We start from the raw sequence: 111,669 nt of genomic DNA on the forward strand, positions 1-111,669 counted from the left end.
ATCAGGAACTTGGAGAAGGAGAAGAAGCCGAGGACGATCGCGTCCGGCTTCACCTCCCATCTCTTCTTGGTCGCGACAGTCTCGGCGATGCCGGCCAGATATGCTGCGATGTCGACGTCGTCCTCGTCGCCAAAATCTTCGATCTTGAGGCCGAACTCCTCGTTGAGCTTGGCCTGGAGCGAGAGATTGGGCGAGGGCGGCTCCGAGCGTGACACGAGATGGAAGCGCTCGGCTGCGCTGCTGCGCTCGAGACGCACCGGCAGCAGGACGAGCGGCGCGAAGCGTTCGGTGTCCGATTTGTCGTCCTCGAACCATTTGAGCAGTCCGAAGGCGAGGTAGAGGATGTTGACGCCCTGTTCCTCTTCCAGCGTGCGCGCGTCGTACCAGATGTCGAGCAGGCGCTTCTGCAACGCTTCTGACGATAAGCGGGTCTGGAGCCTTGTGTCGGCTGGGCGGGCTTGCGTCTCCGATTCGTTGTCGGCCTGCTTGCCGTCGACGGCCGGTGCGTTGGGCGGGGGAAGTGGCAGCGCCGGGGCCGATGCGGTTTCCTCCTCCGCAGAGGCTTGAACCTTGCTCGGAGAAAAGGTGAAGCGCTTGCCCTCCCCGAGCAGCTCGAACAGCGTTGCGGAGCGTGCGCCGACGATGTCGATGGTGCGGGTGGTCTTGGTCTTCAGCGGAATGTGCACGAGCCGGTTGCGCGTGCCCAGATCGAGCAGCGCGCGCCGGTCCGCCAGCAATCGGTCTCGTACGGATGTTCCTGCCACCTGCAATCCTCCTGCGACTCGAGGATTGCAACCCGACGTGACCGCGGTCAAGCATCGCGGCTAGGCAGCTGCCTTGTGCCTTGCGAGTTCCGCCTTGTAGAGCTCGAACTCCTCGCTGATTGCGCGTGCGATGGAGGGGCGCGCGCGCAGACGCTCGTAGTAGGCTTTCACGGCTGGCCATTTGGCGAGCTCGATCGGCGGGGTGGCCATCGTCCAGTTGATCACGGTGACGAGATAGGCATCGGCGACGGTGAAATGGTCGAGCAGAAACTCGCGGTCATCAAGATGATTGTCGAGATAGTCGAGCCGCGAGAGGTTCTTTTTCAGCACATGAGATTTCATCTCGTCGGGGGCGGTTCTGTCGAGGATCGGGATGAACAGCCCCTTGTGCAGCTCTGTGCCGATGAAGCACAGCCATTGATGCAGCCGGCTGCGGTCCATGCCGGGGTCGGTCCCGAGCTTCGCGTCGGGGAAGCGGTCGGCGACATATTGGAGGATCGCTGCGTTCTCGGTGAGCAACTCGCCGTCGTCGGTGCGGAGCGTCGGGACGAGGCCGAGCGGGTTGACGGTGCGGAAATCCGAGCCGTCGTTGCGGACGATCTTCGTCTTCGGATCGACCTCGAGATAATTTGCCGATGCGCCGGCTTCATAGAGCGCGATGCGCGTGGCGAGCGAGCAGGCGAGTGGTGAGAAATACAGGTCCATTGGACGTCTCCCTGGGGCTCCCGGCGGAGCGTTGATTGATTTTTATACTGTCTTGCATAATATGGTGCAGGTCAAGGAATTTAGTGCGAAATGGTACAAAAAAAGAAAGGGCCGCCCCAGGGCGATCCTGCAACTGGAAAAGACGTGGCGGCTGCGGAGCCGAAGCGGCGCGGGCGGCCGCGGGCCTATGAGCCGGAGGTCGCGCTCGGCAAGGCGCTCGATCTGTTCCGGACGACCGGGTTCGCGGCAACCTCGCTTGACGACCTGAGCGCGGCCACGGGCATGAACCGGCCGAGCCTTTACGGCGCGTTCGGCGACAAGCGCGAGCTCTATATCAAGAGCTACCAGCGCTACCGCGACAATGCGCGTGCCCTGATGGGCGACATCTTCCGCAACGACTGGCCGGTGCGGCGGCAGCTCGAGCAGATCTTCGCCTCGGCGCTCGACATCTATCTGTCCGGCGAAGAGGGACCGCGCGGCTGTTTCACGGTGATGACGGCCGGCTCGGAGGCTGTCGCCGATCCAGATATCCGCGCCATGGTGCAGAATGCATTGACGGAGCTCGACAAGGCGTTTGCGCATTGCTTCCGGCGCGCCAAGGAGAAGGGCGAGCTTCCCGATGGCGCCGATCCCGTCGTCCTGGCGCAACTGGCGTCGGCGACGATCCACTCGATCGCGGTGCGCGCCCGGGCGCGGGTGCCGCGGAAGGAGCTGGAGGCGATCGTCGCCGGTGCGATCGACGTGATGCTGGGCGGCAAGTAGCGTCTCAGTATCCTCTCGTGCGATCGACCAGGTTGCGCAGCGGACCGCCGGCCTCGAACGTTCCGATCTGCTCGCCCACATAGCGCGAGATCGCGTCGGCGTCGGTGTCGGCGGCATTGTGCGGCGTGAGCACCACCTTCGGATGGGTCCAGAACGGGCTGTCGGCCGGCAGCGGCTCCTGGCCGAACACATCGAGCGACACGGCGCCGAGCGTGCCGTCGTCGAGGCAGGCGAGAATGTCAGCCTCGTTCTGGAGGCCGCCGCGGCCGGCGTTGATCATGATCGGTGCGCCGAGCGGCGACGTGCGCCGGAGACCAGCGAACATCTTGCGATCGAGGATGCCGCGCGTGTCGGGCGTCAACGGCAGCAGCGACACCAGGATGTCGGTCCGCGCCAGGAAGGCGTCGAGTTGCGCCGCGCCGTGGAAGGTCTCTATGCCTGGGACGCGCTTCTCGCTGCGGCTCCAGCCGGCGACCTGGAATCCGATGCGCTTGAGCACCTCGGCGGCGTCGATCCCCAGCGTGCCCAGCCCGACTATGCCGACATTGATCGCAGCTGCCGGCCATTGATATTTCGGCGCCCAGCGCTTCACCCGCTGCGACTCGCGCAGATACAGCTCCTGGCGATGGTGCATCAGCACGTGCAGCACGACCCATTCGGTCATCCGCTGCGTGAGATCGTCGACCGCGACGCGCACCAGCGGCACGCTCGGCAGGGTCTTGTCGGCCATCAGCGCGTCGACGCCGGCGCCGAGATTGAAGATCACGCGCAGGTTCGGGAAGCCGGCGAGCTCGCCGGGGACCGGCTTCCAGACCGCCGCATAGTGCACGCTGGCCGGATCGAGGCCCGCATCCGGCAGCAGCACGACCGGACGATCGCTGCAGACATCGTTGAAGCGCGCCTTCCAGCGCTGCGGCGACCAATTGTCGGTGCCGCCATGGATCAGGAGCGCCAGCGCGCCTTTGGTCATTGCAGGGTCCTCTGAGCTTGCGTGATCTGCTCCACATACCAGATCGCGCGGACAGGCCAATCTCCGGGCATCAACACGGAGACATCGTCATGCGCAAACTGCTTCTCGCCACCGCCCTGGTCATCGCTTCCGCCGCCGCGGCCCAGGCCCAGACCATCGACGTCGGCTCGATCCTGTCGGCCAACGGCATCTCCATCGGCAAGGGTGGCGGTCAGCCGCAGGCCGGTGGCGCGGGTCTGGCACAGAGCGCCGGCCAGCAGGGGGGCCAGAGCGCCGCCGGACAAGGACAGGGGCAAGCGCAGGGACAAGGCCAAGGACAGGGCCAAGGACAGGGCCAGTTGCAGCGACAAGCCGGCCGGGCCAAGCAGCCGCGCGAAAGCGCCCAGGAGACGCGGGCGCGCAACATCGCCGCCAAATACGGCATCTCCTGGTAGGCGTGCCGTTCCTATCGGCGGAACCCGCGAAAATTGTTCGCGGGCCTGTCGGCTCCGGGCATACTCCGCCGTCTTGAAGATGAAGGGAGAGGCCTGCCGATGCTGTATGCGCTGCTTTGTTATCACGATGAGGATGTCGTCTGCGCCTGGAGCAAGGACCAGGACGCTGCCGTCATGGCCAAGCTCGCGGTGATCCAGGAGCGGCTCACCAAGCAGGGCCGGCTTGGACCGGTGGCGCGGCTGTTGCCGACGACGGCTGCGACGACCTTGCGCAAGGAGGATCCGCCGCTGGTGCTCGATGGTCCCTATGCCGAGACCAAGGAGCAACTGCTCGGCTTCTACATCGTCGACTGCGCCAATCTCGACGAGGCGCTCGACGTCGCGCGCGAGCTCGGCGAGGCCAATCCCGGCGGCTCCTACGAGATCCGTCCCGTCGGCACCTTCAGGCCGGGGGGAGCGCTGGCATGAGCGATGCGGCCTGGATCGATGCGGCCCTGACATCAGCACGCCCCCAGGCCGTCGGCGCATTGCTGCGCTACTTTCGCGACCTCGACACCGCGGAGGAGGCGTTCCAGAACGCCTGCCTGCGCGCGCTCAAGAGCTGGCCGCAGAACGGCCCGCCGCGCGATCCCGCGGCGTGGCTGATCATGGTCGGCCGCAATGCCGCGATCGACGATGTCAGGCGCACCCGGCGCGAGCAGCCGCTGCCGGAGGACGAAGCCATCTCCGATCTCGGCGATGCCGAGAGCGCGATCGCCGACCGGCTCGACGGCTCGCATTATCGCGACGACATCCTGCGGCTGCTGTTCATCTGCTGCCACAAGGAGCTCCCCGCGACGCAGCAGATCGCGCTGGCGCTGCGCGTCGTGTCCGGCCTGACGGTCAAGCAGATCGCCCGCGCCTTCCTGGTCAGCGAGGCGGCCATGGAGCAGCGCATCACCCGCGCCAAGGCGCGGGTCGCACAGGCTGACGTGCCGTTCGAGACGCCGGGCGCGGTCGAGCGCTCGGAGCGGCTGCTCGCCGTCGCCGCGATGATCTATCTGATCTTCAACGAGGGCTATTCCGCCAGCGGCGAGACCGCCGCGCTGCGCCAGCCGCTCTCCGAGGAGGCGATCCGGCTGGCGCGGCTCCTGCTGCGGCTGTTTCCAGGCGAGCCGGAGATCATGGGGCTGACGGCCTTGCTGCTGCTCCAGCACGCCCGCAGCGCGGCGCGCTTCGATGCCGAAGGCTTGCCGATCCTGCTCGACGATCAGGACCGCACGCTGTGGAATCAGCCGCTGATCGCCGAGGGCCTGGCGCTGATCGACAAGGCGATGCGGCATCGGCGCAGCGGCCCGTACCAGATCCAGGCGGCGATCGCGGCGCTGCATGCGCGCGCCGCCAGGCCCGAGGAGACCGATTGGACCCAGATCGACCTGTTGTATGGCGCGCTCGAAGTGGTGCAGCCGTCGCCGGTGGTGACGCTCAACAGGGCCGTCGCGGTCTCCAAGGTACGCGGCGCCCAGGCCGCGCTCGACCTGATCGCGCCGCTCGAAGGGCGCCTTGCGAACTATTTCTATTTCTTCGGCGTGCGCGGCGCGCTGTTGATGCAGCTCGGGCGCAATGACGAGGCGCGGACGGCGTTCGATCGCGCCATCGCGCTGGCGCACAGCTCGGCCGAGGCGGCCCATATCCGCATGCAGCTCGACCGCTTGATGCGCGACGGCGCAACTGCGCAGGCCAGAGCAGGGCAATGACCCCGGGCTGAGATAGGAGCGAAAATTGTCTGCCTTCGTGTCGGCGGAGCGAGGCCTCCGGCGTCCTTGGAGCAGCATCATCGGGAGGAGCTTGGAATGTCGACGATCACCTTGGACCAGCCGGTCTCGCGCGCCGAAGTGTGGGGCGGCCGCATGAGCGGGCTGGTGATCGCGTTCCTGCTGTTCGACGGCGCGATCAAGCTCGTCCCGCTCGATGTCGTGACCCAGACGATGGATCAGATGGGCTATGGCGGCAGCGACGGCATGGCCCGCGCGCTCGGGCTGATCACGCTGTTCTGCACATTGCTCTATGCGCTGCCGGCGACCTCGCTGCTCGGCGCGATCCTGCTCACCGGCTATCTCGGCGGCGCCATCGCCTCGCATGTTCGCATCGGCAGTCCGCTGTTCAGCCACGTGCTGTTCGGACTCTATCTCGGGCTGATGGTGTGGGGCGGATTGTGGCTGCGTGACCGCCGGCTGCGCGCGCTGCTGCCGCTGCGCTGACGCATTACCTTTCCAACCACGGAGGATGACATGATCTGTCCCTATCTCACCTTCAACGGCGATTGCGAGCAGGCCCTCAAGCTCTATGGCGAGGTGCTCGGCGCCAAGGTCGACATGATGATGCGCTATGGCGAGGCGCCGCCGGAGATGCCGTGCGCGCCGGAGCACAAGGACCGGATCATGCACGTCCGCTTCTCGATCGCGGGCGATGTCGTGATGGCCTCGGATTCGCCGCCGGAATACTACCACGGCAAGCCGAACGGCATCTCGGTCTCGCTTCAGATCGCGGATCCGGCCGAGGCCGAGCGCAAGTTCAATGCACTGCTCGAGGGCGGTGCGATCACCATGCCGTTCGGCAAGACGTTCTGGTCGAAAGGGTTCGGCATGGGCGTCGACCGCTTCGGCATTCCGTGGATGATCAACTCCCCGGCTGACGGCTACGAGGCGTGAGGCCGCTAGCGGCACGAAGGGTACATCGCCTTCAGATCGCGCCCGCGCAGCAGCAGCAGCCGCGACGTCAGTCCGCCGCGGCGCTCGATCCAGTTGCGCACCGGCGCGGGATAGGTCTGCAGCACCAGCTTCGAGGCCTCGGGCTCGGCATAGATGCGGCCGCGCCGGTCGACCGAGCGCGCGGCGTGGAAGCCGAGCGCGGCGCGCCGCGTCACGCAGATGCGCTCCTCGGGCACGACGCTGAGCACCAATGTGCAGGCGGACAGGCACGGGCCGTCGATCACGACGCGCTCGCCGGAGGCGCGCACCTTCTCGAACAAGGTGAGGAACGGCCCGACCTCGCCGCCGGGCGAGGAGATGATGCGGACATCGGCGCGCGCCAGCATCGTCGCGATGCCCCAGAGCACCACCGCGAGCAGCAAGGTCAGGATGATGCGCACCCGGCTCGGCATCCTCGTCCTCATGCGTTCCTGCGTTGACCTCGCAAGGTGGGGAGTCCAATTCCGGCCGCGTCGAAGCCGCCGTCAACGGCGAGCACCTGGCCCGTGATGTAGCTGGATCGGTCCGAGCTCAGGAAGAAGATGGCTTCCGCCAACTCCTCTTCAAGTCCGTAGCGGTTGAGCGGAATCGCGTCGTGATAGTCGGCGCGGATCTCCGGCGTGTGCACCGCCTTGGCCATCGCCGTCTCGACCGGACCCGGCGCCACGGCGTTGACGCGGATGCCGGCGGAGGCGAGCTCGACGGCAAGCTGCTTGGTGAGATGCGCCAGCGCCGCCTTGCTGGTGCCGTAGGCCGAGCGCAACGTCGAGGCGCGCACCGCCGAGATCGACGTGATGTTGACGATCGCGCCGCCATGCTCGCGCATCAGCGGCACGGCCGCGCGGGTGCACAGGAACGGTCCGGTGAGATTGACGTCGAGGATGCGCTGCCAGTCGGTCTCGCTGGTCTCCATGATCGGCGCGAAGCGTGCGACGCCGGCATTGTTCACCAATGCATCGAGGCGACCGAACGTCTTTGCAATGCGCTCCAGCGCATCGGCGACCATTGCCGCATCCGACACGTCGCAATGCAACGCCAGCGTTTGCGCTGGCGATTTGAGCGCGACGGTGGCGTCGTCGAGCAGCTTGCTCTCGATGTCGAGCAGGGCGACGCGCCAGCCCTCGATCAGGAATCGTTTGGCAGTCGCAAGCCCGATGCCGCGCGCGGCGCCCGTGATCAGGGCGACCTTGTCGCTCGGCGTCGTCCTCGGTGAATCCGTCACGGCCATCGCCTCCTTCGGCCGGCGGCCCGGCTCTTGCTCGTTGTGGGTCCTAGCACGCGCTGCGCAGAGCAGCTGTGAAGGCCGTCACAATCGTCAGTGTGCGTTAAATCCAACTTATGGAATGCCGACAGCGCAGCGAAGTTCGCGAGCGTTGTCAAACAGCCAAGGGTAGTAACTGCGGCATCAGTTCGCGTTCTCGCAGCGCCGAAGCGCCCGAGTCGTGCTGGTATCTGTGTCCCTCACCATCGGAGGGCGCAGGGAAGACCGGGAGCTCGCCGCCCCCATGGCCCCCGTGCGGAAGAGATGCACGGGGCAGGAACCACAGGTTCGGCTGGGACATCCCGGCCTTCCCTGCACGATGGGCTCACGGCTTATACGTGCTCTCCCCGGGGACCGGCTGTCTTGCCCCCGTTTTGGCCACAATGCGCACACGCATCGGACACGACATCAGCGTCGGGATGCCAGGACCACACGATTTCGCCGTACGCGCCGCGTTGTTCGTCTGCGTGTCTACTTCTGAGCATGATCTCGTCAGAAAGCTGTGGCGCAATGTGCGTCAACGCTCTCCGGTTCCGAATCATGCTCCACGCTGCAACATCGACGCGTCCACCGCATCCCGCTCCCCACGTTCGTGACGACCGCGAAACGTCCCTCTCGATCGGGAACAGGACGTGGCTAAGAGAGCATGAATTCTGAAAAAAAGAAAGAAGAATTTGTTAACGGGAAGGACTGGACAAGGGTGATCGGCTTGAAAGTCTTCACGAAACAAGTTTCCTGGCGCAGCGGGATCGATGGCGCGCCAAAGCTTCCAAGGGCGCAATCCGCGTCGGCGGCGAGCATCTCTCCCCGGGTGATTTGCCCGTCGGGTCGTGTGCGCGGGGTTCTCTCTTGGACGAGCCCCGAGCTGGTAGCGTAAAGTCAGAGTCTCGGTAGAATCGATATGCGCGGTCACGTCATCAGCCAGCGAATCACATCCCTGTCGTGCAGCACGGAGCAGCCGGTGCGTCGGCCTGCCGGCGTGCTGCGCGCGCGCCGCGCGTTGCTGCTGTCCTGCGTCGTCGCAGGTCTGACGGCGACGGGTGCCGCCTTCGCGGCGGACGGTCCGGCCGTGAAACCGGCTGCGACGGAGCAGGCCGCGCAAGCGCCCCAGCAGCAAAAGACAGAGCCCTTGAAAACCGAGCCGCAGAAGGCGGACGCCAAGGCTGAAGCGCAAAAGACGGAGTCCCAGAAGGCAGAACCGGAGACGGTGGGACGTCCGGCGGAAGCCCAGGCGCCCGCGCCCAAGGTCGTCGTCCCCTCGACCGAGCCTGCGAAGCCGGTGGCAGCCGAGCGCAAGCCCGACACGAACAAGGCCGAGACGAAGACGGCGTCCCGCGACACCAAGGACGGCAAGAACCTCACCGTCCCGCAACGGATGCTGCCGCCTGACGTGGCGCAGATGATCGGGCGCAAGATCTGGCTCAACGAGGCCGGTGGCCGGCGCGACGCGATCACCTCATGGAATGCGGGCGAGGAATTCGCCTCGCTAGGTATTGGACACTTCATCTGGTATCCGACCACCGCGAAGCCGCCTTATGAAGAAGGCTTCCCCGGGCTGGTCGCGTTCCTGCGCAAGGGCAAGACGCCGTTGCCGGCGTGGCTCGACAAGAATCCGATCCCGGCCTGTCCGTGGACCAGCCGGGCCGACTTCAAGCGCAATTTCAATTCGCCGCAGATGAAGCAGCTGCGCCAGTTCCTGCTCGACACGATGGCTGAGCAGACCCAGTTCCTGGTCGCGCGCGCGCAGGGCGCCATGGACAAGATCCTCGCCAACACGCCTGACGGAGCCGAGCGCGAGCACATCGTCGCGCAATATTCGCGCGTCGTGCGGGCATCGGAGGATCTGTATCCGCTGATCGACTACATCAACTTCAAGGGCGAAGGCACCAACCCTTCCGAGACCGCGGTCGACAAGGAGACCGGGCAGCGCCAGGGCTGGGGCCTGAAGCAGGTGCTGCTCAAGATGAACGGCACGACGACCGAGCCGAAGGCGGTGCTCGCCGAATATTCCGATGCGGTGCAGGTCGTGCTGCAGCAGCGCGTCCGCAATCTGCCGTCCAACCGTGTCTGGGAAGCGGGCTGGCTGCGCCGCGCGGAGACGTATCGCCGGCCGATCGCGCAGCTCGATCAGGCCCCCGAACGCGCGCCGCGCAAGTCGTCGCGCTACCGCGCGGACAATTCGGCGTTTTGATCGGTGCGCGATGGCAGCGCGATATTCGCGCCGTCTACAAAGTACAGTTAGCTTCGGCCCGCCGCGGCCTTCTTGTCGGCGACCACCTTCTGGTAGGCCGCCTGCAGGCGCTCGCCGACGCTCGCTCCCGCCTTCCTGCGCTTCTTCACGCCGAGATGGATCTCGCGCAGCTCATCCATGAACTCGGCCCACATCTTCGGACCGCCCTCCATCAGCAGCCGGGCGCGGATGCCGAGCTCCTCTGACACCGGCAGATATTTGTAACCCCAGCCGGCCATCTGCGCGAGAATCGGCATGAGCTCGATGCCCTGCTCGGTCAGCGAATAGATGCCCTTCTGCTTGTGGCTCGGATCGTCCTCGCGGCTGATGATGCCGGCGGCGAGCAATGTCTTCAGCCGGTCGGCGAGGATGTTCGAGGAGATGCCTTCCTGCGAGCCGGCGAGCAGCTCGCGATAATGCCGGCGATTGCCGAACATCAGGTCGCGGATGATCAAGAGGCTCCATTTGTCGCCGACCACTTCGAGCGTGAGGTTGATCGGGCAGCCGGAGCGCTGAGGGTCGGACATCGAGATCTCGTGGGCGGGGTCGCAAACAAACTGCTTGCAATATTGCATCGGTCTCGGCATCCTCCAACTGCTTGCAAAATGAAAGCAGTTCGGGAGGTGGCCGGTGGCGAGGCTGATGATGTGGAACATGATGACGCTCGACGGCATGGTCGCGGGCGCGAACGGCGACATCTCCTGGCATGAGGACGTCTGGGGGCCCGAGCTGGAGCAGTTCTCCGAGACGCAGCTGCAGGAGGCGGGCGGACTGGTGTTCGGACGTGTGACCTACGATCTCATGGCGGGCTACTGGCCGGCGCAGCGGGGCGTGATCGCCGAGTTCATGAACGCGATCCCGAAATATGTCGCCTCGCGCAAGCTGTCGGATCTCGCATGGCCGAACGCGCATCTGCTGGGCCATCAGCCTGCGGCCGAGATCGAAAGGCTCAAGAAGGACAGCGCGAAGGATCTGTTCCTGTTCGGCAGCGCGGATTTCGCTGCGACGCTAACGGCGCATGACCTGATCGACGAATACCGGATCGCGATCAATCCGCGCGTGCTCGGCAGCGGCGCGCCGCTGTTCAAGCCGGGCCAGGCGATGAAGCTGCGGCTGATCGACAGCCGCGCGTTGTCCACGGGTGTTGTCATCGTGCGTTATGGGCTGGTGCGGGATGCGTGAGCGTACGTCATGGCTCGCGCGGTCCTACTGAGGACGCAATGTGATTGAGATGCGATCCTTGTGCGGCATGCGCTGTGCACTTTTCGCCTGCGGCAGGGCTATCTCAGATGCAGAGGTTTTCGCGGCGAACGATCCGCAAGTTAGTTACTCCGTCATGCCCGGGCTTGTCCCGCCTGCGCGGCCGAAGCCGCTTCGGCGCGGCGAAGGCCCGGGCATCCACGTGGTTCTCAGCAAGCCGGACGACGTGGATGGCCGGGACAGGCCCGGCCATGACGATGCGGAGAGAGACGAGCACAAAACAGCGATCGCCATACGCGATAGCCTGCGGCTTGCCGGAGAGGTCGGATTGCATCGCGAGATGTAATCCGTGTGAGGACGCAGGTCTCGCCGCGAACACCACCCGTGCGGCCGCCCCTCTCCCCGTGAAGGACGGGGAGAGGGAGCGCACCGTTCGTGCCGCAGGGAGGCGAGGTCTAACTTATTAGGAGCAAACGAATGTCTCTCACCCTCTATTATCATCCGCTGTCGTCGTTCTGCTGGAAGGTGCTGAGCGCGCTGTATGAGAACGACACTCCGTTCACGCCGAAGGTGATCAACATGGGTGATGCAGACGATCGTGCCGCGTTTCTGAAGCTGTGGCCGGTCGGCAAGTTTCCGGTGCTGCGCGACGAGCAGCGGCAGCGCACGATCCCGGAGTCGAGCATCATCATCGAGTATCTCGACCAGCACTTTTCGGGGACGACGCGCTTTATTCCGGACGAGCCGGATCTTGGCTTGCGGACACGGTTGCGCGATCGTTTTCTCGATCTCTATCTGCACATGCCGACGCAGACCATCGTGTTCGACCGGCTGCGGCCGAGCGATGCGCGCGATCCCCTGGGCGTCGCCGAGGCGAGGGCGCGGCTTCGGACGTCCTACGCGATGCTGGAGGCGGAGCTGCCGTCAGCGGGCTGGGCGATGGGCGAGCGCTTCACGCTGGCGGATTGTGCCGCCGTGCCGGCGTTGTTCTATGCCGAGAAGGTGGAGCCGTTCGGAGGCGAGCTGAGTGTCGTGCCGGCCTATCTCGAACGCCTCAAGGCGCGACCCTCCGTCGCGCGCGTCCTCGCCGAGGCCGAGCCCTATTTCCACATGTTCCCGCGGGAGCCCGGCTGAGCGCGGCATCCCACGAAAATAATTGCACGGCCGCTGTCGGCGCGCCTGATTGCCGACCGTCTTTGATGAAGAGCGCAGGGGAGACCTGCCGCAGCATCAGGGAGAGTGTGATCATGCGTTTCATGGTGATCGTGAAAGCAACGCAGGACTCGGAGGCGGGCATGCTGCCGACCCGTGAAGAATTTGCCGAGATGGGCCGGTTCAACGAGGGACTGATCAAGGCCGGCATGATGGAAACGGGGGAGGGTCTGCATCCGACCGCCAGGGGCGCGCGGATCGATTTTTCCGGCGGCGAGCCTCGCGTGGCGCACGGCCCGTTCAAGTACACCGGCGACCTCGTCGGAGGCTACTGGATTATCAAGGCGGATTCGCTCGATCAGGTCATCGCCGCCATGACGCGCGCGCCGTTCCCGAGCGGCCAGCTGGAGATACGGCGGATCTACGCGGCGGAGGATTTCGGCGAGGCGCTCGCGCCTGAACTGCGCGCGCAGGAAGATCGGCTGCATGCGCTGGCGGCGAACGGCTGACGCATTGCGCAATCGGACGAGGAGCAGACGCGATGCGATTCATGATGCTGATGATCCCGCTCGGCTATGAGAATGCGCCGCCGGACGTGCAGCTCGATCCCGAGCGGGTCGCGGCGATGATGCGCTACAACCAGGCGCTCAAGGAGGCCGGCGTGCTGATCACGCTGGAGGGGCTGCATCCACCGTCGACGGGAGCGCGGGTCTCATTCCCCGGCGGCAAGCCTGTCGTGACGGATGGTCCGTTCGCCGAGGCGAAGGAGGTGCTCGGCGGCTTCTGGATGATCGAGGTCGGCTCGCGCGAGGAGGCGATCGCCTGGGCCAAGCGATGCCCGGCGTCCGACAACGAGATCATCGAGATCCGCCAGGTTCAGGAGATGACGGATTTTTCCGAGGAGGTGCAGCAGGCGCTGTCCGGCTTCGCCGAGCTGCCGCATGCCGGCCGTGCCTGATCCATTCGTTTCAACAGGGAGGGAAGTGCAATGAGCGACAATAGCAACACCTATCTCGCCGTGTTTCTTGGCAGCAAGATGAGCCCCGCCTGGAAGGAATGGGACGCGCTGCCGGAGGCCGAGCGCAATGCGAGGGGACGGCAGGGCATGACGGCGTGGCAAGGCTGGGTCGAGCAGCACAAGGCTGCGATCGTCGCGCTGGGCGGGCCGCTCGGCAAGACCAAGCGGGTCGACAAAGGCGGGATCAACGACATCGCCAACGAGATGGGCGCGTTCACGGTGGTCCGCGCCGCCTCGCACGAGGATGCGGCAAAGATGTTCGAGGGCCATCCGCATTTCGCGATCTTCCCCGGCGAGCGGGTCGAGATCATGCCGGTGCTGCCGATTCCAGGCGGTTAGCGCCCGCACAATTGCGCGTTGCCGAATCCCGCATCTTGCGACAAGCCCCGCTGCCACCCTCCCCTGGAGGGGGAGGGGCGGCTCGGATCCGCGTAGCGGAGGCGAGCCGGGGTGGGGTGACAGACGATCGGCATACTCGACGCCGAGGTTCTGCGGGTCACCTTCTGCTGGCATCCGTGAACTCCACGCTGACCTCGCCCGGGGCTCACCCCACCCCGATCGCCCGCTGCGCGGGCGATCGACCCTCCCCCTCCAGGGGAGGGCGGCGGCTGTGCCTGGCGGTCGAACGCCCAAAAGTCTCTGGTGTCTTTCCTCCCGGCTCATGTAAAAGCCCTTCACATGAGCTGGCGCAAGGAGCAGCGCCGCGCCGAGCGCGGCTATCATCACGGCAACCTCAAGGAGGCGCTGCTGCAGGCGGCGCTCGACCTGATCGCGCAAAAAGGAGCCGCGGGCTTCACCTTCGCCGATGCGGCGCGGATGGCGGGCGTCAGCCCGGCCGCGCCGTATCGCCATTTCCGTGATCGGGATGAGCTGCTGTCGAGCATCGCGCAGCGCGGCTTCGAGCAGTTCGAGTCTCGGCTGTCGGCCGCCTGGGATGATGGCCGCCCCGACACGGTCACGGCGTTCGAGCGCGTCGGCAAGGCCTATCTCGCTTTCGCCCGCGAGGAGCCGGCGTTCTACTCGGCGATGTTCGAATCCGGCGTGCCGGCGGATTCGACGCCGGGTCTGCTCGCGGCGGGCGACAGCGCGTTCGGCGTGATCCGTGCCGCCGCCGAGCGGTTGGCGGCGCTCGCGCCACCCGGCGTGCCCCGACCGCCGGCGATGATGATGGCGCTGCACATCTGGTCGATGGCCCACGGCATCGCTTCGCTGTTCGCGCGGGGCGACGCCGCCCGGCGCAAGCTGCCGATGTCGCCGGAGGAGCTCTTGGAAGCCGAGGTGCTGATTTATCTGCGCGGGCTCGGTTTCAGCACCGATCGCCAGACCGCCGCCAAGCCCGAGCCCCCGCCGCTGCCGGATGACGACAAGCCGGCGGGCCCGTGGGGCCGGGCGAAATAAGGTTCAACGACAGAGCGAAAATATTCCGGGCGGCGCGTCAGGTGGCCGCCTTGACAAAATCACGGGTTGAGCTAGCTATGTAAATGTTATTTACATTCACACGGCATGGCGCCGCGAATGGAGAGGGAGATGGCCTACACCGCAGATGTCAATCGATGGCGCGGTTCGGAGGAGGAGCGCAGGTACCGGCCCCATATGATGGAGTCGCCCTGGCATCCCGGCTGGATCGCGGTGACCGTGCTCGGCTTCATCATCTGGTGGCCGATCGGACTTGCCCTTCTCTTTTTCACACTCGGGAGCAGAAAGATGGCGTGCTGGAACGGCGGGGATCGCTGGTCGAACAAGATGGAGCGGATGCAGTGGAAGATGGACCGCATGCGCGACAAGATGGAGCGCCGCGGCTTCGGCTTTGGCTTCTCCGCGCCGTCGTCGAGCGGCAACCGTGCCTTCGATGAGTACCGCATGGAGACGCTGCGCCGGCTCGAGGAAGAGCAGCAGGAGTTCCGCGACTTCCTGACCCGGCTGCGTCACGCCAAGGACAAGGAAGAGTTCGACGCCTTCATGGCGCAGCACAAGCCGCGTCCGGCCACGCCGCCGAACGACCAGCCCCAGAGCTGATCACCTAAGCGCTGATCACTGAAGCACTGATCGACCGATCCTGACGCCGCAGGGCTTTCAGCCCCCGCCCTGACGGCACGAGACGCCCGCCCGCGGTCCCGCTGGCGGGCGTCTTGCGTTCCGGGATACCGCTGGGCTGCGGCAGCTCGCCGCTGCCGTTCGCCGGCCGAATGCCTGCGGAACTCGCAAGGGCCTGATCACAAAGGCTCTATCTGGCTGTCCTGGCTCGCCCTTTGACCTCCGCAAAACTCCGCGGTAACCCCGCCTTAACCCCGGAGGGGGTTTGGTTAAGGGGCGCTTACGGGCGCCGAGCCCTTGTTTTGACACGTTGGCAGAGGAAGCAGGCCACATATGGCTTCGGCGGGCCTCTTAAAGCGATCAGTTCAGGGCTTTCTTGCGTAGGCGCTTCGCGCCGCGACGGCATCCGGCGTGGAACGGCGGATGCATGGTCCCGGGTGTCCCGGGCTGTTGGTTGAGAGGATACTGCGGATGGAAGGCGACTTCTCCCTGATCGCGCTGTTCTGGCAGGCGCATTGGGTCGTGAAGGGCGTGATGCTCGGCCTCATCACCTGCTCGGTCTGGGTGTGGGCGATCGCGATCGACAAGCTGTTCCTCTATTCCCGGACGCGCCGCTCGATGGACCGGTTCGAGCAGGCGTTCTGGTCAGGCGAGTCGATCGAGGAGCTCTATCGGGTGCTCTCCGCCAAGCCGACGCAGTCGATGGCGGCCTGCTTCGTCGCCGCAATGCGCGAGTGGAAGCGGTCGTTCGAGGGCCATGCGCGGTCGTTCGCGGGCCTGCAGATGCGCATTGAAAAAGTGATGAACGTCTCGATCGCGCGCGAGGTCGAGCGGCTCGAACGCCGGCTCCTCGTGCTCGCCACGGTCGGTTCCGCCGGCCCCTTCGTCGGCCTGTTCGGCACCGTCTGGGGCATCATGACGAGCTTCCAGGCCATCGCCGGCTCCAAGAACACCTCGCTCGCGGTGGTCGCGCCGGGTATCGCGGAGGCGCTGTTCGCGACCGCCATCGGCCTGATCGCGGCCATTCCGGCGACGATTTTCTACAACAAGTTCTCCTCGGAGGTGAACCGGCAGGCGCAGCGCCTGGAGGGCTTCGCAGATGAATTTTCCGCCATCCTGTCCCGTCAGATCGACGAGCGGGGATGAGGGCGGGTATAATGGCGGCCGGATCGTGAGTATCGCAGCATGGGCATGAGCATGGGCAGCGCGTCCGGCGGCGGTGGTCGTCGCGGTCGGCGCAAGGCACCGGTGATGGCGGAGATCAACGTCACGCCGATGGTCGACGTCATGCTGGTGCTGCTGATCATCTTCATGGTCGCAGCGCCCCTGCTCACCGTGAACATCCAGGTCGATTTGCCGCAGGCGCAGGGCGGCTCGGCCTCGACGGCCGACGCCAAGCCGCCGCTCGAGGTGACCGTGAAGAAGACCGGCGGCGGCTGCGCCTCCAAGGTCGACGTGTACATCGGAGACTCGCCGATCGGCATCAATGAGCTCGGTCCGAAGATCAAGGCGATGAAGGAGGCGGCCGCCAGCGGTGGCGGCGATAACGTCGTCAAGATCCGCGGCGATCGCGATGCCTGCTACTCCGACATGATGAAGGTGCTCGGCATGGCGCGTGACGCCGGCTACCGCGCCAGTATCGTCGTGCTGCCGGAACAGGGCTCATGACGGCAAGGGACCTCATCCAGTTCGTTCGGACGCGCAAGGGCACGGTTCTCTCCGTGGCCTTGCACGTGCTCGTGCTGGGATGGGGTCTGTTCAGCTTCTCCGCGCGCTCGATGGTGGCGCCGCCGGAGGATCTGGTGCCAGTCGACGTGATCTCCGAGGACAACACCTCGAAGGCCAAGGCCGGCTCGCTCAGCGGCAAGAAGGAATCGCAGAAGCTGCTCGCCGACAAGATCGGCGAGAAGAAGCCGACCGAGGACATCGTCGGCAAGGTCGACACCAAGCAGGTCACCGAGACCGACGCCGCGCCCGAGCCGAAGCCCAAGCCGGAGAAGCCGGTCGAGAAGAAGCCCGATCCGCCGAAGCCGGTCGAGAAGCAGCCGGATACGCCGAAGCCTGTCGCCGAGAAGAAGCCGGATCCGCCGAAGCCTCTGCCTGCCGAAAAGCCGAAGCCGGAGGAGAAGAAGCCCGATCCGTTCAATCCGGACCAGATCGCGAGCGTGCTCAACAAGGAAAAGGCCAAGCAGCCGCCGAAGCCGCAGCCGGCGCCCGCCGCGCCGCCGGAGCCGCCGAAGCACAAGAGCGAGCGCAAGTTCGACGCCGAGAAGATGGCGAGCCTGATCAATCAGAAGGACCCGACGCGGCAGGCCGTGACGGGGGCCGAGCTGAACGCCAACGCAGCGCTGGGCGCCGCGCAGGGCACGGCCGAGGCCAACGTGGCGAGTTGGCAGAACGCCTTCCAGCAGGCGGTCGGCCGTTGTTTCAATCTGCCCTACACCGGCGTGGATGAAGACAAGATCGAGGTCGATATCGATATCCAGCTGCGCCCCGATGGATCGCTGGCCGCCGTGCCGGCGGTCGTCGGAACACGCGGACCGTCGCGGGTCAGCGTGTCGATGGCGGAAAACGCCAAGCGCGCGGTCGAAAATTGCGCGCCCTATTCGTTCCTGCCGAAGAACCGGTACAATGAGTGGAAGCTCGTGCCGACGACTTTCAACCTCAAAATGATGAATTCCATGCGAGGCCGAACTTGACGACACCTCCGAAGCGCACGACCGGATTTTTTTCGCGGCGCGAGCTGCTGCTGACCGGAGGCGCCGCGATGGCGGCGCTGGGGGCTGGTCCTGCGCTGGCACAACAGCAGGGCGGCCGTATCGTGATCTTGCCGAGCGGCGAGTTCAAGCCGATCCCCATCGCGATTCCGCCGTTCGTGCCGGGCGGCGCCGGCGACGCCGATGTCGGCAACGGCATCGCGCAGGTGATCACCAACAACCTGAAGCGCAGCGGACTGTTCATTCCGGTCGACCCCGCGGCGTTTCCCGAGCGCATCAGCAATTTCGACGTGCTGCCGCAATTCGCGAGCTGGAGGCCGCTCGATCTGCGCGGTCTCGTCACCGGCCGCGCCACGCGTCAATCCGACGGCCGGCTGAAAGTGGAGTTTCGGTTGTGGGATCCGACCTCGGGCCAGCAACTCGCCGGCAATGCATTTCTGACGGCGCCGGAATATTGGCGGCGCATCGCGCACATCATCTCCGATCAGATCTACACGCAGATGACCGGCGAGAAGGGCTATTTCGACAGCCGTGTGGTGTTCGTCGACGAAAGCGGGCCGTCGGAGCGACGCGTCAAGCGGCTGGCGCTGATGGATCAGGACGGCGCCAATGTGCGCTATCTCACCCGCGGCGCCGACCTCGTGCTCACGCCGCGGTTCTCGCCGTCGAGCCAGGAAATCACCTATATGGAGTTCGGACAGGGCGACCCCAGGGTCTATCTGTTCAACATCGAGACCGGCCAGCGCGAGATCGTCGGCAACTTTCCCGGTATGTCGTTCTCGCCGCGCTTCTCGCCGGATGGCCAGCGCATCATCCTCAGCCTTCAGCAGGGCGGCAACTCCAATCTGTTCGTGATGGATCTGCGCTCGCGCACCACCACGCGGCTCACCGACACGCCGGCGATCGACACCTCGCCGTGCTACTCGCCGGACGGCAGCCAGATCTGCTTCGAGTCTGATCGCGGCGGCAAGCCGCAGATCTACGTGATGTCGGCCAATGGCGGCAACGCGCAGCGCATCTCGTTTGGCGAGGGCAGCTACTCGACGCCGGTGTGGTCGCCGCGCGGCGACTACATCGCCTTCACCAAGCAGGGCGGCGGCCAGTTCGCGATCGGCATCATGAAGACCGACGGCTCGGGCGAGCGCATCCTCACCTCGGGCTTCCACAACGAAGGCCCAACGTTTGCGCCGAACGGCCGCGTGCTGATGTTCTTCCGCGATCCCGGCGGCACCGCCGGCCCGTCGCTGTATTCGATCGACGTCTCCGGCCGCTTCGAGCAGAAGGTTCCGACGCCGGGCTTCGCGTCGGACCCGGCCTGGTCGCCGTTATTGTCGTAACGGCGGCGGCCTCGGCGCGGCTCGCTCGCGCCGTAGTGGACGTCATTTTTTGAGTCGCGCGATGCGTGTTGTCGGCGAAATTAGAACCATTCGTTGCAGGAGCCCGGTAGTGTTTGCCTAGTTCGCTGAATTCGCGGTGGTTTTCCTGCATTCCTGCGCTGCGGCAACGCTTCGCTAACGACGTTCGCTCAGAAAGACTTCACTTGCGAACGGTAATGTTGCGCACCGAACAGGACGTGTGCGCACGAATGCAGCTTGCCAGTCAGAACCGAGACGACGATCGAAAGTTGTCGCCCGCTATCCAGGCGGCTCTCGTCGACTCTCTCTTCCAGGATCCCGGCCCGATGTTCGCCGGCGCACTGTGCGCCGCCGTCGCCGCCGTCATGACCGCCGTCAAGAGCGGCGATGTCAATTTGTGGCCGTGCGCGGTGATGCTGATCGTGGCCGGCGGGCTCCGCTCGCTCGACATGCGCTATTATCGGCACCTCTGCGATAGCGGTCGGCTGACGACCGAAGCGGTCGCGCGCTGGGAGATCCGCTATCAGATCGGCGCGATGCTGTATGCGCTCGTGCTCGGCATCTGGTGCGTCGTTGCCGTCGTCGACAACGACGATGCCGTCGTGCACCTGATCGCGATCTCGGTCACGCTCTGCTACATGTCGGCGGGCGCGGGCCGGACCTACGGCCGTCCCTGGATCTTCCATGTCCAGATCCTGCTCGCTTGCGGACCGCTGGCGCTGGCGCTCGCGCTGCACGGCAGTCCTTACTACATGGGGATGGCCGCGTTCTGCGTGCTGTTCTTCATGTCGCTGAAGCACATCTCGACGAACCTGCAGCGGATCTTCGTCCAGGCTTTCGTGGCGCGCGAGGGCGAGGCTGCGCTCGCCAAGCAGTTCGACACCGCGCTCAACAACATGCCACACGGCCTGTGCATGTTCCGCCCGGACGGGCGGCTCGCCGTGATGAACCATCGCTTCGGCGAGATGATGGGCCTGCCGGACGACGTCCTGCAACGCGGCGCGAAGGCGGCCGACATCATCAATGCCTGTGTCATCTCAGGTGCGATCTCGGCCTCGAGCGGCCGGATGATCCTGTCCGAGATCGAGCACACCAAGACGCACAGCCTCATCACCAGCGATCCCGACGTCGTGCGCGACCGCTCGCTGTCCTGGACCTTCCAGCCGATGGCCGATGGCGGCGCCGTGGTCCTGCTCGAGGACATCACCGAGCGTCAGCACGCCGAGGCCAGGATTTCGCATCTCGCCCGCTATGACGAGCTGACGACCTTGCCGAACCGCGTCAGCTTCCGCGACGAGATCGAGCGTCTGCTCAAGATTCCGCAACGCCATGGCGAGTTGTCGGCGCTGCTGTTCGTCGACCTCGACCGCTTCAAGCAGGTCAATGACACGCTGGGCCACCCGTGCGGCGACCAGCTGCTCTGCGCGGTCTCCGAGCGGCTGCGCGACATGCTGCGCCCGGAGGATTTCGTCGCCCGCTTCGGCGGCGACGAATTCGTCGTCTACCAGCGCAACATCCGCTCCAACGACGATGCCGCCATCCTGGCGCGCCGCATCGTCGATCAGCTCAGCGAGCGCTACAAGATCGACAACCATCTGGTCGAGATTGGCGCCAGCGTCGGCATCGCCATGACCGCGCCTGGGATCAGCGCCGACACGCTGCTCAAGAACGCCGACATGGCGCTGTATCGTGCCAAGGCCGAGGGCAGGGGCACCTTCTGCTTCTTCCGCGACGAGCTCGCCCAGACCGTGGAAGCGCGTCGTATCCTCGAGCTCGACCTGCGCAAGGCGCTGGCGAACGAGGAGTTCGAGCTGTTCTATCAGCCGCTGGTCAATCTGAAGTCCGGCAAGATCTCGACCTGCGAGGCGCTGCTGCGCTGGAATCATCCGGTGCGCGGCACGGTCTCTCCCGTCGACATCATTCCGGTCGCCGAGGATATGGGCCTGATCGTCGATCTCGGCCGCTGGATCCTGCGCAAGGCCTGCCTGGAATGCATGAAGTGGCCGGAGGCGGTGAGCGTCGCGGTCAACTTCTCGCCGCAGCAGTTTCATCAGCGCGACGTGCTGAGCGAGGTTCGCTACGCGCTCGAGGTGTCGGGCCTGCCGCCGCACCGCCTGGAAATCGAGATCACCGAATCCTCGCTGTTGCGCAACACGCAGCTGACCCACGACGTGCTGTCGCAGCTTCATATGCTCGGCGTGCGCATCTCGCTGGACGATTTCGGTACCGGCTATTCCAGCCTGAGCTACCTGCACAATTTCCCGCTGGAGAAGGTCAAGATCGACCGCTCCTTCCTGGAAGGCATCGACAGCGACCGGCCGCTGACCCTGCTGCGCGGCGTCGCCCGGCTGTCGGCCGATCTCGGCATGTCCGTGGTGGTCGAGGGCATCGAGACCAACGAGCAGCTCGAGCTGATCAGCGTCGACGGCACCGTGACCGAGGCGCAGGGCTATCTGTTCAGCCGGCCCGTGCCGGCCGTGCGCATTCGCCAGCTCCTGAATGCCTCGCATGGCCGCCGGACGGCCGAGGAGCCGATGGCCGCCATCGTCGCCACGCGCTCGATCGCCTGATCAGTGCTCTGATCTGCTCGCATGGCTTGGGTCATAGCCATGCGATACAACCGTACGTCGTGCCAGGAACGGGCAGGCCGCGTGTATACCACGCGCTTTCGTTTCGAATTGGTACGTAGTTGAGCCGAAGCGATCCTTCGCAGCCTGACAACTCCCTGTGTAAGCCACGGTTGTGGCACCGGGATTCTACGTGCCGTTAACTGTGTACCGCCGAAAGCTTTGCTTCCCTGTTAACGCGCTGTTAATCTCAATCCTGCTCGTAAGGGTTGTGTGAAAAGGGGTTGCGAATGAAGTCGGCGGCTAGAGTGACTGCCGTTGCCGAACAGAAGTCGGATGCGCTGGAGAACGTGGACTATCGGCTGGCTCTGACCGCTGAAGACAAGGATGAGATCTATCGCCTGCGCTATCGCGCCTATCTGCGCGAAGGGGCCATCCTCCCATCGGCCAGCGAACGCGTCACCGATGAATATGACGATCTGCCCAACAGCTTCATCTTCGGTGTCTATGTGAATGGCGAGCTGTACAGCTCGATCCGCATCAGCGTGCTGAATTCGCAATGGCGCAAGTCATTGTCGGCGGACATGTTCGCGGATCTGCTGCATCCCGAGCTCGACCGCGGCAAGGTCATCGTCGACCCCACGCGCTTCGTCGCCGACCACGAGAAGGCGCGTCTGTTTCCGGCGCTGCCCTATGTGACCGTCCGTCTCGGCTATGTCGCCTGCGCCCATTTCAATGCCGACATCGGTCTTGCCAATGTCAGGCCCGAGCACCGCGCGTTCTACAAGAAGGTGTTCCTGCAGGAACCCTGGGGCGAGCCGCGGCTGTATTCCGGACTGACCAAGCCGGTCGGCCTGGTCGCCGCGCACTATCCGTCGATCCGCGATCGCGTGTTCCAGCGTTTCCCGTTCATGCGTTCCAGCGCCTTCGAGCGCCGCATGCTGTTCGTCCGGCCGTCACCCGACGCCTTCACTGATTCGTTCAGCATTCCCCAGGTCGCCAAAGCGGGCTGATCGCCCACACCGTTTCAAGCGTCTCCGGCCGTTCGGCCGGCGCTTGCTGTGGCGTTGCCGCAAAAATCAGCGAAAAAGCGCCCTGCTGCAGGCCGTGGGCCGCTTGCCTTCACCCTGGCGCCACATTTACAACCCATTAACCATCGCGGTCGCTTTTTCGGGTTTCGTTAGCATTTGACGGGGTTCGGCAAGACCCCATCAAGGTTGACGGAACGTTCGCTTAACTATCGCCCTGTAGACCGGATGGCAGTCTAAGAACGTGAGCGTGGAGGCTCCCGGAATGAAATATCAGATGCGTATCCTCCAGGGATTGAAGTTGGCTGCCGTGTTCGCGGTCGCGCTGTCGATGGGCGCCTGCGCCAACAAGAATCTCACCGGCGCCGATGGGGCAATGGCCAGCGCTGCAACTCCGGGCAGCCAGCAGGACTTCGTGGTGAACGTCGGCGATCGCGTGTTCTTCGAGAGCGACCAGACCGATCTCACCCCGCAGGCGATCGCGACCCTCGAGAAGCAGGCGCAGTGGCTGCAGAGCTATCCGCGCTACAGCTTCACGATCGAAGGCCATGCCGACGAGCGTGGCACCCGCGAGTACAACATCGCCCTCGGCGCGCGCCGTGCGCAGTCCGTGCGTAACTTCCTGGTGTCGCGCGGCATCGATCAGGGCCGCATGCGCACGATCTCCTACGGCAAGGAACGGCCGGTCGCGGTGTGTAACGACATCTCGTGCTGGTCGCAGAACCGCCGCGCGGTCACGGTGCTGAACGCCAGTTCATAAAGCTGAACGAATAGCTCGTTCATGAAGCCGGCGTCGATCATCGACGCCGGCTTCATGTTTTTGTCTTCGCTTGAACGTCATTTGTCTCTATTGCGGTTCTGACGTAGAGCCACGCTCGCAGGGCTATTATTTCCAACCTCTCGCCGATCCGGTCGTCAGGGCAGCATGTCATTCATGTTTCTTTCCAGGAGCGCCGCCGCAGGTCTCGCGGCGCTCGTCGTTGTCTCGTGCCAGATGTTGTCGTCCCAGGCATTCGCTCAGGTCGACGACGATCCGGAGATCCGGATCCAGCGGCTGGAAAATCAGCTGCGCCAGCTCACCGGGCAGAACGAGGAGCTGCAATATCGCAACCGCCAGCTCGAGGAGCGGCTGCGGCAGATGCAGAGCGGGGCGCAGCCGGCAGCCGCCCCCGCGGCCCAGCCGAGCGCGGCCGTCCCGCCGCCAACGCAGCTTTCCCCCGGTTACGGGCAGCAGGCCCAGCCGGCCTATGGCCAGCCGCAACCCGCGCAGCAGCAGGCCTATCCGCAGCAACAGCCTGCCTATCAGCCGCAGCAGCCGACTTATGCGCAGCCGCCGGTCGCCGCCCCTGCGCCGATTGCGCAGGACCAGCCTGCGCCGGGCGCGGGCGGGCGGCGGCGCGGTGATGCGTTCGACCCGAACCAGAACCCCACTGCGCCGGGCGCCCCGCAGGCACTGGGCGGCGGCCAGCTGCCGATGCAGCCGGGCGGTCAGCCGCCCCGTCCCGCCGCCGATCCGGCGACGCTCGCCAACTCCGGCGGTGGCCGCTATCCGCAAGGTGCGCCCGCCGCTGCTCCCGGTGCCGGTGGGCTTACGACGGCGCCGCCGACCCAGACGCCGCGCGACGAGTATGATCTCGGCATCGGCTACATCCAGCGCCGTGATTACGCCCTCGCCGAGCAGACGATGCGCAACTTCGCGCAGAAATATCCGAACGATCCGATGGTCGGCGATGCGCAATACTGGCTGGGCGAGAGCCTGTATCTGCGCCAGCAATATCGCGATGCCGCCGAGATCTTTCTCGCCGTGACGACCAAGTACACAAAGTCGTCGAAGGCGCCCGATGCGCTGCTGCGCCTCGGCCAGTCGCTCGCGGCGCTGAAGGAGAAGGAGGCCGCCTGCGCCGCCTTTGGCGAGGTCACGCGCAAATATCCCAAGGCATCGGCCGGGGTGAAGGCGACGGTCGACCGCGAGCAGAAGCGGGTCAAGTGCTGAGCCCAGCCTCGCGCTCGATCGGATGAACCGATCCTGAGCTCCGGCGTCGCTCACGCCGGAGTTTGTTGTTCCACTGTCTCCCGCGTAAGGTCCGTCGTCATGGCAGCCGACGCGACCATGCAGGACAAGGCTTCAGGGCAGGGGGATCCGATCTCCGTCCTCGAGGCCGAGCGCCTGTTCGCGCCGCTTGCGGCCGCGCCCGCGCTGGTGCTGGCTGTCTCCGGTGGTCCGGATTCGATGGCGTTGATGTGGCTGGCGGCGCGCTGGCGCGCAGCGCTCGCAAATGGTCCTCGTCTCGTCGCGGTCACCATCGATCACGGTCTGCGGCCCGAGGCCGGACGCGAGGCGCGCATGGTCAAGGCGGTCGCGCGCCACCTCGGGCTGCCTCACCGGACGTTGCGCTGGACCGACGACAAGCCCGCGACCGGCCTACCAGAGGCGGCGCGCCTGGCGCGCTATCGTCTGCTGGCCCGCGCCGCGGGGCAGGCCGGCGCCAGCCACGTCGTCACTGCCCACACCCGCGACGATCAGGCCGAGACCGTGCTGATGCGGCTGTTGCGCGGCAGCGGCCTCGCCGGGCTCGCGGCCATGGCGGCGATCAGCGAGCGCGCGGGGCTGCTGCTGGCGCGGCCGCTGCTGGACGTGCCCAAGCTGCGCCTGGTCGCGACGCTTCGATCCGAGGGACTCGATTTTGCCGATGATCCGACCAACCGTGATCCGGCCTATACGCGGCCGCGTCTGCGCGCGCTGATGCCGGCTCTGGCCGCCGAGGGCGGCGATGCGAAGACGCTGGCGACACTGGCGGGGCGGCTCGGACGCGCCAATGCGGCCATCGAGCTGATGGTGGACGGCGCGGAGAAGTACCTCGCGCTGCACGCAGCAGCAGGCGGTGCGGAGGCGGCCCGGGAGCGCGGCCAAGCCTTCGAGCCGCGCGCCTTTGTCGCACTCCCGGCGGAAATCAAGCTGAGGCTGTTGATGCGCGCCATCAACCGCATTGGAACCGAAGGGCCCGTGGAACTCGGCAAGGCCGAAGCGTTGCTCGATCGGCTGGACCGGACTCTTGCGGGGATCGCAGATGGTGGTAGGTCTGGGCCGGAAAGGCTAAAACAAACCCTGGCTGGTGCACTGGTAAGCATGACCAGCAAGGCCATCCGCATTACGCCCGCGCCGCCTCGGCGATCGCGTCGGACTTGAGGCGGACCACGCCTTCGCTGACCCTTAACCACCTGCGTCGGCGGCGCTTTCCCGCGCCATTTTTTGAGCGGGAATCGGGCTAGGATGCGTTAAATAGTCCTGTCTGGTTCCCTTGGCATTGGTGCGAGTGGTACCTAGATTACGAAACGGTCGACCGGGGGATACCCTCGTGGCTACCCAGGGATGAGTCCGAGGACGAACGGCCGCGATCCGCGCGACCACGAAGGAAAATCGATGAACGCCAATCTGCGCAATTTCGCCCTTTGGGTCATTATTGTCCTATTGCTGTTGGCGCTGTTCACACTCTTCCAAAATCCTGGGCAACGCGCCTCGTCGCAAGACATCAACTTCTCGCAGCTGCTGACCGAAGTCGATCAGGGCAATGTGCGCGACGTCGTGATCCAGGGACCGGAGATCCACGGCACCTTCAAGAACGGCTCGTCGTTCCAGACCTACGCGCCGAGCGATCCGAACCTCGTGAAGCGGCTGTATGACGCCAAGGTGAACATCCAGGCCAAGCCGCCGGGCGACAACGTGCCGTGGTTCGTGTCGCTGCTCGTCTCCTGGCTCCCCTTCATCGCGCTGATCGGCGTCTGGATCTTCCTGTCGCGGCAGATGCAGGGCGGCGCCGGCAAGGCGATGGGCTTCGGCAAGTCGCGTGCGAAGATGCTGACGGAAGCGCATGGCCGCGTGACCTTCGAGGACGTCGCCGGCGTCGACGAGGCCAAGCAGGACCTGCAGGAGATCGTCGAATTCCTCCGCGACCCCGGCAAATTCCAGCGCCTCGGCGGCCGCATCCCGCGCGGCGTGCTGCTGGTCGGCCCTCCCGGTACCGGCAAGACGCTGATCGCGCGCGCGGTGGCCGGCGAAGCCAATGTGCCGTTCTTCACCATCTCCGGTTCTGACTTCGTCGAGATGTTCGTCGGCGTCGGCGCCAGCCGCGTCCGCGACATGTTCGAGCAGGCCAAGAAGAACGCGCCCTGCATCATCTTCATCGACGAAATCGACGCCGTCGGTCGCCACCGTGGCGCCGGTCTCGGCGGCGGCAATGACGAGCGCGAGCAGACCCTCAACCAGCTGCTGGTCGAGATGGACGGCTTCGAGGCCAATGAGGGCGTGATCCTGATCGCCGCCACCAACCGGCCCGACGTGCTCGATCCGGCCCTGATGCGTCCCGGCCGCTTCGACCGTCAGGTCGTCGTGTCCAACCCGGACATCATGGGTCGCGAGCAGATCCTCAAGGTCCATGTCCGCAAGGTGCCGCTGGCGCCGGACGTCAACCTCAAGACCATCGCCCGCGGCACGCCCGGCTTCTCGGGCGCCGACCTGATGAACCTCGTCAACGAAGCCGCGCTGACCGCCGCCCGCCGCAACAAGCGGATGGTGACGCAGGCCGAGTTCGAGGAGGCCAAGGACAAGGTGCTGATGGGCGCCGAGCGCCGCTCGATGGTGATGACCGAGGAAGAGAAGATGCTGACCGCCTATCACGAGGCGGGCCATGCGATCGTCGGCCTCAACGTCCCGAGCCACGACCCGATCCACAAGGCGACCATCATTCCGCGCGGCCGCGCGCTCGGCATGGTGCAGTCGCTGCCTGAGGCCGACCGTCACTCGCACACCCGCGAATGGTGCGTGTCGAAGCTCGCGATGATGTTCGGCGGCCGCGAGGCCGAGGTGCAGAAGTTCGGGCCTGAGAAGGTCACCAACGGCGCCACCGGCGACATCCAGCAGGCCACCAATCTGGCACGTGCGATGGTGATGGAATGGGGCATGTCCGACAAGCTCGGCCGCGTCCGCTACCAGAGCAATGAGCAGGAGGTGTTCCTGGGTCACTCGGTGGCGCGCTCGACCAACATCTCGGACGACACCGCCCGCCTGATCGACTCGGAAATCCGCGGCCTGATCGAGGCCGGCGAGCAGGAGGCGCGCCGCATCATCACCGAGAAGCGCGACGACTGGGAGGCGATTGCCCAGGCGCTGCTCGAATACGAGACGCTGACCGGCGAGGAGATCCTCGACCTGCTCAAGGGCAAGAAGCCGAACCGCGAGTCCGCGATCGAGCCGTCGACGCCGCGTGCCTCGGCCGTGCCGCCGGCCGGCAAGCCGCGGCCGCGGCCCGATCCGGATCCCGGCCTGGAGCCGCAGCCCCAGGCGTAAGGACGGAGCAGGGGATCATCCCCTGCGCAAGACGGTCAAGACAGAACGAAACGAAAGGCCCGGCTTCGCAGCCGGGCTTTTTTGTTCTGTGTCGTCATCCGTCGATGGCCGGGATCGACAATGACCTCAAGGCTTGTCGAACCAGGCCTTCCATTGCGGAACGGCCGTGGCAAACGTGCCGCGATGTGTGGTCGGCCCGGTCGAGACCGCCTCGACCTTAGGATTGCCGGCGCCGATCGCCTGCTGATAGGTCATCGCCAGCCGGCCGAGCCCGGTCGAAATCGCCTCGTCGGTCTCGCCATAGTAGTTGCGGACCGGGGTCTTGATGATCCAGCGATAGGCCTGCGTGTGCGCGACGAGCCGGCCATAGGCCGACGCCGCGAAATACTGCGCATCGAAATAGTCCGGCTTGAGCAGCTTGTGCAGGTCGGTCGGAACGTCGGCGACGTTGAAGGGCTCGCGCTCATAGGCTTTGCGGGCGACGTCGTAATAGCTGTCGCTGATCACCGAGCGTGCCAGGCCCGGGACCGCGTAGTAGTTCTCGAAGGCGAAGGCCGAGAGGATGAACAGCGAGTTGACCCAGGCGGCGTCGTTCTTGCGCGGGAAGCTCAGGAAGCCGTTGAGCGCGACGAACACGTCGACCGGCGCGCTCGCGGTGGCCGCAGCCGCGACCGGCACGCCGGCGCTTTCGAGCTTCTCGAGAAACGCCATCGTCACGAAGCCGCCCTGCGACCAGCCGGCGATGGACAGCCGGGTGGAGGTCAGATGCAGGTCGTTGAGCACGGCGCGGCTCGCGATCAGCATGTCGTAGGTGGCCTGCTGGTGGCTTGCCTTGACCATGTAGCCCTCCGGCTCGGTCGAGATGCCCATGCCGAAATAGTCGGCGCCGATCAGCAGCTGGCCCTGGCCTGCGAACTGCGCGATCATCAGCTGCGTCTCCGGCGATTGCTCCGGGGATGACGGCACCTCCTGCTTTCCGTAGACCGTGCCGTGCTGATAGGACACCAGCGGCAGGCTGGTCTCGCTGATCTCGGGCACGACCAGCAGGCCCGAGGCGCGGATCGGCTTGTTGCCGCGCTCGGGGATCACGGACGCGTAGGTGATGCGATAGAGCCTGACGGCGTTGACGGCCGGTGTGTAGCTCACGGTGATGCCGGCGAATTTCGGCGTGTCGACGGTCAGGATCTTGTTGAGCCGGTCGACGTCCCAGCGCGCCAGGAATTCATAGGAGACGTCGGAGGTCACGCGCACCGTGCCCTTGTCCTGGGCGCGGCCTGCCGCCGGCCAGATCAGGCAGAGCGCAAGGGCGATGATGAATCGGATGGTCGACATGAGAACTCCTGCGGGGCGCCTGCCAGTTGCATCGGAGTTCCTTGCTACAGAGCGCGCGTAAATAATCAGTACGGCCGGCGCCGAAAGCCTGCGGCGGGCGCGCTTAAGCCTTCTTCAAGCCTCGCCGCATATGCCTGGGTCAGGAGTGCGCCCGTGCCGGCGCGGGCGAGGTTTCCCATGGCCGACAATCTCATGGCCGACAAGTCTGTTGCCGCGATCCCGTCGCAACGCCCCAGCGTTCCGGCAAGCCTGTTCGTCGTGTGCTTCGCGCTCGCTTGCATCAACGCCGCGTTCTTTCCCGCTGGGCTGTTATCCGGCATCTGGATCTGGGGCGCCGACGGTCTCGGCATCCCGACCGACTTCGTCAATGTCTGGGCCGCGGGCAAGCTGGTGCTTCAGGGCCATCCGGCATTGGCGTGGGACTGGGATGTGCAGCGCCAGCTCGAGCTCGATCTGTTGAAGCAGGATTTCCCGGGCTATTTCGCCTGGCACTATCCGCCGCCGTTCCTGTTCGTCGCCGCGTTCCTCGCGCAGTTTCCCTACATCACGGGCTTTGCCGGTTGGGTCTATGCGAGCTTCATTCCGTTCGCGCTCGCCATGCGCGCCATCGTCGGCCGCGGCTTCGGCCTGCTGCTCGCCGCCGGCTTCCCGGCGCTGTTCTCGAATGCGCTGGTTGGCCAGAACGGATGCCTCACGGCAGCCCTGGTCGGCGGCACGCTGTATTGGCTGCCGGTGCGCCCTGTGCTGGCCGGAATTTGCCTGGGGCTTCTGACCTACAAGCCGCAGTACGGGCTGCTCTTTCCGGTCGTGCTGATCGCCACCCAGCGCTGGACGGCGGTCGTCTCTGCCACTGTCACTGCGCTGGTGCTCGCCGTGGCGTCGCTTGTGGCGTTCGGTCTCGACAGCTGGCAGGCCTTCTTCCATTGGCTGCCGATGTTCTCGCAGGCGTTCCTGACCGAGGGCAAGGCGACCTGGTGGAAGCTGCAGAGCCTGTTCTCGCTGGTGCGCTATTTCGGCGGCTCGGAAGCGCTCGGCTGGACCTTCCAATGGGTCCTGACGGCGGCGGTCGCGGTGGTGCTGGTGACGCTGTGGCGCAGCCGGGTGCGTTATTCGCTGAAGGCGGCGGCCCTGGCGATCGGGCTGCTGCTGACCACGCCCTATCTGTTCATGTACGACATGATGGTGCAGGCGATTGCCGTGGCCTGGCTGGTGCGGATTGGCCTGCATGACGGCTTCCGGCGCTATGAGCTGCCGGCGTTCGGCTGCATCGCGGCGCTGCAGATCACCTTCATGCTGACCGGCATTCCGCTCGGTCTCGCGGCCAATCTCCTGGTCGGCGGCCTTGTGCTGGCCCGCGCCGGATCATGGTGGCGGCGGCAGCCGGTGAGCTCGCAGACGGCGCTCGCAGCGGCCTGACATCCGCGCAGGGCTGCCGAGCCGTGATTCCGCTTGTCTTCTTTCCTGAACAGGTGTTCAGTTCTTTCAGCGATTTGCGAGGGTCACCCTCCAAAAACACTGAACCAGCGTTCGCCGGGCGTTTCCTGGACGGACGTGTCCGGGACGAGAAGCGCCATGGTCTATCGGCGAACCCATCAGGTCGTAAAACGGCTGGCGGCCCGCCGCAGCGCGATTCTGGCCGCCGCGCGTGAAGCCGCAGCCGAAGGCGGCATGTCCGCCGTCCAGATCGCGCCCGTCGCGGTGCGGGCCAATGTCGCGGCCGGAACCGTGTACCGCTATTTCCCATCCAAGGCGGACCTGATTTCCGAGTTGATCGCCGAGGTGTCGCGAGACGAGCTGACGGCGGTCCGCCGCGCCGCCGATGCCGCGCCCGGCCCGTCCTCGGCGCTCGCGGCCGCGGTCTCCACAGTCGCCGTCCATGTGCTGTCGCAGCGCAAGCTCGCCTGGGGCATCCTGGCCGAGCCGGTCGATGTCGACGTCACGGCGTCGCGCATCGCCAGCCGCCGCGAGATCGTCGGCGAGATCGCCTCCCGCATCGACGCCGCCGTGCGCGCCGGCCACCTTCCGGCGCAGGACACCCAGCTCGCGGCCACCGCGCTGCTCGGCGCATTGCACGAGGCCCTGGTCGGGCCGCTGGCCACCGACACGCTCGACGATCCCGCCAAGCTGCGTGACACCGTCCAGGCCGTCACCCTGCTGGCGCTGCGCGCGGTCGGCGTGATGGATGCCCGCGCCCGCGGCCTGGTGGTGCAGGCGGTGCTGCCGGTGAAGAGCCTGGTCGGCGCCTGAGCCGGGCCAGCGGGCATCCACTTAAGCAAGGATTCATGCCTCGCCGCCATGGTCGGGGGCGGCGCCGGACGGCCGCCGCTCGCAGGTCCCCAGCGTTTCCTCAACCGATGTCCACTGCACGCACACATCCGGCCACGTGGTTCGTGATCGCCGGATCGGCGATGGCCGGCGCACTCTATGCCTATGTCGCCGGCGAGGACATCAACTGGGACTGGCAGAACTATCACGACTACGGCGCCTTCGCGCTCGTGCATGGCCGCTTCGACGTCGATGTCGCGCCTGGGGGCTTTCAGACCTTCCTCAATCCCCTGGTCTATTTGCTGCCCTATGTGCTTCGCCACAGCCTGTCCGCGCCTTGGTGGGGACTGGCCCTCGGTGCGCTCCACGGGCTCAACCTTGCGCTGATCTGGTGGGTGACGCGGGTGCTGCTCGGGCGCGCAGCCGATGCTTTCACGATCACCGCGGCCGTGCTCATCGCAGCGCTCAGCCCCATGGCCTTGTCCGAAGTCGGCACCAGCTTTGCGGACATCCTGACCGCGATCCCAATTCTGATCGGGGTCGCGCTGATCTTCCGCGACGACGAGGATGGCGGCCGGCGCTTTTTCATCGCTGGCCTGCTGATGGGCGCCGCCACCGGACTGAAGCTGACCAACGCCGTTTTCCTGGTCGGCGCCGGCGTTTCGCTGCTGCTGGTCGCGCGGCCGCTGCTCGCGCTGACAGCATTCGGTGCCGGCAGCGCGCTCGCTGGAATCGTGACGGCAGGGCCCTGGGCGCTGAAGATGGCGCGCGAGTTCGGCAGCCCGCTCTATCCGTTCTACAACACGATCTTCCGCTCGCCCGAGGCGCCGCTGGGCTCGATTGCCGACACGCGCTTCTTGCCGCAAGGTCTGCTCGACGCGCTCGCTTACCCCTTCTACTGGCTGGTCGGAGTGCATCCCTCGTCGGAATCGCCGTTCCGCGATCCGCGCTTTGCGGTGGTCATCGTGCTGCTGATCGCGCTGGTGGTCACCGCGCTCTGGCAGAAGCGTGAGGTGCTGACGCTGCGTGACCGGCGCCTCATCATCCTGTTCTGCGTCAGCTATGTCCTGTGGATGCTGGCCTTCTCGATTCAGCGTTATCTGATCCCGCTCGAGCTGCTCGCGGCGCCGCTGATCGTGCTGTTGCTCGTGCGTCTGATCGATGCCTGGCGCGAGCAGGCCGCCCCGGAGAGGCCGTCACGGAGCGTCCAGGTGGTGGTACTGATTGCAGCGGCCGCTGTCGCGCTCGGCTCGCAGCCGAGCGACTGGGGACGCAGGCCGTGGTCCGATCCGTATCGGCCGCAACTTGCGCAGGCGTTGCAGCAGCCGGCCACGTTCCTGATGCTGCAAAAGCCGTTCGGCTATCTCGCTGCGCTGCTGCCGGAAGGCTCGCGCTTTTATCAGCTGGCGGAGATCGTCGTTCCGATCGTTCCCGGCGGAGTGCTGGATCGCCGCGTTCGCAGCGGACTGTCCGATCCGCTGCCCGGTGGGATCTGGGCGCTGTACTTTGCCAACAGCCGGCCGGACTACCAGCCGCGCCTCGAACTGCTTGCCGATTACGATCTCAGGATCGATGAGACGCGCCCTTGCGAGCACCTCTGGGCGCCTGACAAAGTCGAGGTCATGGCCTGTCCGGTCGTGCGGGGGGCGATCTCTGCTGCATCGACGGCCGGCCTGAAGCCGGCCAGCCGCGCCGACTGATCAGCTCACAGATGGGCCTCGCTCGACGGCCCGACATAGGCGATGCGCACCATGTTGGTGGTGCCGGGCGTGCCGAGCGGCACGCCGGCGACGACGATGACGCGCTGGCCGGCGCGCACGAAGCCGTCACGGAACGCGATCGAGCCGGCGCGCTCCACCATGTCGTCCTGGTCGCGGGCATCCTCCGCGACGACGCAATGCACGCCCCACACGACCGACAGTCGGCGGCCCGTCGCGAGGTTGGGGGTGATTGCGACCACCGGCGGCTTGGCCCGCTCGCGCGCGACGCGCACCGCCGTCGAACCCGACGAGGTCCAGCAGATGATGGCGGGCAGATCGAGATTTTCGGCGATACGCCGCGCGGCTTCCGCGATCGCATCACCAGCGGTCGATTCCGGTTCGGGGCGCTGGGCCGCGATCACCGAGCGATAGACGGTGTCGCGTTCCACCTCCTCGCCGATCCGGTTCATGGTCGCGACTGCCTCGACCGGGAATTTGCCGGCGGCCGATTCGGCCGACAGCATGATCGCATCGGCGCCCTCGTAGACCGCGGTGGCAACGTCCGAGACTTCGGCGCGTGTCGGCACCGGCGACTGGATCATCGATTCCAGCATCTGCGTCGCGACCACCACCGGCTTGCCGGCACGACGCGCGAGCCGCGTCATCTGCTTCTGCAGGCCGGGGACGCGCTCCAGCGGCAGCTCGACGCCCAGATCGCCGCGCGCCACCATCAGGGCGTCGGAGACGTCGACGATGTCGTTGAGCCGCTCGATCGCCTGCGGCTTCTCGATCTTGGACATCACGGCGGCGCGGCCGCGGATGATCTTCTTGGCCTCCAGCACGTCATCGGCGCGCTGCACGAAAGACAGTGCGATCCAGTCGATGCCGATGTTCAGGGCCGCTTCGAGGTCAGCGCGGTCCTTCGGCGTCATCGCCGAGACCGGCAGGTCGGTGTCGGGCAGGCTGACGCCCTTGCGATCGGACATCTTGCCGCCAATCACGACGCGGGTGACGGCGCGGGTGGGAGAGGTCTCCTCCGCGATCAGCCGCACCTTGCCGTCGTCGAGCAGCAGGGCGTGGCCGGGCTGCAGGGCGGCCAGGATTTCCGGATGCGGCAGGTACACGCGAGTCGTGTCGCCCGGAGTCTTGTCGGAATCGAGTACGAAGCTCTGGCCGTTGTTCAGCTGGACCGGGCCTTCCGCGAATGTACCGAGCCGCAGCTTCGGACCCTGCAGGTCGACCAGGATGCCGATGGGACGGCCATAGCTCGCTTCGACGCTGCGGATCGTGGCCACCAGCTCCCGCAGCTTGTCGTGCGGGGTGTGGCTCATGTTGATCCGGAAGATGTCGGCGCCGGCCTCGAACAGCTTGCGAATCATCGCGCTGTCCGACGAAGCGGGGCCGAGCGTGGCGAGGATCTTGATGCGGCGCAGCCGTCTCATGGCTTGGGCGCTTGCCCCGAGGGCAGGCCGGATCCGGCAGGCGGCGCCGCCTGCGGGCCGTTGGGCAGACCCGGCATGTTGCCTCCTGGACCGAGGGTGCCCGGGATGCCCGGCACGCGCTGCTGTGCCGGCTGCTCATTGGCTTCGGTCAGCTGCACCGTCCAGGCACGCTGGTCGCCGGTGTCGACCTCGAAGAAGCCGGTGCGATCGAAGCCGCGGGCCAGGCAGTTGTCGGTGCCCTTGATGGTGAACTCCTTGTCGCGGGAGCACATGAAGGCCTGTCCCGACCACTCGCCGCCGCGGTCATAGTCCAGCGCATAGATGTAGTAATAGCGCGCGACCAGCGTGCCCTTGAGCAGGGTTTCGCAGCTGCGAGAGGAAACGTTCCACCAGCCCTCGGTGGTCCAGCCCTCCGCGTCCTTGTAGCCGAGGGCGATCCCGACCCGGCTGGAGGTGTTGTTGCAGAGCCGGAAATCGGCCGCCGCCGGGCTCGCTGACAGACAGAGCGCGACAAGCCCGAGCAGCGAAAGCAGTCCGAAACCGGGGCGGCGGGGAATGCGATGCACGATGGCGGATATTTTGGGGATCATTGCGCGACGCTATATCAATCGATGCACGATGTCGCGTGACTTGGCCGCGGCTGTCAACGGCGAGGCGATCGGCGCGAGGGCGGATCCGATCAAGCTCCTGAAGCCGCCTGACGGTGCTGCGATATGGCCAAACCAGCGACGTAGCCGCATGATATAGCAGATCTCCGTCGCGGCGCGGAACATGGAACGAAAGAGACGATCATGGACAGCACCACCCGAACCGAACTCGAAGCGGCTGCCTTCCGCAGGCTGATCGAACATCTCCGAAGCCGAACCGACGTTCAGAACATCGATCTGATGAATCTGGCGGGGTTCTGCCGAAACTGCCTGTCCAATTGGCTGAAGGACGCCGCCGACGCAAAGGGCGCCGCGATGACCAAGGACGAGAGCCGCGAGGCCGTCTACGGCATGCCCTATGACGAGTGGAAGGCGAAGTATCAGCGCGAGGCCAGTGCCGAGCAGCTCGAGACGATGAAGAAGGTGCATCCGGGCCATTGAGCCCGGCGGCCGCAGGCTCGCACCATCCGCGAATCGTATGGCTGTCCGGCCAGCGTGGAAAACGCAAGCCGCGTGGCCGATGTTGTTGCTCGGTGGCCGGCCGGCCCCAACAAGATGTGGGCGCATCTGTGGATGAGGCTGATGTCGCCTTGACGCAGGGCCCGCCAGATTTGAGGGTCGCGGCGAACACGCGGCGCTCTGACGGCGCCCTCATTGGACACACGAGTTCCACTCAGGAGTAACAGATGGCCACCTCCGCCGCCGCGAAGGACGACGACTCGCCCGCGACCCGCTTCGCCGTAGATCAGCTCAAGTCGATCATCGAGCGCATCGAGCGGCTGGAGGAGGAGAAGAAGGCGATCTCCGAGGACATCAAGGACGTCTATGCCGAGAGCAAGGGCAACGGCTTCGACGTCAAGGCCCTGCGTACGATCATCCGGCTGCGCAAGCAGGACCCGAACGAGCGTGAGGAAGAAGAGAGCATTCTCGAGACCTACATGCAGGCGCTCGGCATGATCTGAGCGCTCGCCGCGCTCACATCGTTACAACGTCGAAAATGCCTCGCGACTCAGTCAGCGCGGGGCATTTTAGCGTGGGGAATTTTGCACGGGCCTTCGATCGACGGTCAGCGCAAAGCTGCGGCGCGCATCGTGAAGGATTTGGTCTCGAGCTTGATGATCGCCGGCCCGCTGAACTGGTCATAGCTCAGTCCCGGGATCGGCTCGGCGGCGAAGGTCATCGCCAGCGTCGTCTGCGGCTTGACGAAATAGCTGCGCATGACCGTCAGATCGAGGTCGCCCATTTTCGTGACCGACATCGACGACGATGCGCTCGGCGTCAGCATGATCGCCCGCATCCATGTGGAATCCGGACCCTTGGCGGCCGACACCCGCGTGGCCATCGTGATCAGGGCGTCCGAGTTCTGAGCCGCCTTTGCGTTGGACTCAGGGGCAGGGGCGGCAGATCGCGTGGCCGCCGGACGGGAGTTGCGCACCGGAATCGGCGTGGTGGCGGCATTGCTGCGATCCGGCGGAGTCGGCGGAGCGAAGGCCATGGCCTGCATCAGGCTCGCATTTTGCGGCTGGTCGATCGCCGACAGCGCCCGGCGCGCGGTGATCGCGGCAACCTGCTCGGGCGTCGCCTGCTTCGGTGTGCTCGGGTTCTCACCCCAGAAGCCGCGGGCATTGATGATATCGGCGACACTCTTCGGCGCGCCGTCCCGGTCGCCGCCATTGATCGCACTGGTGGTCTCGGATTTTGTCTCCGGCTTTGCTGCCGGCTGCTGGACCGCCTGCGCATCCGCGGAGGCGAGCTGAAGGGCATTGGCAATCTTGCCGCGGGCCGTCGCCGGCTTGCTGTCCGCCGAGCGGTCGGCGTTGCGGCTGTCCTTGTCAGCCGTCTTCTCGACGGCCTTGGCGCTGAGCGCGGCGGTCTGGACCGGCTTGGCGTCGGCCTTGCTGTCGCTCTCGCCGGATTCTTCGTCATCCTCGCTCGGACGGCCGCGGAACAGGCGTGCCAGCAGGTTCGATCCGCCGGACGAGGCATCATCGCCGGAGCCGCGCTTCTCGATCTCGGCCTTGGCCAGCTCATAGCCCTTCAGCGGCACGCCATTGGTCGGAACGTGGACGGTCTTGCCGTCGGGGAAGACGCGGGCGAGCTGGTCGGCGGTCATGCGCGGCCAGTGGCGGATGTTGCCGGTGTCGAGATGGACGAAGGGCGAGCCGGAGGTCGGATAGAAGCCGACGCCGCCGCGCTGCAGGCGCAGGCCGGCGTAGCGGATCTGCTCCAGCGGCACGCCCGGGATATAGAAATCCATCGCATGGCCGAGCATGTGCTGGCTGTGCCGGGCCACACCGGTATGGGCCGAGCGGCGGCGCAGCATCGAGTTCGTGGCAGGCGAGCGGTACGACGAGATGATCTGGATCGGCTGCTTGCCGTCGACGTCGCGATAGACTTCCCAGAGAATGTCGAACAGGCGGCGGTCCATGACCGTCTGGTCCTGGGTGCGCCAGTCCCGCAGGAAATAGTTGAGCTTCTTCAGCGCGTCCTCGTCGTAACGGCCTTCGCGCTTGAAGGTGACGGTCAGGTCTTCGCCGGAGTGGGTGTGGTGGAAGGAGAGGGTGCGGGTGTCGTTGAGGGCCTCGGCGTCACGGATGGCGCCCGCTCCCAGCAGGAGGAGCAACGACGCGAGGCCGGTGCGGCAGACGGCGTTCCATGCCGTTCTCGGCAGTGAACGCGATTGGCGCGCGAAAACAGACAGCAAGATGCAGCCCACCCCGTCGACGAGCGTTTACTCGAATACCCTCTTGCGGCCCGTCCGGCGGAAGAGAGAGGAAACGCTTACCTAAGGCGGGATGGTTAAGGGATACTCACCGGCCCGCCCCCCCAATTACCCTTAACATATACTCTTGAGTGTGGCGAAAAAGAGCCATCGAATCGTGGTTGATCATTGTGGTTAACCTAAAGCAAAGGCCCCGCCGGACGGCGAGGCCTTTGATCTCAAATCGGAATTTGATTCGGCGCTGAGGGCGCCGATCAGCGCGTGAACACCCGGCGGGACGGACGCCCGACAGGGACGGGCGGGGTCGGCTGTCCACCGCCGCCGAACAGGCGCTCGAAGAAGTTCGGGCCTGAGGAGCCGGAGGAGAAGCTGTTGTCGCTGACGTTCACGGCGTTCGGGAGCGGGCCCTTCGGACGCGAATAGTTCGGCTGGGCGTGGGCGACGACGTTCTCGAGATCCTTGCCGCGGCTGTTCTTGAGGATCGCGATCATCGCCGCGTCGCGGCCGTAGATGTCCTTGCGGAATTGCAGCTTGCCGGCATCGTCGACGAAGGCGGTCTGGTAGGTGATGTTGACCGGGATCGGCGTCGGGAATTTCAGGTCGATCTCGCTGCGGCCGTACATGCTGCGGATGCGCTCGGGCGTGTAGCGCTCGTTCGGCATGGTGATGTTGAGCAGCACCGAGGCGTACTGATCCGGATACTGCACGCGCATGCAGCCATGGCTGAAAGCGCGCTCGTCACGGGCGAACAGGTTCTTGTCCGGCGTGTCGTGCTGATAGACCAGGAACTTGTTCGGGAAGTTGAAGCGGATGCGGCCGAGCGCATTGGCCTCACCCGGCGGCTGCGAGATGTGGATCGAGCCGTCGCGGGCGCGCTCCAGCTTCAGGCCCATGCGGTCGAGGACCGTCGGATCCTGCTGCAGCGCCGGCAGATACTCGTTGTAGATGATCGACGGCGGCACGTTCCAGGTCGGGTTGACCGTGATGAACTTCATCGTCTCGCTGAGCAGCGGCGTGGCGTGCTGGCCCGGCTTGCCGGTCACGACGCGGGTGGTCCACACCTGCGCCCCGTTCTGCATCACCTTCAGCGTGTAGTCGGGGATGTTGAGGATGACGTAGGCATTGCCGATCGCCGGCGCGCCGAGCTCGCGGGGCAGCCAGCGCCAGCGCTCCATGTTGACGAGGACCGTATCGATCTGCTTGTCGCGCTTCGGCGTATTGAGCGCCTTGACGGTGCGGTCGTCGAGCACGCCGGTCGGCTTGAGGTCGACGCTCTCCTGGAATTTGCGCACCGCGGCCGCGACCTTCGCGTCGTAGCGGATGTCGTCGGCATTCTCGGTCAGGCCGAGCTTGGCGCGCAGCTTCGGCACGCGCGGGTCGGACATCTGCGCCTCGGCCTCCGGCGCGTTCTTGCCGCGCGCGGGGGTGTATTTCAGCGGCTCGCCGTCGTCGATTATCACAGGCGCGCCGTCGCTGACGCCGCGCAGCTCGGCGAGCTTGGCTTTCAGAAGCTTGAAGAGCTTGTGCGGCGGGTTGTAGCTCTCCAGTGCCGCCGAGGCGTCCTTCGCGCCGGTGACGTTGGCCAGCACCTCGTTCGGATCGATCGGATGCTCGGGATACTGGATGTCGGCCGAGACCTGCGACCAGTGCATGCGGCCGCTCTGCGCCTGCCGCGCATAGTCCATCATGCTCTCGGTGAGTTTGAGGTCGGCCTCGGCCAGCGCGTCCGGCGCGGAGCCTGCTGCGGCAAAGTCCGGCACCGGATAGTCGGCGGGGTTGAGGCCGTCGGACGCCGCATCCTTCAGGCGCGCGATCACGCCCTTGGCGGCGGCCGTCAGGTTGCCGCTCTGGGTCCAGATCGGCGCGTAGTCACGGCTGGTGTAGAACTTCTCGACGGCGGCGCGCTCGGCCTTGCGGTCGAAATATTTCGTGGCCTTGGTCGCGACCAGGTCGCGCAGCCGGTCGGCCACCGGCTGGTCGGCTGCAGGAACGGTGCTGGCGGCCTTGACCGGTTCAGGCGCGGCTGCGGTGGCAGGGGCTGCGGCGGGCGGCGGTGCGGCAACGGTCTTTGCAGGATCGGCTTTGGCGGGATCGGCTGCAGGCGCGGTGGCGGCTTCAACCGGCTTCGTCGTCGGCTCCTGCGCCTTGGATTGAGGTGAGACCGTCGCGGTCGTGTCGGGCTTGAAATCGCTGGCGGTCGGCGGCGGCACGTTGGCGGGCTCGGGGAGCGGGACCGCTGCATCGATGGCCAGCTCGGCAGCACTGCGAGGCGCATCGCCCTGGGCGAGGGCCGAGGTCGCGGACACCGCGAGGAAGGTTGCCGCGACAGCCATCAGCACGCGGTCATATCCGCCACGGGTGGTCACACAATCTCGCATCGTCAATCCCTCGGATGATCTGTCCCGCCAGGAACAGGGTCGGTAACAAGGTCGATCTCTGCCCAACAGTTCCGGGTCGAGCACCGCTCGTGAGAATGGGTCACGCCTGCACGCAATGATTCACGCCCAAACGATACTCAAGCCCCATTTCTGCGGCCAGCGCCACACGGGACAACTCACGACAAACTGACTCTTGGGAAACCCCGGCCAAACCGATCGTGCGTTTGTGCCACGCGTTATTTCCTTTGTCTGTCACCGCAAGGCAACGGTTCAGATGTTCCAGTGTTGCGCAGGGTTGCGGCGTTTTTCGGACGGCTGCGGATCATCCGAGCGGCGGTGACTCCGTCGCTGGTGTCTCACCATTGGCCTCGTCCAGCTTGCGATAGAGCGTCGAGCGTCCGATTTTGAGACGCCGCGCCACCTCCGACATCTGGCCGCGGTAATGGGCAATCGCGAAGCGGATGATCTCGTGCTCCATCTCCTCGAGCGGGCGGACCTCGCCGGCCGCTGTCAGCATGGCCAGGCTGCCATGTGAGGGCAGCGGCGCAATGGGTACTTCACTACCCGGCACCATGGCCGGCAGCGCGGCATGAGCGGGGCGCTCCACCATCAGCGCCGGTGCCGGCTCGATCGGCGGTGCGTGAGTCGGGATCAGCGGGAAGTCGGCGACGCCGAGCTGGTCGGTCTCGCTCATGACGACAGCGCGATAGACCGCGTTTTCGAGCTGGCGAATGTTGCCGGGCCAGTCGAGCTTGGTCAGGTAGGCCACCGCATCACCGCTGATGCCTGACACCGGGCGATTCTCCTCGGCCGCGAAGCGCGCCAGGAAATGCCGCAGCAGATGCGGAATGTCCTCGCGCCGCGCGCGCAACGGCGGGATCGTCAGCGGCAGCACGTGCAGGCGGTAGAACAGATCCTCGCGGAAGTGGCCTTCCTTGACGCGATCGAGCAGGCGGCGATTGGTCGCCGAGATGATGCGGACGTCGACCTTGACCGGCTTGCGGCCGCCGACCGCCTCGACGGCACCCTCCTGCAAGGCGCGCAGGAGCTTCACCTGCGCGGTCAGCGGCAGCTCCGAAACCTCGTCGAGGAACAGCGTGCCGCCATGGGCCTCGACGAACTTGCCGGTGTGACGCTCCGTCGCGCCGGTGAATGCGCCCTTCTCGTGGCCGAACAGGATCGACTCCACGAGATTGTCCGGAATCGCGCCGCAATTGACCGCAACGAACGGCTTGGTCTTGCGCTCGCTGGTGCCATGGATGGCGCGCGCGAACAGCTCCTTGCCGACGCCTGATTCGCCCTCGATCAGCACGGGAATCGATGAGGCAGCGGCCTTCTCGGCGATGCGCAGGATCGGCGCCATCGCTTCCGCGCGGGTGATGATGTCGGTGAAGGTCAGCCGACCCTCGCGGCTGTGCCGGATGCGCTGCAATTCGCCCTTCAGCGCCGAGGTGTTCAGCGCATTGCGCAGCGACACCTGCAGTCGCTCGATGCCCACGGGCTTGACGACGAAATCCTGTGCGCCGGCGCGCATCGCGGAGACGACGTTGTCGATGCCGCCATGCGCGGTCTGCACGATCACCGGAATCGAGATTCCCGCCTCGCGCATCTTCGAGAGCACACCCATGCCGTCCAGGCCGGGCATCACGAGGTCGAGCACGATGGCGTCGATGGGACCGGCGTCGGGATTGGTCAGCTTTTCGATCACGGCGTCGCCGGTCTCGACGACGACCGCCTCGTAGCCGCATTTCTGCACCATGTTCTCCACCAGCCGGCGCTGGACCGGATCATCATCGGCAATCAAAATGCTGGCAGCCATGGCTTTCCTTGCACGCTACGACTATCTGTCTCGAATCGGGGCACTCTCGCCGACGCCGATTAACGCAACCTTAAACCTCGCTGATCGGGATAAACGTTCGAACAACAGGTTACCCATCCGATGACCTCGCGCGCCTCTTCTGCCCTTCGCAAGCCGACCAAAGCTTCTCCTCCCTCCAAAGCCGCCAAGGCCAAGCTGGCGAACAAGCCGGCCAAGAAAGCGGCGGCCAAAACCTCGAAGCCCGCCGCCAAGTCCGTGCGTGGCGCTGCGGCCAGATCGTCTGCCAAGCCGGCGAAGAAGACGCTCGCGGCCAAGACGGGAATCGGGGCGCTGCCCGAATGGAATCTCGGCGATCTCTATATGGGCATCGACGCGCCGGAGATCGCTCACGATCTCGCGAAGATGGATGCCGAATGCGTCGCGTTTGAGACCGACTACAAGGGCAAGCTCGCCGAGCATGTCGCACGCGAAGATGGCGGCGAATGGCTCGCAGAAGCGGTGCGGCGTTACGAGGCGATCGACGATCTCGCGGGACGGCTCGGCTCGTTCGCGGGTCTCGCTCATGCCGGCGACAGCGTCGACCCCGCGATCTCCAAATTCTACGGCGACATTTCGGAGCGGCTGACGGCTGCCTCGACGCACCTGCTGTTCTTCCCGCTCGAGCTCAACCGCATCGACGACGCGGTGATCGCACGCGCGATGGAGACGCCTGCGCTCGGCCACTACCGCCCCTGGATCGAGGACCTGCGCAAGGACAAGCCGTATCAGCTCGAGGATCGGGTCGAACAGCTGTTCCACGAGAAGGCGCAGACCGGCTATTCCGCCTGGAACCGACTGTTCGACCAGACCATCGCCGGCCTGCGCTTCCAGGTCGGGGGCAAGGAGCTCGCGATCGAGCCGACCTTGAACTTCCTTCAGGATCGCGACGGCGCCAAGCGCAAGGCGGCCGCCGAGGCGCTGGCCAAGACCTTCAAGGCGAATGAGCGCACCTTCGCGCTGATCACCAATACGCTCGCGAAGGACAAGGACATCTCCGACCGCTGGCGCGGCTTCCAGGATGTCGCGGACTCCCGCCATCTCAACAACCGCGTCGAGCGCGAGGTTGTCGACGCGCTGGTCGCCTCGGTGCGATCAGCCTATCCAAAGCTGTCGCATCGCTACTATCAGCTCAAGGCGCGCTGGTTCAAAAAGAAGAAGCTCGCGCATTGGGACCGCAACGCGCCGCTGCCCTTCGCCGCCAATGCCACCATCGCCTGGCCGGAGGCCAAGAACATGGTGCTGACGGCCTATCGCGGCTTCTCGCCCGAAATGGCCGACATCGCGCAGCGCTTCTTCGACGACAGCTGGATCGATGCGCCGGTGCGTCCGGGCAAGGCGCCGGGCGCGTTCTCGCATCCGACCACGCCGTCGGCGCATCCCTATGTGCTGATGAACTACCAGGGCAAGCCGCGCGACGTGATGACGCTGGCGCATGAGCTTGGCCACGGCGTGCACCAGGTGCTGGCGGCGAAGAACGGCGCGCTGATGGCGCCGACGCCGCTGACGCTCGCCGAGACCGCGAGCGTGTTCGGCGAGATGCTCACCTTCAAGCGGCTGCTGTCGGAGACCCGCGACGCCAAGCAGCGCCAGGCGCTGCTCGCCGGCAAGGTCGAGGACATGATCAACACGGTGGTGCGGCAGATCGCGTTCTATTCGTTCGAGCGCGCGGTTCATACCGAGCGCAAGAACGGCGAGCTCACCGCCGAGCGGCTCGGCCAGCTCTGGCTGTCGGTGCAGACCGAGAGTCTCGGCGAGGCGATCGAGATCAAGCCGGGCTACGAGAACTTCTGGATGTACATCCCGCACTTCATCCATTCGCCGTTCTACGTCTACGCCTATGCGTTCGGCGACTGCCTCGTGAACTCCCTGTACGCCGTCTACGAGCACGCGGCCGACGGCTTCGCCGAGCGCTATCTCGCGATGCTCGCGGCAGGCGGCACCAAGCACTATTCCGAGCTGCTCAAGCCGTTCGGCCTTGACGCCAAGGATCCCAAATTCTGGGACGGCGGCCTGTCGGTCATTGCCGGCATGATCGACGAGCTGGAGGCGATGGGGTAGGGGTGTAAAACATTTGTTGAACGGAACGAAAGGGCGCGTTATACAACTGTATAACGTGCCCTTTTTCGGAGTGGTCCTCCCATGAAAATCGAAATCAAGAAGATCGGTAATTCCGACGGTCTGCTGCTGCCGCGCGAGCTGATGCAGCGGCTTGATCTCAAGCGCGGCCAGCAATTGCACATCGTCGAGTTGCCCGGCGGCGGGTTCCAGGCGCTGCCCTACGATCCGGATTTCGAGCGGACGATGGAGATCGCTGACGAGCTCATGGACGAGTATCGCGACACCCTCGCCGCGCTCGCCAAATGAGCGAGCAGCAAGAGCCGCTGTGGATCACCTACGAGCAGGCCATCGCGATCCACGCCCGGCAGTTGCGCCGTTTCGGTGGCGCGCCGGGACTGCGCGACCAAGGCATGCTGCGATCGGCGCTGGAGCGGCCGATCAACAAATGGAGCTATGAGCAGGCGACGCTGCCCGAGCTTGCCGCGGCCTATGCGTTCGGACTGGCCAAGAACCACGCCTTCGTGGACGGCAACAAGCGCATCGCCTTCATGGCTATGATGACGTTTCTGCGCAGAAACGAAGTCGCGTTCGCGCCGGACCCGGCCCAGGCCACCGCCGTGATCCTCGCCCTCGCAGCCGGCGAGGTCAGCGAGGCCAGCGTGACGCGATGGGTTCGCGACAATTGGCCGGGCCAATAGGTCGATTGGAAAAGCCGATTAGCCCGATCGGAAAAACCGATAAAACTCTCTGGCATACCTGCCGTTGCCCTTGCATCGGCTTTGGGGTATGCGACCTTAACAAAGCAATGTTCTCTGGGGGACCCCGATGGCAAACCATGGCGAGATCGCCTACTCGACGGCTGACGGCAACGACTACGCTGCCCATGAGGCCACGTATGAGGGCTTCATCAAGCTGGTGAAGTACGGCACGATCAGCGTCGCTCTGATCGTCATCTTGATGGCTATTTTCCTCGTTTAATGTCGCACTGGGCCCGCCGGCACCCCGCCGGCGGGCCTTCAGCTGACTGCCGCAGCCGATGGCTGACCCAGGCGTCGTGCTGAAGCCATGGACGTCCCGCCCTTTTAAGCTCGCGCGCGCATCCGCGCCGGAGGCCTCATGAAGATTGCCGTCGCCAAGGAAATCGACCCGTTGGAGCCGCGGGTCGCGGCCTCTCCCGACACGGTGAAGAAGTTCAAGGCGTTGGGTGCCGAGATCGTTGTCGAGCCCGGCGCCGGCATCAAGTCCGGCCTGCCGGATTCGGAGTTCACGGCGGCGGGTGCCACGGTGAGTGCCGATGCGCTGAAGGACGCCGACATCATCATCAAGGTGAAGCGGCCGGAAGCCTCCGAGCTCGTAAACTACCGGCGCGGCGCCTTGGTGTTCGCGATCATGGATCCCTATGGCAATGACGCCGCGCTGAAGGCGATGGCCGATGCCGGCATCGCGTCCTTCGCGATGGAGCTGATGCCGCGGATCACGCGCGCCCAGGTCATGGACGTGCTGTCGAGCCAGGCCAACCTCGCCGGCTACCGCGCCGTGATCGAGGGCGCCGAGGCCTTCGGCCGCGCGTTCCCGATGATGATGACCGCCGCCGGCACCGTGCCGGCAACGAAGGTGTTCGTGATGGGCGTCGGCGTCGCCGGCCTGCAGGCGATCGCGACCGCGCGCCGCCTTGGCGCGATCGTTTCCGCGACCGACGTGCGCCCCGCCACCAAAGAGCAGGTGGAGAGCTTGGGCGCCAAGTTCCTGGCCGTCGAGGACGAAGAGTTCAAGAACGCTCAGACCGCCGGTGGCTACGCCAAGGAGATGTCCAAGGAGTACCAGGCGAAGCAGGCGGCGCTGACGGCGGAACACATCAAGAAGCAGGACGTCATCATCACGACCGCGCTGATCCCCGGCCGTCCGGCGCCGCGCCTCGTCACCATGGAGATGGTGAAGTCGATGCGTCCGGGCTCCGTGCTGGTCGACCTCGCGGTCGAACGCGGCGGCAACGTCGAAGGCGTCAAGCTCGGCGAGACCGTCGAGATCGACGGCGTCAAGATCATCGGCTTCCCGAACCTCGCCGGCCGCGTGGCAGCCTCGGCTTCGGGACTGTACGCCCGCAACCTGTTCTCCTTCATCGAGACGATGATCGACAAGAAGGAGAAGACGCTGGCGGTGAACTGGGACGACGAGCTGGTCAAGGCCACGGCTTTGACAAAGGACGGCGCCATCATCCACCCGAATTTTCAGCCCAAGGCGTAGTTGAAGGCCTGAGGAGCAAAGCCATGGAACATGTCGTCCAAGCCGTCGATCCCTTCGTCTTCCGGCTCTCGATCTTCGTCCTCGCCGTCTTCGTCGGTTACTTCGTGGTGTGGTCCGTGACCCCGGCGCTGCATACGCCGCTGATGTCGGTGACCAACGCGATCTCCTCGGTGATCGTGGTCGGCGCGCTGCTCGCGGTCGGCGTGTCCATGGTGTCGAGCGGCAGCGGTCTGGCACGGGCCTTCGGCTTCATCGCGCTGATCTTCGCCTGCGTGAACATCTTTGGCGGCTTCCTCGTCACCCAGCGCATGCTGGCGATGTACAAGAAGAAGTCCAAGTAACAACGCCGCACAACAACGCCGCGCGACGCGGGATGACAGGCACAACGGGGCATCTGCAATGAACGCCAATCTGTCGGCACTCCTCTATCTCGTGGCGGGTGTGCTGTTCATCCTGTCGCTGCGCGGGCTGTCGAGCCCGGCCACCAGCCGCCAGGGCAATCTGTTCGGCATGGTCGGCATGGCGATCGCCGTCGTCACGACGCTCGCCAGCCATCCGCCCGCGGATGTGTTGGCCTGGATCCTGGTGATCCTCGGCGTCGCGATCGGTGGCGGCATTGGCGCGGTCATCGCCCGCCGCGTGCCGATGACGGCGATGCCCGAGCTCGTCGCTGCCTTCCACTCGCTGGTCGGCATGGCCGCGGTGCTGGTCGCCGCCGGCGCGTTCTTCGCGCCCGAGGCGTTCGACATCGGCACGCCCGGCAACATCCATCCGCAGAGCCTGATCGAGATGTCGCTCGGCGTCGCCATCGGCGCGCTGACCTTCACCGGCTCCGTCATCGCCTTCCTCAAGCTGTCGGGTCGGATGAGCGGCGCGCCCATCATGCTGCCCGCGCGCCACGTCATCAACATCGCGCTCGCCGTCGCGCTGGTGTTCTTCGTCGTGCGCCTGGTGCTGACCGGCGGCGGCTTCGACTTCTTCATGGTCACGATCCTGGCGCTGGCCCTCGGCGTGCTCATGATCATCCCGATCGGCGGCGCCGACATGCCGGTCGTGATCTCGATGCTGAACTCCTATTCCGGCTGGGCCGCTGCCGGCATCGGCTTCACGCTCGGCAACTCCGCGCTGATCATCACCGGCGCGCTGGTCGGCTCATCAGGCGCGATCTTGTCCTACATCATGTGCCACGCGATGAACCGGTCCTTCATCTCGGTCATCCTCGGCGGCTTCGGCGGCGAGACCGCCTCGGCGGGAGCCGCGACCGGCGAGCAGAAGCCGGCCAAGCTCGGCTCGGCTGATGACGCGGCCTTCATCATGAAGAACGCCTCCAAGGTCATCATCGTGCCCGGCTACGGCATGGCGGTGGCCCAGGCGCAGCACGCCCTGCGTGAGATGGCCGACACCTTGAAGAAGGAAGGCGTCGAGGTGAAGTACGCGATTCACCCGGTCGCAGGCCGCATGCCGGGCCACATGAACGTGCTGCTCGCCGAGGCCAACGTGCCCTATGACGAGGTGTTCGAGCTCGAGGACATCAACTCGGAATTCGCGCAGGCCGACGTGGCCTTCGTGATCGGCGCCAACGACGTCACCAACCCGGCGGCTGAAGAAGACAAGACCTCGCCGATCTACGGCATGCCTGTGCTGCAGGTGTGGAAGGCCGGCACCGTGATGTTCATCAAGCGCTCGCTCGCGTCGGGCTACGCCGGCATCGACAATCCGCTGTTCTATCGCGACAACACGATGATGCTGCTCGGCGACGCCAAGAAGATGACCGAGAACATCGTCAAGGCGATGTAGTTGTTGCCGTCAGGAGCCATGACGATCCTGAAATGGCTCCTGATCGTCGTCGTGGCCATCTACGCCACCGTGCTGGCGGTGCTGTTCGTGCGCCAGCGCGCCATGCTGTTTCCGATCCCTCCCGTCGGCCGCATCGCGCCCGCTGCTGCAGGTTTCCCGCAAGCTGAAGAGCACGTGCTGACCTCGGCCGACGGCGAGAAGGTCATCATCTGGCATGTGCCGGCGCAGCCCGGCCGCAAGGTCGTGCTGTATTTTCCCGGCAATGGTGATTTCCTGGCTGGCGTGGTCTCGCGCTTCAAGGCGCTGACTGCCGATGGGACGGGCCTCGTCGCGCTGTCCTATCGCGGCTATGCGGGCTCAACCGGAAGCCCGAGTGAGACCGGCCTGCTACAGGATGCCGCAGCCGCCTATGCATTCACGCGCGAGCGCTATAATCCGGAGCGTATCGTCGTCTGGGGCTTTTCACTCGGCAGTGGCGTGGCCACCGCGATCGCCGCGGAGCATCCGATCGCCAAGCTGATCCTGGAAGCGCCCTATACGTCGACGGTCGATGTCGCGTCCGAGATGCTGAAGGTGGTTCCGGTCAGTCTGCTGATGCGTGACAGCTTCCATTCCGATCGGCGCATCGCCAAGGTGCATGTGCCGCTGCTGATTATGCATGGCGCAAAGGATCCGGCGATTTCGATCCGGTTCGGGGAACGATTGTTCGAGCTTGCGCATGACCCCAAGCGCTTCGTACGGTTTCCCGACGGCGGTCATAACGATCTGGATTTGTTTGGTGCGACCAATACGGCCAAGAGCTTCATCGACGATCCATAGTTCCGTTCATGGGCGGCCCGCCCTGCTCGTCGCGGCTTCGGTCTTCGCATGCATCCCGGGGCAGGCGCAGGCTGCGGAAGGCTTGAACGGCGCTGCGATGACCTGGCCGTTTGCGCTGCCGTTCGCGGGATTGCTGCTGTCGATTGCGCTCGGTCCGCTGCTGTTCGCCACGTTCTGGCATCACCACTACGGAAAAATCGCTGCGGCTTGGGCGCTGATGACGCTGGCGGCGCTGACCTGGCAGGCCGGCCTCGGTGCGGCATTCGCGTCCTTCGTGCACGCGCTGCTCGCCGAATATCTCAGCTTCATCGTTCTGCTGTTCGCGCTCTATACGGTGGCCGGCGGCATTCTCGTGAGCGGCGACATCAGAGGCACGCCGGCGACCAACACGGCCATTCTCGCGCTTGGCACGATCATCGCGAGCATCGTCGGCACCACGGGTGCTGCAATGATCCTGGTTCGCCCGCTCATCCGCGCCAATCTGCCGCGGCCCCACAACGTCCATGTGCTGATCTTCTTCATCATGCTCGCCGCCAATGTCGGTGGCGCACTGAGCCCGCTCGGCGATCCGCCGCTGTTCGTCGGCTTCCTGCGCGGCGTCGATTTCTTCTGGACTACGCGAAACATCTGGCTGCAGACCGCGATCGTCGCCGGCCTGCTTTTGATGATCTTTGCTGCGATCGACACGTGGCGTTTCCGTCAGGAGAAGCCGGCCTCGGACAGGGCTGGCACGAAGGAGCCCGTCCGTGTCCGCGGGCTCGTCAACGTCGTCCTGATTGCCGCCATCGTGGGCAACACGCTGGTCTCGGCGACCTGGAAGCCCGGCATCTCCTTCGATATCGTCGGCACGCATCTCGAGCTCCAAAACCTCGTCCGCGATGCCATCCTGCTGGGGATCGCGGGCCTCTCGCTCTGGCTGACGCCGGACGAGCACCGCGAGGCCAATGGCTTCAATTGGGAGCCGATCCGCGAGGTCGCCAAGTTGTTCGCCGCAATCTTCACGGCGATCATTCCGGTCATCGCCATGCTGAATGCCGGACACAACGGATCGTTCGGCTGGCTCCTCAACGCGGTAACGACGCCGTCCGGCGCGCCGCGCGAGGTCGCCTATTTCTGGTTCACCGGACTGATGTCGGCCTTCCTCGACAACGCCCCCACTTACCTGCTGTTCTTCGAGCTCGCTGGCGGCGACCCCAAGGTGCTGATGGGCCAGCTCTCGGGAACGCTGGCCGCGATCTCCATGGGCGCCGTCTACATGGGCGCGCTGACCTATATCGGCAATGCGCCAAACTTCATGGTGGCGGCGATTGCCAATGAGCGCGGCATCCAGATGCCGAGCTTCTTCGGCTACATGCTGCGCGCTGCCGCCGTCCTGATCCCGCTCTTCCTGTTGCTGACGGTGCTGCCGATCCATCCGCTGCTCAGCCAGAACTGATGACCATCGACGCGCCATCGCGCATAGTCCGCGACAGGATCGAGGAGCGCGAATCATGAGTGTGCAGGGCGCGACGCCGGCCTCATCGGTGATCTTTCCCGGATTGGCGGTGGCGCTGGTCATCGCCGTCGCGCTGACCCATTACGATTTCACGCCCTCGGCAGCCGGCCTCGTGTTCGCCGCGGTGCTTCTGATCATCCTGTTCGGCACGGTGTTCGCAGCCGTGCATCACGCCGAGGTCATTGCTCATGAGATCGGCGAGCCGTTCGGAACGCTGCTCCTGACACTGGCGGTCACGATCATTGAAGTGGCCTTGATCGCAACCATCATGCTGGGCGACAAGTCCGCGCCTGCGCTGGCGCGCGACACCGTTTTTGCCGTCGTGATGATCGTCTGCAATGGGCTGGTCGGCATCTGCGTCTTCATCGGCGGCCTGCGCTATCGCGAGCAGGATGTCCTCGTCTCTGGCGCCAATCTGTATCTCAGCGTTCTGTTCACGATGGCCACCATCACGCTGGTGCTGCCGAACTACACGCTGACCGCGCCAGGCCCGGTGTATTCGGCCGCGCAGCTCGCCTTCGTCAGCATCGTGACGATCCTGCTCTACGCGGTGTTCCTGTACACGCAGACCACGCGCCACCGGGATTATTTCGTCGGCAGCTCGACCGGATTCACCGACGACGACCGCCGGCTTCCACGGAGCAAGCTCATGCTCAGCATCGGGCTGCTGCTGCTGGCGCTGGTTGCAGTCGTGCTGCTCGCCAAGAAGTTTTCGCTTGTGGTCGATGCCGGCGTTGCGGCCACCGGTTCGCCACCCGCCGTCGCCGGCGTGCTGGTGGCCTTGTTGATCCTGTTGCCGGAGAGCGTCGCGGCGATCTCGGCCGCCCGCGCCAATGATCTGCAGAAGAGCATCAACCTTGCCCTCGGCTCTTCGCTCGCCACCATCGGTCTGACGATCCCTGCCGTGGCCGTCGCCGCCTATGCGCTCGATAAGCAGCTCGTGCTCGGCCTGGACGCCCAGGGCATGGTGCTGCTGGTCCTGACCTTCGTCCTGAGCATGCTGACCTTCGGCACCGGCAGGACGAACATCCTGTTCGGGCTGGTGCACATGGTCGTGTTCGCGATATTCCTGTTCCTGCTCTTCGTGCCCTGATTCAGAGAGATCCCCATGCTCAACGCCCAGTCCGATGTCCAGGTCGATACGCCCGAGGTCCGCGTCACCGAGTGGCGGCTGGCGCCGGGCAGCGCGACGGGACGCCACGTCCACGGGATGGATTACGTGATCGTGCCGGTGACCGCGGGGGAGATGACGATCGTGGCGCCGTCGGGTGAGCGCTCGAAGGCGCAGCTCGCGGTCGGGAAATCCTATTTCCGCAAAGCCGGCGTCGAACACGATGTGCTGAACGAGACCGGTTCCGAGATCGTTTTCCTCGAGGTTGAGCTCAAGCCCTAACCATTTGTTTACCGGCATGCCGCTGATTGTGGTATCTTAAGCCAGTGATCCGGAAAGCTGCGGTGGCGTCCGAACGGTCTCGGATTGCAGCTCGGCTCCGGTCTCAAAGGCTTTCAGGAAAACGACTTTTCGCGGTTCGTCCGTGCGCGCCTTGCGTGGATACGGGCTGCGGAGAGTGGGGAATGGTCCCTTAATTGTGCCTCAAAGTTCCCGCAAATACCGCGCGGGAGTGGTCAGCATGCTGAAATATCTCACGAAGTTTGCTCTGGAGATCATCCCGTCGGTGCTCGCCACCATCATCGGGGCCTACATCGTCAACCACTACATCAATACCAAGCCCGACGCGCCGCCTTCGACCGTGGCCTCCGTGGCGTCGGCTGCCTATGCCAAGCTGACCGGCTCCAAGGCAGATGCGCACAAGGGCGAGGTGCCCAAATCGGCTGATAGCAAGTCTGCTGATGGCGCAAAGCCCGATGCCAAGCCGGCCGAGACCTCCGCCGCGCTGTCCACTGCTCCTGTGCCGGGGATCGAGGCGAAGGGCGTGTCCGAGAAGTCGCTGACGGACAAGGCCGCCGAGAAGGCGGTCGAGGTGAAGCCCACGGAGACGGCGAGCCTTCCGGCCGAGACGCCGGCTGCTCGCCATACGACATCGCCGCGCGAGAAGCTGATTGCACGGGGCACGCCTGCCGAGACGCCGGCCGCCCAGCCTGAGGAGCGTCGCGACGCGGCTGATCTCGCGCGTGCTGCGATCGAGCGGCTGCGGGCGAGCGAGGGCGCTGGAAAGGGATCGACTGACAAGGCAACGGCCGAGAAGCCGTCCAACGATGCGGCCCGTGAGACGCCGCGCGTCGTCACGGCTGTGCCCCAGCTGTCGCCGGTCCGTCCGCTGCCGCCGCCTGTGACTGTCTCGGCTCCGCCGGTCGAGCAGGGCTTCGTCATGCCGTCGGCGCCGAACCCGGCTTACACGGGATCGGTGCAGGCCGACGGTCGGCCCACGCCTCCAGCGGAGATTCCGGCACAGCAGCTGCGCCCGCTCGATCTGCGTGCGGAGAAGGATCCGTCGATCAAGGACCAGATGTCGACCGTGGCGCAGGACATGATGTCCGCGGCCAAATCGGTGTTCCACTCGGTGCTGCCGAAGTAATCGGCAGCATCCATCCGTAAGCTGATCCGCGAAGCGGTAGACCGGCAAGTCTACCGCTTTTTCTTTGGCCGCCGGCTCCGCGAAGAGCCGGGCGCACCGCGGCTGCCGGACCACCGATGCCAGCCGTGCCGCAGAGAAACGGGGGCCCACAAACAAAAACGCGAGCCCATGGCCCGCGCTTTCGAATTCAGCAGATGATTATACGTATCAGCGCGGCGCGCCGGGGCGGGCGCCTGCACCCGGACCACGGCCAGCGCCACGGTCACCACCGGCGCCAGCGCCGAACACCGGCTTCGGCTTCATCGGCAGCAGGCCTTCGCGCTGCAGCTTCTTGCGGGCCAGCTTGCGCGCGCGGCGCACGGCTTCGGCCTTCTCGCGGGCTTTCTTCTCAGAGGGCTTCTCGTAATGGCCGCGGAGCTTCATCTCGCGGAAAATGCCCTCGCGCTGCATCTTCTTCTTGAGCGCCTTGAGCGCTTGATCGACATTGTTATCGCGAACGAGAACCTGCACGCGGCATCCTCTTTCTCAGTCTATCGGTTTGAAATCTGGTGAAGCCAGGGCTGGCAAATGGCCGCGCCCTTAACCTTGAGCGCGCCCATGTATCAGAGGAGTCCCCTGCTGTCCACCCGCTGGCGGGCTCATGACCGCAAGTTTAACGCGCCGGAGGCGGTTTATTTCAGCCCTGCCGCGGCGGCAGCGGCGAGACCTGGGTGACGTGCCCCATCTTGCGGCCCGGGCGAGCAGCCCCCTTGCCATACAGGTGCACGGTGGCGCCGGGAACCGTCAGCCATTGCTCGTAGGTATCGATCTCATCGCCGATCAGGTTGGTCATCGTGACGTGACCGTGGCGCAGCGGCTTGCCCAGGGACCAGCCGGCAATCGCCCGGATATGCTGCTCGAACTGGGAGATCGAGGCGCCATCGAGGGTCCAATGGCCGGAATTATGCACCCGGGGCGCGATTTCGTTGACCAGCACGCCCGGATTAGGGCCGCTGGTGACGACGAACATCTCGACGGCGAGCACGCCGACATAATCCAGCGCCGTGGCGATCCGGCTGGCGATGTCCCGGGCCTCATCGGCGAGCGCATCGGGAATGCTGGCCGGGGCGCGGGAAACCTTCAGGATGTGGTCGCGGTGCTCGTTCTCCGTCACATCGAAGCACTCGACCTGGCCATCGGCGGCGCGCGCCGCGACGACCGAGATCTCGCGCTCGAACGGCACGAAAGCCTCCAGAATCGCCGATTTGGTGCCGAGCTCGGCCCAGATCCGCTCGAGGTCGTCGCCTTGGCGAATCTTGACCTGGCCCTTGCCGTCATAGCCGAACCGCCGGGTCTTCAGCACGGCCGGCAGGCCCAGCCGGAACGCCGCCTCACGCAGGGTCGCAAGCGAGGAGACATCGGCATAGTTCGCGGTGCGGATGCCGAGCGAGGTGACGAAATCCTTCTCGATCAGCCGGTCCTGGGTGGTCTCCAGCGCGGAGCGGCTCGGCAGCACAGGACGGCGCGCCGCGAGCACCATCGCAGCCGCGGACGGGACATTCTCGAACTCGTAGGTGACGACATCGACGTCGTTGGCGAACAGCTCCAGCGCCTCCACGTCGGCATATTCGGCGCAGGTGGCGTTCAGGACCACGTCGAAGGCCGGCGAGTCCGGGTCCGGCGAGAACACCTGGCAGCGCAGCCCGAGCCGGGCCGCAGCCAGCGCCAGCATGCGGCCGAGCTGGCCGCCGCCGAGAATGCCGATGGTGTCGCCGGGCTTCAGCTTCACCTGCTTGGAGCCGGTCACGCCGCGCCCTCCGGACATTCGGCGATCGCATCGGTTTGGGCCTGGCGCCACGCCGACAGGCGTTCGGCCAGTTCCGGATCAGACAGAGCCAGCACGCTCGCAGCCAGCAGCGCCGCATTGATGGCGCCCGATTTCCCGATCGCCAGTGTTCCCACGGGAATACCGGCGGGCATCTGCACGATCGAGTAGAGAGAATCGAGCCCGGACAGCGCCTTGGATTCGACGGGCACGCCGAACACGGGCAGCTCCGTCAACGACGCGGTCATTCCCGGCAAATGGGCGGCCCCGCCAGCGCCGGCGATCACGACCTTGAAGCCGGCGGCCTTGGCGCCCTTGGCAAACGCGTACAACCGGTCCGGCGTACGGTGCGCCGAGACGATGCGGGCGTCATAGCTCACGCCAAGCGCGCCGAGTGTCTCGGCGGCATGGCGCATGGTATCCCAGTCCGACTGGCTTCCCATGATGATGGCGATCGGGGCGGTCATGACCTCAATTCTTCTCGGGAATCCATCAGCATGGGCCGGAGTATAGGATCGGTCCCGACAGCGGCAAGCCATGGCATGGAGGTCCGAATGGACTATCCTGTCTTGGTTAAACCCGGCAAGTCCAAACCGTGGCGCGTTTAGGTCCAGGATGAAAAAGAAGCGTATCAAGAAGGTTGGACCGGCCGCCAAACGCGGACCTCGATACCGTCGCAAGGCTTCGTCCCGTGCCCGCGGGCCAGGAACTGCCACAGCGCCGGCCGGCGCCCGCCAGACCATCCGGCGCCTCAAGGCCGAACTGGCCGCGGCTGAGGCGCGCATCGCGGAGCTGACAGCCACCGCCGAGCGCGACTTCCTGCTCGACATCTTCAACCGCCGCGGCTTCGCCCGCGAACTGCACCGCTCCATCGCCTTCATCAAGCGCTATGACGCGACCGGCGCCCTGGTCGTCCTCGATGTCGATCGCCTCAAACCGATCAACGATACGTTCGGTCACGCCGCGGGGGACGAGGTTCTGAAAGCGGTGGCGCGCGTTCTGGGCGAACAGGTTCGGTCCTCCGACGTGATCGGCCGCCTCGGCGGCGACGAGTTCGGCGTCCTGCTGTGGCACCTCAGCGAAACCGATGCGCGCGCCAAGGCGGCCGCGCTGGAGGAAGCGATCGACGGGCTGAGCTTCACCTTCGGCGACCAAACTGTCCGGGCAGGGGCCTCCGCCGGCGTTGCCCTGCTGGACAAGCGCGTCAACCCGGTGCGTGCGCTCGAGGAAGCCGATCGCGCGATGTACGTCCGCAAGGCGCAGCGACGGCATGACGTCCGGGCTTGACTCGGCGCATCGTGGTTCGATCAGAGCTCCCCTAGATCATCTGGCAGCTCGCCGAAGGTGTGCAGCAGCCGCGCATCGCTGAACTCGCCCATCAACGGATCGCCGCTGCGGCTGAAGGCGATGGCGCCGATATTGTCCGGCAGCCGCGACATCGCTTCGGCCCGGCGTAGCGCCGCTGTCGAGCTCTGGCATTCCTCCGCCGTCCCGGGGATCACTGCGCCCATTTCGTCTCGCCTAAACGGCATGGCGACGTAGTAGGTCACGTCAGGCATGGCATCATCCTCCTGGTGCTCGTCGAAACTCCAAGCAGATGCGGCAACGATCGTTTGATAGCGCGCCGTGCGGCTCAGGCCGCGCTGCTCTGCACCTCGTCAGAGGCGGTGTTCGGCATGCAGCCGCAGGCGATCGCCGCACGCAGCTCCAACAGCTCCAGCTCCAGATATTCATTGGCCATGATCAGGGCCTTGATCGTGGAGCGCAGATTTCCGTCGCACATCGCGATGGCCTGATCGCAGGCCTGTTCGTAGAGGCGGTCTTGCGGAGAGAACGAGGCGGGCATCGAACCATCCTTGGTGCTGGCAAGCCCTGTACGGCCGGGCGTGCGAGGATGGCTGGATTGTTCCCGTTTTGTTCGATTCTGTCAAGACGACTTCGTGGACGTTCCCCAATCAGTCGACGACATAGGGCATGGGCGCTGACGCTTCGCGTCAGGCGATGATGTCCGGCGTAATCTGGTCTTCGATGAAGGCGATCCGATCGCGCAGCATCAGCTTCCGCTTCTTCAGCCGTTGCAGCCGCAACAAATCCGGCGCGGGCGACAGATGCAAGGCATCGATCGCTGCGTCGAGGTCGCGGTGCTCCTGCTGCAGGCGCGCGAGTTCGGCCTGCAGTTCGCGCTCGTCTTGGTCAGCCATGATCTATGATAGCAAAAAAGCGGAAGGAAGTGGGAAGCCCTGCGAAAGGCGGGAGCGAATATTGCGCTTGCGAAGCTGATAAGCAAGCCGCGACCCCTGGGATCTCTGCAGCTGTCCCGTGAATTTCAGGTTGGCGCGCCCTGGAGAATCGTCCGCATCCGCTCACGCTTCGTTACGCACGGCGCTCAAATCTGCATGTGCGGTCTTTTGGCCCCATCGACAGGTCAAGCGACTTGTGTACACTCGATAGCCCTGGTCGAATCTCAGGTTCACCTACCAAGGAGGTTTCGAATGGCCATTCAGGCGCATCTCGTTGAACTGGAGCGTAAGCATAAAGTTCTTGAAAACGAATTGCATGAAGCCCTCGTGCATCCATCAACGGACGATCTGCGCATAGCCGAACTGAAGCGGCGTAAACTGATGGTGAAGGATGAGATCGAGCGCTTGAGACAGGTGACCACCGAAACGCTTCACTGACTTGTGACGACGATCAACGGTAATTCCAACGGCAAGACCGTGCGTGCTGGGATGGTGATAGCGCCATCCCAGGCGCAACTTCCCAGATAGGCTGACATCGCAACCGGCTGCTGCGTCCCGCAGCCTTGAAGGATTGCCCGCGGGGCCATCCACGCTCCGATGCATACCAATTGTTAGTTCGCTGTGAGCTCACCGACATGCGTGGCGATCGCCAGCGATGACGTCAGCCCCGGCGATTCAATTCCGAACAGATTGATCAATCCGGTCACGCCGTGCTCGCGCGGTCCCTGGATGACGAAGTCCTGCGATGCTACCGCGGGCGGGACGATCTTCGGCCGGATGCCGGAGTAGCTCGGCATCAGCGCACCATCGGGCAGTGTCGGCCAATATCTGCGGATCGCCGGATAGAAGCGTTCGGCGCGCGTGGGGTCGACCGCGTAGTCGATGGACTCGATCCACTCGACATCGGGACCGAAGCGGGCCTGGCCTGCCATGTCCAGCGTGAGGTGGACGCCGAGCCCACCGGGCTCCGGCACCGGGTAGATCAGCCGGCTGAACGGTGCCTTGGCGCTGCAGCTGAAGTAGTTACCCTTGGCGAGATAGGCGGTGGGCACCAGGTCGGGCGGCATGCCCTCGATCAGGCGGGCGACCGCCGGGGCGCTGAGACCGGCCGCATTGACGAGCAACTGACAGGACAGCGTCATCGGCTGCTCGCCGCCGGCATCGAGCTCGATCGCGCCGCCGGTCGCCTTGGCGCGCAGCAGCGGGGTGTGGAAGGCAAAGGCGCCGCCGGCATCCTCGATCTCACCGCGCAGCGACAGCATGAAAGCATGGCTGTCGAGGATCCCGGTCGAGGGTGACAGCAGGGCGGCCTCGCAGGCCAGCGCCGGCTCCATGGCTTTCGCCTCGGAGCCCGTGAGAAGCCGCATGCCCTCGACGCCGTTCGCCTCGGCATGGGCGCGGATGCCCTGCAGCTTCTCGGTCTCGGCCGGGCTGGTGGCGACGATCAGCTTGCCGCAATTGCGGTAGGGAACACCGTGCTCGTCGCAATAGCGGTACAGCATGCGTTTGCCGCTGACGCAGAAGCGGGCCATCAGGCTGCCGGCCTTGTAATAGATGCCGGCATGGATCACTTCGCTGTTGCGAGATGAGGTGACGGTGCCGATGTCCTCGGCCGCTTCGAGCACGACGACCTCGCGCCCCGCTTTGGCCAGCTGGCGGGCAATGGCAAGTCCCACCACGCCCGCACCGACGACGACGCAATCAACCTTTTCCATACGCGTTCCTGAAACAATCCCGGGAGGTCACGGCTCTCTGCAATCGGCGGTGGGCGGAACCTTCATGCCAAGCACGAAGCTGCTTAGCAAACCATTCATCATAGAAGGTCATCGCCCGAATTTGCTTCGTCTTTTTCGAAGTTTGTGGAAACCGTTTACCCGATCCCAACCGGTCGGGCCAGAGAATGCCATCCGGATACCGCGGGTGATTGATGGCTGGCAAGTTTTGGCAGGCGAGCGACCGAAACGCGTTTCCGGCGCGTGTCGTTGCGGCCTCAGTGGCCGCCATGATGGCCGGGACGCCGGCGTGCGCCTGGGCAGCCTCCCCCGGTTTTTCGCCCTCGGGCTATCTTGGTACGGTCGAGCCGGACGTGCTCTGGAAGGTGCTGATCGGGGGCATCATCGTCTGCGCATTCCTCGCCTCGGTCGTGATCTGGATCCACCAGGCCTTGCGGCGCGCCAAGCGTGCGCAGCTGCGCCGGAACGCCTTCATCAGCTCCGCCCTCAACAATCTCAGCCAGGGCCTGATGCTCACCGACGCCGCCAACCGCGTCGTGTTCTACAACCATCGCTTCCTCGAGATCTACGGCATGAGCCGGGCCGACATTCCGCCCGGCTGCACCGGCCGCGAACTGCTCGAGCTGCGGCGCCAGCGTGGCCTGCTGCCGACGTCGGTGGAGGACTATGCGCGCCAGGCGCGCGAGCCCGAGGGCTGCCTGACCGAGCTGCCCGGCGGACGGACGGTGCGCGCGAAGATATTCCGTCTTCCGAACGGCGGATCGATCGGCATCCATGAGGACTGCACGGTGCAGCGGAAGCTCGAGGACGAGCTGGCCTCGACCAAGCAGTTCCTGGAATCGGTGCTGAACCACGTTCCGGTCTGCGTCGCCGCCAAGACCGTCGAGGACGGCCGCTACGTGTTCGCCAATCGCGCCTTCGAGGAGTTCTCACGCATTCCGCGCGAGCGCATCGTCGGCAACCTCGCGCGTGATCTGTTCTCCGCCGAGACGGCCGCCAACATCGAAGCCGCCGATCGGGCGGCAACGCTGGCCCCCGGCACCTCTCATCGCAGCGAGCTGGTCATCCAGCGCGGCCGCAAGCAGCGTATCCTGGATTCCAACCGCGTCGTGGTGTGCAACGACAGCGGCAAGCCGCAATTCCTGATCTCGGTGTTCGACGATGCCACCGAGCGCCGCTCGCTGGGGCTCGAGCTGGAGAATACCAAGAAGTTCCTCGAGCTGATCGTCGACAACATCCCGGTGTCGCTGATCGTCGAGAGCGTCAATGACGGCCGCTATCTGCTCGCCAACCGCAGCGCCGAAATCATCCTCAACCGCAAGCGCGAGGAGGCCACCGGCCTGACCGCGGCGGACATCTTCAATCCGCGCGAGGCCCGGCTGATCATCGCGCGCGACGAGGCCGCGATCAAGAAGCGCAGCCTGATGACCGAGGAGCATCCGATCTCGACCAAGGACGGCCTGCGCCTGTTCCTGACTCGGCGGGTGACGGTGCTCGGCGATAGCGGCGAGCCGCAATATCTGATCAAGACCTATGAGGATGTGACCGACCGGCGCCAGACCGAATCGCGGATGGCGCACATGGCCTATCATGACGGCCTGACTGACCTGCCGAATCGTGCCGCCTTCCTGCAGGCGCTGAGCCAGATGATCGAGGCGTGCCGGGATTCCGACGAGGAATTCGCCGTCCTGAACGTCGACCTCAAGGCGCTGAAGGATGTCAACGACGTCTTCGGCCATGCCGTCGGCGACAAGCTGCTGATCGAGGTCGCCCGCCGTGTTCACGCCGTCGCTCGCGGCGGCGTCGTCGCGCGCCTGTCCGGCGACGAGTTCGGTCTTATCATCGATGGCAAGCAGCCGGAGGCGGGCAGGGCGCTCGCCGAACAGCTGGCCGCGGCCATTGCCGTCGAATTCCAGATCGACGGCAAGTCGATCCGCACCGCGCTCACCACCGGCATCTCGGTATTCCCGCACAATGGCTCCGATCCGGCATCGCTGCTCGCCAATGCCGGTGCCGCGCTGTTTCGCGCCAAGGCCAAGGCCCGCGGCAGCATCACCTTCTACGAGCCGGAGATGGACCAGCAGATCCGCGACCGCCGCGTTCTGCACCAGGAGCTCTCGGTCGCGATCAAGAATGGCGAGCTGTCGCTGTACTTCCAGCCGCAGGCGAGTTCGGGCCGTACCGTCGATTCCAGCGAGATCATCGGCTTCGAGGCGCTGGCGCGCTGGCAGCATCCGGTCCGCGGCTTCGTGCCGCCGAGCGACTTCATTCCGCTCGCCGAGGAGAGCGGCCTGATCGTCGAGATGGGCGAGTGGATCCTGCGCGAGGCCTGCCGCGAGGCAGCGTCGTGGCCGAAGCCGCTACAGGTCGCCGTCAATCTGTCGCCGGCGCAGTTCGTCCATGGTGATCTCGTTGCACTGGTGCATTCGATTCTGCTGGAGACCGGGCTCTCGCCCGGCCGGCTCGAGCTCGAGATCACCGAGGGCGTGCTGATCGAGGATTTCGATCGCGGCGTCTCGCTGCTGCGGCGGCTGAAGGCACTCGGTGTCCGCGTGTCGATGGACGATTTCGGCAGCGGCTACTCTTCGCTGAGCTATCTGCAGGCGTTCCCGTTCGACAAGATCAAGATCGACCGCGCCTTCGTCATGAATCTCGGCCGCAACCCGCAGTCGGCGGCGATCATTCGTGCGGTGATCGGACTTGGCCACGGCATGAACATGTCGATTGTCGCCGAAGGCGTCGAGACGCCGGAGCAGCTCGGCTTCCTCGCCGAACAGGGCTGCGACTCGGTTCAGGGCTATCTCCTCGGTAAGCCCCTGCCGATCGACAAATATGACGGCGTCGTCGGTCGTGCACATGACGATCTCGTCGCGACCGCGCGCAAGACCGGCTGACCGTAGCTTTGCGGTCAGAGGCTGCCGCGCAACAGCACGAATTTATCCGGTGACCTGTTAGCTACGCCGCTACGAGAATCAGTGACCGAGGTCTACGATCCCGCGTCCTGACGCGCGCGAAGACCTTGGGCAGCATGGCGGACTACGATCTCGCAATCATCGGTGGTGGTCTGAACGGCGTCAGCCTCGCGCGGGATGCGGCGGGCCGTGGCTTGCGCGTCATTCTGATCGAGCAGGGCGATCTCGGCGGTGCCGCCTCGTCGGCGACATCCAGGTTGGTGCATGGCGATCTCGCTGCGCTGGAGCGCCGCGGAGTCCTGCGCGTGCGCCGGGCGCTCACCGAGCGCGACGTCTGGCTGACCACAGCGCCGCATCTGGTGCGCCCGGTTCGCTTCGCGATTCCCGCCCATGCCAATGAGCGTCCGCAGTGGCAGTTGCGCGCCGGGCTCTGGCTCTACGATCACCTTGCGAAGCGCAATCGTCTGCCTGCTGCCGCGACGCTCGACGTCACGCATCATCCAGTCGGCGACGCGCTGAAGCGTCCGTTCGGCACCGCGTTTGAATACTCCGATTGCGTCGTCGACGATTCCCGCCTGGTCGTGCTGACGGCGCTCGATGCCGCCGAGCGCGGCGCCGACATCAGGACCGGCGCCCGCTGCATCCGTGCCGACCGCGACCGCATCTGGCGTTTGGCGCTCATCGACCGCGGCCATCGCCGCATCATCACTGCGCACGCCCTGGCCAACGCGACCGGCGCCTGGAGCGTATCGACCGCAGAGACCGTGTTGCGCCAGCCGCCGCCACGCGTGGCAGCACGGCAGCTCAGCCAGATCGTCGTGCCCAAGCTGTTCGATGTCGACGCGGTCTACGTGTTCCAGAACTCCGACGGTCGGCTGATCTTCGCTCAGCCCTATGAGCGGGAGTTCACGCTGATCGGAACGGTGGCTCATCCATTCAGCGGCGATCCGGCGGTCGTGGCCATGCCGGCGGCGGATGTCAGCTATCTCTGCAAGGCCGCCAACCGCTATTTCCGCTCCGACATCCAGCCGGTCGATGTCGTCAGGACAATCTCCGGCGCCAACATGATGCTGCTGAAGGGCGATGACGGCCGGCAGATGGAAACGGTCGTCAGGCTTGATGCGGGCCGGGGCAGGGCGGCGCCGCTGCTCACTCTGTGTGGCGGCGACGTCACCACGGCGCGCCGCCGTGCCGAGCAGGCGGTCTCGCGGCTCGCCCGGTTCCGTCCGATGTCGCCGCGCTGGACTGCAGGCGCGCCGCTGCCCGGCGGCGACTTCGCCTGGGAGTGCTTCGAGGACCTCGTCGATGACGCCAAGGAGCGGTGGCGCTTCCTTGGCGAAGCCGAGGCTCGCCGCCTGGTCAGCGCCTACGGCACGCGGATCGCCGATATCCTGGGCGATGCCCGGAGCCGCGCCGATCTCGGCCAGGCGTTCGGGGCACAGCTGACGGAGGCCGAGGTCCGTTATCTCATGACCAGGGAATGGGCACGGTTTGCCGATGACGTGCTCTGGCGGCGGACCAAGCTCGGGCTGACCATGTCAGCCGCCGAGCGCGACGCCCTGACGGCCTTCATGGTCACCGCCAGCGGCCGGAGCGGGTCTGTTGCACGTGAAGGGGACGGGGAAAGTCCGTCCCGTACGGTTGAGCTGCAGTCGATCGGCGGCTAGCTTGCGCTCCGCCGCGCCGTTGTGAGCCGGCAGGGTGACTAGACCTGATCATGGCTGACGACATCGCGACTTCAGAGCCTGCCGCCGAGCCGGCGCCATCGCCTCTGCCGGACCCGCGCCCCGATCCTCAGCCGCCGATCCTGCGGATCGAGAATGTCGTGAAGACCTTCGGCAGCTTCCGCGCCGTCGACGGCGTCTCGCTCGACATCCGCGCCGGCGAGTTCTTCGCGCTGCTCGGTCCGAGCGGCTGCGGCAAGACCACGCTGTTGCGCATGCTGGCCGGCTTCGAAGCCCCGGACGAGGGCCGCATCCTGCTGTCGGGCGAGGACATCGGCGAGGTGTTGCCGCACGAGCGGCCCGTCAACATGATGTTCCAGAACTACGCGCTGTTCCCGCATCTCAACGTGCGCGACAACATCGCCTTCGGCCTGAAGCGCGCCGGCATGCCGCGCGCCGAGATCGCCACGCGCGTGGCCGAGATGGTGGCGTTGGTCCGGCTCGAAGGGCTGGAGAAGCGCAAGCCCGATCAGCTCTCCGGCGGCCAAAGGCAGCGCGTGGCGCTGGCGCGCTCGCTGGCACGGCGCCCGCAGGTGCTGCTGCTCGACGAGCCGATGGCCGCACTCGACAAGAAGCTGCGCGAGAGCACGCAGCTCGAGCTGATGGAGTTGCAGCGCCGGCTCGGCATGACCTTCATCATCGTCACCCACGACCAGGAAGAGGCGATGACCGTGGCGACACGGATCGGGGTGATGAACGCCGGCAAGCTTGAACAGGTGGCCGTGCCGCGCCGTCTGTACGAGGAGCCGGCCTCGCGCTGGGTGGCGGAGTTCGTCGGCGACATCAATCTGTTCGAGGGCGAGGTGACCACGCGGGAGCCAATGCGGCTCCGGGTCGCGACCTCCACGGCGGGCGAACTGGTCGCGGCGCAGCCCGTTGTCCCGGTCAGCGAGGTCAAGGTCGCGGTCGCGATCCGGCCTGAGAAGATCCGGCTCGCGCTCCGTCGACCCGCCGGCGATGCCGCGGGAATCAATTGTGTCGAGGGCGCCATCAGCGATGCCAGCTATCTCGGCGGCAAGACGGTGTACAAGATCAAGCTCGATGGCGGCGCGGTGCTGCACGCCGCGCAGGCCAACACGGCGCGGCTCGATGCCGACGGCTACGGGCTGAACCAGCGCGTCGTCGCCTGGTTCACGCCCGATGATTGCGTGGTGCTGGAGCGATGAGCGCACGCCGCATCTTCTCGCGTCCGGCGCGCTTTGCCGCGATCGCGCCCTATGTCTGGATGGTGCTGTTCTTCCTGGTGCCGTTCGCCTTCGTCCTCAAGATCAGCCTGTCGCAGACCGCGATCGCGCAGCCCCCCTATACGCCGGCGTTCTCGCTGGCCGAGGGACTCTCCTCGCTCCGTGAGGCCTTCGCGGCGATATCGCTGGACAATTTCCGCCTGCTGCTCTCGGACGATCTGTATCTCGCATCCTATCTGCGCAGCGTCGTCGTCGCGCTGACGTCGACGGCGATCCTGCTGCTGATCGGCTATCCCATTGCCTATGGCATGGCGCGGCTGCCGCGGCGCTGGCAGGGCATCGCGATGATGCTGGTCATCATCCCGTTTTGGACCTCGTTCCTGATCCGCATCTATGCCTGGGTCAACATCCTCCAGCATGACGGCCTGTTGAACCAGATCCTGCTCGGGCTGCACATTGTGTCCGCGCCTGTCGTGTGGCTGTCGACCGACGCCGCTATGTATGTCGGCATCGTCTATTCCTATCTGCCGTTCATGATCCTGCCGCTGTTCGCGACGCTCACCAAGCTGGAGCCGGCGCTGGAAGAAGCGGCCGCCGATCTCGGTGCGACGCCGCGCGAGACGTTCTGGCTGGTCACGTTCCCGATGTCTTTGCCCGGCGTTGGCGCCGGCGCGCTGTTGTGCTTCATCCCGATCGTCGGCGAGTTCGTCATTCCCGACCTGCTCGCCGGCTCGAGGTCGCTGATGATCGGCCAGACGCTGTGGCTGGAGTTCTTCACCAACAAGGACTGGCCGGTCGCCTCCAGCATCGCCGTGGTGCTGCTGGCCGTGCTGCTGTTGCCGCTGCTGCTCTACGACCGCCTGCAACGCCGGCAGTTGGAGGAGAGCCGGTGATGGCAAGCTCGCTCTTGACGCTTGCTCCGCTGCCCACCCTCCCCTGGAGGGGGAGGGTCGCCTCACATGCAGCGAAGCGGAATGTGAGGCGGGGTGGGGTGATCTCTCCGCTGGCACAAGCGGTAGCGGATAGATCACCCCACCCCGCTCGCCCGCTTCGCGTGCGATCGACCCTCCCCCTCCAGGGGAGGGTGGTCGACCGTCGAGGCTGTTCTGTGTTCGGGCCGACTCAGAGCACTGCAGGAGAGTTCGCACTGGCAACTGCGCAGGAGAACGCTGCGCATGCCTAAGCCCTCCCGCCTGTCGCGCTTCAACATCGCCTCGCTCTCGCTCGGGCTCGCCTTCCTGTATCTGCCGATCCTGATCCTGGTGATCTACTCGTTCAACGCCTCGCGGCTGGTGACGGTGTGGGGCGGCTGGTCGCTGCGCTGGTATCACGAGTTCTTCAACGACCGCGCCATGATCGATGCGGCCTGGATGAGCCTCCGGGTCGGCGCGACGTCGGCGACCGTGGCGACCGTGCTCGGCACGCTCGCCGCCGTGGCGCTGTCGCGTGGCCAGGGCTTTCGCGGCCGAATGCTGTTCTCGGGCATGCTGTATGCGCCGTTGGTCATGCCCGAGGTGATCACCGGCCTGTCGCTGCTCTTGCTGTTCGTCGCACTCGACGCCGAGCGCGGCTTCTGGACGGTGACGATCGCGCATACCACGCTGACGATGTGCTTCGTCGCCGTCGTCGTGCAGTCGCGCCTCGTCTCGCTCGACCGCAGCCTGGAAGAAGCGGCCATGGATCTCGGCTGCGATCCGTTCCGCGCCTTCGCCATGGTGACCTTGCCGCTGATTGCACCGGCGGTGGTCGCCGGCTGGATGCTGGCGTTCACGCTGTCGCTCGACGATCTCGTGATCGCGAGCTTCACCACTGGCCCGGGCTCCGCGACCTTGCCGATCCGGATCTATTCGGAGGTGCGGCTCGGGGTGAAGCCGGAGATCAACGCGATCTGTACGCTGGTGATCGGGCTGATCGCGGTAGTCATCGTGATCGCGTCGCTGGCCTCGAAATTGTCGAGCGACCGCGGCGAAAGCGCCGCGCCGCTCTAACACTCGTCATTGCGAGCGAAGCGAAGCAATCCAGAGTCCTTGCGCGGCCCTGGATTGTTTCGCTTCGCTCGCAATGACGGAGGTGTTGAGGCGGCGTCCTCAAACCATGAACAGCTTCAAAGCGGCATCAACCACTGTGCGGTGGATTGCCCCGCGATCGACTGACGGCGGATCGACGCAGCTGGCTGGATCAGCGTTGCGGCCCAGTTCGGTGCTCTCCGGCAGGAACACGTAGTGGCCAGCGTCATCGGCGACGATGTCGAAGGCGCTCTGCGGCAACCGCTCGTGCAGCCAACGCGCCGACGGCAGCAGCGCATCGGCGCCGCCGACCATGATGTGTGTCGGCACATCGATCGCCGCGACGCTGTCTTCCGAGAAGCCCTGCACCGAGCGTCCCGGCGCCAGCAGCAGCGCCGCCTTGATGCGGGGATCGTGATACGACGCCGACATCCGCGCCCAGGAGTCGCGGAAGACCTGGCTCGTCTCCATCAGAAGCGGCAGATGATCGACGAGGTCGGGAAACTCGCGTGGGCCGCGGCCGAGATTGGCGCCGGGCTCGAAGGGCGAGCGGATCATGATGGCGCCGAGCAGGGCAGTGGCGGTGACGCCGCCGAGCGAGTAGCCGACGGCGAAGATGCGATCCGGATCGATGCGGCCTGCAAAGCCGGGATGAGCGGCGAGATGGTCGATCAGCAACGAGATGTCGCGCGGCCGCTCCCACGAACACAGGAACGCCTCGGCCCGGTACGGCTCGGCGTTGCTGTTGCCGTGATGGTTGACGGCGACCGCGATGAAGCCGCGGCTCGCCAACTCGCGCGCCAGCCATTCGAACTGCAGCCCGTTGCAGCCGGTGCCGTGCGAATAGACCACGAGCGGATACGACCCGTTGCCGGCAAGTGGCGCATCCAGCGCCGCCGGTCCCGCCTTGAACCATCCGTCCGGCCATGGCGCGACCTGGAGCGGCGCTTCGATCGCAGCGTCCGCGGCCGGATACCAGGCGAACCAGTCGATCGGCCGCAGGCCGTCGCCATCCCAGTTCGGCCGCGAGGCGTCCGCAAGCCGACCTCGGCGAAACCCGACCCGCATTACTCCGTCACGACTTCACGGCGCCGGCGGTGAGACCGCCGACCATGTAGCGCTTGAAGGCGTAGTACACCGCGGCCGGCGGCAGCGCGTAGATGAAGCCGGTGGTCATCAGGAGCTCCCACGGCGAATCGTCGGCGGCGAGGAAGTTGCCGAGCGCCACGGGAAGGGTGATCGCTTTGTCGTTCGACAGCAGCAGGAACGCGTAGAGATACTCGTTCCAGGCCAGCAGCACCGCATAGGTGCCGATCGCGACCAGCGACGGCATCATCAGTGGCACATAGACCAGCCGGAAGATCTGCAGCGGGCTCGCGCCGTCCATCACGGCGGCTTCGTCGAGCTCGACCGGCAGCTTGTCGGAGGCCTGCTTCAGAACCCAGATCGCGTAGGGCGAGGCGATGGTCACCATCGCGAGGATCAGCGACCAGTCGTTGTTGAGCAGGCCGTATTTGCCCATGGTGCGATACATCGGCACCGCGAGGAACGCCGCCGGGATGAAGTAGGTGAACAGCGCCAAGTTCATCACCACGCGGCTGCCGGGCACGCGCAGTCGCGAGATCGCATAGGCCGCGCAGGTCGCGATGATCAAGGTCAGCGCGCCGACGGCGACCGCGATGAGGACGGAGTTGCCGAACTGGATCCAGAAGTCGCGCAGGAAATAATGCTGCTGGTGAAACACGATCGAGAAATTGTGCAGGGTCGGATGATCAGGCCACAGCTTGCCCGAGAACGCGTCCTCCTTCGGCGAGATCGCGAACAGGAACATGTGGTAGATCGGGATCATCGTCCAGATGAAGACGGGAATGCCGATCAGCAGCAGCCGGGCCTCGGTGCCGACTTCGCGCAAGGTGGGGAGCTTCATCGCGACAACCGCTTCATCATGAAATAGACCAGGGGGAGCACCAGCGGCATCGCGCAGACGATCGAGGCCATCGCGAGGCTGAGCTGATCGAGACGGAGATAGCGGATGCCGAGCGTCGACAGCACGTGGGTGAGGTCGGCCGGGCCGCCGCCGGTCAGCAGATAGACGCTGTTGAAGTCGCCGAGCGTCCAGATCATCGAGAGCAGCGTGCAGGTGATGTAGAGCGTCTGCATCGACGGCCAGGTGATGTAGCGGAACTTCTGCATCCAGGTGGCGCCGTCGACCTCGGCGGCCTCGAACAGGTCCTGCGAGATCGCGAGCCGGCCGGTCATCAGGATCAGGGTCCAGAACGGCAGCGATTTCCAGATGTGCATGCCGATGGCCATGCCGAGCGCGATCGTCGGGTCGTTGAGCCAGTTCGGGCCGTCATCACCGGTCAGGCTGAAGATCAGGTGGTTGACCATGCCCCATTCGGGATTGAGCATGAAGCGCACCGACAGGATGGTCGGGATCGACGGCACCGCCCAGGGCAGGATGAAGATCACCGACAGCCATTTGATCCAGCCGCGCTGCTGGATGAAGAAGCCGGACAAAAACAGCGCGATCAGCATCTTCAGATTGATGCCGACCAGCAGGAAGACGAGCGTGTTGACGGCGGCGCGCGCGAAGATCGGGTCGTTGTACAGCGCGACATAGCTCGCGGGATCGCGCGCCAGCCACAGGCCGTAGCCGACGGGATAGACGACGAAGGCGAGGAACACGAGCAGGTAGGGCGCCAGCATGACGATGCCCCACACCTGGGGCGGCGTCAGCCGCGCCGGCCGCGGTGCCTCCGCAAGCGTAGAATCGGAAGCTGAAAGCGTGATCGCCATGATGGTCTCTTCTGGTCGTCTCTTCCCACCGATAACCAAACCGGCCGCATGGGCTGCGGCCGGCAGTCTTTGTCGTTGTCAGGACGTCAGGCTAGTGCATCGCCAAGCGAGAGACTAGCCCGCGACCTCCTTGAGGCGCGCGATCAGCTCGTCGACCGCCTTCTCGACCGGCACCTTCTCGCTGACCACACGGTTCATCGCCTTCGCCCAGACGTTCTCGTTGTTGAGAATCGTGAACTTGTAGTTCTTGGTGAAGTCGAACGGCGTGGTGCCGCCGGTGAACTGGGTGTAGACGGCCTTGCGATGGCGGTCGGCCTGCCAGAACGGGCTCTTCTGGCCGGCAGTCGTCACCGGGAACCAGCGGCCCAGCGCGCCTTCGACGTAGGGTCCGAGGTTCTCTTCCTGCATCAGGAACTTGATGAACTCCTTGGCCTGCGCCTTATGCGGCGCATTGGCGAAGATGAGGCCGGTCTTCACGTCGGAGCGATACTTGATCGGCGTGCCGTCCGGCTTGTTGGGGAAGGACGCGGTGATGATGTCCTCCTCATAGGCCTTCTTGCCGGCCGCGCGCTGCTCGGGCGTCAGCGCCTGGTTGGTCGAATCCTCGAACCACTTGGCCGCGATCGAGATCGTGAAATTGTGGGTCATCACGATGGTCTTGTTGTGGAAGGCGACGTTGTTGTCCGGGTCCTTCCAGGTCGTCGAGGACGGCGGGGTGCAGCCCTTGATGTAGGTGTCGGTATAGTCCTTCAGCGCCTTGGTCAGGCCCTCGCGCACCTTGGGGTCGTCGACCAGCAGCTTGCCGTCGTCGTCGACCAGCTTGACGTTGTAGGCGTCCATGAAGGTGTAGAACGACTGGAACGAGTCGGTCGACTCGACGCCCATCGGCTGTCCGACGCCGTAGAGACGCTGGCCGGTCGCCTTGCGGATGCCCGGCTGAACCTTGTCGCACCAGAACGTCCAGTAATCTTCCCACTTGGTCGGGATGTCAGCCTGCTTGAAGCCGGCCTTCTCGAGCAGGTCGCCCCAGATCTGGACGTGCATGCTCTGCTGCTTCAGCGGAAAACCGTAATAGGCCTTCTTCTTGGTGACGTTGTTGTAGAGATAGGCGGTCTCGATGGTGTTCGGCGCAAACGCCGACTTCATCGGCTCCAGGATGTCGGTGAGATCTTCGAGCTTGCCTTCGTAAGCCCACTTGCCCTGCGCCTGCACGTCATAGGTGTCGGCATAGGCGACATCAGGCACGGTGCCGGAATCGAGCGCGGCCACCGTCTTCGGGATCATGTCCTGGATCGCGTATTGCGACAGCTCGACCTTGATGCCGGTCTTGGCCTCGAATTTCTTGACGACGTTGAGCAGCGCATCGTCCTCGGACTTGTAGAAGCCCTTGCTCCACCAGATCGTGATGGTGTCCTGAGCGACGGCTGGTGCTGCAGCGCAAAAAAGCCCGGCGGCTACTGCGATTGAAAGCGCACCCATTCCCCTGGATTTCACGTGTCTCTCCCTGATCCGCCGATCTTGCTTGATCGGTTGTGGGCGGACACTAGCGCAGGGACCAGATGCGATCCAGAAGTAATATATCAGACATAGGTCGGGGCTACGGCTGTCGCTCGATCACGCTTAATGCGGGCGGCGATCAGTTCTGTTTTGTGGGACTCTCGCTCGCCGGAGCGTCGGCCTGCGGCGCATTGTCCTGCTGAGCAGGACGCAGCCCGCCGCCGGTGAAGCGCTCCAGCACCGAGCGTACGGCGTCGCGGGTCTTGCGGTCCTTCACGGCATCGAGCAGCGGCGCCGCCGCCGGCGCGCGGCGGATCAGGCTTTCCGGATCGGGGAAGATCAGCGGATCTTCCCACGGGCCCTGCACCACGAACGGCAGTTCGAATCCGTTGCCTGCATTGCCTGCCGACAACAGGCTTGCGACGCCCTTGAAGTCGTATTCGCGGCTCGGCACCGATGCGGTGCCGGTCATGGTGATCCGCGCGGTCGGGCTCTCGACGCGGATGTCTTCCGCAGTGGCAACCCCGTCTGCGAACTTCACGGCGACCGTCAACGAGTCGTAGGGCGTCGATCCCGTGCGGAAATTGCCGCCGCGCGATAGGGGGCTGCGCTCCAGCCGCTTCAGAAGCTGCTCGACGTTGAAGCCCGAGATCGCGCCGTCGCGGCCTTGCAGCGTGGCGCTGCCGTCGAGCGATTGCGCAAGCCCGAACGGGCTCGAGCCCGACGCCGTCAGCGAGACGTTGAGATTGCCGCGTCCGGACAGCGAGGACACGCCGAACATCTCGTTGGCGCAGGCCTGCAGGTCGACGTCGTTGAATTGCAGCTCGGCCTTGACATCGGCGACCGTGTCGGCCCGGGCAATGCCGAACGAACCGCGCACGATGCCGCCATACATCTGCGCTTCGCCCACCGACAGTGCGAGCACGCCGTTGCGCAGATTGGCGCCGAATGCCGTGCGTCCGAGTTTCGAGGAGCCGACCGTGACCTTTGCGGCCGATAGCCGCATGTCGAGGTCGGTGGTCGACAGCGCCTTGAGGTCGAACAGCTGCCGGTTCCAGTCGCGCGCGCCATTGGCGAGCAGCCGGAAGGTCGAGATGTACGGCGTGAAGTCCAGCGCATCGGCCGCGAGCGTCGCCTGCAGCGCTTGCCGGCCGTTGTTGGAATAGGTCATCACGCCCTCGGCGGTATTGCCGTCGAGCTCGACATTGACGTTGGTGAGCGCGATCGAGGCGCCGACCACATTGGCACGAGCACGTAGCGCAAAGCGGCCGAAGCCGCCGCCGCCGAGCGGCGTCTGTCCGGTCCAGCGCAGCGCGTCGCGCAATGAGGGGCTGTCGACCGTGAGCGTGCCTTCCATCAGCGCGCTCGTGCGGTTGGCGACGGTGCCGTCGAACGCGACCTTCAGCGGCGGGCTCGCCAGGCGCATCTTCAGGCCGGAGCGGTCACCCGACAGAGCTGCCAGGAAATCGCTGACGCTGATCGAGCCCTCGATGCGCTGGCCGCGCCAATCGAATTGGCCGGTCGCAGCGAACGAGCGCGAGATCGAGGGCCAGGCCAGCGACAGGTCGATGTCGTCGAGCCGCTCGGACGCATGATGGTTGCCGTCCTCGTAGACCAGGATGCCGTCCTGGATGCGGATCTCCGAGAACGACATCTGGCTGTCGGGACCCGGCCGCATCGTGCGCGCGATGGTTTCGATGAAGGGCGTCCAATTGCTGTTGCCGTCGGCCTCGCGGGTGACGTTGATCTGCGGCCGCAGCATCATGACGTCGGCGATCTCGAAGCGCTGCAGCAGCAGCGGCAGCAGTTGGAGATTGGCAGTCAGGACGTCGACGCGCAGCGCCGGATCGTCGGCGCCGCTGCCCTTCAGGCCGACATCGTGGAACGAGACGTAGCTGCCGGGGAATAAGGAGACGTCGATATGGCCTTTGACGACGAGCTCGAGCCCAGTGACGGCGCGGATCTGCGTCTCGACGGCGCGCCGCAGTGCCTCACGATTGACCAGCCAGGAACTCGCGAGCAGGCCCACGAGGGCAATGCCGAGCAGCACCGCGATCGGTGTGCCGAGGCGCCTCATTCCTTGGGCCATGGTCACGGACATGTCCTGGATACGTCGGATCGCTGGTGAGGGAGGATGGGCAGGGCGCGCCGAAAACCCTTGCCAACATCAACAACTTGATGCGTTTTCTTGACGCTTTCAAGGCCACGCCGTTGGTGTGGCTGGATTACGGCGGAGGCCGCGAAGCGCCGCCCCCGGATCATTCCGGGGCCGCGCGCCGCTGCGACTGCTAATGCAGGACATGCCCGTTGGGAAGGCATCATTGACGCATTGCGAAGATTTCGCCTAATAATCCGGTCGATATCTGCGCCGTCCTCGCTTTGCAACAGGTCATTCCCGTATGAACAAGGTCTATCCGGACGCCAAATCCGCCCTTGCGGGCCTTCTCAAGGACGGCATGACCATCATGTCCGGTGGGTTTGGCCTTTGCGGCATCGCCGAAACGCTGTCCGATGCCATTCGTGATTCCGGGGTGAAGAACCTCACCGTCATCTCCAACAATGCCGGCGTGGATGGCATCGGGCTCAGCCGACTGCTGGAGACGCGGCAGATCAAGAAGATGATCTCGTCCTATGTCGGCGAGAATAAGCTGTTCGCACAGCAATATCTGGCCGGCGAACTGGAGCTGGAATTCTGCCCGCAGGGCACCCTGGCCGAGCGCATCCGCGCCGGCGGTGCCGGCATCCCGGCCTTCTTCACCAAGACCGGCGTCGGCACGCTGGTCGCCGAAGGCAAGGAAGTGCGGGAATTCGACGGCGAGAAATATCTGATGGAGCGCGGCCTGTTCGCAGACATCGCGATCGTGCACGCCTGGAAGGGCGATACCGCCGGCAACCTCGTCTACCGGAAGACGGCGCGCAACTTCAATCCGATGATGGCGACGGCGGCGAAGGTCACAGTGGCTGAGGTCGAGCATCTCCTGCCGGCCGGCCAGATCGATCCCGACCACATCCATACGCCGGGCATCTTCGTGAAGCGCATCATCCAGGTCGGCACCGCGCTCAAGCGCATCGAGCAGCGCACCGTCCGCAAACGTGAAGCCGCCGCTGCAGCGGGGGAGGAAGTCTGATGGCCTGGACGCGAGAGCAGATGGCGGCACGCGCCGCCAAGGAGCTGCGGGACGGTTACTATGTCAATCTCGGCATCGGCATTCCGACGCTGGTCTCGAACTACATCCCGCCGGGCGTCGACGTGGCGCTGCAGAGCGAGAACGGCATGCTCGGCATGGGTCCGTTCCCCTATGAGGGCGAGGAGGATCCCGACCTCATCAACGCCGGCAAGCAGACCGTCACCGAGCTGCCGATCACGAGCTACTTCTCCTCGGCGGATTCCTTCGCGATGGTCCGCGGCGGCCACATCGATCTCTCCATCCTCGGCGCCATGCAGGTGGCCCAGAACGGCGATCTCGCCAACTGGATGATTCCGGGCAAGATGGTGAAGGGCATGGGCGGCGCGATGGATCTCGTCGCCGGCGTCAAGCGCGTCGTCGTGGTCATGGAGCACAGCGCCAAGGACGGTCCGAAGCTGCTCAAGCAGTGCACGCTGCCGCTGACCGGCGAGCGCGTGGTCGACATGGTCGTCACCGATCTCGCCGTGTTCACCATCGACAAGCACGGCAATGACGGCATGGCGCTGATCGAGCTCGCCGACGGCGTGACGCTCGACGAAGTCAAGGCCAAGACCGAAGCCGAATTCCGCGTCGCGCTGAAGAACACCTGAGCGCGACTACCAGCGCCGGCACAGCATCTCGGCAACCTTGACCGCGAGCCGGCAGGCCGCGTTGGGTCGCGGGCTCGCGTGAGCCTGCGGCGGCATCTCCGCCAGGCTCTGAAGCACGAGGCAGGGGATGCCGTGACTGAGGGCGATCAGTCCCGTCACATAGGCTGTATCGTCGGTGGCGAGGGCACCCGGGACGGCGGCCGAAATATCGGCATCGGTGCCGCCCCCGTTGCGCGTCACCGTCATCCCTTCGAAGAACACGCCGATCTCGTCGAGCATGGTCGTCGCTGCCTCATGGGCAAGGCGGCAGAGCTCCGGATCGGCCGGGATGATCATGCCGCCTTGGCTCGGGAATGGCGGTTCGGCGATGCTGAGCGCATCGCGGAGCTGGATCTCGATCCGGAACGGCGCGACCGCCGTCGCAATCACGAGATCGCCCGGGCCGGCGCCGACGAAGCGGGCGCCCAGAGTTGCCTGCGCCAGTGTTGGGCCAAGGGCCTGCGCGCGTCCCGGCATGATCACCCAGCGCGCGCCGTGCTCCTCGATCGCGACCGCCGTCGCGCTGGCCGCCTCGGTCATGGATCGCCCGAGGCAGATCACCGCGTGGAAGCAGGCGTGACGGATGATCGCGCGTGCGGCGTTGCGTTGTTCGATCAGCGTGCCCGGTCCCATCGCCTGGATCAGGCCTTCGATGTCATCAGGTGTGCTGACGACAAACCCGATCGTATGGGCCTTGGCGTGGAGGAAGCGCAGCGCGTCGAGCATCGCGTTGATGCTGGCCTTGTCGCGCTCGTCGAGCTGCGGCCATAACGCCTCGAGCACGTCCAGCGAGGCCTCGATGCTGGCGCCGATCACGCCCTGGCTGAGCGGACGGCCGGGCGTCTCGCAGCGATAGAGCTCCTCCAGCGTCTGCAGGACCGTTCGCCGGTCCTTGATTGCGCCAGCGCCCTGCAGGATGCGTGCGAGAACGAGTGCGCGCTTGCCGGGATCGAGCGGTACCGCCAGCCAGGCGAAATCCGCCAGCTCCGCCGCCTGCTCGCTTGCCGCGCGCTGAAACTCGCCGACGACCTGGCCATAGTGCCAGCTGAGCTGCCACGGCGTCACCTGCCGGCCGCGATACCTGCCGCGATCGATCCGTTCGAGGGCCTGAGCCTGCAGCTCGTGGCGCAGATCCGGGTCGAAGCCTGCTGCGCGCGTATCCAGCAGATGATGGGCGCGTGTCGCGACCCCCGGACCAAACCACTCCTGGTCGGGATCGCCGACGGCCAGCCCGCTCGGCATCCGGATGTGGACCGTTCTGCGAAACTGGTCCAGCTCGCGCTTTGCAACACGTGCCGCAGTGGCCGAGACGCTCTGCAGTTCGCAGAACGCGTCGACAACGCTTGCCCAGTCCCAGAAATCATCGCCGTAGAACGGAATGCGGTATTGCCGGCTTGCGACGATGCACGCACAGATCTCCTCGATGTGTCGCGCGACCCGATCGAGGATGTCACGGCGCGCCAGTGCGGGATCAGTCAGGCATTGATGGACGATGCGCGCCGCATTGGCATTCACCACGTGCCAGTCCTTGGCGGGGAATTTCGGCGTCTTCAGCAGATATTCGAGCGCATCGACGAGGCAGCGTCCGGCCAGCGCGCGCGGCGAATTGTCGTCGAACCAGCTGGTATTACCGATGCCGTACCCATGCAGGTCGGACGTGAAGAAGACCGGCGGATGTCGAGAAACCACGCTCGCCTCCTGGTCCGCTCACCGCGTCTTTCATGCAATTGTTTAACGTTTGTAGCTCGATCATCGCAACCGAAAGTTGATTTTGGGTGACTGTCATTTGTCCCAGTGCCAGGACACCGGCGGCGGTGCGCCGACCCGCCGGTGATCGAGGTCGCTGATCCCTGCGCTCAGGCGCGGAAGGTTCGCATCAAGCGGTTGAGCCGCTGCGCCATACGCTGGCTCCACGCGGGTTGCTCGCGAACCAGGCGGAAGCCGAGGTTGGCCGGCGGCGTGCCCGAGGCGCAGCCGCCGGCGCGCGCGTCGCGGATGAAATCGGTCACATAGGCCCGGTGTGCGCCCTCGGCGAGCCGCACGCCGCAATTGTTCACCGTCTTGATGACGTGCCCTGCATGATCCTGCAGCTTGCGGCTGAAGCAGGTCGAGGTCCATTCCCAGACATTGCCGGCGAGATCGGCGACGCCATGCTCGTTGAGGCCGAAGCTGCCGAAACTGCGCGGCTTCGGGTCATCGGGCAGCGTAGCTTCGCGCTCGTAGCGGGCGATCCAGCGCCGCGAGGGGTTCGCGTCATCGACCGCGACGCCGTCGTCCTTGAAGCGGCTGCCGGCGGCATGGGCCCACTCGGCATCGGTCGGGAGGCGATAGATGTGACCGGTCTTGAGCGAGAGCCATTCGGCATAAGCGAGGGCATCGAGCCAACTGACCTGCACGGCCGGACGGTCGATGGCGACGGCGACGTCGCGATCGAGGGCGCGGCACGCGCGGGCGTCGACGCAGGCCTGATAGTCGGCCGCGCTGACCTGGTGGGTCATGATCGCAAGCGGACGATCAAAGCGGATCGTGGTGACGGGGGCTTCGGCCGGCCGTCCGTCGCGCAGATGATCGCCGGAGTCGCGGTAGTGGAGCGTGCCGGGCGCGATCTCGGTGAGAGCCGGGCCGTCGAAGCTGGCGGGAGTTTGGAGTTCTGCGATGATCGGGGCCAGGGCAGTCGGGCCGGCGACGCCGACGATGCAGGCGAGAGCGAGCTTGATCTTGAAGGCGATAAGCATGGCAGCACATCGGAGCTAACGGGGGCCGGGATACCGGCCCCCAGGGTCTTGGGTGATGAGGGTCTTGAGTGATAAGCGCTGATTAGTTGGTCGAGCCGGTCGGAATGTCCGCCGGAGCCTTCACCTGCGTCATCAGGTCGTCGTTCCACTTGCCCTCGACCTTGAAATGCGCGGTGGCTCCGAGATTGGCCGCCTCGATCAGGTTGTGGGTGACGTAAGCGTAGATGCCGGGCTGCAGGAATTTGTAGAGCGCGGCCCCGGCCGAGCCACCGCGGATGAACCAGGTCTCGAGCCCGGTCTCCGGCGGATTGGAGAATTTTCCGGTTTCCCAGACGTAGTCGCCGTGGCCGCCGATCAAATGCGGGCGGCTGTCGCGATTGGCCTGAGAATGGACGATCAGCACGTTCTCCCCGACATTGGCGGTGAGTGCATTCTTGCCGGTGAGCGCGCCGGCCTTGCCGTTGAACACGACATGGGTCGGCGTCAGCTTGCGCATGACCTCCTCGGTGTCGCTATACGCTTCGCCAGGCGAGTCGTAGGACTTGAAATTGCCCTTCTCGTCGCGCGGCACATAGAGGTCCTGCTCGCCGATGTAGTAGACGCGGTCGTAGCGCAAGGCATGGCCATGGCCGTCATTGAGACCATCGCGCGGCAGCACCATCACGGCGCCGTTCATGCCGGAGACGACGTGCCAGGGAATCATCGGTCCACCGGGGGCGCAGTGGTAGACGAATACGCCGGTGCGCGTGGCCTTCCAGCGCAGCACGACCTGCTCGCCCGGATTGATCAGCGTCAGCGCGCCGCCGCCGAGCGCTCCGGTCGCCGAATGGAAGTCGATGTTGTGCGGCATGGTGTTGGTGGCCGGGTTCACGAGTGTGACCTCGACATAGTCGCCCTCGTGCACGACCATCAGCGGACCGGGCATCGAGCCGTTGAACGTCATGGCCTGGAAGGTGGTGCCCTTCTCGTCGATCACCATCTTCTTCTCCTGGACCACGAGCTTGAACTCCATGATCTTCGGGCCTTGCTTGGTCGCCTGCTCATGCGCATGCACGAACGGCGGGGCAACCAGATCGACCTTCTGGCGCGGCAGCTTGAGGTCTTCGGCAACAGCGGGAGCCGCAAGCATCATCGCGGCGATGGCTGCACTGAGCAGGGCGGTGCGGCGGGTCAACATGGATCGCTCCTTCGTTTGGATCTGTTGTGTGCCGCAAACAGCATGCGCCTGTTGGAACCCGGCTTGTTTGTGCTGCAACAAGCAACTTAGCAATTGCGGAATTGTCTGGAGGAATGAGGCAAAAGCGCCTTCGAGCAGCGTGCTGGCCGGCACGCAACTGATTTGCATCCGCGCGCGACCAACGGAGAAGCAGTCGCATGTGGACGTGGATGGCCGGGCTTGTCCCGGCCATGACGTGGAGGAAGTTGGACTCATATGTCACGTGTGCGCAGCGCTGGGCAACGATCAGGCTGTGGCGTGAGCACCGGCTCATCTGGCCGCTTCGCGCGCGCATGATGAGCGGATGCGTCGGGCTCGTCCGAACTCTGGATGAACAGACTCTCGGTCGTCCTCGGTGGAAATCGTCAGCTCAGCCAGCGCACCGCCAGCAGGACGACGAACGCCACTGCGGCCGCGACACAGAACAGCGTCGTCATGAACATCGCGATGTTGCCGAGCAGGCCTGACGGCACCGAGTCGTCGCGAAAGGATTCGAACCCGTCTGATTGAGGAATATGGCCGCGGACATTGGTGAGGACAGCGAGCAAGCGAATGAGCAGGTCCAGGGCTTCCATTGCGGTTTCCTCGAATCGGGGGCAAGCCGATGATCCCCGCCAAAACGGCCGGCGACTTTGACGAAGCGCAATGTCGAGGGCGAAAGCCGGGGTTTTACTGGCCATCTGACGGGGCACCTGCTGGCTGCGTCCTTGAGGAAGCTCAAGGTCGTCTCCATTGCCTTGTGTCAAACACGCCTCAACTCAGGTGGACAGGACATGAGACCAGATCTCGCCGCATGCTACGGTCAGGAGCGCCTCCCGCGCTACACCAGCTATCCCACGGCGCCGCATTTCTCGGCCGCAGTCGGGCCCTCCACCTACGCAGAGTGGCTGCGCGCGATTCCCGCCGATGCCACGGCATCGCTGTACCTGCATGTGCCGTTCTGTCGCTCGATGTGCTGGTATTGCGGCTGCAACACCATGGTCGCCAAGCGCGACGAGCCGATCGCGGTCTATGAATCCGCGCTGCGCTGCGAGATCGACATGGTCGCGCGCCAGATCGGCCGTCGGCTGCCGGTCGGGCACATTCATTTCGGCGGCGGCACGCCGACGATCATGGCGCCGGACTCCTTCGTCGATCTCGTCGGCTCGCTGCGCCATTCCTTCTCCGTGCTCTCGACGGCCGAGATCGCGATCGAGATCGATCCGCGCACGCTGACGCCGGCGATGATCAATGCGCTGGGGACGAGCGGCGTGAACCGTGCGAGCCTCGGCGTGCAGAGCTTCGATCCGCTGGTGCAGAAGGCGATCAACCGGGTGCAGAGCTTCGAGCAGACCGCCGCGGCGACCACGGGGCTGCGCCGGGCGGGCGTGGCCGGCGTCAATTTCGACCTGATCTATGGGCTGCCGCACCAGACCGTCGCCTCCTGTCTGGAGACGGTGCAGCGTGCCGTCGAGCTGCGCCCCGACCGGCTGTCCGTGTTCGGCTATGCGCATGTGCCGTCATTCAAGACGCATCAGCGCAAGATCCCGGATTCGTCGCTGCCCGACAGTCTGGAGCGCTATGATCAGGCGTGTGCGATCAGCGATACGCTGAAGGATTCCGGCTACGTCCAGATCGGCCTCGATCATTTCGCCTTGCCGACCGATCCCATGACGATCGCCTTCCGCGAAGGCCGGCTGCATCGGAATTTCCAGGGCTACACCACCGACGCCCACGATCTGCTGCTCGGTTTCGGCGCCTCGGCCATCGGCCAGCTGCCGCAGGGCTACGTCCAGAACGCGCCGCAGGTGCGCGCCTATGAGGAGAAGATCGCCTCCGGCAGCCTCGCCACGGTGAAGGGCTATGGCCTGACCGATGATGACCGGCTGCGGGCCGACATCATCGAGCGCATCATGTGCGACTATGGCGTCGATCTCGATGTCATCTGCACGCGGCATGGCACGGCAACCGATGCGATGCTGCAATCGGCACCGCGGCTGCAATCGCTGATCTCGGACGGCGTGGTCGAGCTCAACGGCAGCGCGCTGGCGGTGACCGAGCATTCCCGGTTCCTAGTGCGCAGTGTGGCTGCGGCGTTCGATGCGCATCTCGATGCGTCGAAGCAGTTGCATAGTCGCGCCGTGTAGCGAGCCTGCCGCACAGCTTGTGCCGCGACAAAGACGGGGCAGGCCGCGCCGGTTACCATTCACGTTCGAATGGAGGCGCGCATGCCTATCACCTTTGACGAACTGGTCGACGACGTCATGCGGCGCAAGCCGGAGACGATCCGCATCTTTCTCGCGTTCCAGATGCGTTGTGTCGGCTGCCCGATCGCCTGTTTCCACAATGTCGCGGATGCCTGCCGCGAGCATGGCGTCGATCCCGACGCGTTCCTGTCAGCGCTCTGCGCCAGCACCTGATCAGGAGCGCGATGCCGAGGCGTCGGAGCTCTGTTCCGCCAGCAGCACGATCTTGTGCGGCTCCCGCAGCACGATCTTCTGCCGGCCGCTTTCGACGAGGCCCTGCTGCTCCCAGCCGGACAGAATCCGGCTCACCGTGTGCAGCGTCGTGCCGGTCATCTGCGCGATGTCCTGGCGGCTGATCGGGAAGTCGATCTGCACGCCGTGATCAAGCTTGCGGCCGGCCTGGTTGGCGAGCCGCAGCAGCGCATGCGCGATGCGCTGCTCGACCTGCTGCGTCGACATCTCGATGACGCGGGCATGGGTTTCCTGCAGCCGCTGACCGACCGTCTGCAGCGTATTCGCCGCGAGCGACGGGAACTTTGCGACGAGGCGCGGCCATGCGGCCGACGGCCAGGCGAGCACGATGCTGTCGTCGACGGCGGTCGCCGTCGCCGGATAATGCTGCAGGCCGATGGCCGGCGCGACGCCGAACGTGTCGCCGGGCACGACGTAGCGCACCACGATCTGGTCGCCGGTCGGCGTCGTCTTGGTGGCGCGGACATGGCCGTGCAGCAGCAGGAAGAACGAGGTCGCATCGGCGCCCTGCTCGAACACCGCGCCGTTGCGCGGAACACGCGTGGAGCGAGCCTCCCGCAGCACCTCCGTGAGGTCGTCGGCGGAGAGTCCCGCAAACAGCGGCAGATGCGCGACCAGCGAGCGGTCGATGGAAGCCATGATGTTCTCCGGGCCGGGCACGGCGAAATTTGCGCCGCTCAATAACACGATTTCGCGATCCGCCGGAAGTTTGTGCTGGCGCAATCCGTCGCGAGCCATGCGCAACTACATCGGGGGAGGCGCCGTGATCGGCGCGGTTCCCATCGATATCGAGCGAGCATGCCCATGGCCATTCCGCGCAACTATCAAGGTTGGACCGTTCTCGCCAACGGCTTCCGTCCGTTCTTCCTGCTCGGGGCGATCCAGGCCGCGCTCGCGATCCTGGTGTGGCTCCCGGCCTATTATGGCGAGCTGAAGCTGGGCTCGGCATTTGCGCCGCGCGACTGGCACGTCCATGAAATGCTCTACGGCTATTTGCCGGCGATCGTCACCGGCTTCCTGTTCACGGCGATTCCGAACTGGACGGGGCGGCTGCCGATCCGGGGCCTGCCGCTGCTCACGCTCGTCGTGGTCTGGCTGGCCGGACGTCTCGCGGTGACATTGTCCGCCTTCGGCCCCTGGTGGGCCGCGCTGCTGATCGATGCGAGCTTCCTGCTGCTGGTCGTTCTCGCCGCGGCGCGCGAGATCGTTGCGGGCCGGAATTGGCGTAACCTGCCGGTCGTCGCCGCGGTCGGTGTCTTGCTCGCCGGCAACGTCGCTTTCCATGTCGAGGCGCATCTGCAGGGTGCGGCGGACTATGCGATCCGCATAGGCGTCGCCGTGATCGTGCTGCTGCTGGCCTTGATCGGGGGCCGCATCACGCCGAGCTTCACGCGCAACTGGCTGGTGAAGCACAATCCCGGCCGGCTGCCGGCTCCGTTCGGCCGCTTCGACATGATCGTCGTGCTGCTCAGCGCGGTGAGCCTGCTCGGCTGGATCGTGGCGCCGGACAACGCAGCCACTGGCGTTGCACTCGTCGTCGCCGGCGTGCTGCATGCGGTGAGGCTGGCGCGCTGGGCCGGCGACCGGACGCTGCGCGAGCGCCTGCTGGTTATCCTGCATGTCGGCTACGCCTTCGTGCCGATCGGCTTCCTGCTCAATGCGGCGGCGAGCGTCGGATGGGTGCTGCCGAGCGCCGGCCTGCACGCCTGGATGGTCGGGGCCGCCGGGATCATGACGCTTGCAGTCATGACGCGCGCCACGCTCGGCCACACCGGCCAGGCGCTGACGGCCTCGGTCGCGACGCAGGCGATCTATCTCGGCATCATCGTCGCAGCGCTGACGCGGGTCTGCGCCGTGCTGGCGCCGGCGCATGCGGGCGCGTTGCTGCACGTCGCGGCCTTCGCCTGGGTCATCGCCTTCGCAGGCTTCGCGCTGGCGTTCGGCCCGCTGCTGCTCGGCCTCAAGCTGCGCGCGCTGGCGATCCGCTCCGCGGGATCGGCTCAGCCGGTGCTCTGATTGCGCGCCACCGCGCGCGAGAACACCACCTCCATCAGCGTGCCGGATTTCGGCGCCGCCTTGACGTGGAATTGCGCGCGGTTGGCTTCGACCAGCGCCTTGGTCAGCGACAGGCTGAGGCCCGTGCCCTCGGAGCTCAGCTCGGCTCCCGCGGCCGCGCGGAACGGCTCGAGCGCCGCGGCCACCGCCTGATCGTTCAGCCCATGGCCGGTGTCGCGCACGCGCAGCAGCACCTCGCCGAAATCCGACAGGGCCGTCGAGACGATCACCTGGCCGCCGGCATTGGCGAGCGAGATCGAGGCCGAGATCAGGTTCATGGCGATCTGCCGCAGCGCCCTCGCATCGGCGACGACAGGCGGCAGCACCTGCGACAGCGAGGTGCGGATGATGATGCGCGCCCGGTTGGCCTGCGGCTGCATCACCGCGACGCAGCTCTCGACCAGCTCATTGAGGTTCTGGCTGGTGAAGGCGAGCTCGAGCTTGCCGGTCTCGATGCGTGACAATTCGAGCAGGTCGTCGATCAGCGACACCACGCGCTCGCCGGAGGCGCGGATGTCCTTCATGTATTCGGCATAGCGCGTGTTGCCGAGCGTGCCGAAGCGCTCGCCGATCATCACTTCGGCAAAGCCGATGATCGCGTTCAGCGGCGCGCGCACCTCGTGGCTGATCCGCGCCAGCATGTCGGCCTTGGCATTGGCCGCACGGTCGGCGACGCGCCGGGCCTGCAGCAATTCGTTCTCGCCGCGGCGGAGCTGCGACAGATCGCGGAACACCGCGAAGAAATTCGGCCCCTCCGGCCGCGTGCGGCCGACCGTCATCGACAGCGGAATGGCGCCGCCCTGGGCGATCTTGCCGAGCACCTCGTGGCCCTGATCGCGCACGCCCGACGCACCGGCCTCTTGAACGCAGTCGAGATAGTCGAGCACGAGCCGGGCGCTCTCGGGCGCGAACAGCTCGATCAGGTTGCGCCGAACGAGCTCAGTGCCGTCATAGCCGAACAGCGCCTCCGCACTGCGATTGCAGGCGTGGATGTTGCCGCCGGCATCGAACATCAGGATGCCCTCGGCGGTGACGTCGAGGATGGCAGCAAGATCCTCGGCCTCCGCGTGACCGGCGGCCGGAGGCGGCGGCACCACGAGCGCGGCCGGTGCTGCTTGTGCCGGCGCCGGCGCGGCGTCCGTCGTGGGCGGCAGCGCCGCTGCAGGACCTTGCGTCGGCGCGAAGATCAGCGCGTGCGCGGTGTCGCCGTCCCAGGTGATCGTGAACAGGCGCGCCTCGGCCTTGATCTCCTCGCTGGAGGAGCCGTCGGCCGCGGAGATCGTCACCGGCGTGCCGGTTTCGGATTTGTTGGAGGATCCCGAGCCGCCGGGCTCGACATAGAGCGCATCGAGGCCGCCGGCCTGCTCGAGCGCCGGCAGGTCGGCATAGCCCATCTGCTTGAAGAAGGCGGGGTTGGCATAGAGCAGCCGATCGAGCCGGTAGATCAGCATGCCCGTCGGGAGCAGGTCGAGCAGGATGCGGTCGCGCTGGCTGTCCCCCTGGGCCGGCGGCGCCTCGGGCGTCAGCCAGTCCGTCTGCAGCCCGCCGCCGTGCTCGCTCGTCGCGTCGGACCGTGCCGACATCTCGTCGTGCTGGGCTGGTCCAAAGGGATCACTCACGCGCGGCGCCATCTCGTGCGCCGGACCGGAAAGGTCCGCCGGCGTGTTGCGGACCTCACCTTCGAGCCGGGCCGACAGCTGGCGCGCAAGTTCATGAAACGCATTGTTCTCCACCGGCGTCAGCGCCGGAAGCTTGCTCTCTCCGAGGGCGCGGAACGGCACGACGTTTCCGGCCGCCTCCAGGCCGACACCATCAATGTGGGACGCGTCCGTCGCTATGGAAGCATCCCGTGCTGACAGCGTGATGTTGTCCTGCCGCGGCGGCGCATCTGCGGCCGGCCCATGGTCGGATTGCGCAAGCTCTGCCGGTGCAACATCAGCCGCAGCAGGATCGGTCCCGCCGCCCTGCGACGCCTCGGCCGTGGCGGGGCGCAGCGCCTCCAGACGGTTCAGGGTGTCGAGATCGCGACAGACGCCGAAGCCACGATAGCCGGAATAGGTCTGCTCCCGCGTGAGGACCGGCAGCCCCGAGAGCTCGACGGCAAGGCGCTCGCCGCTGTCGTCGGTCGGCCACGTCACGACGAGGTTGCTCCAGGTCTGCCGCGATTCGATGGCAGCGCTGACGAGACCGTCCGGATCGAGTCCGAGCGTGTCCGTGATGTCATGCCAGGGCTGACCGAGCAGGGCTGCGCTCCGTGCGCCGATCAGGCGGACGAACTCATCGGAGCCGACCGAGAACCGCCCTTCGGCATCCATCTCCCAGGAGAAACGCAGCGGATGACGACGCGCGCGCGTCGACGCATCATCGGAAACGGCGTTGGCCTCGTCGTCTGCCTGCTGCATCGGCGGCGCGGCAGCCTCGGTCGCGCGGTCCTCGCTGGCCGCAGCCTGCGATGGCGCGAATGCGGAGGGATGCAGGTCGGCCGTGGTCTGCGACACCAGCGCCTGCGGCTCGAACAGCTCGGCCTCCGCGGGATCGTCGATGAGGAGGAATTCAGCCGGCGCTTCGTTCGACAAAGCGGGAGCTTCGTAGTCGGTGTGGCGTTCAGTCATGTCGTCCATCGAAGGGGCAGGCGGAGTCTCGGCCGCATCGGTGCCGGCGATCTCAACGGCGGCAGGTGATGCCGGGGAGGCATCGGGGGCGAGCTCTGCGTGTTGTGTGGGCGCCGGGCTCGGCGCGTCGATCTCGTCAGGCCTGATCGGCACGGGCATCGCGACCAGTCCGGTCTGACTGCCGCTGCCGACACGGCACAGCAGGGCGCGCTCCGCGCCGAGCGTCACCTCGGCGAGGCCGTCGGCCAGTGCCGCGTGTCGGGCTGCCGCAAATCGCGGATCGCTCAGGTCGTGCATGCCGAACAGGTGCCGCCCGGCCGGGCTGATGCCGGCGAACTGGCCGTCCTGGGTGAACGCGATCAGCGCATGCGCGCTGTTGTCCACCAGCCGCTTCAGACGGTCGGCAAGCGGAACGCTGCGCCCGGTGCTGTCGGTGCTGGTGATCAGCACGGCCCGGGTGCCGTCTGGAAGATCGAGCCTGGCGCAGCCGCAGGTCGCGAGCGTGCCGAGCGGCGCGCCGAAACCGCGGAGACGTTCGAGTCGGAGCGCGCCGGTCTCCGGCAGCCGTCGCGCCAATTGCGCGACCTGGCGGCGATGCTGATCGGCCGGTCCGAACGTCCTGGCGCTCAGCGCCGCGGCATGGCTCGCGGCGAACACCCGCGCCCCCATCGCATTCGACCAGAGAACGCGGCTGCCATCGGCCGACCACAGCCACGCCGGCAGGCTGCCCGCGGCGTGGACCGCCAGCCGGGGATCGCTCAGGACCTGCAATTCGAGATCGGCATGGGTCATGGGCAAAGACGAACGACTCTTCTGACTTTCATCGGTGGCCGGAACTGGCAGCGTTAAGAATTCGTTACTATCGCGCGTTTTGAGGGCAGAGGTCCACGGCCCGGCGACCGCGAGGTCTTGCTAAAGCTTGGATAACCTTAATGTGTTCCCGGCCTGTCCTCGGCCCTGCAAACCCGGGCGCGCCCGGCCTTTTGCATTGCAAAAGCGCCTGGCGCCGTCACGATGCGGATGGGACCGGCAGGCTAAGGTGACCGGCGCGCCCCGATGCGGGTCGCGTCTCGCGGGCTGGTTCGGGCAACAGGAGGAGGGACGGATGACGGACGACGGACGCCGATTCGAGATTCCGAAGGACATGCGCGCCATGGCCGAGGCCGGCTTCGACCAGGCCAGGCAGACGTTCGAGAAATTCCTGGCGGGCGCCGAAGCCACCGCCGGCTCGCTCGAGGAGCGCGGCGCCACGGTGCGCGCGGGCGCCAAGGACATCGGCGCCAAGGTGCTGTGCTATGCCGAGAAGAACGTGCAGTCCTCGCTCGACTATGCCCAGTCGCTGGTGCACGCCAAGGATCTGCCCGAGGTGCTCCGGCTGCACACCGACTACATCCAGGGCCAGATGCGATCACTGGCCGAGCAGGCGACCGAGATGGGCCAGGCGATCCACAAGGCCGCGATCGACGCCGGCAAGCCCAAAGCTTGATGGTCTGAGCATCTCGTGGTGCACGCCTGGATTGAGCGGCTCGTTCCTTCCTGGGCGGCCCGCGACAAAGAGTTCCAGATATCGGAATTAGTCGTTGCGTTGCACAAATTCGACACGATATAGCTCTACGCGAGGTTGTTACCTCCCAGGGGCGGTTCCTCTGCGTGATCCGAAGTGACGTCTCGTTGCCGGGACGATTCAGCCTTAAATGTTCCCAAGGATGCATGCCATGACCAATGCCACCGATCCTTTCTCTGCATCGATCATCCCGTTCGAGGTTCCCGAGCAGGTGCGCGCGCTCGCCGAGAAGGGCGTGTCGCAGGCCCGCGAGAACTACGCCAAGTTCAAGGACGCGGCCGAGACCCACAATTCGGCCATCGAGGCCTTCTTCGCCAACGCCAGCAAGGGGGCCGGCGCCTATTCGTCCAAGGTGATGGAGTTCACCAAGGCCAACACCACCGCCTCGCTCGACTTCGCCCAGGAGCTGTTCGGCGTGAAGTCGCCGTCGGAAGCGATGGAGCTGTGGGCCGGCTTCGCCCGCAAGCAGTTCGAGGCGTTCACCGCCCAGGCCAAGGAGCTCGGCGAGCTCGGCCAGAAGGTCGCGACCGAGACGGTCGAGCCGATCAAGGAAAGCGCCACCAAGCTGTTCAAGCCGGCGGCCTAAAGTCCACAGCCCGAGCCCCGCTCGGCGCCTACCGGCGCCAGCGGATGGCCGCGAATCCCGAGCCCGGCGCGCTCCGCGTCCGGGCTCGATCTATTTCGAGCCCGCATTCTGGGCAGTCGCGGGAAGCGCTCACAAAGGCAGCAAAAAACCGCGGGGAGGCGGGCGACTTTATCCGTTCTCGGACTTGCCAAATCCCCCCATTGCACCTAGTTTCCGGCCGTTCGGGCGCCCCCTCTCGCGGGGCTCTGCCCGTTGCGGATGCAGTTGTAGCTCAGTTGGTTAGAGCGCCTGTCTGTGGAACAGGAGGTCGGTGGTTCGAGCCCACCCAACTGTACCAAATTCCCGACATATCGATCGTTTGCCTCGCCGGCGGCGTTGTTCGTCCGATGTCCCGCGGCGACAAGCGTCGAGGATGCCGATGAGCTCCACAGCTGTCGAGGTGCGAATGAGCCCGGCGATCCGATCTCTACGCTGAGGAAGCATGATGGATGCGAAGTCAGCCGCAGCATTCAAGCAGCACGTCGAGCGGTCCATCGAGCAATTGTCGCTCGCGCTCACGCTTGCCGACGAAGCCTGTGAAGACCAAGAATTTCTGAGGCTGAAGGGGATGATCGGCGATGTCATCGCTCGGCTGGACGCCATGCTTCAATGTCGTAGGGCGGATTAGCGCCAGCGTAATCTGCCATCTTCGAGCAAGATATCCGAGGACAGTTGTTCCTTCGGGCGCCCTTGTGCCGCCTTTGACCTATGCTCACTGCCTGAACGATGAACCGGCGGATCACCCTGCGCTGATCCGCCCTACGCGCGATACTTGCGTCTGCACAATTCCGTTCGCCACTGGGGACCGACCATGGGAAGTGACCAGATCGCTGAGATAGCGCCAGCTGTCCGCGAAATTCTGGGTGGCGGTTCGGGCTGGATCGCGACGTTCGAGGTCACCGGCGATCCGACGAAATGGGTTCAGTTCGAGATCGGCTGCATCAACGCGGCATATTTGTCCGCCGACGCCCCGAGCCAGAAACTCGGAGGGCTCCCGGCATTTGCGCTGTTGATGTGGGAGCCGAACAAATATCTGACCGGCAGTCTCGATCTGTCCGACCCGCGATCGATCGCGCGATGGATCGATGATTATTATTTCTCCGCTGTTCTGGAGTGTGCGGACGACTACTCTATCGATGTCGGTATAGCGCGTCTCTGACCGCTTGGAGGCCTGCAGACATCCTGGTGCACACCCGGCAACTTATGCTGGAATGAGCAAGTCGCAATTCACTGCCAGGCGGACATTCGGCGTGATTGTGTCAGTATACCGATCGACGCAAGGCCACGATCGGGGCGACGATGCGGTAGGCGCGAAGTGGGGCGGACGCTCAGCTTAGGCGATCGCTCACTCGGTTCCGGTCTGCGCCTAATACATCAAGGCCTGGGGATGATAACATCAGCCGCCTTTCAACGGTTTTAATCTGATGCAGAGACCTGAAAACTATACTTTGTTTGTCGAGCTTCTGTTCGGGGGCAGCATGCTCATGCTGGCCATCGCGATCATCTGTCACCTCTGCACTCGCCGTTTCCTGCGTAGCCGTCATCTCGCACTGGGAGTTTGCGCACTGCCGCTCCTCACGATTTTGATGATCGTTCTCTCGGCCGTTGTTGTAGCTGTACTCCCTGCATTCTATTCGGCTTCGTATGGTTATCTGCCAGCGCCTGACGAGCCTATAGGGCTCTTGGGCACCACAGCATCTCAGCTTGGTATTCTCCTGATGCTGCTCGCCTTCTTATTGGTTCTCGCTCACTTGCTGTCGCTGGCATTTTTAGGTCTTCGCGTCGCGCTTTTCCAGACAAGTCCGCATGAACTCCGCTGGTGAAGATCGCGATGGATCGCTTGGCATCGATCTTCCGTTTTCCAGAAAAAATCTTGACGCCGCCCCCAAATCAGTGGTCTTATCCGCGCATCCCGTCCCAAGCGAAGGGGCGTACGCGCGGTCGTCACGATACGTGGGGCGGGGATGCGGTGGCCGTGATGGATCAGGCGCTACGGCGCGACGACTGATCCGTCACGGACGATGAAGTCGTGTGGTCCTGGCCTCTCGTCGCTGAGGTCAAGTCAACGTGTTGCTTGACGGCACGCGCTGATGATGGGGGCAAGAACGCCGATCCCCAGGGAGAGCACGTATAATTCGTAAGCCCATCGCGCAGGGAATGCCGGATGGTCGGCTGAACCTGTGGTGACTGCCGCCTGCTTTTTTTCTGCAGGCGGGCCATGGGTGAGGCCTTCACCCGGCATTCCCTGCGCCCTCGCGGATGTCGAGGGGCATCGGCTGAACAACTCGGGCGCCGGGCGCCGCGAGGATGCGGGCGCGTGGGTCGAAATCTCACAACCGTCATCCGGTCATGGAGGGCACCAATGCCAGCCCAAATCTGCGCTGTCGTCCCTGCGAACGCAGGGACCCATACCGCGGAATCTAAGTGAGACGCGCAATTGCCAGTCATCGTCCCATTTGGGCCGGTGGTTATGGGTCCCTGCGTTCGCAGGGACGACAGCGGGGCATGTAGCGAAAGCGCGGCCGTGGAGCGAATGGCAGCATTTGCGTGTCATGTGATGAACCGATCCCCCGCTGGATCGACGAATCCATCAGCCGCTCCCAGGCCGAGCCATCTGCCGGCCAAACTGCGGCCAAGGGTCGCCGTCGTCATGTTCCTGAACATGCTCCGCATCGGGTTCGTCATCGGTTGTCATCGAACCATTGCAATGTGTCCCTATATTTTTCAGCCCTTTGCCCGGTCGTTGCTGACCCATTCCCCGAGGTATCCTCATGTCTGAGACCGTCAACCTGCCGGCGGTTCACGCCGACCAGTCGGTGGTCGCGCGCATCCGCTCCGAAATCGACATTTCGGACCGCTCCCGCCTGGTCACCTTCGGTGACCGCGCGCAGCGCTCGGTGGTCGAGTTCGCCGACCGCATCCTGGCGCAGACCCAGAATCGCGAGATGGGCACGACCGGCAAGTTGCTGTCCGACATCCTCGGCAAGGCGCGCGGGCTCGATCCGGCGACGCTCAAGGACGCCGGGCTGCTGACGCGGATGTTCTCGTCGATGGAGGCACGTATCAGGCGCTTTACTGAAGCCTTCGACGACGTCGCCTCGCAGATCGATCGCATCTGCATCGAGCTCGACCGCAACAAGGAGACCTTGCGGCGGGACATCGCGCTGCTCGACGATCTGCACGAGCAGACCAAGGCCGCGCTGACCGAGCTCGACGCGCATATCGCCGCCGGCAAGGCGTTCGTCGACGACTATCGCCGCGGACCGCTGCTCGAGCTGGAGCGCGCCGCAAAGGCCTCCGCCGAGGGCAGCGATGCGCTGATGGCGGCGCAGACCTATCAGGACGCGGTGCAGGCGCTCGACCGGCTGGAAAAGCGCATCTTCTATTTGCAGCAGGCGCGCCAGATCGGTATCCAGCAATTGCCGCAGATCCGCATCGTGCAGTCCGGCGATGAGACCCTGATCGAGAATCTTCAGGCCACCACCGAGCTCACTATCCCGGTCTGGAAGCAGAAAATGATCCTGCTGCTCGGCCTGCAGCGGCAGAAATCGGCGCTCGAACTGCAGAAGACGGTGACCGACGCCACCAACGAGATGATGCGGCAGGCGTCGGAGATGATGAAGACCCAGGCGATCGCGATCGAGCAGCAGTCGCAGCGCGGCATCGTCGACATCGAGACGCTCGACAAGACCAATCGCGATTTGATCGACACCATCACCGGCGTGCTGACCACACAGCAGGAAGGCCGCAAGAAGCGCGAGGAGGTCGAGCACCGCATGGCGCAGCAGACCGCCGAGCTGAAGGCCGTGTTGTCGAAGGCGCCGGTGTGAGTGTGCAGGCCATGAGTCTTCGGGCCATGTGGCGGGTGCTTGCGATCGGATTGGCCGCGCTCTGGCTCGCCGGCTGCGGCCCAAGCGGGCCACAATTTTCGATCCTCTCGGGCTCCGAGAACGACGTGCTGGAGCCGCTGGTCCAGGAGTTCTGCAAGTCGCGCGGCGCGACCTGCGACATGACCTACCAGGGCTCGCTCGACATCGCGCTGTCGCTCAAGCCGGGCAATGAGGCGAAGGCCGATGCGGTGTGGCCGGCGGCCTCGATCTGGATCGATATGTTCGACACCGGCCGGCGGGTGAAGTCGGTCAAGTCGATCACCCAGATGCCGGTGATCCTCGGCGTCCGCCGCTCCAAGGCGCAAGAGCTCGGCTGGATCGGCGCCAAGGTGACCACGAAGGATATCCTGGCCGCGGTTCAGGCCGGGCGGCTGAAATTCCTGATGACCTCGGCGACGCAATCCAACTCCGGCGCCTCGGCCTATCTCGCGATGCTGGCGTCTGCGATCGGCAAGCCCGATCTTATCGAGGCCGGCGATCTCGAACGCGAGGGCGTCGTCACCACCGTGCGCTCGCTGCTGCGCGGCGTCGAACGCTCCTCCGGCTCCAGCGGCTGGCTTGCCGATCTCTATCGCGAGGGCGAGCGCAACGGCACGCACTATCAGGCGATGTGGAACTACGAGGCCGTCATCAAGGAGACCAACGACAAGCTCAAGGCTGACGGCTTCGAGCCGCTTTATGCTGTTTATCCCGAGGACGGCGTCTCGGTGGCGGATTCGCCGCTCGGCTTCGTCGAGCGCGGCCGCGGCAAGGAGGTGCAGGCGTTCTTCGATGAGCTGCAGGCCTTCCTGCTGAAGCCGGAGACGCAGGCCCGTATCGCCAAGACCGGCCGCCGCGTCGAGCTCGCGCGCGCGTCCCAATTGCCGGGCGATCAGACGACCAACATCGATCCGTCGCGCGCGGTCACCGTGGTGCGGCCGCCGGAGCCGAAGGTGATCCAGATCGCGCTCGCCGCCTATCAGGACGCGCTGCGGCGGCCATCGCTGACGGCGCTGTGCCTCGATCTCTCCGGCAGCATGCAGGGCCATGGCGAGACGCAGCTCCTGGAGGCCATGCGTTTCCTGCTGACGCCGGCGCGGACGCGGGAGCTGCTGGTGCAATGGTCGAAGCAGGATGAAATCCTGGTGCTGCCGTTCAATGACCACGTGCTATGGGTGTCGAGCGCCAGCGGCGACGAGCAGGAGCAGGCCGGGTTGTTGAAGCAGACGCTCGAATTGCGCGCCGGGGGCGGCACGGATTTCTACACCTGCGGCGCGCGGGCGCTGGCGGCGATGAAACCAATCCTGGACAAGGGCTCGCACCTGGCGGCAATCGTGATCATGACCGATGGTAAGAGCTTTGGCGAGCGGGCCACCTTCGAGCAGCCCTGGCGCGCCGATGGCGGCCGCGTGCCGGTATTCGGCGTCACCTTCGGCGACGAGGCCGACCGCAAGCAGCTCGATGCGCTGGCCAAGCTCACCGGCGGTCGCGTCTTCGACGGCACCAAGAATCTCACCGACGCCTTCCGCGCGGTGCGTGGATATAATTAGATGCCGAGTGCGCCGTCAGAGACCGGATGGATCGTCGGCGGCTTGATCGCCGCCGTCGCGATCCCTGCGCTCGCGATCGGTCTGAGCATGCCGTTCTGGCTCGCCTGCGTGATTGGTCTGGGCGCCGGCGGCGGCGCCATCGCGGTGCTGGCGCCGCGCGCGGCGTTTCCGCTGCTCGATGCCAGCGGCGTCGCACGCGGCAAGGTGCAGCTCGCGCGCGAGCTGCTTCGCGAGGCCGCGCCCTGCGCCGAGCGGCTGGAGCAGTCCGCGGGGCGCATCCGCGAGCGCAAGGTCGCCGACGGCGTCCGCCACCTCGCGGTGATCGCGCGGCGCATCTTTACCGGCATCGAGAAGGACCCGCTGCGGCTCGATCGCGTGAGGCGCTTCCTGACCTATTATCTGCCGCGCGCCGCCGAGATCGCTGAGGCCTATGCCGAGCTGGAGCAGGCGCCGGTCGTCGACGCCGCGCGGCTGGCCTCGACCCGCGAGCTGATCGACCGGCTCGATGCGGCCTTCACGCGCTATGCGGCGAGCCTGCAGGATGCCGATCTGGACAAGCTCGACATCGAGCTCAAACTTCTCAAGAGCGCCCTCGATGAGGATCTTGGCCCGGCTGCGCCGCCGGCCGTTCCGCTCGAGCGGCGGGACAAGGTCTAGGAGGGGCTGATGCCCATGTCGCGCCGCGCACTCGGGATCGGCCTGCTGGCGACGTCAGCAGCGGCCACCGGCGGCTATCTGTATCTCAACCAGCATCCGGAGATCGCCGGCAAGTTCGGCAAGCCGAAGCAGCTGTTCGGCTTTGCCGGCGGCGAGAAGGAGGGCTTCCTCGCCAATGCGCGGGTGCGCTATCTCCTGGAGCGGCGGTTTGGCCTGGTGCTCGACGCGCGTCGCGCCGGCTCGGTCGAGATGGTGCGCGAGCGGACCTTGCTCGACCAGAAGCCGCAATTCCTGTGGCCGTCGTCCTCGGTCTTGGTCGAGGTCGCCCGCGGCGCCGGCGTGAAGATCTCGCGCGACCAGGTGATCTTCAACTCGCCGATCGTGCTGTATTCCTGGGATCGCATCGCCGACGGCCTGGTGAAAGCCGGAATCGCCGAGCCAGCGGGCGGGCCGCGCTACACGGTCGATCTGTTGAAGCTGCTGAAGGCGATCATCGCCGGCGACAGCTGGGCGCAGATCGGCGTTGCTGATTTGTTCGGCCGTGCGCGCATCGTCTCCACCGATCCCAACCGCTCGAACTCCGGCTTCATGTTCGCGGGCCTCGCCGCGAACCTGCTGAGCGGCGACGTGATCGCGCTCGATGCGCTGCCGAAAATCGATGGCGACGTCGCCACCGTATTCAAACGGATGGGCTTCAAGCCACCATCCTCCGGCAAGCTGTTCGACGACTACATCGCCGGCGGCGCCGGCGCGCAGCCGCTGATCGTCGGCTACGAGAATCAGCTGGTCGAATGGGTGCTGCAGGATCCCGAGCGCTGGAAGCGCGTCGAGGCGAATGCACCGGCCAAGCCGGTCATCATCTATCCCAAGCCGACGGTGTTCTCGGCGCATCCGCTGATGAGCCTCGATCGCGGCGCCGATGATCTCATCGAGGCGCTGACCAGCGAGGCGCTGCTCGAGCTCGCCTGGGAGGATCACGGCTTCCGCGGTCCGCTCGGCACCATCGGCAAGGCGCGCAATCCGCTGCTGCAATCCCGGCTGATCGACCGCATCGATTCGGTGCTGCCGATGCCGGATGCACCGGTGATGATGGCGCTGCTGGATCATCTGGCCGCGTAGCGTCGGGCCTTGCGAATCCAGGGAGGTTGATGGACTGTCGGTGCCAGCGGGATCAATGCACGATGAGGGGCGTGCTGCTGACACCGCGCGGAACGGCGCGGCTCATTGCAGCCTCAGCATGCAAATGCGGGTGAGCATGATCGGATGTTGTCGCAGGATGCACAGCCGATCTGCTGCTTTTCTGCCGATGGTGTGACTCAAAAACCAATGCGTTTCAGCAATCAGGAGTTACGCCTTAGCAATCGCTAAATTTATCTTCCGCGAATCAGTCCGCTGATTCATTTTCGCGGCCGGGGTCAATCTGGAGGCCAAGGTATGAACGTTATTGTTTTCGCATCGCGTAAGGGCGGTTCAGGCAAGAGCACCCTGGCCGCCCATCTCGCTGCGCAGATCAAGGCGAGCAAGTCCTGTCTGCTCATCGATGCCGACCCCCAGGGGTCGCTGACGCTTTGGCACAAGCTGCGCGGCACCAATGAGCCGCCGATCAAGACGGCCGTGAATTCGGTGAGCGCGATCGTCTCCGCCGCCCGCCGCGACGGCGTCGAGTGGGTGCTGATCGATACGCCGCCGACCATCTCGGCCGTGGTCGAGGATGCGATCAAGAACGCGACCATGGTGATCATCCCGGCGCGTCCGGGCGTGTTCGACGTCAACGCGGTGCAGGAGACAATCCAGACCTGCCGCGCCGCGCGCAAGCCGTACGCGGTCGTGCTCAACGGCGCGCCGGCGCGCCGCGATGACGCCGAGAGCCCGATCGTGACCATCGCCCGCGAGGCCCTCGCCAAGTTCAAGGCGCCGGTGTGGGGCGGCCAGATCACCAACCGCGCCGATCTCCTGATGGCCCTGGGGCAGGGCGAAGGCGTGCGCGAATATTATGCGGAGGGACGCGCGGCGGCCGAGATCGCACGCCTGTGGGCTGCGATCGAGCGCTCGGTGAAGGCGATCCGCGGCACCGTGTCCGCCAACGGCGCGATGCACAAGCAGGCGGCGTGAGCCGAGCTGACGTGAATCAAGGACGCGCGGGGTGCCGCGCGTTTTTTACGTTTCAATGAGGTCAGGCGACCATCAGCAGATAGAACGCGATCGCCGGCGTCAGCGTCAGGATCACCGACCAGATCCCGACCGCCCAGAGAATGTCTTCGGTGCTGAATCCCTGACGCTCAGGGAATGGATGATCCTGAAAAGCCACGACGCCCCCGCGCTCGTTTTGAGGTTTTCAACATCCATAGTGGAATGTCTTTAAAGAGCTGGTTTCCAAGCGCACCGCATTTGATCGCGCTTATTAGTCGCGATTAACCAACGGCCGCCGGATCAGCGGCGTTCGGAGGCCGGTGTGGCCGACCCTGCATCAACCGCCTGACGATCGAGGCAGAGCCGGAGATTGCGCGCAGCCGGGCTCAGGCGACGCGGCTCTGTGTCGCGGCTGTGCTGCGGCGCTCGATCTCCCGATCCAGCCGTGCGGCGAGCTCGGCGCTGACGTCCACCATCGGCAGCCGGACCTCGGCGCTGGCGATGACGCCGGTCCGCGCCAGCCAATACTTTGCCGGGGCCGGACTCGGCTCGGCGAACAACAGGCGCGTGAGATCCTCGACCTGCGACCAGCACGCCGCTGCGGCGTCGGTCCGACCGGCCCTCGCGTGATCGAGCATCGCCGCAAACGTCTCGGTCTCCAGATGCGCCGAGAGCAGGATGGCGCCGTCGGCGCCGGCCTGCAGCGCATCGAAGCTCTGGGCGTCCTCGCCCGTGAGAATACGGAAGCCCGGTGGCCGGCGCGCAATCAGGTCGCGCGTCTGCATCCGGTTGGCGCAGCAATCCTTCAGGCCCACGATCGCTGGATGCTGCGCGAGCTGCAGCAATGTCTCGTTGGCGAGCCCGACAGCCGAGCGATAGGGGATGTTGTAGAGCACGATCGGATGCATCGTGCGCTCAGCCAAGGCGGTGAAGTGTGCCAGCAGCCCGCGCTGCGAGGGACGCACGTAGGGCGGGCTCGAGATCAGATGGCAGTCGATCGGCCATGACGCCGTTCGATCGAGCGCTTCGATGAGGTCTGATGTCGCCACGCCGCCGATGCCGAGACAGATCGGCAGCGTGCGACCGAGTGCGGCGAGCTCGTCACGGACGACGCCGACGAGATGCGCGCGCTCGTCCCACGACAGCGCCAGTCCCTCGCCGGAGGTCGCGCCGAGCACGAAACCGTCGACCGGCTTGGCGGCATAGTACCGGACGAGATTGCGCAAGGAAGGTTCGTCCAGCGCGCCGTCGCGAAACGGCGTGATCAGCGGCAGCCACAGTCCTTGCAGTCGCGTTCGAAGGGTCGTCATGGTCCATCTCCTCGGGGGTGTTGAGGCCGGAGACGGGACACGTAAAAAAGCCCCGTCCTTGCGGCGGGGCTCGTGATGCGGCGGTGAACTCTCGAAAGATTCTAGCGCGCGCGTCCACAGGTCCCCGGCTGGGGACCTTTTTTCGACGACAGCTTGGCGTGCGACGTGGACATGCCGCCTACATGCGCGGCCAGCGACGTGCTGTCAATCTCACGCGTGTGTGATGAAGGCATTTGCGCTAAAAACGACGCGCAAAAAAATAGCCGGGCCCAATGAGCCCGGCTGGAGGTATGGCCAAAGAGGCCGACACAATCACCTTCCAAGAAGGATTCCGAGCGCTTGCGCCACTGGAGGAGGGGGACAATGCGCAGCGCCAACGCTCAGCACCCGAGCACTATGGTCCGCGATACGGCTCTGCAGCAAGCAGGCGCACCGCATGTCAGACATGCACAATCTCAAGCCGGCCAGCGCTGCGCTTTGCTCACGACAAAGTCACGGAACACTTGCACGCGTGCCACCGTCTTCAATTCCTCGGGGTAGACGAAGTAGGTGTCGAGCTGGATCGAGTCGGATTCACCAAACAACTGTACGAGCCGGCTGTTCTCCTCGACGAGATAGTCGGGAAGCGCGGCGATGCCGAGGCCCTGCTGGCAGGCGCGCACGAGACCGAGGATGTTGTTGACGCGGAAATAAGCCTCGCGCGGACCGGAGCCGTTGCGGCCGGCGTCGACCAGCCAGCTGCGATTCTGCAGATGCGGCGCGACCTGGCCGTCGGCGAGCATGATGATGCGGTGGTCGTCGAGCTCGTCGAGCGTGCGCGGCGTGCCGAACCGCTTCACATATTCCGGCGAGCAGTAGGCGTGGAAGCTGATCGCGAACAGCTTGCGCTGGATGAGGTCGGGCTGCGTCGGCTTGCGGGTGCGGATCGCGACGTCGGCCTCGCGCATCGAGAGATCGAGCTCTTCGTCGGTGACGATCAGCGAGATGCGGATCTCCGGATACATCGCGGTGAACTCGCCGAGCCGGGGGATCAGCCAGTTGATGCCGACGCCCGGAGTGGTGGTGATCTTGAGGTCGCCGCTCGGACGTTCGCGGCTGTCGGTGAGCTTCGCCCGCGCCGCCTGCAACTGCATGAAAACGTCATGCGCGGTGCGGAACAGCAGGTCCCCCTGTTCGGTGAGGATCAGGCCGCGCGCGTGGCGGTGAAACAAGGAAACCGCGAGCTCCTGCTCGAGCGCACTGACTTGGCGCGACACTGCCGATTGCGACAGCCCGAGCTGCTCCCCGGCATGCGTGAAGCTGCCTGCTTCCGCCGCTGCGTGAAACACCTTCAGCTTGTCCCAATCCATATCCGTAAATCCATCCCGTGATCGTGGCATCGTCAGTTCATTCTGCAGCGGCGCGTTCGCTCGCCGTATGGGCGATGAAGCGTTCGGCCTCGAGGGCCGCCATGCAGCCCATGCCGGCGGCCGTGATCGCCTGCCGATAGGTTTCGTCGGCGACGTCGCCGGCCGCGAATACGCCGGGGACAGAGGTGGCGGTCGAGCCCGGCACGACCTCGACATAGCCGGAGGGTTTCAGCTTCAATTGGCCTGCCACGAGCTCCGTGGCCGGCGCATGGCCGATGGCGATGAAGACGCCGTCGGCCGGCAGCTCGGTGAGCGCGCCGGTCTTGACGTTCTTGAGCCGGACGTGCGTGACCTTCGAGGGCGAGCTCGCACCGCAGATCTCGTCGAGCGCGCTGTCCCAGACGACCTTGATCTTGGGATGCTTGAACAGCCGCTCCTGCAGGATGCGCTCGGCGCGGAAATGATCGCGCCGATGCACGACCGTGACGGTGGAGGCGAAATTAGTTAGGAACAGCGCTTCCTCGACCGCGGTATTGCCGCCGCCGACCACGATGACCTCCTTGCCGCGATAGAAGAAGCCATCGCAGGTGGCGCAGGCCGAAACGCCGAAGCCCTTGAACGTCTCCTCCGACGGCAGCCCGAGCCAGCGCGCCTGCGCACCGGTCGCCAGGATGACGGTTTCCGCCAGATAGACGTCGCCAGAGTCGCAGGTCAGGCGGAACGGACGCTGGCCAAGCTCGAGCTTGGTCACCAGATCCGTCTTGATCTTGGCGCCGACATGGGTCGCCTGCTTCTCCATCTGCTCCATCAGCCAGGGGCCCTGGATGACGTCGGCAAAGCCTGGGTAGTTTTCGACATCGGTGGTGATGGTGAGCTGGCCGCCCGGCTGAATGCCCTGGATCAGCACCGGCTCAAGCATGGCCCGTGCCGCGTAGATCGCCGCGGTGTAGCCGGCGGGGCCGGAACCGATGATGACGACTTTGGCATGGATCGGAGCTTGCATGACGACGAGAACTCGCTGGAAAGGGGTAGATTGACGACGCAGCGAGCGGAATGCGTGGAAGAAACGCCCCGAAGCCCCATCGAAAATGTCAAATCCAAGTCTAAGGCATCTGGCAAGCTATGCAAGAATTGCAACGCATCTCGGCGAATTTTCCCTTCACGAGGCGGTCAACAGGGGAAATCTAGAGTAATAAAATTGCGCAAATTGACCGGCTTGCGCTAAGAGATTGCCATCCACCCGGGGGCCCGCCTCCCGCTTGTTCCCGCCAGCCCCCCAGCCCCCGTGACCAAGAACCTCGACGACATCGATCTCAAAATCCTGAGCGAAATTCAGGCCGACGGCAGGATCACGAATGTGGAACTCGCCAAGCGGGTCGGCATCTCGCCGCCGCCCTGCCTGCGGCGCGTCAGGACCTTGGAGGAGGAGGGCTACATCACCGGCTACCGGGGACTGCTCGATCCGCGCAAGCTCGGCTTCGATGTCACCGTGTTCGCCGCGGTCCACCTCTCGAGCCAGGCCGATGCGGACCTGAAGGCGTTCGAGGAGTTCGTCCGCGCCGAGCCGCTGGTCCGGGAGTGCTGGATGCTGTCGGGTGAAGTTGACTTCATCCTGAAATGCGTGGCGCCCGATATGGCGACATTCCAGGAGTTCGTCACGCACCTCACAGCGGCGCCGCATGTGCGCAACGTGCGGACGTCACTGGTGCTGCATAATTCGAAATACGACGCGGCCGTGCCGCTCGAGGTCAAGGGACGCGGCTAGACCCGACCGTCATTCCGGGGCGGTCCCGTGAGGGACCGAGCCCGGAATCTCGAAATGGCGTCTGTAAGCTCTGGATTCCGGGTTCGATGCTGCGCATCACCCGGAATGACCATGGAGAGCGAGCGGGAGCTCAGCTCTTCTTGCGCAGCAGTGCGTCGAGGCTGATCGGGCCGCCGCCGGCCGTCGCCAGATACAGGCACGAGAAGCAGAAGGCGATCGCCGCGGTGCCGTTGTTCAGCAGCGGCAGCCAGACAGGCTCGCCGGTCTTGAACATATGGCCGAGGAAATAGGCGAAGGCCATCTGGCCCGAGAGGATGAACGCCACGGGCCGGGTGAGCAGGCCGACCATCAGCAGGGCGCCGAGCACGAGCTCGATCATGCCGGCCGTGTAGATCAGCGGCGGGATATTCGCGAAGTACGGAATCACCGGAAACTTGAAGATCTTCGCCACGCCGTACTGAAACAGCAAAAGGCCTATGATGAAGCGAAACAGGCTGAGCACAGCCGGTTGCCATTTCGAGAGCATCTGCTCCATGTGTGATCGTCCCCCAAATCAAAGTGATCGTGATAGCGCCGGACTGGTTTGAGCGTCGCCCGGTTCGCCGGATCTCACCTAGCTCATTACCAGAACCCCGTCACCGCCATGAATCTTCCGGTGCCGATGAATTGACCGTGCGCTGTCGAACACCCTCAGGGGGGAAAGTGGCTCCTTGAACAAAAAAGGCTGCGCCTTCGCGCAGCCCTTGATGCCTTCACGAAGGTGGACTGGCGTCAGCGCCACTCGACCTTTTCGATCTCGTAGGACTTGGCCCCGCCGGGCGCCATGACCTCGACGCTGGTCCCCATCTTCTTACCGATCAGCGCGCGCGCCAACGGCGAGGTAATCGAGATCTTGCCCTTCTTGGCGTCCGCCTCGACCTCGCCAACGATCTGCCAGACCGTCTTCTTCTCGGTATCCTCGTCGATCAGGGTGACGGTCGCGCCGAACTTGATCGTGTCGCCGGACAGCTTGGCCACGTCGATGACGTCGGCGCGCGCGAGCTTGTCTTCGAGCTCGGCGATGCGACCCTCATTGTGCGACTGCTCTTCCTTGGCGGCGTGATATTCCGCGTTTTCCGACAAGTCGCCATGCGAGCGCGCTTCGGCGATGTGCTCGATGATGCGCGGGCGGTCCACCGACTGGCGCTGCTTCAGCTCGACCTCCAGTGCGGCATAGCCACCCGCGGTCATGGGAACCTTTTCCACCATCTCTTCTCGTCCTTCAGCCGTGCGGGCAAAGCCGCGCACGATCAGCATCTTCAGAATCAGAATAGGCTTTTGCGGCTGAAAGCAAAGCCTCAAAGCCCGGTCAAACCGGCCCGTCAAAGGCCGGACCAACATCGAACCGGGCGGCGAGTTCCTGCCAAGAGGCTCTATTGCCGATTATTGCCAATCGCTTAGCGGGCGTTCGCCCGCTCCACGCGATTAGTTTTCGGAAAAGTAACTCTGCAGGGTGCGGACCTCGAGGTCTCCCCCGAGATAGGCACGGATGCCTTGCGCGGCCGCCACGGCACCCGAAAGAGTGGTGTAATACGGCACTTTATGCAAGAGGGCAGCGCGCCGCAGCGATCGGCTGTCGGCCAAGGCCTGCGGCCCCTCGGTGGTGTTGAAGACCAGCTGAATGTCGCCATTGGTAATGGCGTCCACGATGTGCGGCCGGCCCTCCAGCACCTTGTTGATCTTCTCCGCCGGCACGCCCTGATCGACCAGGAAGCGCTGGGTGCCCGAGGTCGCGACCACCTTGAAGCCGTGCTCGTGCAGCATGCGCACCACCTCGGTGATCCGCGCCTTGTCGCTCTCGCGCACGGAGACGAACACCGTGCCCTTGCGCGGCACCCGTGTGCCGCCACCGAGCTGGCTCTTGGCAAACGCCACGGCGAACGAGCGATCGATGCCCATCACCTCGCCGGTGGAGCGCATCTCCGGGCCGAGCACCGTGTCGACACCGGGGAAGCGGGCGAACGGGAAGACGGATTCCTTGACGCCGACATGGTTGAGCTTGCGCTTCGTCAGGCCGAAATCGGCAAGCTTCTCGCCGGCCATGATTCGCGCCGCGATCTTGGCCACGGGCGTGCCGACCACCTTGGCAACGAACGGCACCGTGCGCGATGCGCGCGGATTGACTTCCAGCACGTAGATCGCGCCGTCCTTGATCGCATATTGCACGTTCATCAAGCCGACCACGTCGAGCCCGAGCGCGAGCTCGCGGGTCTGCCGTTCCAGCTCGGCGATGGTGGCCTCGTCGAGCGAATGCGGCGGCAGCGAGCAGGCCGAGTCGCCCGAGTGGATGCCGGCCTCCTCGATATGCTCCATGATGCCGACGATGAAGGTGTCCTTGCCATCGGACAGACAGTCGACGTCGATCTCGGTGGCATCGGACAGATAGCGGTCGAACAGCAGCGGGTTCTTGCCGAGCACCGTGTTGATCTGGCCGGTCTTGTCGTTCGGGTAGCGCGCCTTGACGTCCGCCGGCACCAGCTCGGGCAGGGTGCCGAGCAGATAGTCGCTGAGCTGATTCTCCTCGCGGATGATCTGCATCGCGCGGCCGCCGAGCACGTAGGACGGGCGGACCACCAGCGGCAGGCCGAGGTCGGCGGCGACGAGCCGCGCCTGCTCGACCGAATAGGCGATGCCGTTCTTCGGCTGTTTCAGATGCAGCTTGTCGAGGATGCGCTTGAAGCGGTCGCGGTCCTCGGCGAGATCGATCGCCTCCGGCGAGGTGCCGAGGATCGGCACGTCGGCCGCTTCCAGCGCGCGCGCCAGCTTCAGCGGCGTCTGGCCGCCGAACTGCACGATCACGCCATGCACCGTGCCGTTCTTGCGCTCGGTCGCGATGATCTCCAGCACGTCCTCGGCCGTCAGCGGCTCGAAATACAGCCGGTCGGCGGTGTCGTAATCGGTCGACACCGTTTCCGGATTGCAGTTGACCATGATGGTCTCGTAGCCGGCATCCGCCAGCGCGAAGCAGGCATGGCAGCAGCAATAGTCGAACTCGATGCCCTGGCCGATCCGGTTCGGGCCGCCGCCGAGGATGATGACCTTCTTCTTGTCCGAGGGCGCGCTTTCGTCCCCGAGTGTGCCTGCAAACGGAGTCTCGTAGCTCGAATACATGTAGGCGGTGGGCGAGGCGAACTCGGCCGCGCAGGTGTCGATGCGCTTGAACGCCGGGCGGACGCCGAGCGCCTGCCGCTTGGCGGCGACCTCGGCTTCGCTCGTGCCGGCGAGCACTGCGAGCCGGGCATCCGAGAAGCCCATCGCCTTCAGCGAGCGCATGCCGGTCGCGTTCGGCGGCAGGCCGTGACGGCGGACCTTGTCCTCCATCTCGACGATGCCGCGCATCTGCGCCAGGAACCACGGGTCGATCTTGCAGGAGTTGAAGATCTCTTCGTCGGACCAGCCCAGCCGCATCGCTTGGGCGACCTGAAGGATGCGGTTCGGCGTCGGCGTGCCCAAGGCGGCGCGGATCGCGTTCTTGTCGTCGCCGCGGCCGAGCCCTTCGATGTCGATCTCGTCGAGGCCGGTAAGCCCGGTCTCCAGTCCGCGCAGCGCCTTCTGCAGGCTCTCCTGGAAGGTGCGGCCGATCGCCATGACTTCGCCGACCGACTTCATCGAGGTGGTCAGCGTCGTGGAAGCGCCGGGGAATTTCTCGAAGGCGAAGCGCGGAATCTTGGTGACGACGTAGTCGATCGTCGGCTCGAACGACGCCGGCGTCGCGCCGCCGGTGATGTCGTTGGCGATTTCGTCGAGCGTGTAGCCGACGGCGAGCTTGGCCGCCACCTTGGCGATCGGGAAGCCCGTGGCCTTCGAGGCCAAGGCCGAGGAGCGCGACACGCGCGGGTTCATCTCGATCACGACCATGCGGCCGTCGGCGGGATTGACGCCGAACTGCACGTTGGAGCCGCCGGTCTCGACGCCGATCTCGCGCAGCACCGCCAGCGAGGCGTCGCGCATGATCTGGTATTCCTTGTCGGTGAGCGTCAGCGCCGGCGCGACGGTGATGGAGTCGCCGGTGTGCACGCCCATCGGATCGAGGTTCTCGATCGAGCAGACGATGATGCAGTTGTCCTTTTTGTCGCGGACGACTTCCATCTCGTACTCCTTCCACCCGAGCACCGACTCTTCGATCAGCACTTCGTTGGTGGGGGAGGCGTCGAGCCCGCGCTCGATGATGTCGAGGAATTCTTCCTTGTTGTAGGCGATGCCGCCGCCGGTGCCGCCCATCGTGAACGACGGACGGATGATCGCGGGCAGGCCGATCTCGGACAGCGCCATCAGCGCCTCGCCGAGGGCATATTCCTGGTAGCGCTTGCGGCGGTCGTTTTCGCCTAGCGTCCACTGCCGGTCGAGCTCGTCACGCGCGGCGCCGGAGAGCTTCTCGCGCTCGGCGAGGTATTTGTCGCGGTACTGCTTCTTCAGCGCGGAGGCATTGGCGAGCCGCGACTTGGGCGTCTGCAGCCCGATCTTCTCCATCGCGTTGCGGAATAGCTGGCGATCCTCGGCCTTGTCGATCGCGTCCGCCGTGGCGCCGATCATCTCGACGTCGAACTTCTCCAGCGTGCCCTGCCGGCGCAGCGACAGCGCGCAGTTCAGCGCGGTCTGGCCGCCCATCGTCGGCAGCAGTGCGAAGCCGCCGGGAATGACGTTGCGTTCCTTCTCGATGATCTTGGCGACGATCTCGGGCGTGATCGGCTCGATATAGGTCGCGTCAGCCAATTCCGGGTCGGTCATGATCGTGGCCGGATTGGAATTGACGAGGACGACGCGATAGCCCTCCTCCTTGAGCGCCTTCACCGCCTGCGTGCCCGAATAATCGAATTCGCAGGCCTGGCCGATCACGATCGGACCGGCGCCAATGATCAGGATGGTCGAGATGTCGGTTCGTTTCGGCATTCAAGCTCACGGGCAAGAAACGGCAGAGAATTGAGCACAAAAAAAGGGCGCGCGTGCCGCGCGTCCCCCACAGGCCCAGGGAAGGCCAAGGCGCGACCAGTGCTCGCGCGCGAGCGGTCTTTAGACCAGTTTCCTCTGAGCGAAAAGGGTTTTGGGCCGAAATCAACGGCCAAATTGGCGAGCGCCGGGCGCAAGGACGGTCGATCTTGGCTGGCTTGCCGAGCCGAAGCTGCGACAGCAGCGAAGGCTGGAGGCCCGGCCTGGACTTGAACCAGGTTCAAGAGCGTTGCACCGCTCTTCGCGTCGTAGCTTCCGCCACCGGGCCGAGAACGATCTTACCTCTCACGGGCCCGTGATCCAGCAGCTGTTTCAGTTAACCCTAATTGCGCTGCCGGATGTGGCCGACGAGGCGGGGACGGGCGCGCTCCCGGTCAGACGGTTCCCGTAGCCGGCTGCGCCACGAACGTCATGCGCCACGGGTTGTGGCCGATGTTCTTGGGCGCGCGGACCGCGTTGAACCCAGCCCTCTTCAGCCGCGCCAGGATGTCGGCCTCGGTGTACCGCTGCAGGCCGATCTTGGTCCGCAGCTGCCGGTAATCGGACAGGGCGGTGGCGACCAAGCCGACCAGAGCATCCTTGAGAAAGCCGTCCCGCGCGGCAAACATCAACAGGGCCAGGACGTCGCGGGGCATGCCGACGTCAGGACGCAGGATATCACCGAGGACGAATTGCCCCGAGGGCTTGAGCAGCCGGCGGATGACGCCCAGCGCTGCGTCGAAATCGGCCTCGCTCATGTATTGCGCCACCGAATTCATGACGACGAGCTCGATCGAGGCCTCCGGCATGTTGCGCAGCTCGTCGAGCGAGCGGACGCGGATCTTGGTGTTGGGCGCGAAGCGCGCGATCAGCCGGCCGCGCACGCCGGGCGCCGGCTCGGCCAGGATCAGCGTCATGCAGGCGTCGGCGACCTTGCCGGCCGACAGCGCCTCACCGCACGAATAGTCGAGCACCACGGCATCGGGCGAGCGAATGTAACCCACGATGTCGCGGGCGATCCCCTCGAAGTGCAGGTCGCGGTGCAGCTTGCTCGCATAGATCGTGTGCGTGGAATCGTAATAATCGATCCAATCGTCCATGTCGGGTTCCGGCAAACACAGTTCCTTGATCGGAACTGCAGGGGTTAGCGAGCGTTAACGGGTCCGATCCCCCGTGTCCACGCTGCTTCTAACAGGAAGGTTAGCCCGTGAGTAAAGCAAAGACCGACAAGACTGCCCCCGACCTCGATACCCCGACCGATCTGTCGCCGGACGCCGTGAACAAGATCTCGACGGCGCTGAACACGCTGCTGGCGGATGCCTTTGCGCTGTATCTCAAGACCAAGAATTTCCATTGGCACGTCAGCGGGCGGCATTTTCATGACTATCACGAGATGCTGGACGAGCAGTCGGACGCGATCTTTGCCACGACGGACCAGCTGGCCGAGCGGGTGCGCAAGCTCGGCGGTACGACGATCAAGTCGATCAGCCAGATCAGCAAGCTGCAGACCATCAAGGACAACAACGAGGAGTATGTCCCTCCGCGCGAGATGCTGCGGGAGTTGATGGAGGACAACAAGCACATCGCCGCCGCGATGCGGAAGGCGCATGAGGTGTGCGACGACAATGACGATCCGGCCACCGCAGGCCTGCTCGAGAACTTCATCGACGAGACCGAGCGCCGCACCTGGTTCCTGTTCGAGGCCAGCCGCCAGGAAGGCAGCAACGCGGCGTGAGCCGATCAGCTGCGACGTGATTTCGAGGACGCGCTACGGCGACGTAGCGCGTCTTTCATTTTGCGTTCGCCCTGGCCTCCTGACGCGAGCCGGACAGCCACATCGCCCTCAAGCATAATCGTCAGAGTGCGTTGAGCGGCACCTTCAGGAAACGGCGGCCGCTCTCGTCCGCGCTCGGCAATTGCCCAGCCTTCATGTTCACCTGGAGGGACGGAATGATCAGCTTGGGCATGTCCAGCGTACGGTCGCGCGCTTCGCGGGCCGCGACGAACTCATCCTCGGTGATGCCGTCACGTACATGGATGTTGTGCGCGCGCTGCTCGGCGACGGTCGTTTCCCAGCGAATGTCGCGGCCGTTCGGGCCGTAATCGTGACACATGAACAGCCGCGTCGCCTCAGGCAGCTCGAGAACCCGGCGGATCGAGCGGTATAGCGTGCGGGCATCCCCGCCCGGAAAATCGGCCCGCGCCGAGCCGCCATCGGGCATGAACAACGTATCCCCGACGAATGCGGCGTCACCGATGACGTGAGTCATGCAGGCCGGGGTGTGACCCGGCGTATGCATGGCAAACCCCGTCATGCCGCCGATCTGGTAGGTGTCGCCGTCCTGGAACAAGCGATCGAATTGGCTGCCGTCACGGCGAAATTCGGTTCCCTCGTTGAAGATCTTGCCGAAGGTCTCCTGCACCACGCGGATGTTGGCGCCGATGCCGATCTTGCCGCCCAGCTTGGCCTGGATGTACGGCGCGGCCGACAGATGATCGGCATGGACATGGGTTTCGATCAGCCACTCCAGCTGCCATCCACTGTCCTGGATCAGGCGAATGATCTTGTCGGCTGAAACTGGCGCGAGACGGCCGGATGCGTAATCGATGTCCATCACGGAATCGATGATGGCGCAGGCGGGCGAGCAGGGGTCCTTGACCACGTAGCTCACCGTGTTGGTGGCCGGATCGAAGAACGGCGTGATGTCGGGCTTCACTGACAGATCGACCGGATGCGGGATGCTGGACATGTGAACCTCCGCCGAAGCGTGTGTCTTGTTCATTCCGACTCGTTCATTCCGAAAGCGCAACGCCGAGCGCCGGTTGGCGGTTCGCCAGGACGCGCGCCGCGGCCATCCCGACCATCATGGCGATCACGAATACGATGATCCCGGGTGAGCCATAGCCCAGCGCGACGAAGGCCGGGCCAGGGCAGATGCCGGCAAGGCCCCAGCCGATGCCGAAAATGGCGGGTCCCGTCGCGATTCGCCAATCCAATGTCTGTGCGTGCGGCAGATGGAAGCGGTCGTCGAGCACGGGGCGTTCACGCCGGAACACGAGCCGGAAGCCGATGAAGGTCGTGGCAACGGCGCCCGCCATCACGAACAGGAGGCTCGGGTCCCAGCCGCCGGAGCGGATCGCGGCGAAATCGAGAAAGCTCAGCACCTTCTCCGGATTGGACATGCCCGAGAGCAGCAGCCCGAGCCCGAACACGATGCCGATGACGAACTGGATCAGGATGATCATGGCAGCCTCACATCACGTGCCGCACGAGGAACGTGGTCGCGACCGCCGTCGCCATGAACACCAGGGTGGCCAGGATCGAGCGTGGCGACAGGCTGGCGATGCCGCAGACGCCGTGGCCCGAGGTGCAGCCATTGCCCCAGACCGCGCCGAAACCGACCAGCAATCCCGCGAGCACGAGCGCCGTCGGGCCGGCCTGGAGTACGAACGGCGGCAGGCTGCCCGTGGTGAGCCGCACCATCAGGGCCGCGGCGACGAGGCCGACGATGAAGGCGAGCCGGCCGGCGAGCGTGCTGTCCCAAGGCGGCAGCAGCCGCGCGGCAATGCCGCTGACACCGGCGATCCGGCCGGTCAGGCCCATCATCAGGACGGCGGCGAGCCCGATCAGGGCGCCGCCCGCAAGCGCGGTCAAGATTGGTTCACTGATCATGTCGCTGTGCGGCCCTCGGCAGTCTGTGTGCGTTGCAATCCATAGTCATATGCATTATTGCTTATATGCGAAATCAGAGAAGTAACAATCATGACAGCGCGGGTCGCACGCAAGGCCAAGGTACGCTCGGTTGCTCGCTCGGTGGCCGAGGGTCTGGAAGACAAGGCGGAGGAGGCGGCGCGCCTGCTCTCGGCGATGGCCAACCCCAAGCGGCTCATGGTGCTGTGCAACCTGATCGACGGCGAGCGCGCCGTGGGAGAGCTCGCCGAGCAGGTGGGCTTGCGCCAGGCGGCGCTGTCCCAGCACCTCGCGATGATGCGCGCGCTCGACCTGGTCGCGACCCGGCGCGACGGCCAGACGATCTATTACCGCTTGGCGAGCGACGAAGTCCGCGAAGTCTTGCAGACGCTGTATCGGCTGTATTGCGCCTGATCAGCGGGCGCGACGCCACAGGCGCGTGAGCGGACCGCTCGCGCCGCGCACCGGATCGGTCTCGGGCAGCGGCACGTTCGGGATCGACTGCAGAGCGCGCGCATGATTTTCCGGCGTTGGCCTCGTGACCTGCATCTTCGGCCCCGGCGGATAGGCGCCGACGATGCAGAAATCCGTGCTGGCGGAGATACATTGGTGGCCGGTGCCGGCCGGCAGGATGGCCACGTCACCAGGTTTCAGCTCCAACTCCTGGCCGTGATCGCCGCCGAAGCGCACCCGCGCCGTGCCGCTGGCGACGCCGAGCACCTCATGCACGGTCGCATGATAGTGCAGATAGTCGTAGACGCCGTTGCGCCACATGTCGCCCCAGCCGTTGCGGCCGAACACGCCCTCGATGCTTCCCGCGGGATCGTCGCGATCGAGCGTGACGGCCGCCCTGTACACCAGGAAGGGCATCGGATTGTTCGGCACCAGGCCGTCATCGGCAAACACGATGCTGATCGGCTCACTGCGCTCTGTGCTCGTCGATGTCATGCGTGCTCCCAGCGGATCTCTCTCCCCATCAACACGATCGGCGTCAGCAACGTTCCGGCAAGCCATCTGGGCCGCACGCCGGCCGGATTGACACCTCATGCTCCGCTGGATAGCGTTACAATAAGTAAGAATGAAGTGGGAGGACCGTGTGCGGCTCGTCCGTAGTCGGCACGATACGAGATCTGCAATTCTGGGTTACCTCTGGTGCTCCGGCGGCTCCTTCCGGCCGGATCTGGCGCAGGGCGTTGCGCTGACCGAGGCCAGCATTTCGCGCATCATCAGCGATCTGAAGACCGAGGGTGTCATTCAGGAGACAAGGCGTGCGGCGCCCTATCGCGGCGGACCGAGCCTGTTCGTCACCTTGAGCAGCGGCATCTCCGTTGCCGCAATCGAGGTCTCCAACAACCGCCTCTACGCCGCCGTCGGCACCCTGGCCGGCGAGACGCTGTACTCGGAGCGCTACGACCTGCCTGACGGCCTCGGCGCCGCAGCCGTGACGGCGATGGTGACACAGGCCGTGCGCGAGCTCGCGGCCTGGGCCATGCCGCGCGGCCTCGTGTTGGAGCAGTTGGCTGTCTCGATCCCGGGCTATGATCCGGAGCTGCGTGCCAGCCCGCTCGTGCCGCTCGATGCCGAGGCGCTCGCCAACGTCCTGCAGCGCGAGCTTCCGGAGACGCCGGCGAGATTGACAAATTCGATGGTCGCCCGCGCCGTCGCGCATCGCCTGCAGATGGGAACAGGCGTGCTCGGCGGCTCGTATTTCTTCGTGTTCGTCGGCCACGGCGTCGGCGCTGCCATCGTCGACGAGCTCGCCGAAAGCGGCGATGTCGAGACCTGCGAGATCGGGCATGTCGTGATCGAGCGGGGCGGA

Annotated in this window: 111 protein-coding genes and 2 tRNA genes (2 of these 113 cut by a window edge); 69 read left to right on the forward strand and 44 right to left on the reverse strand. The window is 65.3% G+C overall.

Annotation, left to right across the window (positions count from 1 at the left end; genetic code table 11):
- Both BRAD285_RS03070 and BRAD285_RS03075 read right to left on the reverse strand, forming a co-directional pair.
- On the reverse strand, positions 1-764 hold the beginning of the coding sequence (locus BRAD285_RS03070) for a DUF3320 domain-containing protein (RefSeq protein ID WP_244422349.1). It extends 4,009 nt beyond the left edge of the window; 764 of the gene's 4,773 nt are visible here — the first part of the coding sequence; its start codon is at positions 762-764; the stop codon falls past the left edge of the window.
- 60 nt (positions 765-824) lie between these two features.
- Complete coding sequence (locus BRAD285_RS03075; RefSeq protein ID WP_006614476.1) at positions 825-1,469, reverse strand: glutathione binding-like protein; 645 nt, start codon at positions 1,467-1,469, stop codon at positions 825-827.
- A 90-nt stretch (positions 1,470-1,559) separates the two neighbouring features.
- Between BRAD285_RS03075 and BRAD285_RS03080 the strand changes: the two genes are divergently transcribed.
- The gene (locus BRAD285_RS03080) at positions 1,560-2,231 is read left to right on the forward strand and encodes a TetR/AcrR family transcriptional regulator (protein ID WP_006614477.1); all 672 of its coding nucleotides are present in this window, start codon (positions 1,560-1,562) and stop codon (positions 2,229-2,231) included.
- Between the two features lie 4 nt (positions 2,232-2,235).
- Here the strand turns inward: BRAD285_RS03080 and BRAD285_RS03085 are convergent, their stop codons facing one another.
- Positions 2,236-3,201 carry a glyoxylate/hydroxypyruvate reductase A gene (locus tag BRAD285_RS03085; RefSeq protein ID WP_006614478.1) on the reverse strand — a complete coding sequence of 322 codons (966 nt, stop codon included), beginning with the start codon at positions 3,199-3,201 and terminating at the stop codon, positions 2,236-2,238.
- 89 nt (positions 3,202-3,290) lie between these two features.
- Here BRAD285_RS03085 and BRAD285_RS03090 point away from each other — a divergent pair, with 89 nt between their 5' ends.
- From BRAD285_RS03090 to BRAD285_RS03110, 5 genes are all read left to right on the forward strand, one after another.
- Positions 3,291-3,635, forward strand: coding sequence for a hypothetical protein (locus BRAD285_RS03090; protein WP_035648269.1), 345 nt, complete (start codon positions 3,291-3,293; stop codon positions 3,633-3,635).
- A gap of 99 nt (positions 3,636-3,734) precedes the next feature.
- Positions 3,735-4,103, forward strand: coding sequence for a YciI family protein (locus BRAD285_RS03095; RefSeq protein ID WP_006614480.1), 369 nt, complete (start codon positions 3,735-3,737; stop codon positions 4,101-4,103).
- Positions 4,100-5,371: an RNA polymerase sigma factor gene (locus tag BRAD285_RS03100; RefSeq protein WP_006614481.1), complete on the forward strand. Its 1,272-nt coding sequence runs from the start codon at positions 4,100-4,102 to the stop codon at positions 5,369-5,371. Before BRAD285_RS03095 ends, BRAD285_RS03100 begins: the two co-directional genes overlap by 4 nt.
- 96 nt (positions 5,372-5,467) lie before the next feature.
- Positions 5,468-5,875, forward strand: coding sequence for a DoxX family protein (locus tag BRAD285_RS03105; protein WP_006614482.1), 408 nt, complete (start codon positions 5,468-5,470; stop codon positions 5,873-5,875).
- Positions 5,876-5,905: 30 nt separating this feature from the next.
- A complete protein-coding gene (locus BRAD285_RS03110; RefSeq protein ID WP_006614483.1) occupies positions 5,906-6,325 on the forward strand; it encodes a VOC family protein in 420 nt (139 codons plus the stop codon).
- A 5-nt stretch (positions 6,326-6,330) separates the two neighbouring features.
- On the opposite strand, the gene BRAD285_RS03115 is transcribed toward BRAD285_RS03110, so the two are convergent.
- Entirely contained in the window at positions 6,331-6,777 is a 447-nt protein-coding gene (locus BRAD285_RS03115) for a hypothetical protein (RefSeq protein ID WP_006614484.1), read from the reverse strand.
- Positions 6,778-6,785: 8 nt separating this feature from the next.
- Positions 6,786-7,592, reverse strand: coding sequence for an SDR family NAD(P)-dependent oxidoreductase (locus BRAD285_RS03120; protein WP_050886960.1), 807 nt, complete (start codon positions 7,590-7,592; stop codon positions 6,786-6,788).
- Between the two features lie 934 nt (positions 7,593-8,526).
- On the opposite strand from BRAD285_RS03120, the gene BRAD285_RS03130 reads away from it, so the two are divergent.
- Entirely contained in the window at positions 8,527-9,816 is a 1,290-nt protein-coding gene (locus BRAD285_RS03130) for a hypothetical protein (RefSeq protein WP_006614486.1), read from the forward strand.
- 47 nt (positions 9,817-9,863) lie between these two features.
- Here BRAD285_RS03130 and BRAD285_RS03135 read toward each other — a convergent pair whose 3' ends face one another.
- Positions 9,864-10,382 carry a helix-turn-helix domain-containing protein gene (locus BRAD285_RS03135; protein ID WP_035648284.1) on the reverse strand — a complete coding sequence of 173 codons (519 nt, stop codon included), beginning with the start codon at positions 10,380-10,382 and terminating at the stop codon, positions 9,864-9,866.
- 115 nt (positions 10,383-10,497) lie between these two features.
- Between BRAD285_RS03135 and BRAD285_RS03140 the strand changes: the two genes are divergently transcribed.
- Positions 10,498-11,037 carry a dihydrofolate reductase family protein gene (locus tag BRAD285_RS03140; RefSeq protein ID WP_035648272.1) on the forward strand — a complete coding sequence of 180 codons (540 nt, stop codon included), beginning with the start codon at positions 10,498-10,500 and terminating at the stop codon, positions 11,035-11,037.
- A gap of 103 nt (positions 11,038-11,140) precedes the next feature.
- Here the strand turns inward: BRAD285_RS03140 and BRAD285_RS35115 are convergent, their stop codons facing one another.
- Positions 11,141-11,389, reverse strand: a complete 249-nt coding sequence (locus BRAD285_RS35115) for a hypothetical protein (RefSeq protein ID WP_157681652.1) — start codon at positions 11,387-11,389, stop codon at positions 11,141-11,143.
- Between the two features lie 143 nt (positions 11,390-11,532).
- Here BRAD285_RS35115 and BRAD285_RS03150 point away from each other — a divergent pair, with 143 nt between their 5' ends.
- From BRAD285_RS03150 to ftsH, 16 genes are all read left to right on the forward strand, one after another.
- Positions 11,533-12,189, forward strand: coding sequence for a glutathione S-transferase family protein (locus BRAD285_RS03150; protein WP_006614490.1), 657 nt, complete (start codon positions 11,533-11,535; stop codon positions 12,187-12,189).
- A 113-nt stretch (positions 12,190-12,302) separates the two neighbouring features.
- Positions 12,303-12,716, forward strand: coding sequence for a YciI family protein (locus tag BRAD285_RS03155; protein WP_006614491.1), 414 nt, complete (start codon positions 12,303-12,305; stop codon positions 12,714-12,716).
- A gap of 32 nt (positions 12,717-12,748) precedes the next feature.
- On the forward strand, positions 12,749-13,165 hold the full coding sequence (locus tag BRAD285_RS03160; protein WP_006614492.1) for a YciI family protein: 417 nt from the start codon (positions 12,749-12,751) through the stop codon (positions 13,163-13,165).
- Positions 13,166-13,195: 30 nt separating this feature from the next.
- Positions 13,196-13,564 carry a hypothetical protein gene (locus BRAD285_RS03165; RefSeq protein ID WP_006614493.1) on the forward strand — a complete coding sequence of 123 codons (369 nt, stop codon included), beginning with the start codon at positions 13,196-13,198 and terminating at the stop codon, positions 13,562-13,564.
- 339 nt (positions 13,565-13,903) lie between these two features.
- Entirely contained in the window at positions 13,904-14,623 is a 720-nt protein-coding gene (locus BRAD285_RS03170) for a TetR/AcrR family transcriptional regulator (RefSeq protein ID WP_006612235.1), read from the forward strand.
- 129 nt (positions 14,624-14,752) lie between these two features.
- Complete coding sequence (locus BRAD285_RS03175; RefSeq protein WP_006612234.1) at positions 14,753-15,241, forward strand: DUF2852 domain-containing protein; 489 nt, start codon at positions 14,753-14,755, stop codon at positions 15,239-15,241.
- 489 nt (positions 15,242-15,730) lie between these two features.
- The gene (tolQ, locus tag BRAD285_RS03180; protein ID WP_050886856.1) at positions 15,731-16,405 is read left to right on the forward strand and encodes a protein TolQ; all 675 of its coding nucleotides are present in this window, start codon (positions 15,731-15,733) and stop codon (positions 16,403-16,405) included.
- A gap of 39 nt (positions 16,406-16,444) precedes the next feature.
- The gene (locus BRAD285_RS03185; RefSeq protein ID WP_006612232.1) at positions 16,445-16,927 is read left to right on the forward strand and encodes a biopolymer transporter ExbD; all 483 of its coding nucleotides are present in this window, start codon (positions 16,445-16,447) and stop codon (positions 16,925-16,927) included.
- Entirely contained in the window at positions 16,924-17,958 is a 1,035-nt protein-coding gene (locus tag BRAD285_RS03190) for a hypothetical protein (RefSeq protein ID WP_006612231.1), read from the forward strand. Before BRAD285_RS03185 ends, BRAD285_RS03190 begins: the two co-directional genes overlap by 4 nt.
- Before the next feature lie 68 nt (positions 17,959-18,026).
- Positions 18,027-19,313 (forward strand): Tol-Pal system beta propeller repeat protein TolB, encoded by a 1,287-nt coding sequence (tolB, locus tag BRAD285_RS03195; RefSeq protein WP_083846392.1) that lies wholly within the window; start codon positions 18,027-18,029, stop codon positions 19,311-19,313.
- A 248-nt stretch (positions 19,314-19,561) separates the two neighbouring features.
- Positions 19,562-21,901, forward strand: a complete 2,340-nt coding sequence (locus BRAD285_RS03200; RefSeq protein ID WP_006612229.1) for a bifunctional diguanylate cyclase/phosphodiesterase — start codon at positions 19,562-19,564, stop codon at positions 21,899-21,901.
- 287 nt (positions 21,902-22,188) lie between these two features.
- Entirely contained in the window at positions 22,189-22,911 is a 723-nt protein-coding gene (locus tag BRAD285_RS03205; protein WP_006612228.1) for a hypothetical protein, read from the forward strand.
- A 280-nt stretch (positions 22,912-23,191) separates the two neighbouring features.
- Complete coding sequence (gene pal, locus BRAD285_RS03210; protein WP_006612227.1) at positions 23,192-23,686, forward strand: peptidoglycan-associated lipoprotein Pal; 495 nt, start codon at positions 23,192-23,194, stop codon at positions 23,684-23,686.
- A gap of 174 nt (positions 23,687-23,860) precedes the next feature.
- Entirely contained in the window at positions 23,861-24,919 is a 1,059-nt protein-coding gene (gene ybgF / locus BRAD285_RS03215) for a tol-pal system protein YbgF (RefSeq protein ID WP_006612226.1), read from the forward strand.
- Positions 24,920-25,018: 99 nt separating this feature from the next.
- Positions 25,019-26,113 (forward strand): tRNA lysidine(34) synthetase TilS, encoded by a 1,095-nt coding sequence (tilS, locus tag BRAD285_RS03220; RefSeq protein ID WP_006612225.1) that lies wholly within the window; start codon positions 25,019-25,021, stop codon positions 26,111-26,113.
- 234 nt (positions 26,114-26,347) lie between these two features.
- Positions 26,348-28,270: an ATP-dependent zinc metalloprotease FtsH gene (gene ftsH, locus BRAD285_RS03225; RefSeq protein WP_035646560.1), complete on the forward strand. Its 1,923-nt coding sequence runs from the start codon at positions 26,348-26,350 to the stop codon at positions 28,268-28,270.
- Between the two features lie 126 nt (positions 28,271-28,396).
- Here ftsH and BRAD285_RS03230 read toward each other — a convergent pair whose 3' ends face one another.
- Entirely contained in the window at positions 28,397-29,602 is a 1,206-nt protein-coding gene (locus BRAD285_RS03230) for an acetylxylan esterase (protein ID WP_006612223.1), read from the reverse strand.
- A gap of 177 nt (positions 29,603-29,779) precedes the next feature.
- Between BRAD285_RS03230 and BRAD285_RS03235 the strand changes: the two genes are divergently transcribed.
- The 3 genes from BRAD285_RS03235 to BRAD285_RS03245 all read left to right on the forward strand — a co-directional run bounded on the left by BRAD285_RS03235 (position 29,780) and on the right by BRAD285_RS03245 (position 33,567).
- Entirely contained in the window at positions 29,780-31,018 is a 1,239-nt protein-coding gene (locus BRAD285_RS03235; RefSeq protein ID WP_006612222.1) for a glycosyltransferase family 87 protein, read from the forward strand.
- A 156-nt stretch (positions 31,019-31,174) separates the two neighbouring features.
- The gene (locus tag BRAD285_RS03240) at positions 31,175-31,849 is read left to right on the forward strand and encodes a TetR/AcrR family transcriptional regulator (RefSeq protein WP_006612221.1); all 675 of its coding nucleotides are present in this window, start codon (positions 31,175-31,177) and stop codon (positions 31,847-31,849) included.
- A 107-nt stretch (positions 31,850-31,956) separates the two neighbouring features.
- The gene (locus BRAD285_RS03245) at positions 31,957-33,567 is read left to right on the forward strand and encodes a glycosyltransferase family 87 protein (protein WP_006612220.1); all 1,611 of its coding nucleotides are present in this window, start codon (positions 31,957-31,959) and stop codon (positions 33,565-33,567) included.
- A gap of 5 nt (positions 33,568-33,572) precedes the next feature.
- Here the strand turns inward: BRAD285_RS03245 and pyk are convergent, their stop codons facing one another.
- Together pyk and BRAD285_RS03255 are read right to left on the reverse strand one after the other, a co-directional pair.
- Entirely contained in the window at positions 33,573-35,009 is a 1,437-nt protein-coding gene (gene pyk / locus BRAD285_RS03250) for a pyruvate kinase (protein ID WP_006612219.1), read from the reverse strand.
- A complete protein-coding gene (locus tag BRAD285_RS03255; protein WP_006612218.1) occupies positions 35,006-35,599 on the reverse strand; it encodes a DUF1036 domain-containing protein in 594 nt (197 codons plus the stop codon). Before BRAD285_RS03255 ends, pyk begins: the two co-directional genes overlap by 4 nt.
- A 201-nt stretch (positions 35,600-35,800) precedes the next feature.
- Between BRAD285_RS03255 and BRAD285_RS03260 the strand changes: the two genes are divergently transcribed.
- Both BRAD285_RS03260 and BRAD285_RS03265 read left to right on the forward strand, forming a co-directional pair.
- Positions 35,801-36,097, forward strand: coding sequence for a DUF1244 domain-containing protein (locus BRAD285_RS03260; RefSeq protein ID WP_006612217.1), 297 nt, complete (start codon positions 35,801-35,803; stop codon positions 36,095-36,097).
- 245 nt (positions 36,098-36,342) lie between these two features.
- Positions 36,343-36,618, forward strand: coding sequence for a DUF2312 domain-containing protein (locus tag BRAD285_RS03265; RefSeq protein WP_006612216.1), 276 nt, complete (start codon positions 36,343-36,345; stop codon positions 36,616-36,618).
- Between the two features lie 104 nt (positions 36,619-36,722).
- On the opposite strand, the gene BRAD285_RS03270 is transcribed toward BRAD285_RS03265, so the two are convergent.
- The 3 genes from BRAD285_RS03270 to BRAD285_RS03280 form a co-directional block, all read right to left on the reverse strand.
- The gene (locus tag BRAD285_RS03270) at positions 36,723-38,360 is read right to left on the reverse strand and encodes a DUF882 domain-containing protein (protein WP_006612215.1); all 1,638 of its coding nucleotides are present in this window, start codon (positions 38,358-38,360) and stop codon (positions 36,723-36,725) included.
- A 272-nt stretch (positions 38,361-38,632) separates the two neighbouring features.
- Complete coding sequence (locus tag BRAD285_RS03275) at positions 38,633-40,711, reverse strand: murein L,D-transpeptidase (protein WP_006612214.1); 2,079 nt, start codon at positions 40,709-40,711, stop codon at positions 38,633-38,635.
- 367 nt (positions 40,712-41,078) lie between these two features.
- A complete protein-coding gene (locus BRAD285_RS03280) occupies positions 41,079-42,575 on the reverse strand; it encodes a sigma-54 dependent transcriptional regulator (RefSeq protein ID WP_006612213.1) in 1,497 nt (498 codons plus the stop codon).
- Between the two features lie 120 nt (positions 42,576-42,695).
- Between BRAD285_RS03280 and BRAD285_RS03285 the strand changes: the two genes are divergently transcribed.
- From BRAD285_RS03285 to BRAD285_RS03340, 12 genes are all read left to right on the forward strand, one after another.
- Positions 42,696-44,672: a M3 family oligoendopeptidase gene (locus BRAD285_RS03285; protein WP_006612212.1), complete on the forward strand. Its 1,977-nt coding sequence runs from the start codon at positions 42,696-42,698 to the stop codon at positions 44,670-44,672.
- 81 nt (positions 44,673-44,753) lie between these two features.
- Positions 44,754-44,978: an AbrB family transcriptional regulator gene (locus tag BRAD285_RS03290; protein ID WP_006612211.1), complete on the forward strand. Its 225-nt coding sequence runs from the start codon at positions 44,754-44,756 to the stop codon at positions 44,976-44,978.
- Positions 44,975-45,370, forward strand: coding sequence for a type II toxin-antitoxin system death-on-curing family toxin (locus BRAD285_RS03295; protein ID WP_006612210.1), 396 nt, complete (start codon positions 44,975-44,977; stop codon positions 45,368-45,370). Before BRAD285_RS03290 ends, BRAD285_RS03295 begins: the two co-directional genes overlap by 4 nt.
- A 127-nt stretch (positions 45,371-45,497) precedes the next feature.
- Positions 45,498-45,650, forward strand: coding sequence for an aa3-type cytochrome c oxidase subunit IV (locus BRAD285_RS03300; protein ID WP_006612209.1), 153 nt, complete (start codon positions 45,498-45,500; stop codon positions 45,648-45,650).
- A 138-nt stretch (positions 45,651-45,788) separates the two neighbouring features.
- On the forward strand, positions 45,789-46,916 hold the full coding sequence (locus BRAD285_RS03305) for a Re/Si-specific NAD(P)(+) transhydrogenase subunit alpha (protein ID WP_006612208.1): 1,128 nt from the start codon (positions 45,789-45,791) through the stop codon (positions 46,914-46,916).
- Between the two features lie 23 nt (positions 46,917-46,939).
- Positions 46,940-47,257, forward strand: coding sequence for a proton-translocating transhydrogenase family protein (locus tag BRAD285_RS03310; RefSeq protein ID WP_006612207.1), 318 nt, complete (start codon positions 46,940-46,942; stop codon positions 47,255-47,257).
- 58 nt (positions 47,258-47,315) lie between these two features.
- Positions 47,316-48,713: an NAD(P)(+) transhydrogenase (Re/Si-specific) subunit beta gene (locus BRAD285_RS03315; RefSeq protein WP_006612206.1), complete on the forward strand. Its 1,398-nt coding sequence runs from the start codon at positions 47,316-47,318 to the stop codon at positions 48,711-48,713.
- Between the two features lie 18 nt (positions 48,714-48,731).
- The gene (locus BRAD285_RS03320) at positions 48,732-49,532 is read left to right on the forward strand and encodes an alpha/beta hydrolase (RefSeq protein WP_035646547.1); all 801 of its coding nucleotides are present in this window, start codon (positions 48,732-48,734) and stop codon (positions 49,530-49,532) included.
- 97 nt (positions 49,533-49,629) lie between these two features.
- Positions 49,630-50,967, forward strand: coding sequence for a sodium:proton antiporter (locus tag BRAD285_RS03325; RefSeq protein ID WP_006612204.1), 1,338 nt, complete (start codon positions 49,630-49,632; stop codon positions 50,965-50,967).
- Positions 50,968-51,022: 55 nt separating this feature from the next.
- Positions 51,023-52,120 carry a calcium:proton antiporter gene (locus BRAD285_RS03330; protein WP_006612203.1) on the forward strand — a complete coding sequence of 366 codons (1,098 nt, stop codon included), beginning with the start codon at positions 51,023-51,025 and terminating at the stop codon, positions 52,118-52,120.
- A gap of 15 nt (positions 52,121-52,135) precedes the next feature.
- Positions 52,136-52,420 carry a cupin domain-containing protein gene (locus BRAD285_RS03335; RefSeq protein ID WP_006612202.1) on the forward strand — a complete coding sequence of 95 codons (285 nt, stop codon included), beginning with the start codon at positions 52,136-52,138 and terminating at the stop codon, positions 52,418-52,420.
- 238 nt (positions 52,421-52,658) lie between these two features.
- Positions 52,659-53,564: a hypothetical protein gene (locus tag BRAD285_RS03340; protein WP_006612201.1), complete on the forward strand. Its 906-nt coding sequence runs from the start codon at positions 52,659-52,661 to the stop codon at positions 53,562-53,564.
- A gap of 207 nt (positions 53,565-53,771) precedes the next feature.
- Here the strand turns inward: BRAD285_RS03340 and rpsU are convergent, their stop codons facing one another.
- From rpsU to purE, 3 genes are all read right to left on the reverse strand, one after another.
- Positions 53,772-54,074 (reverse strand): 30S ribosomal protein S21, encoded by a 303-nt coding sequence (gene rpsU, locus BRAD285_RS03345; RefSeq protein ID WP_006612200.1) that lies wholly within the window; start codon positions 54,072-54,074, stop codon positions 53,772-53,774.
- 166 nt (positions 54,075-54,240) lie between these two features.
- Positions 54,241-55,350 carry a 5-(carboxyamino)imidazole ribonucleotide synthase gene (locus tag BRAD285_RS03350; RefSeq protein WP_006612199.1) on the reverse strand — a complete coding sequence of 370 codons (1,110 nt, stop codon included), beginning with the start codon at positions 55,348-55,350 and terminating at the stop codon, positions 54,241-54,243.
- Complete coding sequence (gene purE / locus BRAD285_RS03355; RefSeq protein WP_006612198.1) at positions 55,347-55,835, reverse strand: 5-(carboxyamino)imidazole ribonucleotide mutase; 489 nt, start codon at positions 55,833-55,835, stop codon at positions 55,347-55,349. The genes BRAD285_RS03350 and purE overlap by 4 nt, the downstream gene beginning before the upstream one ends.
- Before the next feature lie 148 nt (positions 55,836-55,983).
- Between purE and BRAD285_RS03360 the strand changes: the two genes are divergently transcribed.
- Positions 55,984-56,655: a GGDEF domain-containing protein gene (locus BRAD285_RS03360; RefSeq protein WP_035646543.1), complete on the forward strand. Its 672-nt coding sequence runs from the start codon at positions 55,984-55,986 to the stop codon at positions 56,653-56,655.
- Between the two features lie 20 nt (positions 56,656-56,675).
- Here BRAD285_RS03360 and BRAD285_RS03365 read toward each other — a convergent pair whose 3' ends face one another.
- From BRAD285_RS03365 to BRAD285_RS03375, 3 genes are all read right to left on the reverse strand, one after another.
- Positions 56,676-56,927, reverse strand: coding sequence for a hypothetical protein (locus BRAD285_RS03365; RefSeq protein ID WP_006612196.1), 252 nt, complete (start codon positions 56,925-56,927; stop codon positions 56,676-56,678).
- 74 nt (positions 56,928-57,001) lie between these two features.
- Positions 57,002-57,214, reverse strand: coding sequence for a hypothetical protein (locus tag BRAD285_RS03370; protein WP_006612195.1), 213 nt, complete (start codon positions 57,212-57,214; stop codon positions 57,002-57,004).
- A gap of 148 nt (positions 57,215-57,362) precedes the next feature.
- Positions 57,363-57,569 carry a YdcH family protein gene (locus BRAD285_RS03375; protein ID WP_006612194.1) on the reverse strand — a complete coding sequence of 69 codons (207 nt, stop codon included), beginning with the start codon at positions 57,567-57,569 and terminating at the stop codon, positions 57,363-57,365.
- A 291-nt stretch (positions 57,570-57,860) separates the two neighbouring features.
- On the opposite strand from BRAD285_RS03375, the gene BRAD285_RS03380 reads away from it, so the two are divergent.
- Positions 57,861-58,046, forward strand: coding sequence for a YdcH family protein (locus BRAD285_RS03380; protein WP_006612193.1), 186 nt, complete (start codon positions 57,861-57,863; stop codon positions 58,044-58,046).
- A gap of 173 nt (positions 58,047-58,219) precedes the next feature.
- Here the strand turns inward: BRAD285_RS03380 and BRAD285_RS03385 are convergent, their stop codons facing one another.
- Entirely contained in the window at positions 58,220-59,323 is a 1,104-nt protein-coding gene (locus tag BRAD285_RS03385; RefSeq protein WP_006612192.1) for an NAD(P)/FAD-dependent oxidoreductase, read from the reverse strand.
- A gap of 212 nt (positions 59,324-59,535) precedes the next feature.
- Between BRAD285_RS03385 and BRAD285_RS03390 the strand changes: the two genes are divergently transcribed.
- From BRAD285_RS03390 to BRAD285_RS03410, 5 genes are all read left to right on the forward strand, one after another.
- Positions 59,536-62,235, forward strand: coding sequence for an EAL domain-containing protein (locus BRAD285_RS03390; protein WP_006612191.1), 2,700 nt, complete (start codon positions 59,536-59,538; stop codon positions 62,233-62,235).
- Between the two features lie 134 nt (positions 62,236-62,369).
- Entirely contained in the window at positions 62,370-63,920 is a 1,551-nt protein-coding gene (locus BRAD285_RS03395; protein ID WP_006612190.1) for a glycerol-3-phosphate dehydrogenase, read from the forward strand.
- A 50-nt stretch (positions 63,921-63,970) separates the two neighbouring features.
- Positions 63,971-65,143 carry an ABC transporter ATP-binding protein gene (locus BRAD285_RS03400; protein WP_006612189.1) on the forward strand — a complete coding sequence of 391 codons (1,173 nt, stop codon included), beginning with the start codon at positions 63,971-63,973 and terminating at the stop codon, positions 65,141-65,143.
- Positions 65,140-66,054 carry an ABC transporter permease gene (locus tag BRAD285_RS03405; protein WP_006612188.1) on the forward strand — a complete coding sequence of 305 codons (915 nt, stop codon included), beginning with the start codon at positions 65,140-65,142 and terminating at the stop codon, positions 66,052-66,054. Before BRAD285_RS03400 ends, BRAD285_RS03405 begins: the two co-directional genes overlap by 4 nt.
- Before the next feature lie 282 nt (positions 66,055-66,336).
- Positions 66,337-67,149: an ABC transporter permease gene (locus tag BRAD285_RS03410; protein WP_006614168.1), complete on the forward strand. Its 813-nt coding sequence runs from the start codon at positions 66,337-66,339 to the stop codon at positions 67,147-67,149.
- 99 nt (positions 67,150-67,248) lie between these two features.
- Here BRAD285_RS03410 and BRAD285_RS03415 read toward each other — a convergent pair whose 3' ends face one another.
- From BRAD285_RS03415 to BRAD285_RS03435, 5 genes are all read right to left on the reverse strand, one after another.
- The gene (locus BRAD285_RS03415; protein ID WP_006614167.1) at positions 67,249-68,235 is read right to left on the reverse strand and encodes an alpha/beta fold hydrolase; all 987 of its coding nucleotides are present in this window, start codon (positions 68,233-68,235) and stop codon (positions 67,249-67,251) included.
- 7 nt (positions 68,236-68,242) lie between these two features.
- Positions 68,243-69,094 (reverse strand): carbohydrate ABC transporter permease, encoded by an 852-nt coding sequence (locus tag BRAD285_RS03420; protein ID WP_006614166.1) that lies wholly within the window; start codon positions 69,092-69,094, stop codon positions 68,243-68,245.
- Positions 69,091-69,966 carry a carbohydrate ABC transporter permease gene (locus tag BRAD285_RS03425; RefSeq protein ID WP_006614165.1) on the reverse strand — a complete coding sequence of 292 codons (876 nt, stop codon included), beginning with the start codon at positions 69,964-69,966 and terminating at the stop codon, positions 69,091-69,093. Before BRAD285_RS03425 ends, BRAD285_RS03420 begins: the two co-directional genes overlap by 4 nt.
- 114 nt (positions 69,967-70,080) lie before the next feature.
- Positions 70,081-71,460 carry an ABC transporter substrate-binding protein gene (locus tag BRAD285_RS03430; RefSeq protein WP_006614164.1) on the reverse strand — a complete coding sequence of 460 codons (1,380 nt, stop codon included), beginning with the start codon at positions 71,458-71,460 and terminating at the stop codon, positions 70,081-70,083.
- A gap of 142 nt (positions 71,461-71,602) precedes the next feature.
- Positions 71,603-73,552: an AsmA family protein gene (locus tag BRAD285_RS03435; RefSeq protein ID WP_035648070.1), complete on the reverse strand. Its 1,950-nt coding sequence runs from the start codon at positions 73,550-73,552 to the stop codon at positions 71,603-71,605.
- A gap of 310 nt (positions 73,553-73,862) precedes the next feature.
- Between BRAD285_RS03435 and BRAD285_RS03440 the strand changes: the two genes are divergently transcribed.
- Together BRAD285_RS03440 and BRAD285_RS03445 are read left to right on the forward strand one after the other, a co-directional pair.
- Positions 73,863-74,591, forward strand: coding sequence for a CoA transferase subunit A (locus tag BRAD285_RS03440; protein WP_006614162.1), 729 nt, complete (start codon positions 73,863-73,865; stop codon positions 74,589-74,591).
- Positions 74,591-75,241, forward strand: coding sequence for a CoA transferase subunit B (locus tag BRAD285_RS03445; RefSeq protein ID WP_006614161.1), 651 nt, complete (start codon positions 74,591-74,593; stop codon positions 75,239-75,241). Before BRAD285_RS03440 ends, BRAD285_RS03445 begins: the two co-directional genes overlap by 1 nt.
- A 6-nt stretch (positions 75,242-75,247) precedes the next feature.
- Here the strand turns inward: BRAD285_RS03445 and BRAD285_RS03450 are convergent, their stop codons facing one another.
- The 4 genes from BRAD285_RS03450 to BRAD285_RS03465 form a co-directional block, all read right to left on the reverse strand.
- Entirely contained in the window at positions 75,248-76,969 is a 1,722-nt protein-coding gene (locus BRAD285_RS03450; RefSeq protein ID WP_006614160.1) for a hypothetical protein, read from the reverse strand.
- Between the two features lie 167 nt (positions 76,970-77,136).
- Positions 77,137-78,015, reverse strand: coding sequence for an SUMF1/EgtB/PvdO family nonheme iron enzyme (locus BRAD285_RS03455; protein ID WP_006614159.1), 879 nt, complete (start codon positions 78,013-78,015; stop codon positions 77,137-77,139).
- Between the two features lie 82 nt (positions 78,016-78,097).
- Positions 78,098-79,192 carry a copper-containing nitrite reductase gene (gene nirK / locus BRAD285_RS03460; RefSeq protein ID WP_006614158.1) on the reverse strand — a complete coding sequence of 365 codons (1,095 nt, stop codon included), beginning with the start codon at positions 79,190-79,192 and terminating at the stop codon, positions 78,098-78,100.
- Between the two features lie 404 nt (positions 79,193-79,596).
- Positions 79,597-79,806, reverse strand: coding sequence for a hypothetical protein (locus BRAD285_RS03465; RefSeq protein ID WP_006614157.1), 210 nt, complete (start codon positions 79,804-79,806; stop codon positions 79,597-79,599).
- 198 nt (positions 79,807-80,004) lie between these two features.
- On the opposite strand from BRAD285_RS03465, the gene hemN reads away from it, so the two are divergent.
- The gene (gene hemN / locus BRAD285_RS03470) at positions 80,005-81,357 is read left to right on the forward strand and encodes an oxygen-independent coproporphyrinogen III oxidase (RefSeq protein WP_006614156.1); all 1,353 of its coding nucleotides are present in this window, start codon (positions 80,005-80,007) and stop codon (positions 81,355-81,357) included.
- An 81-nt stretch (positions 81,358-81,438) separates the two neighbouring features.
- Positions 81,439-81,630: a DUF1858 domain-containing protein gene (locus BRAD285_RS03475; RefSeq protein ID WP_035648067.1), complete on the forward strand. Its 192-nt coding sequence runs from the start codon at positions 81,439-81,441 to the stop codon at positions 81,628-81,630.
- Here the strand turns inward: BRAD285_RS03475 and BRAD285_RS03480 are convergent, their stop codons facing one another.
- On the reverse strand, positions 81,631-82,347 hold the full coding sequence (locus tag BRAD285_RS03480) for a Crp/Fnr family transcriptional regulator (RefSeq protein WP_006614154.1): 717 nt from the start codon (positions 82,345-82,347) through the stop codon (positions 81,631-81,633).
- A 159-nt stretch (positions 82,348-82,506) separates the two neighbouring features.
- Between BRAD285_RS03480 and BRAD285_RS03485 the strand changes: the two genes are divergently transcribed.
- Positions 82,507-83,724 (forward strand): NnrS family protein, encoded by a 1,218-nt coding sequence (locus BRAD285_RS03485; protein WP_035648061.1) that lies wholly within the window; start codon positions 82,507-82,509, stop codon positions 83,722-83,724.
- Here the strand turns inward: BRAD285_RS03485 and BRAD285_RS03490 are convergent.
- Positions 83,709-87,167, reverse strand: a complete 3,459-nt coding sequence (locus tag BRAD285_RS03490; protein WP_006614152.1) for a PAS domain-containing sensor histidine kinase — start codon at positions 87,165-87,167, stop codon at positions 83,709-83,711. The genes BRAD285_RS03485 and BRAD285_RS03490 overlap by 16 nt on opposite strands.
- 313 nt (positions 87,168-87,480) lie before the next feature.
- On the opposite strand from BRAD285_RS03490, the gene BRAD285_RS03495 reads away from it, so the two are divergent.
- The 12 genes from BRAD285_RS03495 (at position 87,481) to BRAD285_RS03545 (ending at position 96,752) form a co-directional block, all read left to right on the forward strand.
- Complete coding sequence (locus BRAD285_RS03495) at positions 87,481-87,861, forward strand: phasin (RefSeq protein ID WP_006614151.1); 381 nt, start codon at positions 87,481-87,483, stop codon at positions 87,859-87,861.
- 229 nt (positions 87,862-88,090) lie between these two features.
- Positions 88,091-88,525 carry a phasin gene (locus tag BRAD285_RS03500; protein ID WP_006614150.1) on the forward strand — a complete coding sequence of 145 codons (435 nt, stop codon included), beginning with the start codon at positions 88,091-88,093 and terminating at the stop codon, positions 88,523-88,525.
- A gap of 260 nt (positions 88,526-88,785) precedes the next feature.
- Positions 88,786-88,862: transfer RNA gene (locus BRAD285_RS03505), tRNA-His, on the forward strand.
- Between the two features lie 144 nt (positions 88,863-89,006).
- Positions 89,007-89,192, forward strand: coding sequence for a hypothetical protein (locus BRAD285_RS03510; RefSeq protein ID WP_244422329.1), 186 nt, complete (start codon positions 89,007-89,009; stop codon positions 89,190-89,192).
- A gap of 183 nt (positions 89,193-89,375) precedes the next feature.
- Complete coding sequence (locus BRAD285_RS03515; RefSeq protein WP_035648058.1) at positions 89,376-89,723, forward strand: hypothetical protein; 348 nt, start codon at positions 89,376-89,378, stop codon at positions 89,721-89,723.
- A gap of 265 nt (positions 89,724-89,988) precedes the next feature.
- Positions 89,989-90,387 (forward strand): hypothetical protein, encoded by a 399-nt coding sequence (locus BRAD285_RS03520; protein WP_006614148.1) that lies wholly within the window; start codon positions 89,989-89,991, stop codon positions 90,385-90,387.
- Positions 90,384-90,572, forward strand: a complete 189-nt coding sequence (locus tag BRAD285_RS35655; protein ID WP_172889731.1) for a hypothetical protein — start codon at positions 90,384-90,386, stop codon at positions 90,570-90,572. The genes BRAD285_RS03520 and BRAD285_RS35655 overlap by 4 nt, the downstream gene beginning before the upstream one ends.
- A gap of 763 nt (positions 90,573-91,335) precedes the next feature.
- Positions 91,336-92,394, forward strand: coding sequence for a toxic anion resistance protein (locus tag BRAD285_RS03525; protein ID WP_006610490.1), 1,059 nt, complete (start codon positions 91,336-91,338; stop codon positions 92,392-92,394).
- Positions 92,395-92,405: 11 nt separating this feature from the next.
- On the forward strand, positions 92,406-93,983 hold the full coding sequence (locus BRAD285_RS03530) for a VWA domain-containing protein (protein ID WP_035645225.1): 1,578 nt from the start codon (positions 92,406-92,408) through the stop codon (positions 93,981-93,983).
- Positions 93,984-94,640 carry a 5-bromo-4-chloroindolyl phosphate hydrolysis family protein gene (locus BRAD285_RS03535; RefSeq protein WP_006610488.1) on the forward strand — a complete coding sequence of 219 codons (657 nt, stop codon included), beginning with the start codon at positions 93,984-93,986 and terminating at the stop codon, positions 94,638-94,640.
- A gap of 9 nt (positions 94,641-94,649) precedes the next feature.
- Positions 94,650-95,759, forward strand: coding sequence for a hypothetical protein (locus BRAD285_RS03540; protein ID WP_006610487.1), 1,110 nt, complete (start codon positions 94,650-94,652; stop codon positions 95,757-95,759).
- A 315-nt stretch (positions 95,760-96,074) separates the two neighbouring features.
- Positions 96,075-96,752, forward strand: a complete 678-nt coding sequence (locus BRAD285_RS03545) for a ParA family protein (protein WP_006610486.1) — start codon at positions 96,075-96,077, stop codon at positions 96,750-96,752.
- Positions 96,753-96,813: 61 nt separating this feature from the next.
- Here the strand turns inward: BRAD285_RS03545 and BRAD285_RS36475 are convergent, their stop codons facing one another.
- From BRAD285_RS36475 to trxB, 4 genes are all read right to left on the reverse strand, one after another.
- Positions 96,814-96,948, reverse strand: coding sequence for a hypothetical protein (locus BRAD285_RS36475; RefSeq protein ID WP_256387666.1), 135 nt, complete (start codon positions 96,946-96,948; stop codon positions 96,814-96,816).
- A 208-nt stretch (positions 96,949-97,156) separates the two neighbouring features.
- Positions 97,157-98,080 (reverse strand): 4-hydroxy-tetrahydrodipicolinate synthase, encoded by a 924-nt coding sequence (gene dapA, locus BRAD285_RS03550; protein WP_006610485.1) that lies wholly within the window; start codon positions 98,078-98,080, stop codon positions 97,157-97,159.
- A 455-nt stretch (positions 98,081-98,535) separates the two neighbouring features.
- A complete protein-coding gene (locus BRAD285_RS03555; protein ID WP_006610484.1) occupies positions 98,536-99,459 on the reverse strand; it encodes a LysR family transcriptional regulator in 924 nt (307 codons plus the stop codon).
- A 7-nt stretch (positions 99,460-99,466) separates the two neighbouring features.
- Positions 99,467-100,432: a thioredoxin-disulfide reductase gene (gene trxB, locus BRAD285_RS03560; protein ID WP_006610483.1), complete on the reverse strand. Its 966-nt coding sequence runs from the start codon at positions 100,430-100,432 to the stop codon at positions 99,467-99,469.
- Between the two features lie 282 nt (positions 100,433-100,714).
- Here trxB and BRAD285_RS03565 point away from each other — a divergent pair, with 282 nt between their 5' ends.
- Entirely contained in the window at positions 100,715-101,194 is a 480-nt protein-coding gene (locus BRAD285_RS03565) for an Lrp/AsnC family transcriptional regulator (protein ID WP_006610482.1), read from the forward strand.
- 130 nt (positions 101,195-101,324) lie between these two features.
- On the opposite strand, the gene BRAD285_RS03570 is transcribed toward BRAD285_RS03565, so the two are convergent.
- From BRAD285_RS03570 to BRAD285_RS03585, 5 genes are all read right to left on the reverse strand, one after another.
- Entirely contained in the window at positions 101,325-101,729 is a 405-nt protein-coding gene (locus tag BRAD285_RS03570) for a DoxX family protein (RefSeq protein WP_006610481.1), read from the reverse strand.
- A gap of 236 nt (positions 101,730-101,965) precedes the next feature.
- Positions 101,966-102,442, reverse strand: coding sequence for a transcription elongation factor GreA (gene greA / locus BRAD285_RS03575; protein WP_035645223.1), 477 nt, complete (start codon positions 102,440-102,442; stop codon positions 101,966-101,968).
- 216 nt (positions 102,443-102,658) lie between these two features.
- Positions 102,659-106,123: a carbamoyl-phosphate synthase large subunit gene (carB, locus tag BRAD285_RS03580; RefSeq protein ID WP_006610479.1), complete on the reverse strand. Its 3,465-nt coding sequence runs from the start codon at positions 106,121-106,123 to the stop codon at positions 102,659-102,661.
- A gap of 248 nt (positions 106,124-106,371) precedes the next feature.
- Positions 106,372-106,448 (reverse strand) — tRNA-OTHER (locus BRAD285_RS35120).
- Between the two features lie 106 nt (positions 106,449-106,554).
- The gene (locus tag BRAD285_RS03585; protein WP_035645218.1) at positions 106,555-107,259 is read right to left on the reverse strand and encodes a class I SAM-dependent methyltransferase; all 705 of its coding nucleotides are present in this window, start codon (positions 107,257-107,259) and stop codon (positions 106,555-106,557) included.
- A 107-nt stretch (positions 107,260-107,366) separates the two neighbouring features.
- Here BRAD285_RS03585 and BRAD285_RS03590 point away from each other — a divergent pair, with 107 nt between their 5' ends.
- Positions 107,367-107,894 (forward strand): Dps family protein, encoded by a 528-nt coding sequence (locus tag BRAD285_RS03590; RefSeq protein ID WP_006610477.1) that lies wholly within the window; start codon positions 107,367-107,369, stop codon positions 107,892-107,894.
- Positions 107,895-108,015: 121 nt separating this feature from the next.
- Here the strand turns inward: BRAD285_RS03590 and BRAD285_RS03595 are convergent, their stop codons facing one another.
- From BRAD285_RS03595 to BRAD285_RS03605, 3 genes are read right to left on the reverse strand one after another with little or no spacing between them, the layout of a single operon-like run.
- A complete protein-coding gene (locus BRAD285_RS03595; RefSeq protein ID WP_035645221.1) occupies positions 108,016-108,909 on the reverse strand; it encodes an MBL fold metallo-hydrolase in 894 nt (297 codons plus the stop codon).
- Positions 108,910-108,952: 43 nt separating this feature from the next.
- Positions 108,953-109,405: a DUF6691 family protein gene (locus BRAD285_RS03600; protein ID WP_006610475.1), complete on the reverse strand. Its 453-nt coding sequence runs from the start codon at positions 109,403-109,405 to the stop codon at positions 108,953-108,955.
- A 7-nt stretch (positions 109,406-109,412) separates the two neighbouring features.
- Positions 109,413-109,832 carry a YeeE/YedE family protein gene (locus BRAD285_RS03605; protein ID WP_006610474.1) on the reverse strand — a complete coding sequence of 140 codons (420 nt, stop codon included), beginning with the start codon at positions 109,830-109,832 and terminating at the stop codon, positions 109,413-109,415.
- Positions 109,833-109,922: 90 nt separating this feature from the next.
- On the opposite strand from BRAD285_RS03605, the gene BRAD285_RS03610 reads away from it, so the two are divergent.
- Positions 109,923-110,264 (forward strand): helix-turn-helix transcriptional regulator, encoded by a 342-nt coding sequence (locus BRAD285_RS03610; RefSeq protein WP_006610473.1) that lies wholly within the window; start codon positions 109,923-109,925, stop codon positions 110,262-110,264.
- Here the strand turns inward: BRAD285_RS03610 and BRAD285_RS03615 are convergent, their stop codons facing one another.
- Complete coding sequence (locus BRAD285_RS03615) at positions 110,265-110,798, reverse strand: cupin domain-containing protein (RefSeq protein ID WP_035645216.1); 534 nt, start codon at positions 110,796-110,798, stop codon at positions 110,265-110,267. It abuts the gene before it with no gap.
- Between the two features lie 148 nt (positions 110,799-110,946).
- Between BRAD285_RS03615 and BRAD285_RS03620 the strand changes: the two genes are divergently transcribed.
- On the forward strand, positions 110,947-111,669 hold the 5' portion of the coding sequence (locus BRAD285_RS03620; RefSeq protein WP_139020585.1) for an ROK family transcriptional regulator. 447 nt of this gene lie beyond the right edge of the window; the window shows 723 of its 1,170 coding nt (coding positions 1-723); the start codon lies at positions 110,947-110,949; the stop codon falls past the right edge of the window.

The sequence above is a fragment of the Bradyrhizobium sp. ORS 285 genome, from assembly GCF_900176205.1.
Lineage (GTDB): Bacteria > Pseudomonadota > Alphaproteobacteria > Rhizobiales > Xanthobacteraceae > Bradyrhizobium.

Coding starts and splice junctions, on each gene's coding strand:
- BRAD285_RS03455 (WP_006614159.1), bottom strand. CDS start 78,015: ATGCTTATCGCCTTCAAGATCAAGCTCGCTCTCGCCTGCATCGTCGGC.
- BRAD285_RS03120 (WP_050886960.1), bottom strand. CDS start 7,592: ATGGCCGTGACGGATTCACCGAGGACGACGCCGAGCGACAAGGTCGCC.
- BRAD285_RS03485 (WP_035648061.1), top strand. CDS start 82,507: ATGCCCATGGCCATTCCGCGCAACTATCAAGGTTGGACCGTTCTCGCC.
- BRAD285_RS03265 (WP_006612216.1), top strand. CDS start 36,343: ATGGCCACCTCCGCCGCCGCGAAGGACGACGACTCGCCCGCGACCCGC.
- BRAD285_RS03335 (WP_006612202.1), top strand. CDS start 52,136: ATGCTCAACGCCCAGTCCGATGTCCAGGTCGATACGCCCGAGGTCCGC.
- BRAD285_RS03440 (WP_006614162.1), top strand. CDS start 73,863: ATGAACAAGGTCTATCCGGACGCCAAATCCGCCCTTGCGGGCCTTCTC.
- trxB (WP_006610483.1), bottom strand. CDS start 100,432: ATGCAAGCTCCGATCCATGCCAAAGTCGTCATCATCGGTTCCGGCCCC.
- BRAD285_RS03395 (WP_006612190.1), top strand. CDS start 62,370: ATGGCGGACTACGATCTCGCAATCATCGGTGGTGGTCTGAACGGCGTC.
- BRAD285_RS03500 (WP_006614150.1), top strand. CDS start 88,091: ATGACCAATGCCACCGATCCTTTCTCTGCATCGATCATCCCGTTCGAG.
- BRAD285_RS03330 (WP_006612203.1), top strand. CDS start 51,023: ATGAGTGTGCAGGGCGCGACGCCGGCCTCATCGGTGATCTTTCCCGGA.
- ybgF (WP_006612226.1), top strand. CDS start 23,861: ATGTTTCTTTCCAGGAGCGCCGCCGCAGGTCTCGCGGCGCTCGTCGTT.
- BRAD285_RS03290 (WP_006612211.1), top strand. CDS start 44,754: ATGAAAATCGAAATCAAGAAGATCGGTAATTCCGACGGTCTGCTGCTG.
- BRAD285_RS03185 (WP_006612232.1), top strand. CDS start 16,445: ATGGGCATGAGCATGGGCAGCGCGTCCGGCGGCGGTGGTCGTCGCGGT.
- BRAD285_RS03360 (WP_035646543.1), top strand. CDS start 55,984: ATGAAAAAGAAGCGTATCAAGAAGGTTGGACCGGCCGCCAAACGCGGA.
- BRAD285_RS03380 (WP_006612193.1), top strand. CDS start 57,861: ATGGCCATTCAGGCGCATCTCGTTGAACTGGAGCGTAAGCATAAAGTT.
- BRAD285_RS03190 (WP_006612231.1), top strand. CDS start 16,924: ATGACGGCAAGGGACCTCATCCAGTTCGTTCGGACGCGCAAGGGCACG.
- BRAD285_RS03515 (WP_035648058.1), top strand. CDS start 89,376: ATGGGAAGTGACCAGATCGCTGAGATAGCGCCAGCTGTCCGCGAAATT.
- BRAD285_RS03410 (WP_006614168.1), top strand. CDS start 66,337: ATGCCTAAGCCCTCCCGCCTGTCGCGCTTCAACATCGCCTCGCTCTCG.
- BRAD285_RS03255 (WP_006612218.1), bottom strand. CDS start 35,599: ATGATCCCCAAAATATCCGCCATCGTGCATCGCATTCCCCGCCGCCCC.
- BRAD285_RS03445 (WP_006614161.1), top strand. CDS start 74,591: ATGGCCTGGACGCGAGAGCAGATGGCGGCACGCGCCGCCAAGGAGCTG.
- BRAD285_RS03075 (WP_006614476.1), bottom strand. CDS start 1,469: ATGGACCTGTATTTCTCACCACTCGCCTGCTCGCTCGCCACGCGCATC.
- BRAD285_RS03495 (WP_006614151.1), top strand. CDS start 87,481: ATGACGGACGACGGACGCCGATTCGAGATTCCGAAGGACATGCGCGCC.
- BRAD285_RS03150 (WP_006614490.1), top strand. CDS start 11,533: ATGTCTCTCACCCTCTATTATCATCCGCTGTCGTCGTTCTGCTGGAAG.
- BRAD285_RS03135 (WP_035648284.1), bottom strand. CDS start 10,382: ATGTCCGACCCTCAGCGCTCCGGCTGCCCGATCAACCTCACGCTCGAA.
- greA (WP_035645223.1), bottom strand. CDS start 102,442: ATGGTGGAAAAGGTTCCCATGACCGCGGGTGGCTATGCCGCACTGGAG.
- BRAD285_RS03600 (WP_006610475.1), bottom strand. CDS start 109,405: ATGATCATCCTGATCCAGTTCGTCATCGGCATCGTGTTCGGGCTCGGG.
- BRAD285_RS03530 (WP_035645225.1), top strand. CDS start 92,406: ATGAGTCTTCGGGCCATGTGGCGGGTGCTTGCGATCGGATTGGCCGCG.
- BRAD285_RS03095 (WP_006614480.1), top strand. CDS start 3,735: ATGCTGTATGCGCTGCTTTGTTATCACGATGAGGATGTCGTCTGCGCC.
- BRAD285_RS03105 (WP_006614482.1), top strand. CDS start 5,468: ATGTCGACGATCACCTTGGACCAGCCGGTCTCGCGCGCCGAAGTGTGG.
- BRAD285_RS03100 (WP_006614481.1), top strand. CDS start 4,100: ATGAGCGATGCGGCCTGGATCGATGCGGCCCTGACATCAGCACGCCCC.
- BRAD285_RS03390 (WP_006612191.1), top strand. CDS start 59,536: ATGGCTGGCAAGTTTTGGCAGGCGAGCGACCGAAACGCGTTTCCGGCG.
- BRAD285_RS03275 (WP_006612214.1), bottom strand. CDS start 40,711: ATGGCTGTCGCGGCAACCTTCCTCGCGGTGTCCGCGACCTCGGCCCTC.
- tilS (WP_006612225.1), top strand. CDS start 25,019: ATGGCAGCCGACGCGACCATGCAGGACAAGGCTTCAGGGCAGGGGGAT.
- BRAD285_RS03245 (WP_006612220.1), top strand. CDS start 31,957: ATGTCCACTGCACGCACACATCCGGCCACGTGGTTCGTGATCGCCGGA.
- tolB (WP_083846392.1), top strand. CDS start 18,027: ATGGCGGCGCTGGGGGCTGGTCCTGCGCTGGCACAACAGCAGGGCGGC.
- BRAD285_RS03155 (WP_006614491.1), top strand. CDS start 12,303: ATGCGTTTCATGGTGATCGTGAAAGCAACGCAGGACTCGGAGGCGGGC.
- BRAD285_RS35115 (WP_157681652.1), bottom strand. CDS start 11,389: ATGCAATCCGACCTCTCCGGCAAGCCGCAGGCTATCGCGTATGGCGAT.
- BRAD285_RS03555 (WP_006610484.1), bottom strand. CDS start 99,459: ATGCCACGATCACGGGATGGATTTACGGATATGGATTGGGACAAGCTG.
- BRAD285_RS03140 (WP_035648272.1), top strand. CDS start 10,498: ATGATGTGGAACATGATGACGCTCGACGGCATGGTCGCGGGCGCGAAC.
- tolQ (WP_050886856.1), top strand. CDS start 15,731: ATGGAAGGCGACTTCTCCCTGATCGCGCTGTTCTGGCAGGCGCATTGG.
- BRAD285_RS03080 (WP_006614477.1), top strand. CDS start 1,560: ATGGTACAAAAAAAGAAAGGGCCGCCCCAGGGCGATCCTGCAACTGGA.
- BRAD285_RS03525 (WP_006610490.1), top strand. CDS start 91,336: ATGTCTGAGACCGTCAACCTGCCGGCGGTTCACGCCGACCAGTCGGTG.
- BRAD285_RS03520 (WP_006614148.1), top strand. CDS start 89,989: ATGCAGAGACCTGAAAACTATACTTTGTTTGTCGAGCTTCTGTTCGGG.
- BRAD285_RS03285 (WP_006612212.1), top strand. CDS start 42,696: ATGACCTCGCGCGCCTCTTCTGCCCTTCGCAAGCCGACCAAAGCTTCT.
- BRAD285_RS03480 (WP_006614154.1), bottom strand. CDS start 82,347: ATGGCTTCCATCGACCGCTCGCTGGTCGCGCATCTGCCGCTGTTTGCG.
- BRAD285_RS03300 (WP_006612209.1), top strand. CDS start 45,498: ATGGCAAACCATGGCGAGATCGCCTACTCGACGGCTGACGGCAACGAC.
- BRAD285_RS03205 (WP_006612228.1), top strand. CDS start 22,189: ATGAAGTCGGCGGCTAGAGTGACTGCCGTTGCCGAACAGAAGTCGGAT.
- BRAD285_RS03320 (WP_035646547.1), top strand. CDS start 48,732: ATGACGATCCTGAAATGGCTCCTGATCGTCGTCGTGGCCATCTACGCC.
- BRAD285_RS03585 (WP_035645218.1), bottom strand. CDS start 107,259: ATGGACGATTGGATCGATTATTACGATTCCACGCACACGATCTATGCG.
- BRAD285_RS03305 (WP_006612208.1), top strand. CDS start 45,789: ATGAAGATTGCCGTCGCCAAGGAAATCGACCCGTTGGAGCCGCGGGTC.
- BRAD285_RS03340 (WP_006612201.1), top strand. CDS start 52,659: ATGCTGAAATATCTCACGAAGTTTGCTCTGGAGATCATCCCGTCGGTG.
- carB (WP_006610479.1), bottom strand. CDS start 106,123: ATGCCGAAACGAACCGACATCTCGACCATCCTGATCATTGGCGCCGGT.
- BRAD285_RS03570 (WP_006610481.1), bottom strand. CDS start 101,729: ATGGAGCAGATGCTCTCGAAATGGCAACCGGCTGTGCTCAGCCTGTTT.
- BRAD285_RS03540 (WP_006610487.1), top strand. CDS start 94,650: ATGCCCATGTCGCGCCGCGCACTCGGGATCGGCCTGCTGGCGACGTCA.
- BRAD285_RS03365 (WP_006612196.1), bottom strand. CDS start 56,927: ATGCCTGACGTGACCTACTACGTCGCCATGCCGTTTAGGCGAGACGAA.
- BRAD285_RS03370 (WP_006612195.1), bottom strand. CDS start 57,214: ATGCCCGCCTCGTTCTCTCCGCAAGACCGCCTCTACGAACAGGCCTGC.
- BRAD285_RS03475 (WP_035648067.1), top strand. CDS start 81,439: ATGCCTATCACCTTTGACGAACTGGTCGACGACGTCATGCGGCGCAAG.
- BRAD285_RS03610 (WP_006610473.1), top strand. CDS start 109,923: ATGACAGCGCGGGTCGCACGCAAGGCCAAGGTACGCTCGGTTGCTCGC.
- hemN (WP_006614156.1), top strand. CDS start 80,005: ATGAGACCAGATCTCGCCGCATGCTACGGTCAGGAGCGCCTCCCGCGC.
- BRAD285_RS03325 (WP_006612204.1), top strand. CDS start 49,630: ATGACCTGGCCGTTTGCGCTGCCGTTCGCGGGATTGCTGCTGTCGATT.
- BRAD285_RS03465 (WP_006614157.1), bottom strand. CDS start 79,806: ATGGAAGCCCTGGACCTGCTCATTCGCTTGCTCGCTGTCCTCACCAAT.
- BRAD285_RS03175 (WP_006612234.1), top strand. CDS start 14,753: ATGGCCTACACCGCAGATGTCAATCGATGGCGCGGTTCGGAGGAGGAG.
- BRAD285_RS03435 (WP_035648070.1), bottom strand. CDS start 73,552: ATGGCCCAAGGAATGAGGCGCCTCGGCACACCGATCGCGGTGCTGCTC.
- BRAD285_RS03115 (WP_006614484.1), bottom strand. CDS start 6,777: ATGCCGAGCCGGGTGCGCATCATCCTGACCTTGCTGCTCGCGGTGGTG.
- BRAD285_RS03405 (WP_006612188.1), top strand. CDS start 65,140: ATGAGCGCACGCCGCATCTTCTCGCGTCCGGCGCGCTTTGCCGCGATC.
- BRAD285_RS03615 (WP_035645216.1), bottom strand. CDS start 110,798: ATGACATCGACGAGCACAGAGCGCAGTGAGCCGATCAGCATCGTGTTT.
- BRAD285_RS03535 (WP_006610488.1), top strand. CDS start 93,984: ATGCCGAGTGCGCCGTCAGAGACCGGATGGATCGTCGGCGGCTTGATC.
- BRAD285_RS03385 (WP_006612192.1), bottom strand. CDS start 59,323: ATGGAAAAGGTTGATTGCGTCGTCGTCGGTGCGGGCGTGGTGGGACTT.
- BRAD285_RS03545 (WP_006610486.1), top strand. CDS start 96,075: ATGAACGTTATTGTTTTCGCATCGCGTAAGGGCGGTTCAGGCAAGAGC.
- BRAD285_RS03090 (WP_035648269.1), top strand. CDS start 3,291: ATGCGCAAACTGCTTCTCGCCACCGCCCTGGTCATCGCTTCCGCCGCC.
- BRAD285_RS03595 (WP_035645221.1), bottom strand. CDS start 108,909: ATGTCCAGCATCCCGCATCCGGTCGATCTGTCAGTGAAGCCCGACATC.
- BRAD285_RS03160 (WP_006614492.1), top strand. CDS start 12,749: ATGCGATTCATGATGCTGATGATCCCGCTCGGCTATGAGAATGCGCCG.
- purE (WP_006612198.1), bottom strand. CDS start 55,835: ATGACCGCCCCGATCGCCATCATCATGGGAAGCCAGTCGGACTGGGAT.
- BRAD285_RS03605 (WP_006610474.1), bottom strand. CDS start 109,832: ATGATCAGTGAACCAATCTTGACCGCGCTTGCGGGCGGCGCCCTGATC.
- BRAD285_RS03375 (WP_006612194.1), bottom strand. CDS start 57,569: ATGGCTGACCAAGACGAGCGCGAACTGCAGGCCGAACTCGCGCGCCTG.
- BRAD285_RS03260 (WP_006612217.1), top strand. CDS start 35,801: ATGGACAGCACCACCCGAACCGAACTCGAAGCGGCTGCCTTCCGCAGG.
- BRAD285_RS03165 (WP_006614493.1), top strand. CDS start 13,196: ATGAGCGACAATAGCAACACCTATCTCGCCGTGTTTCTTGGCAGCAAG.
- nirK (WP_006614158.1), bottom strand. CDS start 79,192: ATGTTGACCCGCCGCACCGCCCTGCTCAGTGCAGCCATCGCCGCGATG.
- BRAD285_RS03490 (WP_006614152.1), bottom strand. CDS start 87,167: ATGACCCATGCCGATCTCGAATTGCAGGTCCTGAGCGATCCCCGGCTG.
- pal (WP_006612227.1), top strand. CDS start 23,192: ATGAAATATCAGATGCGTATCCTCCAGGGATTGAAGTTGGCTGCCGTG.
- BRAD285_RS03235 (WP_006612222.1), top strand. CDS start 29,780: ATGGCCGACAATCTCATGGCCGACAAGTCTGTTGCCGCGATCCCGTCG.
- BRAD285_RS03425 (WP_006614165.1), bottom strand. CDS start 69,966: ATGGCGATCACGCTTTCAGCTTCCGATTCTACGCTTGCGGAGGCACCG.
- pyk (WP_006612219.1), bottom strand. CDS start 35,009: ATGAGACGGCTGCGCCGCATCAAGATCCTCGCCACGCTCGGCCCCGCT.
- BRAD285_RS03315 (WP_006612206.1), top strand. CDS start 47,316: ATGAACGCCAATCTGTCGGCACTCCTCTATCTCGTGGCGGGTGTGCTG.
- BRAD285_RS03130 (WP_006614486.1), top strand. CDS start 8,527: ATGCGCGGTCACGTCATCAGCCAGCGAATCACATCCCTGTCGTGCAGC.
- BRAD285_RS03310 (WP_006612207.1), top strand. CDS start 46,940: ATGGAACATGTCGTCCAAGCCGTCGATCCCTTCGTCTTCCGGCTCTCG.
- BRAD285_RS03280 (WP_006612213.1), bottom strand. CDS start 42,575: ATGGCTGCCAGCATTTTGATTGCCGATGATGATCCGGTCCAGCGCCGG.
- dapA (WP_006610485.1), bottom strand. CDS start 98,080: ATGACGACCCTTCGAACGCGACTGCAAGGACTGTGGCTGCCGCTGATC.
- BRAD285_RS03085 (WP_006614478.1), bottom strand. CDS start 3,201: ATGACCAAAGGCGCGCTGGCGCTCCTGATCCATGGCGGCACCGACAAT.
- BRAD285_RS03415 (WP_006614167.1), bottom strand. CDS start 68,235: ATGCGGGTCGGGTTTCGCCGAGGTCGGCTTGCGGACGCCTCGCGGCCG.
- BRAD285_RS03240 (WP_006612221.1), top strand. CDS start 31,175: ATGGTCTATCGGCGAACCCATCAGGTCGTAAAACGGCTGGCGGCCCGC.
- BRAD285_RS03230 (WP_006612223.1), bottom strand. CDS start 29,602: ATGTCGACCATCCGATTCATCATCGCCCTTGCGCTCTGCCTGATCTGG.
- ftsH (WP_035646560.1), top strand. CDS start 26,348: ATGAACGCCAATCTGCGCAATTTCGCCCTTTGGGTCATTATTGTCCTA.
- BRAD285_RS03110 (WP_006614483.1), top strand. CDS start 5,906: ATGATCTGTCCCTATCTCACCTTCAACGGCGATTGCGAGCAGGCCCTC.
- BRAD285_RS03420 (WP_006614166.1), bottom strand. CDS start 69,094: ATGAAGCTCCCCACCTTGCGCGAAGTCGGCACCGAGGCCCGGCTGCTG.
- BRAD285_RS03170 (WP_006612235.1), top strand. CDS start 13,904: ATGAGCTGGCGCAAGGAGCAGCGCCGCGCCGAGCGCGGCTATCATCAC.
- BRAD285_RS03400 (WP_006612189.1), top strand. CDS start 63,971: ATGGCTGACGACATCGCGACTTCAGAGCCTGCCGCCGAGCCGGCGCCA.
- BRAD285_RS03510 (WP_244422329.1), top strand. CDS start 89,007: ATGATGGATGCGAAGTCAGCCGCAGCATTCAAGCAGCACGTCGAGCGG.
- BRAD285_RS03200 (WP_006612229.1), top strand. CDS start 19,562: ATGCAGCTTGCCAGTCAGAACCGAGACGACGATCGAAAGTTGTCGCCC.
- BRAD285_RS03295 (WP_006612210.1), top strand. CDS start 44,975: ATGAGCGAGCAGCAAGAGCCGCTGTGGATCACCTACGAGCAGGCCATC.